Below are 90,785 nucleotides of genomic sequence, written 5' to 3' on the forward strand. Positions count from 1 at the left end.
CACCGGCTTGTTCCAAGGCCTGTTCGACCAGCGATGGATCAAGCAACGAGTCCAATCCCTCGAGGGAATTGGGAGTCGAGACGAAGTTGTGGGTCAGTTCCAGTGCCCGAGCCAGACGCATAAAAAAATCCGATGCCTATTCAGGCATCGGATTTTGATTTCTTGCGGCCAAAGGTCAAGCAATGAGGCTTAACTGATCGGCATTACCCTTCAAGGGCCTCTTTTTTTGCCTGGCAGATATTTAAATTCGGCCGAGCAAGAGCAGGATCAACAGCACCACCAATACGACGCCGATGATTCCGGACGGGCCGTAACCCCAACTTCTGGAGTGCGGGAAGACCGGTAAACCACCGACCAGTAACAGGATCAGAATGATGATCAGTATTGTGCCCATGTCTGTTTCCTTGTCGAAAATGCAGTGGATTGACCATGCCAATCAAGGTCAGTGGGACTGAAGTAAATTCGAGCTGCTTAAAAATCCGACTCTTGCGCTTGCAGGAAAATTCCAAGTTTTTTTGAAGTATTTCGGACGGGTTCTTATTTCTTTTGTAGTTGCCTTAATTGCGTCAGACGCTCCCGCAGTTTGCTCGGGCCATTCAGCAATCTGATGGAGCGTGGGTCGGGGAATATCCTTCGCTACACTCGGTGCATCTTCCGAGAACAACAAGGCTGTTTGCTATGCAAAATCGCATGATGATCACTGGTGCAGGCTCGGGCCTGGGTCGCGAAATCGCGCTGCGCTGGGCGCGTGAAGGCTGGCAACTGGCCTTGTCGGACGTCAGCGAGCCCGGTTTGCAGGAAACCCTCAAGCTGGTCCGCGAAGCGGGCGGCGACGGTTTCATCCAGCGCTGCGACGTGCGCGATTACAGCCAGTTGACAGCGTTCGCCCAAGCCTGCGAAGTCAAACTCGGTGGCATCGATGTCATCGTCAACAACGCGGGTGTAGCGTCTGGCGGGTTCTTCAGTGAGTTGTCCCTGGAGGACTGGGACTGGCAGATTGCGATCAACCTGATGGGCGTAGTCAAGGGCTGCAAGGCGTTCCTGCCACTGCTGGAAAAAAGCAAAGGCAAGATCATCAACATCGCGTCCATGGCCGCGCTGATGCAAGGCCCGGCGATGAGCAACTACAACGTGGCCAAGGCGGGCGTGGTGGCGTTGTCCGAAAGCCTGCTGATCGAGTTGGCGCATCAGGAAGTCGGCGTGCATGTGGTGTGTCCGTCGTTCTTCCAGACCAACCTGCTGGACTCTTTTCGTGGCCCGACCCCGGCCATGAAAGCCCAGGTCGGCAAGTTGCTGGAAAGCTCGCCCATCAGCGCCGCCGACATCGCCGACTACATCTATCGGCAGGTCGCCGCCGGCGAGTTCATGATCCTGCCCCACGAGCAGGGGCGCATGGCCTGGGCGATCAAGCAGAAGAACCCGCAATTGCTCTACAACGAAATGACCGTCATGGCCGACAAAATGCGCGTCAAGGCCAGGCAATCCGCAAGCTGATCTTGCCCGCAGGCAACGCTGTGGTTAGGGTGGCCGCCATCGGCCATCCTCGCGAGACGCTTGCATGCTCAATTACCTGTGGTTTTTCCTCGCCGCGCTGTTCGAAATTGCCGGTTGCTTTGCCTTCTGGATGTGGCTGCGCCAGGGTAAAAGCATGTGGTGGGTGGTGCCGGCGCTCCTGAGCCTGACCCTGTTCGCCCTGCTGCTGACCCGGATCGAAGCCACCTACGCCGGCCGCGCCTACGCCGCTTACGGTGGCATCTACATCATTGCCTCAATCGGCTGGTTGGCCGTGGTCGAGCGGATTCGTCCGCTGGGTTCGGACTGGCTCGGTGTGGCGCTGTGTGTGATCGGCGCGAGCATCATTCTGTTCGGGCCGCGATTCTCCGCGTCCTGACAGATCGGCCCTACATTCAACCGGCCTGTCAGACCTTTCCGTAAGTGGTGTGCGCCAAGGGCTGTCAGTCCGGTCTGGTTTGCTGTCGGAGCATTGTAGGCGTACGGCGGGCCGGGCATCTTCAAGGGCCAGAAACCCCTGAAGGACACTCTTCATGCTCGTACTCACTCGCGTTGTGGGCGAAACCATTTCCATCGGTGACAACATTACCGTGCGCGTTCTCGCGATCAACGGAAACAACATTCGCTTTGGCGTCGAAGCGCCTCAGGACGTCAATGTGCACCGCTGCGAAATCTACGAACGCATCCAGAACAAACTGGCGAAGACCAAGGGACGCTGAAGACTTCAGTCAAACAGGTGCTTGGGTACGTCGTGCTTGAGCATCAGTTGGCATTGCTCGCTTTCCGGGTCGAAGACAATCAGTGCCTGGCCCTTGGTCAGCGCTTGGCGCACGCGCAGTACGCGGGTTTCCAGGGGGGTGTCGTCACCATTGTCCGTGCCGTCGCGGGTCACGAAATCCTCGATCAGGCGGGTGAGGGTGTCGACTTGAAGTTGGTCGTAGGGGATCAGCATAGGCACCTCGGTTGGATCAATGGCGCGATGCTACGGCGAATGCGAGATTGCCGCTAGTTTGGTCGTTTTATGTTGTCCGATCCGCCGCCATCGTCGGAACGCCGCCCGGAGCAAGCTCGCTCCCACAGGGTTCAGCGGCGGACCGGATATTAGTGTTCACCACCGATCAACTGTGGGAGCGAGCTTGCTCGCGATAGCGGTATACCTGGCGATAGCGGTATACCTGGCGATGAAGATCCTGGATCAGTTCTCCGACCGTTGCCCCACCAGGCTGTCCACCGACGGCACTCGCGTATCGCTTTCCATCTGTGTGTCATGTTCGAGCTGATGGCTGAAGCGGTCCAGTGAGCCCTTGGCCGGTTGTGCATCGCTGGCAAACACGGGCGGGCTGAGGATATACGCACCGAGCAGGCGGCTCAGGGCGGCGAGGCTGTCGATGTGGGTGCGCTCGTAACCGTGGGTGGCGTCGCAGCCGAAGGCGAGCAGGGCGGTGCGAATGTCGTGGCCGGCGGTCACCGCCGAATGGGCGTCGCTGAAGTAGTAGCGGAACAGGTCCCGGCGTGCCGGCAACTCGTTGTCGCTGGCCAGGCGCAAGAGGTGGCGCGACAGGTGATAGTCATAGGGGCCGCCGGAATCCTGCATCGCGATGCTCACCGCGTGCTCGTTGGAGTGTTGGCCAGGCGCGACCGGTGCGATGTCGATGCCGACGAATTCACTGACGTCCCAGGGCAAAGCCGCCGCCGCGCCGCTGCCAGTTTCCTCGGTGATGGTGAACAGCGGATGGCAGTCGATCATCAGCTCTTCGCCACTGTCGACAATGGCTTTGAGCGCGGCCAGCAGCGCGGCCACCCCGGCCTTGTCGTCGAGGTGACGGGCGCTGATGTGGCCGCTTTCGGTGAACTCCGGTAGCGGGTCGAAGGCGACGAAATCGCCGACGCTGATGCCCAGCGATTCGCAGTCGGCACGGGTGGCGCAGTAAGCGTCCAGGCGCAATTCGATGTGATCCCAACTGATCGGCATTTCATCCACGGCGGTATTGAACGCGTGCCCGGAAGCCATCAGCGGCAGGACGCTGCCGCGGATCACGCCATTGTCAGTAAACAGGCTGACCCGGCTGCCTTCGGCAAAACGGCTGGACCAGCAGCCGACGGGCGCGAGGCTCAGGCGGCCGTTGTCCTTTACCGCACGCACCGCCGCGCCGATGGTGTCCAGGTGGGCGGAAACGGCGCGGTCGGGGCTGTTCTTCTTGCCCTTGAGCGTGGCACGGATGGTGCCGCGACGGGTCAGCTCGAAGGGAATGCCCAGTTCTTCAAGACGTTCGGCGACGTAGCGCACGATGGTGTCGGTGAACCCGGTGGGGCTGGGAATGGCGAGCATTTCCAGCAGCACTTTTTGCAGGTAACCGAGGTCCGGTTCGGGGATTTTGCTGGTCATGGAAACTCCTGATTGGTTATCGCCTATACGGCCGCCTTCGCGAGCAGGCTCGCTCCTACAGGGGGAACGCGATCAAAGGTGGGAGCGAGCCTGCGCGCGATAGCATCAGTCCAGACAACACATGGCTAAGAGACCACCGGCTGACTGTATGGAAACAACAGATCCACAAACCGCTCCGCCGTTGGCTGCGGTTCATGGTTGGCCAGCCCGGCCCGTTCATTGGCTTCGATAAATGCATAGTCCGGCTGGTCAGCGGCGGACACCATCAGGTCGAGACCGACCATGGGAATGTCCAGGGCCCGCGCGGCCCGTACCGCTGCATCCACCAGCGTCGGGTGCAGGATCGCCGTGACATCCTCAAGCACGCCGCCGGTATGAAGATTCGCCGTGCGCCGTACGAACAGGTGCTCACCGGCCGGCAGAATGCTGTCGTAGCCGTATCCGGCTGCACGCAAGGTGCGCAGGGTTTCCTGGTCCTGCGGGATCTTGCTTTCGCCGCCCGTGGCCGCTTGTCGCCGGCGGCTCTGGGCTTCGATCAATGCACCGATGGAGTGCTGGCCGTCGCCGACCACTTCGGCCGGCCGGCGAATGGCGGCGGCGACCACTTCAAAGCCGATCACCACAATGCGCAGGTCCAGGCCTTCGTGGAAACTTTCCAGCAGTACGCGGCTGTCGAAGTGGCGAGCGGCTTCCATGGCTTGCTGCACTTCCTCGATGGTGCGCAAATCCACCGCCACCCCTTGGCCCTGTTCACCATCCAGTGGCTTGACCACCACGCGCTGGTGTTCATCGAGGAAGGCCAGGTTGTCATCGGCGTTACCCGCCAGTTGCTGCGCCGGCAGGTTCAATCCGGCAGCCTTGAGCACTTTGTGGGTCAGGCTTTTGTCCTGGCACAGGGTCATGCTGACGGCGCTGGTCAAGTCGCTCAGGGATTCGCGGCAGCGTACCCGGCGCCCGCCATGGCTGAGGGTGAACATCCCGGCGTCGGCGTCATCGACGTGCACATCGATGCCACGACGGTGTGCTTCCTCGACAATGATCCGAGCGTAGGGGTTGAACGCGGCTTCCGGGCCGGGCCCGAGAAACAGCGGCTGATTGATGCCGTTCTTGCGCTTGATGGCGAAGGTCGTCAGGTTGCGAAAACCGAGCTTGGCGTAGAGGCTTTTCGCCTGGCGGTTGTCGTGCAGCACCGACAGGTCGAGGCAGGCGAGCCCGCGACTCATGAAGTGTTCGATCAAATGCCGCACCAGCACTTCACCGACACCCGGCCGCGCACAATGCGGGTCGACCGCCAGGCACCACAGGCTGCTGCCGTTTTCCGGATCGTTGAAGGCCTTGTGGTGGTTGAGGCCCATGACGCTGCCGATGACCGCGCCGCTGTCCTCGTCTTCGGCCAGCCAGTACACCGGGCCGCCCAGATGACGCGGCGTCAGCAGGGTGGCATCGATCGGCAACATGCCGCGGGCCTGGTACAGCTGGTTGATTGCCTGCCAGTCGGCATCGCTTTGCGCGCGTCGAATGCGAAAACCGCGAAACACCCGGGTCGCCTGACGGTAGTCGCTGAACCACAGGCGCAAGGTATCGGACGGGTCGAGGAACAGTTGCGTCGGCTCCAGCCCCAGTACTTGCTGGGGCGCGGCGACGTACAGGGCAATGTCCCGCTCGCCGGGCTGCTCGTTGAGCAACTCCCCGGCCAGGCTCGCGGCATCGGCAAAGGTGTGGCCAATCAGCAAGCGGCCCCAGCCGCAATGCACGGCAATCGGCGCCCCGCCAAGTTCACCGCCATCCTCGGCAAGGCGTGCCTGCAAGCGTTCGTAGGAAGGCGACTGGCCGCGCAACAGGCGTTGGCTGATGGCCGTGGCGTGAGGTTTCATCGGTCAGATTCCTTGTTCGCTGAGCCACAGGTTGAGGGCCGCCAATTGCCACAGCTTGGAGCCGCGCAACGGTGTCAGTTGCCCCTGTGGATCAGTCAGCAGACGGTCGAGCATCGCGGGGTTGAACAGGCCGCGATCCTGGCTGGGATCGAGCAGCAACTCGCGCACCCATTCCAGCGTATCGCCCTGCAAATGCTTGAGGCCCGGCACCGGGAAGTAACCTTTCTTGCGGTCGATCACTTCACTGGGAATCACTTGTCGCGCAGCTTCTTTCAAGACTTGCTTGCCACCGTCCGGGAGTTTGAAACGCCCCGGAATCCGTGCCGACAGCTCCACCAGGCGATAGTCGAGAAACGGCGTGCGCGCTTCCAGGCCCCAAGCCATGGTCATGTTGTCGACCCGTTTGACCGGGTCGTCCACCAGCATCACCGTGCTGTCCAGACGCAAGGACTTGTCCACCGCCGCATCGGCACCGGGCTGGGCAAAATGGGCTTTGACGAAGTCACCGGCGGCGTCATTCGCGGTCAGCCATTTCGGTTGCACAGTGGCGGCGTAGTCGTCATAACTGCGGTCGAAAAACGCTTCGCGGTACGCGGCATACGGATCACTCGCGCCGTCCACTTGCGGATACCAGTGGTAACCGGCGAACAGTTCATCGGCGCCCTGGCCGCTCTGGACGACTTTGCAGTGTTTGGCCACTTCCCGGGACAACAGGTAGAAGGCGATGCAGTCATGGCTGACCATCGGTTCGCTCATGGCGCGGAACGCGGCGGGCAGTTGTTCGATGATTTCCTTTTCTTCGATACGCAGTTGGTGATGCTGCGTGCCGTAGTGCCGGGCGATCAGGTCCGAATACTGGAACTCGTCCCCACGCTCGCCACCGGCATCCTGAAAGCCGATGGAGAAGGTCGACAGATTGTCCACGCCGACTTCCCGCAACAAGCCCACCAGCAAACTCGAGTCGACACCCCCGGACAGCAGCACGCCGACATCGACCGCTGCACGCTGACGAATCGCTACCGCTTCGCGGGTGCTGTCGAGCACACGGTCTCGCCAGTCTTCGAGGCTCAGGTTCTGCTCATCGGCGTGAGGGCCATAGGGCAGGGTCCACCAGGTTTTCTGCTCGGTGCGGCCATCGGCTTCGATGCGCATCCAGGTGGCCGGCGGCAGTTTTTCAATGCCCGCCAGCAAGGTGCGAGGTGCCGGGACCACGGAGTGGAAATTCAGATAGTGATTGAGCGCCACGGGATCGAGGATCGGGTTGATGTCGCCACCCTTGAGCAATGCCGGCAGCGCTGAGGCGAAGCGCAGGCGCTGGCCGGTGCGCGACAGGTACAGCGGTTTCACGCCGAGTCGGTCGCGGGCGATGAACAGGCGTTGGGCATCGCGCTCCCAAATGGCAAAGGCAAACATGCCGTTGAGTTTTGGCAGCAAGGCTTCGCCCCAAGCGTGATAGCCCTTTAGAAGCACTTCGGTATCGCCACCGGAATAGAAGGCGTAACCCAGACTTTCAAGTTCCGCGCGCAGTTCCGGAAAGTTGTAGATCGCCCCGTTGAAGGCCAGGGACAAGCCCAGTTGCGGGTCGATCATCGGCTGTGCCGAGCCGTCCGACAGGTCCATGATTTTCAGGCGTCGATGGCCCAGGGCAACCGGCCCTTGGCTATGAAAGCCCCAGGCGTCGGGGCCGCGGGGGGCCAGGTGATGGGTGATTCGTTCAATGGCTGCAAGGTCTGCAGGTTGTTGATCAAAACGTAACTCGCCAGCTAATCCGCACATAAATTCCTTACCGGTTTTTCCGTTGGGGAGGGTCGATCAATACCGCGCCGGAACAGCGGGTACTCAGAAACTGACCCACCTCGGTAAGGGGAGTTTTAGATCGATGAGTTATATGCGCGCCAGACCACGGCCGAAGCGCCCCGTGAGGGCGACTTCGGCTGGTGTTTCGACTACTTGCCTCGGATCAGGCGCCGCAGGGCAAACCGGTTGGGGTGACAGGCTTCGGCCACGCTTCTGGGCAATGGCAGGGGTTCGTTGTCCAGCCACGCCGCCAGCAGTTCTCCGGACAGCGGCGCGGTGATCAGGCCGCGCGAGCCGTGACCGCTGTTGATGTACAAACCGTCAAGCCATGGGCATTCGATGTCCGGCACCTGCCGGGCATCCTTGCCCAGCGCTGCATAGGCCTGGGTGAATGCCTGGGTGTCGGCCAGCGGGCCGACGATTGGCAAGTAGTCGGGGCTGGTGCAGCGAAACGCGGCGCGACCCTGGAGACTTTCAGGCGCCAGTTTATCGGCCTGTAAGCGCTCGACCAGATCGTGGGAAATCTCTTCGAGCATGGCCAGGTTGCCCAGGTGTTCTACCGTGGTCGGCGTCAGGTCATCGCTCTTGAAATCGAAACTGGCCCCCAGGGTGTGTTCGCCCAAACGGGCAGGGGCGACATAGCCTTCGGCACACACCACGGTGCTCAGGGCCTGGCTTTGCGGTGTTTGCGCCAGGCGGGTGATTTGTCCGCGAATGCGTTTGAGCGGCAACTCGGCGCTCTCGGGGAAACGCTGGATTTCAGCCGCACCGGCGAGCACCACCACGGGGGCGTCGGCAAGCAATCGCTCGCCGTCCCAGGCTTGCCACCGGCCCTCAACCTTGTGCAGCTCCAGCGCATCGTGATGGGTGAGCAATTGAATCTGTGGATGTGCAGCCTGCCACTGGCACAGCGCAGGTGGGTGGACCCAGCCGCCTTCGGGATAGAACAGTCCCCCCTGTGCCAGCCCGATACCGGCCACGGCCTGTGCCTCGGGTTGATCCAGCAGGTGCAGCAAGTCCGCTGGAAACGCCGCGGCCAATTGCGCCTGGCGTTCGGCTTCCTTGGCATTGAAGGCCAGTTGCAACACGCCGCAATCGTCCCAGTCACGGCCCCGTTGCAAGTGTTCGAGCAGTCGTCGGGTGTAGCCGAATCCGCTGACGATCATTTGCGACAGTGCCGTGCCGTGGGCGGATAACTTCAGGTAGAGCACACCCTGCGGGTTGCCCGAGGCTTCCTGGGCGATGTCGTCGTGGCGCTCCAGCACTGTCACTTGCCAGCCCCGCGCGGCAAGGCTGGCGGCGCTGGCACAACCGGCCAGGCCGGCACCGATCACCAGTGCCTGGCGCTCGCCGGTCAGCGGAGCCGGGCGGGCAAACCAGGGTTTGTCCAGGGCCGGGGCCGGCGTTTCCTGAGGCCAGCCGAGGAACTCGCCGCGCAGGATTTCCCATTTGTGGCCGATGCCTGGGGTGCGTTTCATCTTGAAGCCGGCGGCGTTGAGCAGGCGCCGCACCCAGCCGGTGCTGGTGAAGGTGCTGATGGATGCACCGGGAGCGGCCAGGCGTGCGAGCTCGGCAAACAGTTCGGCGGTCCACATGTCGGGGTTTTTCGCCGGAGCGAAACCGTCGAGGAACCAGGCGTCGATTCGGGCATCGAGTTGCGGCAGTTGCTCCAGTGCATCGCCGATCAGCAGCGTCAGGGTCACGCGACCGTGGTCCAGCGTCAGGCGCTGAAAACCCTGATGGATGGCTACGTATTGCTCAAGCAGTTGATCGGCAAACACCTTGAGTTCCGGCCACAGCGCCAGGGCCCGCTGCAAGTCGTCGGGACTTAACGGGTACTTCTCGACGCTGACAAAATGCAGCCGCGCACCGGCCGCGGCGTGTTGCTCGAACACCTGCCAGGCACACAGAAAATTCAGCCCGGTGCCGAACCCCGTTTCACCGATGACCAGCCGCCCGCCCTCGGGTAAGGCAGCAAAACGTTCCGCCAAACGGTTCTGTTCGATAAAGACATATCGGGTTTCGTCCAGCCCCGACTGGTCGGAGAAATACACATCGTCGAACACTCGCGAATAGGGGCGACCTTGGTCGTCCCAGTCGAGCTGGGCGTGGGGCAATACAGGTTTCATGGCAGGCTCGGCAACGGCAAGGCCGCCATTCTAGCCGATCGACGGCGTGGTGCTTGATCCGTGGCAAGGTATGCATTGGCCGAGACCGGGAGAATCTCTGCTGGCCTTCAGTTCAATCCGCTAGTCTTGCTCACATCTGGAAGGGAGCCACCCATGTTTGAATCCGCCGAAATCGATCACGCCATCGACAAAGAAACCTACGACGCCGAAATCCCGGCCCTGCGCGAAGCGTTGCTCGAAGCGCAATTCGAATTGCAGCAGCAACGCCGCTTCCCGGTGATCATTTTGATCAATGGCATTGAAGGTGCCGGCAAGGGTGAGACGATCAAGGTGCTCAACGAGTGGATGGACCCGCGCTTGATCGAGGTCCGCACGTTCGATCAGCAAACCGACGAGGAACTGGCGCGGCCGCCGGCATGGCGGTACTGGCGGATGCTCCCGGCCAAGGGGCGCATGGGGATTTTCTTCGGCAACTGGTACAGCCAGATGCTGCAGGGGCGGGTCCATGGAGAGTTCAAGGATCCGCGACTGGACCAGGCGATCAATGCCGCCGAGCGCCTGGAAAAGATGCTCTGCGATGAAGGCGCGCTGATCTTCAAGTTCTGGTTTCACCTCTCCAAGAAGCAAATGAAGGCACGCCTCAAGGCATTGGCCGACGACCCGCTGCACAGCTGGCGCATCAGCCCGCTGGACTGGCAGCAGTCGCAAACCTACGACAGGTTCGTGAAGTATGGCGAACGGGTGCTGCGCCGCACCAGCCGTGACTATGCACCCTGGCATGTGATCGCCGGGGCGGATGCCCATTATCGCAGCCTGGCCGTGGGGCGGATTCTGCTGGCGGGCCTGCAGGGCGCATTGACGAGGCCGACGATCCATCCGGAAAAGGTCAGCGCCGCGCCAGTGTTCCCCAGTGTCGATCAAGTGAACCTGATCGACAGCCTGGACCTGACCCTGCACCTGGACAAGGATGATTACGAGGAACAGCTGATCACCGAGCAGGCGCGGTTTTCCGGGTTGATGCGTGACAAACGCATGCGCCGCCACGCCCTGGTGGCGGTGTTCGAAGGCAACGACGCGGCCGGCAAGGGCGGGGCGATCCGCCGGGTAGCGGCAGCGCTTGATCCACGCCAGTACAGCATCGTGCCGATTGCCGCGCCCACCGAGGAAGAACGGGCGCAGCCATATCTGTGGCGCTTCTGGCGGCACCTGCCGGCCCGGGGCAAGTTCACTGTGTTCGACCGCTCCTGGTATGGCCGGGTGTTGGTGGAGCGCATCGAAGGGTTTTGCAGCCCGGCAGACTGGCTGCGTGCCTACGGTGAAATCAACGATTTCGAAGAACAGCTCACCGACGCCGGTGTGATCGTGGTCAAATTCTGGCTGTCTATCGACAAACAGACGCAACTGGAGCGCTTCGAGGAGCGCGAGAAGATTCCCTTCAAGCGCTTCAAGATCACTGAAGACGACTGGCGCAACCGTGAAAAATGGGATGACTATCGCGGGGCGGTCGGCGACATGGTCGACCGTACCAGCACCGAGATTGCGCCATGGACCCTGGTGGAAGCCAACGACAAGCGCTGGGCACGGGTCAAAGTCTTGCGCACCATCAACCGGGCATTGGAGGAGGCTTTCGAAAAATCCGACCGGCAAGAAGACAAAAAGCGTAAGGACAAGGATTGAGGCGATGGTTACGCATATGCGAGGTGAATGATTGTCGCGGTCGGTGAAGCGCTGGACTTATGCTCGGTCCACTCTCAACCGATAACAACAATGAGGTATGTCATGCGTGAAGTGGTGATCGTCGACAGCGTGCGGACCGGCCTGGCCAAATCCTTTCGCGGTAAATTCAACATGACCCGCCCGGACGACATGGCGGCACACTGTGTCGATGCACTGTTGGCGCGCACCGGTATCGATCCGGCGAGCGTCGAGGACTGCATCGTTGGCGCCGGCTCCAACGAAGGCGCCCAGGGTTTCAATATCGGTCGCAACGTCGCGGTGCTCTCGCGCCTGGGTATCGGCACGGCCGGCATGACCCTCAACCGGTTCTGTTCCTCGGGCTTGCAGGCGATCGCCATTGCCGCCAACCAGATCGCTTCGGGTTGCAGCGACATCATCGTCGCCGGCGGCGTCGAGTCCATCAGCCTGACCATGAATAGCGTCAATAACGACAACCTGATCAACCCGCTGCTCAAGGAGCAGGTGCCGGGCATCTACTTCCCGATGGGCCAGACTGCTGAAGTCGTCGCGCGTCGGTACAGTGTCAGCCGTGAAGAGCAGGACCTGTACGCGCTGCAAAGCCAGCAGCGTACCGCAGAGGCTCAGGCCGGCGGGCTGTTCACCGATGAAATCGTGCCGATGGCGGTGAAGTATCGCGTCGAAGACAAGGCCACAGGTCAAGCACAGACCCTCGACGGCATCGTCGACCGCGATGACTGCAACCGCCCGGACACCACCCTGGAAAGTCTGGCCGGGTTGAAACCGGTGTTCGCCGAAGATGGCTCGGTCACGGCGGGCAACTCTTCGCAGCTGTCTGACGGCGCGTCCATGACCCTGGTGATGAGCCTGGAGAAAGCGCTGGAGCTGGGGCTCAAGCCGAAAGCGTTCTTCCGCGGCTTTACCGTGGCCGGTTGCGCGCCGGACGAAATGGGCATCGGCCCGGTGTTTTCGGTACCGAAACTGCTCAAGGCCAAAGGCTTGCGGATTGACGACATCGACCTGTGGGAGCTCAACGAAGCGTTCGCCTCGCAATGCCTGTACAGCCGCAACCGCCTGGAAATCGACAACGCCCGGTACAACGTCAACGGCGGTTCGATTTCCATCGGTCACCCGTTCGGCATGACCGGTTCGCGCCAGGTCGGGCATCTGGTTCGTGAATTGCAGCGACGCAATCTGCGTTACGGCATCGTCACCATGTGCGTGGGTGGCGGGATGGGGGCAACCGGGCTGTTTGAAGCGGTGCGGTAAGCCTCTATATTTCTCGTTGTCAGTCAGATAGCCATCGCGAGCAAGCTCGCTCCCACAGTGTTCAGCTGCGATCACAAATCTTGTGTACGCCACAAAACCTGTGGGAACGAGCTTGCTCGCGATGGGCGCACCTCGGTTGTAAAAAATCCCCCTCAAAGATTACGACCCGCACAGTTTCATTCGCGGCCAGTCCGAAACTGTCCCTGTGTACGCCACCGCTGCGGGCCTAGAATGACGACTCCTGTCAGTTGGCGTTGGGGTTCACATGCACATTTCATCGGGTCGCTGGGGTTACGGTCTGTTCCTGGCCTTGTTGACCGCGTTGTTGTGGGGAATCCTGCCGATCAAACTCAAGCAGGTATTGCTGGTGATGGACCCGGTAACGGTGACCTGGTTTCGCCTGCTGGTGTCCGGCGGTTGCCTGTTCATTTACCTGACGGCCACCAGGCGCCTGCCCAGCCGCAAGGTGCTCGGTCCTCGTGGTGGCTGGCTGGTGCTGATGGCGGTGCTCGGCTTGGTCGGTAACTATGTGTTGTATTTGATGGGCCTGAACCTGCTCAGCCCCGGCACGGCGCAACTGGTGGTGCAGATGGGCCCGATCATGCTGCTGATCGCCAGTCTGTTTGTGTTCAAGGAGCGTTTCAGCCTGGGACAGGGGATTGGCTTGCTGGTGCTGCTGATCGGCTTTGCGCTGTTTTTCAACCAGCGCTTGAGCGAGTTGCTCACGTCGCTGACCGACTACACCGCCGGCGTGCTGCTGGTGCTGCTGGCGTCCACGGTCTGGACCTTCTATGCCCTGGGGCAGAAGCAATTACTGACGGTGTGGAATTCGCTGCAGGTGATGATGGTGATCTACCTGTTTTGCGCGGCGCTATTGACGCCGTGGGTGCATCCGCTCGAAGCGTTGCAATTGAACCCGTTGCAGGGTTGGTTGCTGCTGGCGTGCTGTCTCAACACCCTGATTGCCTATGGCGCGTTTGCCGAGGCCCTGGCCCATTGGGAAGCCTCCCGGGTCAGCGCGACGCTGGCCATCACGCCGTTGGTGACCTTTGCCGCGGTTGCCATGGCTGCGTGGCTGTGGCCCGAGTATGTGCACGCCGAAACGATCAATGGTCTGGGATATGGCGGTGCGGTGCTAGTGGTGCTGGGGTCGGCGTTGGTGGCGTTGGGGCCATCGTTGATTGCCGGGCTGAAGGCGCGGAAGGTGCGGATGGCCGCCAGTTAGACCGCGTTATCGTTCATCGCGGGCAAGCCCGCTCCCACAGGGATCTGATGTGCGACAAAGATCCAATGTGGGAGTGGGCTTGCTCGCGAAGACGGACTATCAGGCGCTACAGCACTCAGCCCTTGGCCCCAGCCTCCAACATGTCCTCCGGCCTAACCCACGCATCGAACTCTTCGTCAGTCAGATACCCGAGCTGCAACGCCGCCTCGCGCAAGGTAAGGCCTTCGCTGTAGGCCTTCTTGGCGATTTCCGCCGATTTGTCATAGCCGATGTGCGGGTTGAGCGCCGTCACCAGCATCAGGCCACGCTCCAGGTGTTCAGCCATTTTTTCCGCATCCGGTTCCAGACCGGCCACGCAGTGCTGCTGGAAGTTACTGCAGCCATCAGCCAGCAAACGGATCGATTGCAGCAGGTTATGGATGATCACCGGTTTGAACACGTTCAGCTGCAAGTGGCCCTGACTGGCGGCAAAGCCGATGGCGACGTCGTTACCCAATACCTGGCAGGCTAGCATCGACAGCGCTTCGCACTGGGTCGGATTGACCTTGCCCGGCATGATCGAACTGCCCGGTTCGTTGGCCGGCAGCCTGACTTCGGCGAAGCCGGCGCGCGGGCCGGAACCCAGCAGGCGCAGATCGTTGGCGATTTTCATCAGCGTCACGGCGAGAGTTTTCAGCGCGCCGGACAGCGTGGTCAGCGGCTCATGGCCGGCCAGTGCGGCGAACTTGTTCGGCGCGGTGATAAACGGCAAACCGGAGAGGGCGGCCAATTCTGCGGCGATGGCCTCACCGAAGCCGTGGGGTGAATTCAGCCCGGTGCCGACAGCCGTTCCGCCCTGGGCCAGCTCGCAGACCGCGGGCAGCGCGCTGCGGATCGCCCGCTCGGCGTAATCGAGTTGCGCGATGTAGGCCGAGATTTCCTGACCGAAGCTGATCGGTGTCGCATCCATCATGTGCGTACGGCCGGTCTTGACCAGTTTCATGTGGCGGGCGGCCAGTTCGGCCAGCCCGCCGGACAGTTCACTGATCGCCGGCAGCAAGTGCTGTTGCACCGCCTGGACGGCCGCAATGTGCATGGCGGTGGGGAAACAGTCGTTGGAACTCTGGGAGCGATTGACGTGATCGTTGGGGTGCACCGGAGACTTGCCGCCACGGGGGTTGCCGGCCAGCTCGTTGGCGCGCCCGGCGATCACTTCGTTGACGTTCATGTTGCTCTGGGTGCCGCTGCCGGTTTGCCAGACCACTAGCGGAAACTGGTCGTCGTGGTCGCCAGCCAGCACTTCATCGGCCGCCTGCTCGATCAGGCGCGCGATATCGGCGGGTACATCGCCGTTGCGATCATTGACCCGTGCCGCGGCTTTCTTGATCAGCGCCAGGGCATGCAACACGGCCAGCGGCATGCGTTCGTTGCCAATGGCGAAGTTGATCAGCGAGCGTTGTGTCTGAGCGCCCCAGTAGGCTTCATCCGGGACTTCAACCTGGCCGAGGCTGTCGGTTTCGATACGGCTCATCTTGCTCACTCCTGTAGGTCCGATTGCGCAGTTTAGGCCGTGATCGACGGCCGTGGTTCCATCAGTCTGAATTTGACCATTCAACCCCTCTAAATCAGGTGCGACAAGGCTTGGGGTTGAGCGGCACACTTTTTTAGGCGCAGAATGGACGCCCTTGGGGTCTTACCTCGCCAGTTAGAAAAGGAAACTCGATGACTCGTCTTCGTGCCATCTGTACCGCCGTTGCTTTGGTCTGCGCCAGCGGCCAGGTTTTTGCCGACACCGCTAGCCATAACGCCAGTGCCGAGGCTTTCCTGACCATGGCGCACGCTGACAAACTGGGCACCCCGGTGTACATGCAAGTACAGCAGATGTTTGCCCAGCGTTTCGAACAGACCAAAGCCCCTGAGTCGAAAAAGGCCGTGCTGGAAACCTACCAGGCCAAGGCCAACGCCGCTCTGGACCAGGCCATTGGCTGGAACAAGCTGAAGCCGGACATGGTCAAGCTCTACACCACCAACTTCACCGAATCCGAGCTCAAGGACCTGGTTGCGTTCTACCAGTCGCCACTGGGCAAGAAAGTCCTGGAAAAAATGCCTCAGCTGACCCAGCAATCGGCCCAGATGACCCAGGCCAAGCTGGAAAGCGCGGTGCCGGTGGTCAACAAGCTGCTGGCTGACATGACCGCCGAGCTGACGCCGAAAGACGCAGCCGCGCCAGCCAAGAAAAAGCCTTAAGCGGAGTTCGGTATGACCATGCAACAACGCATCGAATCGACGCTGGGCCTGCTTCAGCCCGAGCATCTGCAAGTGCTGGATGAGAGCCATATGCACAGCCGTGGGCTGCAAACCCATTTCAAGGCCGTGGTGGTCAGCGCGCAGTTCGAAGGCCTGAGTCGGGTCAAGCGTCACCAAAGGGTCTACGGCACGCTCGGCGCGCTGATGGAAGAGTTCCATGCGTTGGCGCTGCATACCTACACGCCAGAGGAATGGGCACAGATCGACGCGGCTCCGGCCTCGCCGACCTGTGCTGGCGGAGAGAAGCAGCCAAAACAGCTATAAGCTACAAGCTGCAAGCTCAAGGCGCCGTGCTCCAAACTTGCGGCTTGAAGCTTGCCGCTTGAAGCTGTCTTTTTGTTAGAATGCCCAACGCGCCGATAACCCGGCGCGTTTTTTTTCGCATCCGGTTCACCCCTTACGAGGGTAGCCACCTGGAGATTTACCCATGACACAACAGATTGTCGTGGCGGCACTGTATAAGTTCGTCACCCTGGAAGATTACGTCGCCCTGCGCGAGCCCCTGCTGCAAGCGATGGTCGACAACGGCATCAAAGGCACCCTGCTGATTGCCGAAGAAGGCATCAACGGCACCGTGTCCGGCAGCCGCGAAGGCATCGACGGGCTGATGGCCTGGCTCAAGAACGACCCGCGCATGGACGACATCGACCATAAAGAGTCGTACTGCGACGATCAGCCGTTCTACCGCACCAAAGTCAAACTCAAGAAAGAAATCGTCACCCTTGGCGTGGAAGGCGTGGACCCGAACAAAAAGGTCGGCACCTATGTCGATCCGCAGGACTGGAACGCCCTGATCAGCGACCCGGAAGTGCTGTTGATCGACACCCGTAACGATTACGAAGTCTCGATCGGTACCTTCGAAGGCGCCATTGACCCGAAAACCACCAGTTTTCGCGAATTTCCCGATTACATCAAAGCCAACTTCGACCCGGCCGTGCACAAGAAGGTCGCGATGTTCTGCACCGGTGGCATCCGCTGCGAGAAGGCCTCGAGCTACATGCTCAGCGAGGGCTACGGTGAGGTTTTTCACCTCAAGGGCGGCATCCTGAAGTATCTCGAAGAGGTGCCGCAGGAAGAAACCAAGTGGCAGGGCGACTGCTTCGTGTTCGACAACCGCGTGACCGTTCGTCACGACCTGAGCGAAGGCGACTACGATCAATGTCATGCCTGCCGCACGCCGGTGAGCGTGGAAGACCGCGCGTCCGAGCATTACGTGGCCGGCATCAGTTGCCCGCATTGCTGGGATAAGCTGAGTGAGAAGACCCGTCGCAGCGCGATCGACCGGCAGAAGCAGATCGAACTGGCCAAGGCTCGTAACCAGCCTCACCCGATCGGCTTCAACTACAAGCAAGCATCCTCCGAGGCCTGAATCATGTCTGCGCGCCTGCTCTATGTGATGGACCCGATGTGTTCCTGGTGCTGGGGGTTTGCTCCGGTTGCAAACGCATTGGTAGAGCAGGCGGCGGCTGCCGGTGTGGACGTGCATCTGGTGGTGGGTGGTTTGCGCACCGGTAGCGGTGCCGCGCTGGAACCGACCACCCGGCGCTACATACTTGAACACTGGCAGGCGGTCACCGAGGCTACCGGCCAGCCGTTCAAGCGCGAAGGCGCGTTGCCTGACGGTTTTGTCTATGACACCGAACCTGCCTGCCGGGCGCTGGTGACTGCACGCAACCTGGCGCCGGATTGTGCGTGGAAACTGCTCGGGCTGATTCAGCACGCCTTTTACGCTGAAGGTCGCGATGTCACGCGCGCCAGTGTCCTGGTGGAGCTGGCAGAGCAGGCCGGTCTGCCGCGAATTGAATTCGCCGCCGCGTTCGACCGTGCCGATACGCACGCCGCGACATCTGCCGATTTCACTTGGGTCCAGGACCTGGGCATCGCCGGTTTTCCTACGTTGCTGGCTGAGCGAAATGGGCAGTTGGCGTTGTTGACCAATGGCTATCAGCCGTTGAGCGAGTTGTCCCCGCTGCTCGGCCGCTGGCTGGAGCGCGCTGCCTGTGCATGACCTGCCCGATGATGTTGCTACCGCTAAACGTGTCGACCGTCTGAGCTGGGCGGAAATCCGCCGCCTGGCCCTGCATCACAAGAAATCCCTGTGGATCGCCAACGGCGTGGCCGTGCTGGCGACCTTGTGCAGCGTGCCGATTCCCTTGCTCCTGCCGTTGCTGGTGGACGAGGTGTTGCTGGGGCATGGTGATGCCGCGCTGAAGATCATGAACCACGTGCTGCCCGACGGCTGGCAGAAGGCTGCTGGCTACATCGGCCTGATGCTGGTGGTGACCTTGACCCTGCGTTGCTCGGCGTTGCTGTTCAACGTGGTGCAGGCGAAACTGTTCGCCGGGTTGGCCAAGGACATCGTCTACCGCATTCGTATACGCCTGATCGAGCGTCTCAAGCGTATCTCCCTGGGCGAATACGAAAGCCTGGGCAGCGGCACGGTGACCACGCACCTTGTGACTGACCTGGACACGCTGGACAAATTCGTCGGCGAAACCCTCAGCCGTTTCCTCGTGGCCATGCTGACCCTGGTTGGCACGGCGGGCATTCTGATGTGGATGCACTGGAAGCTGGCATTGCTGATTCTGCTGTTCAACCCGCTGGTGATCTACGCCACGGTGCAGTTGGGCAAGCGGGTCAAGCACCTGAAGAAACTCGAGAACGACAGCACTTCGCGCTTTACCCAGGCACTGACCGAAACACTGGACGCCATCCAGGAAGTTCGCGCCGGCAACCGCCAGGGTTTTTTCCTCGGCCGCCTGGGGCATCGCGCCCGGGACGTGCGTGACTATGCGGTGAATTCGCAATGGAAAACCGATGCGTCGAACCGGGCCAGCGGTTTGCTGTTCCAGTTCGGCATCGATATTTTCCGCGCCGCGGCGATGCTCACGGTGCTGTTTTCCGACCTTTCAATCGGCCAGATGCTCGCGGTGTTCAGCTACCTGTGGTTCATGATCGGTCCGGTTGAACAGCTGCTGAACCTGCAATATGCCTACTACGCTGCCGGCGGTGCGCTGTCGCGGATCAACGAGCTGCTGTCCCGAGCCGATGAGCCCGAATACCCGGGCGGCGTCGACCCTTTCGTCGGTCGCGAGACGGTCGGGCTGGAAGTTCAAGGGCTGAGCTTCGGTTATGGCGATGAACTGGTCCTGAACCAGATGAACCTGTCCATTGCCCCCGGCGAAAAGGTCGCGATCGTCGGCGCCAGTGGCGGTGGCAAGAGCACACTGGTGCAACTGCTGCTGGGCTTGTACACGCCGCTGGCCGGAACCATTCGCTTCGGCGGTTCGACCCAGCAGGAGATCGGCCTGGAAACCGTGCGAGAAAATGTTGCCGTAGTCCTACAGCATCCGGCGCTGTTCAACGACACCATCCGGGCCAACCTGACCATGGGCCGCGAGCGCAGTGACGAGGCCTGCTGGCAGGCACTGGAAATCGCCCAGTTGCACGGCACGGTCCGGGGTTTGCCCAATGGCCTGGACAGCGTCGTCGGGCGCTCCGGGGTGCGCTTGTCCGGCGGGCAACGTCAACGCCTGGCCATCGCCCGGATGGTACTGGCCGAACCCAAGGTGGTGATCCTCGACGAAGCCACCTCCGCGCTGGACGCCGCCACCGAATACAACCTGCATCAGGCACTGGCGCGCTTCCTGAGCAACCGCACCACGTTGATCATCGCCCACCGACTTTCGGCGGTAAAACAGGCTGATCGTGTGCTGGTGTTCGACGGCGGGCAAGTTGCCGAGGATGGCGACCATCAGCAACTGATCGCCGACGGTGGGTTGTACGCCAAGCTTTATGGGCATTTGCAGCGGTTGTAGGGAGATGAGGTCAAAGTTGCAGGGCGCCACTTCAATACTATAAAAAAACATCATCGCGACCGGATTCAGTGGCCGCGATACGCCCTCCGGGCAAAGCTTGTCGCTTGCCGGGATCGGAATCGCAACCTAGTCTAGCTATAGCGATTTCGTCCGGAAGACGAACAAGCAGTGCTAATGCAAGGGACCTCATGAATCAAACGCGGACTCTCGGAACGCCACGGTTGTTGGGCATCGTCTGGCCATTTATCGCCGTTGTGGTGTTTCAAGCCTTGCTGGGCGGCGTTAGCCTTTATGTGCTGTCGGCGGTTCGCGGCTATGTTGCCGGCGAAAGCCTCTGGTCCAAGGGCCAGAAAGACGCTATCTATTACCTCAACCTCTACGCCGACAGCGGCGACGAAGCGATTTTTCGTAAATACCAGCAGGCCATTTCCGTGCCTCAGGGCGGGCATGAGTTGCGCGTGGCGCTGGATCATCAACCGCCGAATATCGAGGCGGCACGTGTGGCGATTCTCAAGGGCGGCAACCACCCGGACGACGTTTCCAGCCTGATTTGGCTGTACCTCAACTTTCGTCACTTCAGCTATCTCGAAAAAGCCATCAACCTCTGGACCGTGGGTGATGCCTATCTGGTCCAACTCGATGACGTTGCGCGGGACATGCATCAGCACATCGCTGCCGGCCCGGTCTCCGGTGTGGATGTACAGCGCTGGAAGGAGCAGATCTTCGCCATCAACGACGGCGTGACGCCAGCGGCAAAGGCGTTCAGCGATGCCTTGGGCGAAGGTTCGCGGGTGATTCTGCGCTTGTTGCTGGTGACGAATCTGGCCACCGCCCTGGGTTTGATTGCGTTGGCCTTGATGCGTACCCATAAACTGCTCAAGCAGCGCCATGCCTTTGCCGATGCGCTGCAGGTGGAGAAAGAACGGGCGCAGATCACCCTGCAATCAATTGGTGATGGAGTGATCACCACGGATGTTTCCGGTGCGATCGCCTACATGAATCCGGCGGCCGAGGCGTTGACCCACTGGAAGGCCGAGCAGGCGACGGGATTGCCGCTGGCGGCGCTGTTCAACCTGCTGGACGAAAATGCCCAGACCGATGGTTTCACCCTGATCGAGCATATTCTGAGCGGTCAGCTCAGTGGTGGCAGTGAGCACTCCAAACTGATTCAACGCCTGGACGGCAGCACGGTGTCGGTCACGCTGGTGGGCGCGCCAATCCGCAATGCCGGCAAAGTCAGCGGGACGGTACTGGTGCTGCATGACATGACCCAGGAGCGGCAATACATCGCCAATCTGTCGTGGCAGGCGACCCACGATGCCTTGACCGGGCTTGCCAACCGTCGCGAGTTCGAATATCGCCTGGAACAGGCGCTGCACAACCTGACCCGCTATGCAGGTCGCCATGCACTGATGTTCCTTGATCTGGACCAGTTCAAGCTGGTCAACGATACCTGCGGCCACGCGGCGGGCGATGAACTGTTGCGGCACATCTGCGCGCTGTTGCAATCCGGGCTGCGCGAAGGCGACACCCTGGCGCGCCTGGGTGGCGACGAGTTTGGCATCCTGCTGGAAAACTGCGCACCGGAAGCGGCGGAGAAAATTGCCGAGAGCCTGCGCCAGACTGTGCAGAATCTGCATTTTGTCTGGAAGGGCCGGCCTTTCGTGACCACTGTCAGTATCGGGCTGGTCCATGTCGCGCAGAATCCGACGACGCTCGAAGCCTCGCTGCGTGCTGCCGACATGGCGTGCTACATGGCCAAGGAAAAGGGCCGCAACCGGGTCCAGGTCTATCATCCGGATGACTCGGAATTGTCCCTGCGCTTCGGCGAAATGGCCTGGGTGCAGCGTTTGCACATGGCGCTGGAGGAAGACCGCTTCTGCCTGTACGCCCAGGAAATTGTCCCCTTGGGCCATGTAGAACAGGACAGCGGGCACATTGAAATTCTACTGCGATTGCATGATGAAGCCGGGCGGATGATCTTGCCTGACAGCTTCATTCCGGCCGCTGAACGCTATGGCCTGATGAGCTCGCTTGATCGTTGGGTGGTGCAGAACGTGTTCAAGATCATCGCCCAATGCCGGGCCGAGCAAGGCAACGGGCCGCTGGCCATGTGTGCGATAAATCTGTCAGGCACGACGATCGGGGATGAGGCGTTCCTGGACTTCTTGCGCGAACAGTTTGTGACGTATTCGATTCCGCCTGAAATGATTTGTTTTGAAATTACTGAAACCAGTGCTATTTCAAATCTTGGCAGCGCCATTCGATTCATTAATGAACTCAAAGGCTTAGGCTGCCATTTTTCCCTGGACGACTTTTGTGCCGGAATGTCCTCATTCGCGTACCTGAAACATTTGCCTGTAGACTTCCTGAAGATCGACGGGAGTTTCGTAAAGGATATGCTGGACGACCCGATTAACCGCGCCATGGTCGAAGTGATCAATCACATTGGCCATGTGATGGGTAAGCGCACGATTGCCGAGTTTGTCGAAACGCCCCAGATCGAGCAGGCATTGCTGGAGATCGGGGTAGATTACGCTCAAGGGTATGTGATTGAACGCCCGCAGTTGTTTACCTGCGATAGCTTGCTGAGTCGCCCTGCCAGGCCTCAGCCGCTGTTGTTCAAGGCGCCTGGCACGTTCCGTTGAAACTCCTGCCGGTCTGACAATCACAATCAAAAGGAGCTCGACAGTGATCGATACATTCAACCGAACCGGACCGCTCATGGAAGCTGCAAGTTACCCTGCCTGGGCCCAGCGCCTGATCCAGGATTGCAGCGAGAGCAAGCGCCGGGTTGTCGAACACGAACTGTACCAACGCATGCGAGACAACAAACTCAGTGCGAAGACCATGCGCCAGTACCTGATAGGTGGCTGGCCGGTGGTCGAACAGTTCGCGTTGTATATGGCACAAAACCTGACCAAGACTCGCTTTGCCCGTCATCCCGGCGAGGACATGGCCCGTCGCTGGCTGATGCGCAACATCCGCGTCGAACTGAACCATGCCGATTACTGGGTGCACTGGAGTCGCGCACACGGTGTCAGCCTCGAAGACCTGCAGGCTCAGCAGGTTCCCCCTGAGCTTCACGCCCTGAGCCATTGGTGCTGGCACACCAGTTCCGCCGACTCGCTGATCGTCGCGATTGCCGCCACCAACTACGCCATCGAAGGGGCGACCGGGGAATGGTCGGCGGTAGTGTGTTCCAACGGTATCTACGCCGCCTCGTTCCCCGAGGAAGATCGCAAGCGGACGATGAAGTGGCTGAAGATGCATGCCCAATACGACGATGCCCATCCATGGGAAGCCCTGGAGATCATCTGCACATTGGCGGGCACCAATCCGAGCAAATCCCTGCAGGTGGAACTGCGTCAGGCCGTTTGCAAGAGCTACGACTATATGTACCTGTTCCTCGAACGTTGCATGCAAATGGAGCACGCAGAACGGGCACCGGTCGTGCGTGAGCGGATGGCATTGGCCGAAGGCTGATACAGCTATCACGCAATAAAAACTGTGGGAGCGGGTTTGCTCGCGAAAGTGGTGTATCAGGCGGCATGGATGTCGCTGATATTCCGCATTCGCGAGCAAGCTCGCTCCCACATTGGTTTGTGACACGGCTGAAAAATCAGCCCGCCATCTCCAGCCGGTTACGACCTTCGCGCTTGGCCACATACAACGCACTGTCTGCCCGCCGCAACAGGCTTTCGGCGGACTCGCCGGGCAACAGGGTCGAACAGCCGAGGCTGACCGTCAGCAGGATCCTGTGACCATCGGCCAGGTACTCTTCAGACTGCGCTGCAAACCGCAGCCGCTCACCGACCAAGGCCGCGGCCTCGCGACAGGTATTCGACAGCAGGATCAGGAACTCCTCGCCACCATAGCGGAACACCATGTCCACGTTGCGCAGCTGGTTTTTGATCGAGGTGGCGACCGCCTTGAGCACGTCATCGCCAGTGCTGTGGCCATGGGTATCATTGACCAGCTTGAAATGATCGATGTCCAGCATCAGCACCGACAACGGTTGCAGATGGCGCCGGGACAGCTCGATTTCCCTTTGCAGCGTCTGGTCCATGGCGATGCGGTTTCCGGCGCCCGTCAGCGGGTCGCGCAGTGCGCTTTGGGTGGCGGTACGGTAAAGCAGCGCATTGCGCATCGGGAAAAGCAGCGCGGCCAGCAGTGATTCGAGGTGGCCCTGTTCTTGTTCGCTGAAACGCTGATTGCGACGGAAGATCAGCTCACCCAGATGTTCGCCTTCGTGGCTGAGGCTGTAACTGATGGAGTGGTGGCCGCGCTGGCCGAACTCCAGGCGCAGGTCACTGCTCTTGTGCTGGTAGCACAAGGCGTCCAACGGCACCAGCCGCTGAATCTCGCGATAGAACGTCCCAAGAATGCGCTGAGGCTCCAGACTGGTTTGCAGCTGCAGGCTCAGTTGCTGGCGCAATTGCGCAAGACTGACAGGTCTTTCCAGAAGGGGCGGCTGCTGACCAAAGCCCAGGCGCTGCAATTTGGCGCTATCGAAGTCAATTGCGTTGGTCTGGGAAGGTGGTTTCATAAGGCGTGCGCCCCTAAGCAGTAAGGCTGTCTTACAAGCAGGGTGAGAGCGGCTTAGGGCTGCGCGTCGTACTGGTCCGTCAGTCCCGTAGGACATTTCGTACAAGTTTAATCCGCTTTGTAGAAGATGAGTAATCTCTGCACTCAAGCTCCACCCCCCTGTCTGCTTTCACGTTACGTGTCTGAGCAAACTTAGAGCGAAAGTCGTGCCATTCGGTTCATCCGAATAAAAGCTGTGTTAAATCAACTGGTTGTTGTTTGTCTGCTACCTGTATGGCGCAGTGTGTGACGTTTATTTGACAAGTGCCTGGTTCGAATCCGAGAGCCTTCGAGTGCCGCGACAGGAAGCTGGCGCGGCACCAGAAAGCGACGTACGGTCGTTACTGGGCGTTGAACGCCTGGCCATTGATACCAGTGCTGTCCGGGCCCATCAGGTAGAGGTAGACCGGCATGATCTCCTCGGGCGTCGGGTTGTTCAGTGGGTTTTCACCCGGGTAAGCCTGGGCGCGCATGCTGGTGCGGGTGGCGCCCGGGTTGATGCTGTTGGAACGTACCGGGGCCACGGTATCGACTTCGTCAGCCAGGGTTTGCATCAGGCCTTCAGTGGCGAACTTGGAGACGCCGTAAGCGCCCCAGTACGCACGTCCCTTGCGACCGACGCTGCTGGAGGTGAACACCACCGAGGCATCCTGCGACAGCTTGAGCAGCGGCAACAGTGTGCTGGTAAGCATGAACATGGCATTGACGTTGACTTGCATGACCCGCATGAAGTTTTCGCCGGAAAGCTGCTCGATCGGCGTGCGCGGGCCGATGATCGAAGCATTGTGCAGCAGGCCGTCGAGATGCCCGAATTCGCTTTCGATCATGGCTGCCAGTTCATCGTATTGATGGGGCAGGGCGGTTTCGAGGTTGAACGGGATCACCGCCGGTTGTGGATGGCCGGCGGCTTCGATTTCGTCGTAGACCTGGGTCAGGTTGGCTTCGGTCTTGCCCAGCAGCAGCACGGTTGCGCCGTGGGCTGCGTAGGTTTTTGCCGCTGCGGCGCCGATGCCGCGTCCTGCGCCGGTGACCAGAATGACCCGATCCTTGAGCAGTTCGGGGCGGGCGGAATAATCAAACATAAAAAACCTCTTCAAAGACCTGCATCGAACCTGTGGCGAGGGAGCTTGCTCCCGCTCGGCTGCGAAGCAGTCGTAATCTTTTAATAACGGTTCCCGAGAAGGCGCATGCATAGGCAGAGGGGTCGCTTCGCGACCCAGCGGGAGCAAGCTCCCTCGCCACAAAAGCAGGTACCCACGTCAAGCAATCTGGCTCAGCAACTGCAAAGCGCGCTATCAAGCACCTTGCGCAACTCCAGCGGATGATCGACCACCACGTCAGCCCCCCAATGCCGCGGGTTGTCATCCGGGTGGATATAGCCGAAGGTCACGGCGGCAGTCTTGGTGCCGGCATCGCGGCCCGACTCGATGTCGCGCAGGTCATCGCCGACGAACAGCACGCTGGCCGGGTCCAGGTCGAGCATCTTGCAGGCCAGGATCAACGGTTCCGGGTCCGGTTTGCTGTTCTTCACATGATCCGGGCAGATCAGCAGCGCCGAGCGTTCAGCCAGCCCCAGCTGTTGCATGATCGGCTCGGCGAAGCGCAGCGGCTTGTTGGTGACCACGCCCCAGATCAGGTTGGCCTTCTCGATGTCCGCCAGCAGTTCGCCCATGCCGTCGAACAGCTTGCTGTGGACTGCACAACCGACGAGGTAGCGCTCCAGAAACTCCAAGCGCAGTTCCTCGAACCCCGGCGATTCCGGGTCCATGGCGAAGGTCACCGCGACCATCGCCTTGGCGCCGCCGGAAATCTCGTCGCGAATGTGCTTGTCGTTAATCGGTGGCAAGCCACGGTCGGCACGCATCGCCTGACAGATGGCAATGAAGTCCGGCGCGGTGTCGAGCAGGGTGCCGTCCATGTCGAAAAGAACTGCTCTGATTGGCATCGGCTTACTCCTCGCGCAGGGTCTGGATCATGTAGTTGACGTCCACGTCGGCCGCCAGCTTGTAGTGCTTGGTCAGCGGGTTGTAGGTCAGGCCGATGATGTCCTTGACGGTCAGGCCAGCCATGCGGCTCCAGGCGCCGAGTTCGGAAGGGCGGATGAATTTCTTGAAGTCGTGGGTGCCACGCGGCAGCAGCTTCATGATGTATTCGGCGCCGACGATGGCGAACAGGTACGCCTTCGGGTTGCGGTTGATGGTCGAGAAGAACACCTGGCCGCCGGGCTTGACCATGCGGAAGCAGGCACGGATGACCGACGACGGGTCCGGTACGTGCTCAAGCATTTCCAGGCAGGTGACCACGTCGAACTGCTCGGGCATTTCCTCGGCCAGGGCTTCGGCGGTGATCTGCCGGTATTCGACGCTCACGCCCGACTCCAACTGATGCAGCTGGGCAACTGCCAACGGCGCTTCGCCCATGTCGATACCCATCACGGTCGCACCGCGTTGGGCCATGGCTTCGCTGAGGATGCCGCCGCCGCAACCGACGTCGAGGACTTTTTTACCGGCCAGGTTGACCCGCTCGTCAATCCAGTTGACCCGCAGCGGGTTGATGTCGTGCAGCGGTTTGAATTCGCTTTCACGGTCCCACCAGCGATGGGCCAGGGCCTCGAATTTGGCGATTTCGGCGTAGTCGACGTTGCTCATGGTTTAAGTCCTCTAAAACTTGAAAAATCCTGTTGCCCCGGATTGTGCTCCAGGGTGCTTACGATTCGGTGCGGCCGCTGATGCGCTGGCCCCAGGCCTTCGCGACAGTGACAAGCTGTTGTTCATCCAGGCGTGTCAGGCGACGGTCGTCGAGCAACTGCTTGCCGGCAACCCAAAGGTGTTTCACGCAGTCCCGGCCGGTGGCGTATATAAGCTGCGAAACCGGGTCGTAGACCGGCTGCTGGGCCAGGCCGGAGAGATCGAAAGCCACCATGTCCGCCGCTTTGCCGATTTCCAACGAGCCGGCTTCGGCCTCAATACCCAATGCCCGGGCACCATTGAGGGTGGCCATGCGCAAGGCGCGATGGGCATCCAGCGCGGTGGCCGAGCCGGCGACAGCCTTGGCCAGCAGGGCCGCGGTGCGGGTTTCGCCGAGCAGGTCCAGGTCATTGTTGCTGGCCGCGCCATCGGTGCCGACCGCGACATTGACCCCAGCCTCCCACAAACGCTCGACCGGGCAGAACCCGCTGGCCAGCTTCAGGTTCGACTCCGGGCAATGAATCACATTGCTGTTGCTTTCTACCAGCAGTGCCAGGTCTTCTTCGCTGATCTGGGTCATGTGAACCGCCTGGAAGCGCGGCCCCAGCAAGCCCAGGCGCGCCAGCCGGGCCAGCGGTCGTTCACCGCGCTGCTCGACCGATTGCTGCACTTCAAACGCCGTTTCATGCACGTGCATGTGGATCGAGGCGTCCAGTTCCTCGGCGATCACCCGGATTTTTTCCAGGTTTTCGTCACCTACGGTGTAGGGCGCATGGGGGCCGAAGGTGATTTTTATGCGCTCGTGATGCTTGAGATCGCCAAACAATTCGACGCCCTGACGAATGGCTTCGTCCGCCGTAGCGGCGCCCGGAATGGGGAAGTCGAGGATCGGAATCGCGATCTGCGCACGAATGCCGCTGTTGTGCACGCGCTCGCTGGCAACCTTCGGGAAGAAGTACATGTCAGAGAAACAGGTGATGCCGCCTTTGATTTGCTCGGCGATGGCCAGATCCGTGCCGTCGCGCACGAAGTCCTCGTCGACCCACTTGGCTTCGGCGGGCCAGATGTGGTTTTCCAGCCAGGTCATCAATGGCAGGTCATCGGCCAGGCCACGGAACAGCGTCATCGCCGCGTGCCCGTGGGCATTGATCAGGCCGGGGCTGAGCAACATGTCGGGCAATTCGCGGGTTTCGGTTGCGTTAAGCTTCAGCGCGGCGGAACGTGGGCCGATAAACACGATGCGTCCATCACGGATGCCCACGCCATGTTCCTTGAGCACAACACCAGCAGGTTCGACGGGTACCAGCCAGGTCGGCAGCAATAACAGGTCGAGCGCAGCGGCAGTGTTCGGCATCGAGGGTCGGTTCCAGTGCTTTTGTATAGGATGGCGAAGTATACCCGAGCGTCTTCGCGGGGGGATCGCTATAATCGGCGGCTTTTGTTCATGAGTGCGGGGTGAGGGATGCGCGATCGACTGTTGGCTGCGGAAAAGGTGAAGGCCATCGATTGGCGTGATGGCGCTCTCCATCTGCTGGATCAGCGCATTTTGCCGTTCGAGGAAACCTGGATCGCCTACACCAGCGCTGCTGGCGTGGCCGAGGCCATTCGCTCGATGGTGGTGCGCGGTGCTCCGGCGATTGGTATCAGTGCGGCTTATGGCATCGTACTGGCTGCCCGTGCCCGTATTGCCGAAGGTGGTGACTGGTACGCGGCGCTGGAAGAGGATTTCATGCTGTTGGCCGATTCTCGTCCTACCGCGGTCAACCTGTTCTGGGCGCTGGGTCGCATGCACGACCGGCTTGATCGCCTGAAAGACAATGCCGATCCGCTGGCGGTGCTGGAGGCCGAGGCTATCGCCATTCATGAAAGTGATCGCGAAGCCAACCTGACCATGGCCCAGCTGGGTGTGGACCTGATCCGCAAGCATCAGGGCAACGCCCAGGCGATCCTGACCCACTGCAACACCGGCGCGCTGGCCACGGGCGGCTTTGGCACGGCGTTGGGGGTGATTCGTGCAGCATTCATCGAGGGTATGGTCGAGCAGGTCTATGTCGACGAAACCCGCCCATGGCTACAGGGCTCGCGGCTGACCGCGTGGGAACTGGCCAATGAAGGCATTCCAGTAACCCTCAATGTCGATTCTGCCGCGGCGCATATCATGAAGACCAAAGGCCCTACCTGGGTCATCGTCGGCGCTGACCGGATTACCGCCAACGGCGACGTGGCGAACAAGATCGGCACCTACCAACTGGCGGTCAACGCCATGCACCATGGCGTGCGCTTCATGGTGGTGGCGCCGAGTTCGACCATCGACATGAATCTGGCAAGTGGCGATGAGATCCCGATTGAAGAGCGTGATGGTCGCGAGTTGCTGGAGGTCGGCGGCAAGCGCGTCGGGGCTGATGTTCATGCCTTTAACCCGGTGTTCGACGTGACGCCGGCGGATCTGATCGATGCGATCGTCACCGAAAAAGGCATTGTAGAACGCCCGGATACGGCGAAAATGGCGCAGTTGATGTGCCGTAAACGTCTGCATTGATAATCTTTGGTGTCTGGTAAGCCGCCATCGCGAGCAAGCTCGCTCCCACAGGTTTTGTGACCGCCGCAGGACACTGTGGGAGCGGGCTTGCCCGCGAAGAGGCCCTTAAAGCCAACAAATCAGCCCGAATCAGCCACAAATTCTCCATTCAACACAGCTCTAAGCCTCTCTCGTCCCCTTCAAGCCTGTCACCGGTCAACTAACTACTCTCCATGCGCATCTGGGGGATAGGTGCGTGGCGGCTCTTGTGATAACATCCGGCGGTTTCCAGGGTTGCCCCAAGTGGCGACCCGTACTGCACAGATCCATGGCATAACTCGTTGATTTGTTGTAAGCCAATGCATGGCACTGAGCCTGCAGCGGCGAGCTTCGTTGGTCCTGACGAAGTTTCACCAGAAAAAGGAATCAGGCTTCTCATGGGCGAACTGGCCAAAGAAATCCTCCCGGTCAATATCGAAGACGAGCTGAAGCAGTCCTACCTCGACTACGCGATGAGCGTAATTGTCGGGCGGGCACTGCCGGATGCGCGCGATGGCTTGAAGCCCGTGCACCGGCGCGTGCTGTTCGCGATGAGCGAGCTGGGCAACGACTTCAACAAGCCGTACAAGAAATCTGCCCGTGTTGTCGGTGACGTGATCGGTAAGTATCACCCGCACGGTGATACCGCGGTGTACGACACCATCGTTCGGATGGCGCAGCCATTCTCCCTGCGCTACCTGCTGGTAGACGGCCAGGGCAACTTCGGTTCGGTGGACGGCGACAACGCTGCGGCCATGCGATACACCGAAGTGCGCATGACCAAGCTGGCGCACGAGCTGTTGGCTGACCTGCATAAAGAAACCGTGGACTGGGTGCCGAACTACGACGGCACCGAAATGATCCCGGCGGTCATGCCGACCCGTATTCCCAACCTGCTGGTCAACGGCTCCAGCGGTATCGCCGTGGGCATGGCGACCAACATTCCGCCGCACAACCTCGGTGAAGTCATCGACGGTTGCCTGGCGCTCATCGACAATCCAGAGCTGACTGTCGACGAGCTGATGCAATACATCCCCGGTCCGGACTTCCCGACCGCCGCGATCATCAACGGTCGCGCCGGCATCATCGAAGCCTACCGCACCGGTCGCGGTCGCATTTACATGCGCGCCCGCTCGATGATCGAAGACATCGACAAGGTCGGTGGCCGCCAGCAGATCGTCATCACCGAACTCCCTTACCAGTTGAACAAGGCGCGTCTGATCGAGAAGATCGCCGAACTGGTAAAAGAGAAGAAGCTCGAAGGCATCACCGAACTGCGCGACGAGTCCGACAAGGACGGTATGCGCGTCGTGATCGAATTGCGTCGCGGCGAAGTGCCTGAGGTCATCCTCAACAACCTCTACGCCCAGACCCAGCTGCAAGCGGTGTTCGGTATCAATATCGTTGCGCTGATCGACGGCCGTCCACGGATCCTGAACCTCAAGGACCTGCTGGAAGCCTTCGTTCGTCACCGTCGCGAAGTCGTTACCCGCCGTACCGTGTTCGAGCTGCGTAAAGCCCGCGAACGTGGTCACATTCTGGAAGGTCAAGCGGTTGCCCTGTCGAACATCGACCCGGTCATCGCCCTTATCAAGGCCTCGCCAACGCCGTCGGAAGCCAAGGAAGCGCTGATCAGTACTGCCTGGGAATCCTCTGCCGTGGTGGCCATGGTCGAACGTGCCGGTGCCGACTCTTGCCGTCCAGAAACCCTGGACCCGCAATACGGCCTACGCGACGGCAAATACTTCCTGTCGCCAGAACAGGCGCAAGCCATTCTGGAACTGCGTCTGCACCGTCTGACCGGTCTGGAACACGAAAAACTGCTGGCCGAGTATCAAGAGATCCTCAACCAGATCGGCGAACTGATCCGCATCCTCAGCAGCGCCACGCGTCTGATGGAAGTGATCCGCGAAGAGCTGGAAGTGATCCGCGCCGAGTACGGCGATGTGCGTCGCACCGAGATCCTCGATGCCCGTCTCGACTTGACCCTGGGTGACATGATCCCGGAAGAAGAGCGCGTCGTGACCATCTCCCACGGTGGCTACGCCAAGACCCAGCCATTGGCTGCGTATCAGGCTCAGCGTCGTGGCGGTAAAGGCAAGTCGGCGACCGGCGTCAAGGATGAGGACTACATTGCTCACCTGCTGGTTGCCAACAGCCACACCACGCTGCTGCTGTTCTCCAGCAAGGGCAAAGTGTACTGGCTGAAAACCTACGAAATTCCGGAAGCGTCCCGCGCTGCCCGTGGTCGTCCGCTGGTCAACCTGCTGCCGCTGGACAGTGATGAATACATCACCACCATGCTGCCGGTCGAGGAATACACCGAAGGTCACTTCATCTTCATGGCGACTGCTAAAGGCACCGTGAAGAAGACCCCGCTGGAATCCTTCAGTCGTCAACGCAGCGTCGGTCTGATCGCGCTGGAGCTGGACGAAGGTGACGTACTGATCTCTGCCGCCATTACCGATGGCGAGCGCGAAGTCATGCTGTTCTCCGACGGCGGCAAGGTTACCCGTTTCAAGGAAACCGACGTTCGCGCCATGGGCCGTACCGCTCGCGGTGTCCGCGGCATGCGTCTGCCGGAAGGTCAGAAGCTGATTTCCATGCTGATCCCGGAAGAAGGCAGCCAGATCCTCACCGCTTCGGCGCGTGGCTACGGCAAGCGCACGGCGATCACCGAGTTCCCTGAGTACAAGCGTGGCGGCCAGGGCGTTATCGCCATGGTCAGCAACGAGCGTAACGGCCGTCTGGTCGGTGCAGTCCAGGTACTCGATGGCGAGGAAATCATGCTGATTTCCGACCAGGGCACCCTGGTGCGTACCCGTGTCGACGAAGTGTCCAGCCTGGGTCGTAACACTCAGGGCGTGACCCTGATCAAGCTGGCCAACGACGAAACACTGGTCGGGCTGGAGCGGGTTCAGGAGCCGTCGGAAGTCGAGGGTGAAGAGCTGGAAGGTGAAGAGGGTGAAGGGTTTGTCGGGGAAGTCGTGATCGACGACGTTGCCGAAGACCAACAACTCGACGCCGCCGCTGACGAAGAACCACAGGAATAAGCGGGTAAGCAGGGGGCGGATGAAAATTCGCCCCCTTGTTGTTTGTCCCTTTGAATAATTATGTCCCTTCTGTAGGAGCGAGCTCGCTCGCGATGGACGTTAACGATAACGCGGGAAGCCTGGCATCCCGCGGCGTCCTCAGGTTTTTCGCGAGCAAGCTCGCTCCTACAGGGTGTCGATTGATGTTGCGATTTATTGCGTGATACCACCAAATCAGAGCGAGATTGGATGTGAGCAAGAGAGCCTATAACTTCTGTGCCGGTCCTGCGGCGCTTCCCGAAGCTGTCCTGCAGCGCGCCCAGGGTGAACTCCTCGACTGGCACGGCAAGGGTCTGTCGGTCATGGAAATGAGCCATCGCAGTGATGAGTTCGTGTCCATCGCCACCAAGGCCGAGCAGGATCTGCGTGATCTGCTGAATATCCCCTCGAACTATAAAGTGCTGTTTCTGCAAGGTGGCGCCAGCCAGCAATTCGCTCAGATTCCTCTGAACCTGTTGCCGGAAAACGGCTCGGCCGACTATATCGATACCGGTATCTGGTCGCAGAAAGCCATCGAAGAAGCTTCGCGCTACGGCCATGTCAATGTTGCCGGCACCGCCAAGCCTTACGACTATTTCGCCATTCCCGGCCAGAACGAATGGAAATTGTCGAAAGACGCGGCCTACGTTCACTACGCGCCGAACGAAACCATCGGCGGCCTGGAGTTCCAATGGATTCCCGAGACCGGTGATATCCCGCTGGTCGCCGACATGTCCTCGGACATCCTGTCGCGCCCGGTGGATGTTTCGCGCTTCGGCATGATCTACGCCGGCGCCCAGAAAAACATCGGCCCGAGTGGTATCGTGGTCAACATCGTTCGCGAAGACCTGCTGGGTCATGCGCGCTCCATTTGCCCGACCATGCTCAACTACAAGGTCGCGGCCGATAACGGTTCGATGTACAACACCCCGCCGACCCTGGCCTGGTACTTGTCTGGCCTGGTATTCGAGTGGCTCAAGGAGCAGGGCGGCGTCGAGGCCATCGGCAAGCTCAACGAAGTCAAGCAGCGCACGCTGTATGGCTTCATCGATGCCAGCGGCCTGTACAGCAACCCGATCAACAAGTCGGACCGCTCGTGGATGAACGTGCCGTTCCGCCTGGCTGATGATCGTCTGGACAAGCCGTTCCTGGCCGGTGCCGACGAGCGTGGCCTGTTGAACCTCAAGGGGCACCGTTCCGTGGGTGGCATGCGCGCCTCCATCTATAACGCCGTCGACATCAACGCCGTCAATGCGCTGGTTTCGTACATGGCAGAGTTCGAGAAGGAACACGGCTAATGTCTGAGCAAGAACTCAAGGCACTGCGCCTGCGCATTGATGCCCTGGACGAAAAGGTCCTGGAACTGATCAGTGAGCGTGCGCGCTGCGCCCAGGAAGTCGCGCGAGTAAAGATGGCCTCGCTGGCCGAAGGCGAAGTGCCGGTGTTCTATCGTCCTGAGCGCGAAGCTCAGGTGCTCAAGCGTGTCATGGAGCGCAACCAGGGGCCGCTGGGCAACGAAGAGATGGCGCGGTTGTTCCGCGAAATCATGTCGTCGTGCCTGGCGCTCGAGCAGCCGCTGAAAGTGGCTTACCTCGGCCCTGAAGGTACGTTCACCCAGGCGGCGGCCATGAAGCACTTCGGCCACGCGGTGATCAGCAAGCCGATGGCGGCGATCGACGAAGTGTTCCGTGAAGTGGCGGCGGGGGCGGTGAATTTTGGCGTGGTGCCGGTGGAGAACTCTACCGAAGGCGCGGTCAACCACACCCTCGACAGCTTCCTTGAACACGACATGGTGATCTGCGGCGAAGTCGAGCTGCGTATCCACCATCACCTGTTGGTCGGTGAAAACACCAAGACCGACAGCATCAGCCGCATCTACTCCCACGCCCAGTCCCTGGCCCAGTGCCGCAAGTGGCTGGACGCCCATTACCCGAATGTCGAGCGCGTGGCGGTGTCCAGCAACGCCGAAGCGGCCAAGCGGGTCAAGGGTGAGTGGAACTCGGCGGCGATTGCCGGCGACATGGCGGCCGGCCTGTACGGCTTGACACGTCTGGCCGAAAAAATCGAGGACCGCCCGGATAACTCCACGCGTTTCCTCATGATCGGCAACCAGGAAGTGCCGCCGACCGGCGACGACAAGACCTCGATCATCGTTTCGATGAGCAACAAGCCGGGTGCGCTTCACGAGTTGCTGGTGCCGTTCCACGACAATGGCATCGACCTGACGCGAATCGAGACTCGTCCGTCGCGCAGCGGTAAATGGACCTACGTGTTCTTCATCGACTTCGTCGGCCACCACCGCGACCCGCTGGTCAAGGGTGTGCTGGAAAAGATCAGTCAGGAAGCAGTGGCACTCAAGGTGCTGGGTTCCTACCCGAAAGCAGTTCTCTAAGGGGCGGTAGCAAATGAGTGGCAATTTCCTCGCTCTGGCACAGCCGGGCGTGCAACAACTTTCGCCTTACGTTCCGGGCAAGCCCGTGGACGAACTGGCACGTGAGCTGGACCTCGATCCAGCCAGCATCATCAAGTTGGCGAGCAACGAAAACCCGCTGGGCGCCGGCCCCAAGGCGCTGGCGGCGATCCGCGATGCGCTGGCCGAGCTGACCCGTTATCCGGACGGCAACGGTTTTGCCCTCAAGAGCCTGTTGGCCGAGCAGTGCCGCGTCGAACTCAACCAGGTTACGCTGGGCAACGGTTCCAACGATATCCTGGAGCTGGTTGCGCGTGCCTACCTGGCGCCGGGCCTGAATGCCGTGTTCAGCGAGCATGCGTTCGCGGTCTACCCGATTGCCACCCAGGCTGTCGGCGCGCTGGCCAAGGTGGTTCCGGCCAAGGATTGGGGGCATGACCTGCCTGCCATGCTGGCGGCGATCGATGCCAACACCCGCGTGGTGTTCATCGCCAACCCGAACAACCCGACCGGGACCTGGTTCGACGCCGAGGCGCTGGATGAATTCCTGCAGGATGTGCCGGAGCATGTGCTGGTCGTACTGGACGAGGCTTACATCGAATACGCCGAAGGCAGCGATCTGCCGGATGGCCTGGACTTCCTGGCGGCTTATCCGAACCTGCTGGTTTCCCGCACCTTCTCCAAGGCCTATGGCCTGGCGGCGCTGCGCGTGGGTTATGGCTTGTCCACGGCGGTGGTCGCAGACGTGCTGAACCGTGTACGCCAGCCGTTCAACGTCAACAGCCTGGCCTTGGCTGCGGCCTGTGCGGCGTTGAAGGACGAAGAGTATCTGGCGCAAAGCCGTCAGTTGAACGAGTCCGGCATGCAGCAACTGGAAACCGGTTTCCGTGAGCTGGGGCTGAGCTGGATCCCGTCCAAGGGCAATTTCATTTGCGTCGATCTCGGTCAAGTCGCGGCCCCGGTGTTCCAGGGCTTGCTTCGTGAAGGCGTGATCGTGCGTCCGGTGGCCAACTACGGTATGCCGAACCACCTGCGCATCACCATTGGCCTGCCGGCAGAGAACAGCCGCTTCCTGGAAGCGCTGACCAAGGTTCTGGCTCGTGGTTGATGTCACTGCGCTGCAATCTGCTGAGCCTATGATCGGTCGCCTGGTGGTGGTCGGTCTCGGTTTGATCGGCGGTTCGTTTGCCAAGGGTTTGCGTGAAAGCGGTCTGTGCCGCGAAGTGGTCGGAGTCGATCTCGATCCACAATCGTGCAAACTCGCGGTTGAGTTGGGTGTGGTGGATCGCTGCGAGGAGGACCTGGGCGTTGCTTGTCAGGGCGCCGACGTCATCCAGCTGGCGGTGCCGATCCTGGCCATGGAAAAAGTGCTCGCGCGTCTGGCGGGCATGGATCTGGGGCAGGCGATCCTGACCGATGTCGGCAGTGCCAAGGGCAATGTGGTGCGTGCGGCCACCGAAGCATTTGGCAAGATGCCGTCATGCTTCGTGCCGGGGCACCCGATTGCCGGTTCAGAGCAGAGCGGGGTGGAAGCCTCCAATGCCGAGCTGTTCCGTCGCCACAAAGTGATCCTGACGCCGCTGGATCAGACCGATCCGGCAGCCTTGGCGGTAGTCGACCGCTTGTGGCGCGAGTTGGGTGCCGATGTCGAGCACATGCAGGTCGAGCGTCACGACGAAGTGCTGGCCGCGACCAGCCATCTGCCGCACTTGCTGGCGTTCGGCCTGGTCGATTCGTTGGCCAAGCGCAATGAAAATCTTGAGATCTTCCGTTACGCTGCGGGCGGTTTCCGCGATTTCACAAGAATCGCCGGAAGCGACCCGGTCATGTGGCACGACATCTTCCTCGCCAACCGCGAAGCTGTCCTGCGCACACTCGATACATTTCGCAGCGATCTCGACGCATTGCGCGACGCGGTCGATGCAGGGGATGGGCACCAATTGTTGGGCGTTTTCACTCGCGCCCGGGTTGCCCGCGAGCATTTCAGTAAAATCCTGGCCCGCAGGGCCTATGTGGACGCTATGAATTCCAACGATCTGATTTTCCTGGCTCAACCTGGTGGCCGCCTGTCCGGTCGGATTCGCGTACCGGGTGACAAATCGATTTCCCACCGTTCGATCATGCTTGGCTCCCTGGCCGAAGGTGTCACCGAAGTCGAAGGTTTCCTGGAGGGCGAAGATGCCCTGGCGACCTTGCAGGCGTTCCGTGACATGGGCGTGGTCATCGAAGGTCCGCACCACGGTCGCGTGACCATTCACGGCGTCGGCCTGCATGGCCTGAAGCCGGCACCGGGCCCGATCTACCTGGGCAACTCCGGTACTTCGATGCGTCTGCTGTCCGGCCTGCTGGCTGCGCAGAACTTCGACAGCACCCTGACCGGCGACGCTTCGCTGTCCAAACGCCCGATGAATCGCGTGGCCAACCCGCTGCGTGAAATGGGCGCGGTAATCGAAACCGCCGCTGAAGGTCGCCCTCCGATGACCATTCGTGGTGGCAACAAGCTCAAGGGCCTGACCTACACCATGCCGATGGCCAGTGCCCAGGTTAAGTCCTGCCTGCTGCTTGCCGGCCTCTATGCCGAAGGCAGGACCACGGTTACCGAGCCTGCTCCGACCCGCGACCATACCGAGCGCATGCTCCGTGGCTTCGGCTACCCGGTAACGGTCAATGGTGCGACCGCATCGGTCGAGTCCGGCAATAAACTGACCGCGACCCACATCGAGGTACCGGGCGATATTTCGTCTTCGGCGTTCTTTCTGGTGGCGGCATCGATCGCCGAAGGTTCGGAGCTGGTGCTGGAGCACGTCGGCATCAACCCGACCCGTACCGGTGTGATCGACATCCTGCGCCTGATGGGCGCCGACATCACTCTGGAAAACCAGCGTGAAGTGGGTGGCGAACCGGTGGCTGACTTGCGCGTACGTGCAGCTAAACTCAAAGGTATCGAGATTCCCGAGGCGCTGGTCCCGCTGGCGATCGACGAGTTCCCGGTGTTGTTCGTCGCCGCGGCCTGTGCCGAAGGGCGCACCGTGTTGCGAGGCGCCGAAGAGCTGCGGGTCAAGGAGTCGGATCGCATCCAGGTCATGGCGGATGGTTTGCTGGCGCTGGGCGTCAAGTGCGAGCCAACCCCGGATGGCATCATCATCGACGGCGGCCAGATCGGCGGCGGTGAAGTGCACGGTCATGGTGATCACCGTATTGCCATGGCGTTCAGCGTTGCTTCGCTGCGCGCCAGTGCGCCGATCCGCATTCATGATTGCGCCAACGTCGCGACGTCGTTCCCGAATTTCCTGGCGCTGTGCGCACAGGTCGGTATTCGCGTGGCACAAGAGGCACAGTCGTGATCAACATTGCACCGGTCATCACTATTGATGGGCCAAGTGGTTCGGGCAAGGGTACGGTAGCCGGGATTCTGGCCAAGCGCCTGGGCTGGAACCTGCTGGATTCCGGTGCGTTGTACCGATTGCTGGCCTTCGCCGCGCATAACCACGGTGTCGACCTGACCAATGAAGAGCTGCTGAAGAAACTCGCCGCTCATCTGGATGTGCAGTTCATCGCGGCGACGGACGGTCAGTTGCAACGCATCATTCTGGAAGGTGATGAAGTCAGCGATGTCATTCGCACCGAAAGCGTCGGTTCCGGCGCTTCCCAGGTGGCTGCGCTGCCCGCTGTACGCGAGGCGCTGCTGCAGCGCCAGCGAGCCTTTCAGGAGGCGCCGGGCCTTGTGGCGGATGGTCGCGACATGGGCACAGTGGTTTTTCCTGACGCGCCGCTGAAGATTTTTCTGACCGCCAGTGCCGAGGAACGGGCGCGCCGTCGATATTTGCAGTTGAAGGGCAAGGTCGAGGGTGTTAGTCTGTCGAGTCTGCTAGATGAGATACGTGCGCGCGATGAGCGTGACACCCAGCGAGCGGTAGCCCCGCTCAAACCGGCGGCTGACGCCATACAGCTGGATTCCACGGAATTATCCATCGACCAGGTGCTGGAACGCATCATGAGCGAGATCGCCATTCGCGATATCGCCGGGTGACCAAGAAGGCCGCAGGGGACCAGTCATAGTCCTGCGGTGGCTTCTTTTAAATGAAACTAACCCACACCGTCTGGGGTGTGGAGATGGGCGTATTCTTCGCCCTCATCAACAGGAATTAAAATGAGCGAAAGCTTTGCGGAACTCTTTGAAGAAAGCCTAAAAACCCTGAACCTTCAGGCAGGCTCCATCATCACCGGTGTTATCGTTGATATCGATTACCAGGCTCGCTGGGTAACCGTTCACGCTGGCCTGAAGTCTGAAGCACTCATCCCGCTTGAGCAGTTCTACAACGACGCTGGCGAACTGAACATCAACGTCGGTGACGAAGTTCACGTTGCTCTGGACTCGGTTGAAGACGGCTTTGGTGAAACCAAGCTGTCCCGTGAAAAAGCCAAGCGCGCTGAATGCTGGATTGTTCTGGAAGCAGCCTTCGCAGCCGAAGAAGTGGTCAAGGGCGTTATCAACGGTAAGGTTAAAGGCGGCTTCACTGTCGACGTTAACGGCATCCGTGCGTTCCTGCCAGGTTCTCTGGTTGACGTCCGTCCAGTGCGCGACACCACGCACCTGGAAGGCAAAGAGCTGGAATTCAAGGTCATCAAGCTGGACCAGAAGCGCAACAACGTTGTCGTTTCCCGTCGCAGCGTCCTGGAAGCCGAGAACTCCGCCGAGCGCGAAGCTCTGCTGGAATCCCTGCAGGAAGGCCAACAAGTCAAAGGTATCGTCAAGAACCTCACCGATTACGGCGCATTCGTCGATCTGGGTGGCGTCGATGGCCTGCTGCACATTACCGACATGGCTTGGAAGCGTATCAAGCATCCTTCCGAAATCGTCAACGTTGGCGACGAGATCGATGTCAAGGTTCTGAAGTACGATCGCGAGCGCAATCGTGTTTCCCTGGGCCTGAAGCAGCTGGGCGAAGATCCATGGGTTGCTATCAAAGCCCGTTACCCAGAAAGCACTCGCGTTACCGCGCGTGTAACCAACCTGACCGACTACGGCTGCTTCGCTGAGCTGGAAGAAGGCGTTGAAGGTCTGGTACACGTTTCCGAAATGGACTGGACCAACAAGAACATCCACCCTTCGAAAGTCGTACAAGTCGGCGACGAAGTGGAAGTTATGGTTCTGGACATCGACGAAGAGCGTCGTCGTATCTCCCTGGGCATCAAGCAGTGCAAATCTAACCCATGGGAAGATTTCTCTGGCCAGTTCAACAAGGGCGATAAAATCTCCGGCACCATCAAGTCGATCACCGATTTCGGTATCTTCATTGGTCTGGACGGCGGTATCGACGGTCTGGTTCACCTGTCCGACATCTCCTGGAACGAAGTGGGCGAAGAAGCCGTTCGCCGCTTCAAGAAGGGCGACGAGCTGGACACCGTTATCCTGTCGGTTGACCCAGAGCGCGAGCGCATCTCCCTGGGTATCAAGCAACTGGAAAGCGATCCGTTCTCCGAGTACGTTCAAGAGAACGACAAAGGCGCCATCGTTAAAGGCATCGTGAAGGAAGTTGACGCTAAAGGCGCCATCATCACTCTGGCCGACGATATCGAAGCGACTCTGAAAGCCTCCGAAATCAGCCGTGACCGCGTTGAAGACGCGCGCAACGTTCTGAAAGAAGGCGAAGAAGTAGAAGCCAAGATCATCAGCGTTGACCGCAAGAGCCGTGTAATTCAGCTCTCGATCAAGTCGAAAGACGTTGAAGACGAGAAAGAAGCAATCCAGAGCCTGCGCGACAAGCCAGTAGCTACTGATGCTCCTGTGGCCACCACCCTGGGTGACCTGCTGCGTGCACAAATGGAAAAGCAGAACTAAGTTCTGATTTTCTGTAAAAAAGGGCGACTTCGGTCGCCCTTTTTTGTGCCTGTAATTTAGTGAATGAATTTTGGCCAGCTTGATTTGCTCGGACCGTGAACCAAAAATGCCCAAAAAATGTCTGATTGTTTAGTCAGATCAAACGGTTATTTGCAGCTAGTCTTTAGTCTGAGACTGATGATCGCCTGGTAGGCTTTCTGGCAAAAGGACGTGAATGAACAAGCTCATTGTCGCAGTAGTAGTGCTGGTGCTAGCGGGTTGTACCACTAACGCCAAAACTCACGTAGTGCGTGGGGTTGGCGGCATTGAGGTCGATTGTTCGGGGCTCGGTTCGAAATGGGACATGTGTTACAAGCGCGCGACCAAGGAATGCAAGGGGGCGGGCTACCAGGTTGTTGCAAGGTCTGATGATCTCAAGGAAGAGGAGGAGGGGCTGTTTGGGTTCAACCCGGCAGGTTTCCTGACGCGCACTATGTTGGTGATTTGCCGATAACAGGGTGATCGCCCAGAGTCTACCCGTTCCAGGAATCAAGCATTTTGAGGCGCTGGGATAGATGGTAAAACTCAGACTGTTCAAAATCGTGCAGGCGTGCTAAAACCTTTGAAGCGCTGACCTAGCTGCTTGAAAAAGAAGGGAAAAATATGACGAAGTCGGAGTTGATCGAACGAATTGTCACCCATCAAGGGCTGCTCTCATCCAAGGATGTGGAGCTGGCCATCAAGACCATGCTTGAGCAAATGTCCCAATGTCTGGCTACCGGAGATCGTATCGAGATCCGGGGGTTTGGCAGCTTCTCTCTGCACTATCGCGCGCCGCGAGTAGGCCGCAACCCAAAAACCGGTCAGTCCGTTAGCCTCGATGGCAAATTCGTTCCACACTTCAAGCCTGGTAAGGAGTTGAGGGATCGGGTGAATGAAGACGAGGAGGAACAACAGTGAGTGGAAGGGCTCGTAGCGCTGCTCCAATTCGTTACGTCGGGTTGATCCTGATGATCTTGATGGTTGTATTGATAGTGGCGTTCGTGCTCGAAAACCAAGAATTAGTTAGTGTGCAATTTCTAGGTTGGTTGATGCCTAAGCTTCCAGTGTCGCTGTATATGTTGCTGTCGTTGCTAATTGGTTTGGCGGTGGGACCGTTATTCAGTTGGTATGCTAGCCTTAGAAAATACCGAGGTTAGAAGTCTATTCGCTTCAAGTTAAGATGAAAAAAGGCTGTAGTATTTTAGTCGGTTCAAAAATTGGCGGGCTGTATTATTTCGTAGGTAAGACTTTTCTAATGTTTAAGGATGTTGATCGTCATGCTCCAGCTCTCGAACACCCCAACAAGCAGTGATGAGATAGATATTCTTGTCTTGATCAAAGCGCTTTGGGTGCGGAAGTGGATAGTTGTCAGTGTAACCATACTTGTGACTATTGCCTCGGCGGTATACGCCTTTACAGCTAAGCCGTTGTACGAGGCCAGAATATACGTATTGCCTCCTACTCAAAGCAATATTGCAGATTTTAACTATGGTCGAATATTGAATTCCGACTTGCCACCCTTCTCTGTTAAAGATGTTTACGATGTATTCGTTCGTAATCTCTTTAGTGAATCCTTACGGCGATCTTTTTTCGAGGAGGTTTATCTGCCGTCATTGACTGAAAATGCACGCCAGGGTTCGCGTGACCGTCTATATCAAAAATTCTCAAAGCAGTTGGTCATCTCTTCGGAGGGAAAGGAAAGCCCTGACCGTTATTCTGTTACTGTGCAGAGCGGTAATCCTTCGGAAGCTGGTGAATGGGTGCGCACTTATGTAAAAAATGCCGGTGTTGCAGCAAAAAGTGAATTGATCAAAAACGTGGTTAGAGAAGCTCAGGTTAGAGCGCGTAACTTGGAACAACAGATTAATGGTCTCCGCGAAAGTACTCGGCGAGAGCGAGAGGATAAAATAAAGGTTCTAAGTGAGGCTTTGGTGATTGCCAGAGCCATTGGTTTGAATAAGCCGGTCATTATCAGTGGGAAAACTCCCGGAGAGTTGTCTCTGGGTGTGGATAGTCAAGCTTTATATATGCGTGGAAGTGATGCACTCCAGGCCGAAATTGAAGGTTTGGAAAGCCGTGAGTCTGACGATCCGTTCATTCAGAATCTGCGAGTTTTGCAAGTTAAGTACTCATTTCTTAAAAATTTGACCGTCGATTCCTCCGGTGTTTCGGTATATCGGCAGGACGGAGCGGTTGATGATCCTGATAGTCCGATCAAGCCGAATAAATTATCAATTCTGATACTGGGGGCGTGCTTCGGGCTCTTCCTGGGGTTGGTTTTGGCGCTGTTCGGGTATGTCGCACCTTTGTTGCGCGCCAAAATTCTGATTCCCTCCTCACATCCCTGAGGTGGGTAAATTACCGTATTGGGTGCACGGGCGTCTGGGGCGTTCGTTTGGATGCTTGTGTAGCGTTCGGGAAGATAGCGCTCGCCACGCTGAATAATCGGTTTCAGATGCGTGAAAATCCCTCCCTTTTTTGCTTGGTCGGAGGGGGGGGCGGTGGATGATGCTAGTGGTGCGGCAAGCGTTCACGGTTCGATGGCTGTATCAAGCCATAAAGCGCATGCCGATACGTAGAAATGTGTCTACCTATCAAAATCTGGTAACGCTATTGTGTCATCTAGGAGATAATGGCGGGCGGGGCAAATAGAAGACTTTTACCGGATGGCGGAAAAGTGTATACACTTTAGAATTCCGTTAAAAGTTGTTGTGTTTGTTGTTGGTATATGGTAGGCGGGCTGGTTATGGTTGTTGGACAGGGATGCGGAAAAGAATGATTAGGCCAATTATCAACATTGGTTGTCAGGCAGTTTTTAAACTAGTGTTCGCTGTCGCATCTCTGAAAGTAGTGGCGTTTTATGTTGGGCCGAGCGGTATGGCCGTAGTTGGGCAAATACAAGCCTTTCTTCAGATTTTAAGTGCTGGTGCATCCTCGGTAACAACTTCCGGTGTGGTAAAGCTGATAGCTGAAGATAAATATCCAAAAGAGCGAATCCTGCAATCGTCATTGATGCTGCTACTGGCTTTTAGTTTTTCTTTTGTTTTGGTTTTGCTTTTTTCGAGCACGCTTATTTCCGATTTTTTCTTGCAGGGTGGGTGGGTGGAGGTGTTATTGCTTCTGCCTCTAGGTGCTTTTTTTATAGGTTTGAATAATTTATTTATTTCTTACTTTAATGGTGGTCAAAAGTACAGTGAGTATTTGTGGTATTCCGTCATAACGGCATTTTTTACAGCTTTATTGACGTGTGCTTTTTCCATTATTTTTGGCAAGCCAGGAGCTGTTTATTCAATAGCGCTGGCACCTGCTATTGCGGGTGTGTGTGTGTTGCTTCTGCCGGCGAGATTTCGACTTCCAAGACTGAGTCTGGTTAGACTGGATGTTGAAGTCATAAAGATATTGTTGTCTTACTCGCTTATGGCCTTGGGGTCGGTAATTATAGTCTACGGCGTGCAGATCGTCCTGCGAGACTATATATCTACTAACGGGTCAATGGCTGAGGCAGGCACGTGGTATGCAGTGACCCGTCTATCCGATATATACATGGGTATATGCAGTGTCCTCTTTTCTACGTTGTTGTTACCTAAGTACAGTTCACAAGAAGGCAGGGCCTTGGCGAGTTTTGTATGTCGTATCGGGGTAATGGCACTCGGTTTCGTTGTTGTGATGGTGGTCTCGGTAAACGTATTGGCGAGCTTCGCTATTTGGTTAATTTATGGTGATGCTTTTGCGGCCGCCGCTGGGATCATGAAGGTTTATGTGATTGGCGATGCTCTCAAGTGTCTGAGCTGGGTGTTTCTTTATGTGATGATCGCTAAGCAGCATGTTCGATTCTATCTCGTCTATGAAATGCTTAGTGCACTAATGTATCTCCTTTTCTGCATCTTGTGTTATCGGTTTTATGGCTTCAATAATATGGCTTATGGGTATCCACTGCAGGGGGCTGCTTCTCTGACTATGGTGTTGATATGGTTTTTTGTAGTTCGATATAACTCAATGCCTTTAGAACAGAACAATAAGTATGACGCAGTATAATTTTGTATATGTTGTGGTTTGGTTGCTGGCCATTCTTTCATTGAGAAAAAATAATCATCCGTCGGCATGGTTGTTTTTTTTACAGGTGACGTTGCTTGCCTTGTTCGTAGGTTTGAAGTTTCAAACCGGATATGATTGGCCAATCTATGAGGCGCATTACACAGCAGTACAAAACGGGGAAGACTTTTATCTTGATTTTGAATTTGGGTATGAGTGGCTTGTCCAGCTTTCAGCAAGTATGGGGTTGGCGTTCGAGCAGTTTTCTGCGGTAATAAGTATATTGGAAATTGCTTTTATAGCTTTTGCAGTGAGACGCTTTTTTCCGAGGTATTGCCTGGTTGTCATGGCGATAATGTACTCGGTTCCAGATTTTTATTTGATACCTGCGTTTTCTCTGCTTAGGCAAGGCCTTGCAGTTAGTGTATTTTTGATAGGTGTGTATAAGTTATTTTCAAATAAAAGAATTTCGGCCTTCGTCTTCTTTGCGATGGCTTGCTCGTTGCACTATTCGGTAGTTGGCGGAATTTTGCTGCTTGCATTGCTCTATATTTTTCCTTTAAGTCGAAGGACGTTTTCATTGATTTTCGCTGCTTCGGTAGCACTGTATGTATCTTCTTTTGATATCATTCGAGGTGTTGTTGAGGTTTTGATCGTTTACGTCAATCCAAAATACATGGTTTATTTGGATCGTGATGTTTTTAACGCAAGCTTTGCATATCGGGCTGCATTTGCAGTTGTTTCACTAGTGTTTTTCGTATGTATATACGGGGCTTGGGTAAGACGTGAGTCTTCTAGTGTTGAGGTTCTTGGTGATAGGTGGGGGTTGCAAACCTATCGGTTGGCCTTGTTGGCGCTGCTCATTCCTTTGATTATATTTGGCTTCCCAACTCTATCTACCCGGTATCAGTTTTTTTTCGCCATATTCCTTGTGGGGTGTACACTCGGGGCTTTACAGTATGTGACATACGCAAGTCGTATTATTGTTGTCTTTGTGATTGCGATAATTGCATACTTGCCATTCTATAGATTTATATCAAGCCCGCTTTCTATTGTTTATATACCCTATCAAAGTCAGCTCTTTTATGATCATAAAAATTCGACTGGGCAAGATCGAACTAATGATTTGCTCAACCAATTAGACGTGCTGTGGTCCAAATAATGAAATCAAGTAAACATATCGTTCTGCTTACTACCAAATATGCGGATGACAAAAAAGATGCCTGGTTGACTAATGAGTTGGCTTACTCATTGAATGAGGAAGGGCATAATGTCTCGGTGGTTGTTTTCTCGTGGCTTAAGAATGAACCTGTGTCATTCACTAAGGTGATTGATGGTATTAAGGTTATCAGGGTCAAGCTTCCGGCTATATTTTATAACACAGGGGTCATCGGTACTTCCCTGAAGATATTCTTGTTTCCTTTCCTCGCTCGCCATGAAGTGCGAAAGCAAGTGAGTAAGTGCGACTTGTTAATTGCCAATACGCCTTGTGTGACCATTTTGGGGATGTCTCGCTATTTTAGGAAAAAATTTCACTCCCAGTCTTTTCTGGTGCTCTGGGATTTCTTTCCATATTATTTGAAAGATCTCGGTGCTATCAGAAATAAGCTGTTTTTTGGTTTTTTCCGTTATCTTGAAGAAATAATGTACAAAAGTTTTGATCGCATCGGATGTATGACTGACGGTAATGCCAAATTCTTGTTTGATAATTTTCCGGCGGTGGATAAGCAGCGTGTGGAAATTTTACCTCTTTGGGCGAAGATCAAGCAGGTTGATCCGATAGACAAGTCTGAAATAAGGTTGAAGTACGATTTGCCATCTACAGGGTTTATTGCTGTTTATGGTGGCGCAATGTCTATTGTCCAGGAATTGGACAATATTCTCGATTTGGCTGAGCTTTACACTGGTGATGATGTGACCTTCCTTTTCATTGGTAAGGGGACTGAGAAGGAAAGGTTGGAGGAATCGGTACTTACTCGTGGTTTAAAGAACGTAAAGTTTATCAACTACGTGCCTCGTGATGAGTATCAGCATGTAGTTCAAGCCTGCGATGTGGGTCTGATTTCTCTGTCCAGGAAGTTAACTGTGCCGAGCTTTCCCTCTAAATCATTAGATTATTTTAAAGTTTCTCTTCCGGTGCTTGCATCTTTGGATTCAGTTACGGATTTTGGAGATATCCTTGAAAACAAAATATGTGCTGGTTTAGCCGTAGTGGCGGGGGATGTAACTAATCTAAAAAACAAATTGGATTTGTTGATTAAGGATGCTGAGCTCTGTAAAGCGCTAGGGGCCAATGGTCGGCGCTATTACGAAAAGTACTTGAGCGTCGAGAACGCAAGAAGTATTATCATTTCATCACTATAAGTGGGGTCTTCTCATGGCTATTTCTTTCAGTAACTCAACGCTTTTGATCACCGGTGGCACCGGCTCGTTTGGTAATGCTGTGCTGAAACGGTTTCTCGATACTGATATCAAAGAAATTCGTGTGTTCAGCCGAGACGAGAAAAAACAAGATGACATGCGTAAAAAATACGCAAACACCAAGCTGAAGTTCTATATTGGCGACGTCAGAGATTTCCAGAGTGTACTCAATGCTACTCGTGGAGTAGATTATATTTTTCACGCCGCTGCCTTGAAGCAGGTTCCTTCGTGTGAATTCCATCCAATGGAAGCTGTGAAAACAAACGTGCTTGGTACTGATAACGTACTGGAAGCGGCGATACAAAATAACGTTAAGCGCGTAGTCTGCCTGAGTACTGATAAAGCTGTTTATCCAATCAATGCAATGGGTATATCCAAAGCAATGATGGAAAAAGTAATGGTTGCCAAATCCCGTAACGATAACAATACGGTTATCTGCGGTACCCGTTACGGTAACGTGATGGCGTCCCGTGGTTCCGTTATTCCTTTGTTTGTTGATCAGATCCGTTCGGGCATACCGCTAAGCTTGACTGATCCAAACATGACGCGATTCATGATGACTTTGGCAGATGCGGTCGACCTGGTTTTGTATGCTTTTGAGCATGGCACAAATGGTGACATGTTTGTCCAGAAGGCTCCCGCAGCGACTGTGGAAGTTTTGGCAAAAGCATTGATCAATATGCTTAATGTGCCAGATCATCCCGTTCAGGTTATTGGCACCCGTCATGGTGAAAAGCTTTTTGAAGCGCTGCTTAGTCGTGAAGAAATGGCCTGCGCTGAAGATCGTGGTGACTACTTCCGCGTACCACCAGATCTGCGGGATCTGAATTACTCCAAGTTTGTGGAGCAGGGTGAGACCAAAATCTCTCGTACTGAAGACTACAACTCGCATAATACCGAGCGCCTTGATGTAGAAGGTATGCAGAAGCTGCTCCTCAAGTTGAACTTTATGCGCGCTATCCAGCGTGGTGAGCACGCTACACCTGAGGAATAAGCAATGAAGGTTCTGATTACAGGTGCCAATGGTTTTGTCGGCCAGAATCTTATTTCGCATCTGAGCGAGAAGTCCGATATCGAAGTGGTGCGCTTTACCCGCGAGGATTCCCTGGACGTCTTGCCGAGTCTGGTTGCGCGGGTTGACTTTATTTTCCATCTGGCCGGTGTCAATCGTCCGTTGAACCCGCAGGAGTTTCATATCGGCAATACCGATTTGACTCGTGCACTCTGTGATGCTATCCGACTCAGTGGTCGGAAAGTTCCAGTGCTGTACACGTCATCGAGTCAAGCGGAGTTGGATAACCCATACGGCAGCAGTAAACTCGGCGCCGAACAAGTATTACTTGATCTGAACTCGGAAAATGGTTCGGCAGTGCACTTGTTTCGTTTGCCTAACGTATTTGGTAAGTGGGCTCGTCCTAACTATAATTCAGCGGTTGCGACTTTTTGTAATAATATCGCTCACGGTCTACCAATCAATGTCAATGATCAGCATGCGCGAATTAATCTGGTTTATATAGATGACGTAGTTGCATGTTTCATTGCTGTAATGGAAGGGAAAAAGTCAGGCTCGCCGTTTGTTAGTGTGGAACCACAATACAATATTACGGTGGGTGAGCTTTCCGAGCAATTGGCGGCTTTCCGTGATAGTCGCAAGACGATGATTACCGAGTCGGTCGGAACGGGGCTTGTAAGGGCGCTTTATTCCACTTATTTGAGTTATCTGCCGCCTGAGCGTTTTACTTACGAAGTTCCCAAGCACGGCGATCCGCGCGGGGTTTTTGTGGAAATGCTTAAAACCAAGGAGGCTGGACAGTTTTCTTACTTTACTGCGCATCCAGGGATAACACGCGGCGGGCATTACCACCATTCAAAGACCGAAAAGTTCCTTGTCATCAAAGGCACGGCATGTTTCCGTTTCCGTCACATTGTTTCGGGTGAGTTTTACGAATTGTTCACTTCCGGAGAAAAGCCGGAAATTGTCGAAACAGTTCCGGGCTGGAGTCACGACATTACCAATACTGGCAGTGAAGAAATGATCGTTATGCTTTGGGCTAACGAGATTTTTGATCGTGAAGCACCTGATACGTTTACCTTTCCTGTTGGTACTGAAGCTTAATTATCGTGCGCGCCGCTTTATTCCTTAGATAAGGAGTGGGCGGCGCTGTGCTTTTGTGGGGCTTGCGATCCCTTGAAGTGGTAGTCTTGTAAATCCGATTTTTTGACAGTTTGTCACCCCCGTCACAGGCTCAAAAGCAGACCGGAAAGTCTGTTGGTATTAGCTTTTCGTTGGCGTTTTCTTCGAATTGGGCACCACGGAGTGACCGGATGTGGCCACCGAGATCGAACGCGGTGGAGGTAAGGTGTGATCGGCGGCGGCCTTACCCGGGGTGTTGAGGCCAAGTGGCGCAGCGTCCACTCGTCCATTGATGGCCCTCATTGGGCTTCATGCATGCTAATGGATAGCGTTAGTGGCGGTTGAAGATTAGAATTGTTAATCGTTTTTATCACTTATTAAAATGTGACGTTTAAAAATGAAAAAATTGAAAATCGTTACCGTAGTGGGTACTCGCCCGGAAATCATTCGTCTGTCGCGCGTCATGGCCGCCCTGGACAGGGACTGTGACCATGTTTTAGTGCACACGGGGCAGAATTATGACTATGAACTGAACGAGATTTTCTTTCAGGATCTCGGTATCCGTAAACCCGACCACTTTCTGAACGCTGCTGGCGCAACAGGCGCAGAGACCATCGGTAACGTCATTATTTCCGTTGATCGTGTGCTGGCTGAGGTTCAGCCTGAGGCTCTTCTCGTCCTCGGCGACACGAATAGCTGCATGGCGGTCATTCCCGCCAAACGTCGTAAAATTCCGGCTTTCCATATGGAAGCTGGTAACCGTTGCTTCGACATGCGTGTGCCTGAAGAAATCAACCGACGTATTGTAGATCACACCGCTGATATCAATTTAACTTACAGCACCATTGCGCGCGACTATCTGCTAAGTGAAGGCTTGCCACCAGACAGGGTTATCAAAACTGGTAGCCCGATGTTTGAGGTGCTTAATTATTATCGTGAAGGTATCGATTCTTCGGACGTGCTGGAGCGGCTTGGGCTTGAGCAGGGCAAATTTTTTGTAGTAAGCGCACACCGTGAAGAAAATATTGATTCTGATACTAACTTCGGAAAGCTTGTTGAAGTACTCAACACAGTCGCAGCGCACTATGACTATCCGGTAATTGTCTCCACCCACCCGCGGACACAGAAGCGTGTCGATGCCATGGGGGTGAAGTTTCACGAGAATGTTCGTCTGCTAAAACCGCTCGGTTTCAAGGACTACAACAAGCTGCAACTTGAGTCCAAAGCAGTACTTTCCGATAGTGGTACGATCAATGAAGAGTCCTCTATTCTCAACTTCCCAGCGTTGAATATCCGTGAGGCGCACGAGCGTCCAGAGGGTATGGAAGAAGCCGCTGTGATGATGGTTGGCCTTGAGTCCGAGCGAGTGATGCAGGCCTTGCAGGTGCTGGACGGTCAAAGCCGAGGTGAGGTTCGCAGTCTGCGCCTGGTGGAAGACTACAGCATGCCGAACGTTTCGGAAAAAGTGGTCAGGATCATTCACAGCTACCGCGACTATGTTATGCGTGTCGTTTGGAAAAAGTACTGATCAGGACGAAAAGTATTAATGGCGAAGGTTTTTGTTGTTTCAGAGTATGTGGATGCAGAGCAAAATTCGACTGGTTTTTTTTGGTCGAAAATCGTTAATAAGATTGGGGTAGAGCTTGGGCGGGTAACAGTAATTTATCCAAGCGCAAGTAAGTCCTCACGCTTATTTGAGAGTCACGATGTTAAAGAAGTGGCATTCACAGCGCTGAAATTTAACAAAAACAAGCTGATTTCCAGATTCTTCGGACAGTTTTATCAGGTGGCTGGTTTCTGTTGGCATATTCTCCGGGATGTAAAAAAAAATGATGTTGTGCTGACTGGGACTAATCCGGCATTACTATTGATGGTTATTCCCCTCTTGAAGCTGATCAAACGTTTTAAGTGGGGGGTTCTGGTTCATGATGTATTTCCGGAAAACTTAGTTCCTGCCGGCATAATAAAGTCTACCAGTCGTGTCTATCCGATTATCAACCTTTTATTCTCCAGTATTTATAATTCTGCAGAGTTGCTGATTGTTATCGGACGGGACATGCAGGAGTTAGTCAGTCTGAAGGTCACGAATACGGCTAAGGTCGTATTCGTGCCAAACTGGGCAGATGAGAAAGAGGTTTTTCCTTTACCTCGTCACACTGCGCCATTTTTACATGAATTGGGGTGGCAGGAAAAAGTTGTATTCCAGTTTTTTGGCAATATTGGGCGTGTACAGGGAATTGAGAATATTCTCGACGCTATTTCTCTTGTCGAAGATGATCGGGCTGCGTTCATATTTATTGGAGATGGCGCGCTCGTCGCCAAGGTCAAGGAATTCGTAAAAAGTAACCCTACAAAAAATGTTGCCTATGCGGGCGCTGTTCCATTGAGGGACAAAAATCAGGGGCTTGCTGCTTGTGATGTAGCGTTAATTACCTTGGAGAAAGGAATGCTTGGACTGGGAGTTCCCAGCAAAGCATATTTTTCTCTTGCTGCAGATAAACCTCTTTTAGCAGTAATGGATGACAATGCCGAGATATCGCGAGTTATTCGCGAAAAAGGAGTCGGATGGCAGTGCAAACCGTCTGATCCGCGTGCTTTGGCCGACGTAATAGCAACAATATGCAATTCTGATCTTGAAGCGCTAAACGGCTGCTCGCTCGCTGTTTTTCGCGAGAATTATGCTGAGCATCTCGCATTGGATAAGTTCTATGGACATGTTGCTAATCTCATTGGACCGAACAAGGTATGAAAGTTTTAATTACTGGCGCCAATGGGTTTGTCGGGCGAGGTTTGGTTAGCGTTCTTCGGTCTGAATGCCATCAACTCGTTTGTTGCTCGCGAGTCGCTGTATCCGACCATGAATTTGTTATTTCCCCTCCCTTAAGCGCCGATGCAGATTGGAGCCAGCTCTTAACGGGGGTTGATGTCGTAGTCCACTTGGCTGGCAAGGCTCACAATCTAGGTGAGCCAAGAGAAGTAGCTGTGCAGGGGTTCAAACAGGCGAATGTCGATGGCACGGTTCGTCTCGCAGAGCAGGCAATTTCGTCTAATGTCAAAAGGTTCATTTTTATCAGTTCCATAGGTGTGAACGGATCGTCAACGGAAGGTGCGTTTGACGAATCTTCTCCGGCGGCACCTCACGCGGATTACGCTGAATCAAAATTGGCTGCTGAACGGAAACTCGAGGATTTAAATCGGGGGTCTTCCATGGAACTGGTTATTATAAGACCTCCTTTGGTATATGCGGCGCAAGCCCCCGGCAACTTTAAACGATTGCTTAAAATAGTTTCATTAGGGCTCCCTTTACCTTTTGCAACTATCAATAACCGACGTAGCATGATTGCGTTGGAAAACCTGGTTGACTTTATCCGTGTCTGTGTGACGCATCCCAAAGCTGCCAATAACTTGTTTCTTGTTTCTGATGGTGTGGATCTGTCCACCGCTGAGATAGTCAGGTTTCTGGCCAGTGGTATGAATAGAAAAGCTCGGCTTATTGCAGTTCCCCAGTTTCTCTTGTTGGCTGGGAGTACGGTATTGAGACGGCGCGCTATTTATACACAGCTTTGTTGTTCTTTGGTAATTGACTCTTCGAAAGCACAATCAACTTTGGGTTGGGCCCCTGTCGTCTCTCCTCAGCAAGCGTTGACAGAGTCCGGTCGGGGTTTCAAAGCGCTCTAACATTTTTTTGTGTGTGGTGTTTCTATAATGATAAATGCACATTTTTCAACCGAGTATTATTGGCTCGCCTTTCCCGCGGTAATTCTTTTGTCGCTCGGTTTGACCGGGGCACTGCGTATTTACGCGTTGAAGAACAGTCTCATTGATGTGCCAAATGGCCGGAGTTCACACTCGATCCCCACACCTCGCGGTGGAGGGGTTGCCATTGTCGTTTGTTTTCTGTTGGTCATGCCGTTACTCGCTACGACAGGACTTGTAACCTGGTCAAATGCAATGGCATTGATTGGTGCTGGGGCCTGGGTTGCTGTGATTGGATTTCTTGACGATCACGGTCATATTGCGGCTCGCTGGCGTCTATTGGCTCATTTCGCTGGCGCGATCTGGGCATTGTTTTGGCTTGGTGGTCTGGCTCCGGTCGACGCTTTCGGCCTAACGATCGACCTCGGTTGGTTAGGTCATGTTGTTGCCGCTTTCTATCTGGTCTGGATGCTTAATCTTTACAACTTCATGGATGGAATTGATGGAATCGCCGGGGTTGAGGCCGTAACCGCGTGTATCGGTGCTTGTCTGATTTATTGGGTTACCGGTTTTGATGCTCTGGTTTGGGCACCTTTACTGCTCGCCGCTGCGGTACTGGGGTTTCTTTGCTGGAATTTTCCACCTGCGCGAATTTTCATGGGTGATGCGGGTAGTGGGTTTCTGGGCATCATACTGGGCATTTTTTCCCTTCAGGCATCCTCTAGCGCACCACAACTATTGTGGGTCTGGTTGATTCTACTTGGCGTATTCATTGTCGATGCCACATTCACCTTGTTGCGGCGTTTAATGCGGGGCGATAAAGTTTATGAGGCGCATCGCAGTCATGCCTATCAGTTCGCCTCTAGAAGTGTCGGTCGTCATCTACCGGTAACGGTCGGTGTCTTGATGATCAACCTGTTTTGGCTGCTTCCGATAGCTCTGTGTGTCGGGGTAGGGACCTTAAATGGCCTTCTCGGCCTGCTGATAGCATACGTTCCCTTGGTTTTACTCGCCGTCAGGTACCATGCGGGCGAGCTGGAACAAGTGAATTGAGGTGAATTTCGCCCGGTTGGTAAGGTTACAAAAAAGCTGTCATGTTAAATAATTGATCTCTGATTTTAAGTATCCAGCGCTTGAAGCTTTCAGGAGTGCGAAAGGGGTTTTATGGATAATCTTCGGGCATATTTGTTAAGGCTTCCACGTAGTCGCAAACGTATCTTGCAAGTCATCACTGACTGCTCGCTCGTCTGGGTAGCGTTGTGGATGTCATTCATCGTTCGCTTGGGTATTGACGAGATGATCAATCCGTTTACCCAGCATTTTTGGTTGTTCCTGGCTGCCCCGGTCATCGCGATTCCTCTTTTCATCCGCTTCGGAATGTACCGGGCGGTGATGCGTTACTTCGGTAACGATGCCCTGATTGCGATTATCAAGGCTGTCAGCCTTTCTGCCCTGATTCTCGGGGTGGTGGTGTTTTGGTACAGCAATCATCAGAACGTTGTCCCGCGGTCAATTATTTTTAACTACTGGTGGCTTAGCCTGATCATGGTGGGAGGGCTTCGTCTCGCTATGCGCCAGTATTTTCTGGGTGACTGGTTTGCAGCGGCACAACATGTGCCGTTTACCAATCGTGACGATGGGCTGCCACGCGTAGCTATTTATGGAGCCGGCGCGGCTGGGAACCAATTGGTTGCAGCACTTCGGATGGGGCGCGCGATGCGCCCGGTTGCATTCATTGATGATGATAAAAGCATCGCTGATCGCGTGATCTCTGGCTTGCAGGTGTATAAGCCCAAGCATATTCAACGCATGATTGATGTTACCGGGGCGCAGGAAATTCTACTTGCGGTTCCATCAGTGAATCGTGCTCGCCGCCGTGAGATTCTTGGCTTTCTGGAGCGATTCCCACTGCACGTACGAAGTATACCGGGGTTCATGGACCTCGCCAGCGGGCGAGTCAAGGTCGACGATATTCAAGAGGTTGATATCGCGGACCTGCTCGGTCGGGATGCTGTGCCAGCACAGGGTGATTTACTGGAGCATTGCATCAAGGATCAATCGGTTCTCGTCACGGGCGCCGGCGGCTCTATCGGCTCCGAGCTTTGTCGTCAGATCCTGGTCCTGCAACCGACGACGCTTTTGTTGTTCGAACACAGTGAGTTCAATCTTTACAGTATTCTGTCGGAGTTGGAACAGCGTATATCACGAGAGTCGCTGTCTGTACGTCTGTTACCAATACTTGGTTCTGTGCGTAATCAGGACAAACTTCTAGATGTAATGAAAACCTGGCATGTCGATACGGTGTATCACGCTGCCGCTTATAAACATGTCCCGATGGTTGAGCACAATATTGCCGAAGGGGTGTGGAACAATGTAGTTGGTACGTTGAATACCGCACAAGCCGCTCTTCAGGCCGGAGTTTCGAATTTCGTACTGATCTCTACGGATAAGGCTGTGCGTCCTACGAACGTCATGGGCAGTACGAAGCGGTTGGCGGAGTTGACGCTGCAGGCATTGAGCCGCGAGGTGGCTCCGGTGATGTTTGGCGATAAGACCAATGTCTCTCGAGTCAATAAAACCAGGTTTACCATGGTGCGATTCGGCAATGTACTAGGGTCTTCCGGCTCGGTAATTCCGCTGTTTCACAAACAGATCATGTCCGGCGGTCCTTTAACGGTTACTCATCCGAAAATAACCCGTTACTTTATGACCATCCCGGAAGCGGCCCAGCTTGTGATTCAAGCTGGCTCGATGGGGCAGGGGGGGGATGTTTTTGTTCTGGATATGGGTGAACCGGTAAAAATTGTCGAGCTTGCGGAGAAAATGATTCATCTCTCCGGCTTGAGCGTACGTTCGGAAAAAAATCAACATGGCGATATCTCCATTCAGTTCACCGGTCTGAGACCTGGTGAGAAGCTTTATGAAGAATTGCTTATTGGGGATAACGTTGCGGCTACGCCGCACCCGATGATCATGACAGCCAACGAAGACTATCTCAGTTGGGATGTCCTTAAAGTCAGGCTGAGTGAGTTACTGTCGGCTGTTGAGCGCGATGATTACACTCAAGTGCGTCAAATCTTACGTGAAACGGTGAGTGGCTATACCCCCGACGGGGAGATCGTCGACTGGATTTTCCAGCAGCGCCGCCTCGAACCCTGATTGTTTCATATCCTGTAACGTACACATTTTTGACAGTTCCATGAGATCGCCTAAGTTTGGAGAGCAGCTTTGGAAAAGCTGCTTTCTCAGACGATGGCATGGAGCTTCACTTATGCGTACAAGCAGTTTCTACTCCCTGGTTTTCGCCCTTCTTGCAAGCGCCTCTCTTGCGGCAATCGCCGCGCCTGTCAACCCACCCGAGTTGAAGAATGCTCCTCTGGTGCAGGATGTAGCCGCCAAGGCACAGTCCGGAAAAGTCGATCTCAATAGTGCTGATGCACCTACGTTGCAACGTGAGTTGGCTGGGGTGGGCGAGGCAAAAGCCAAGGCGATTGTTGCTTATCGTGAAAGTAATGGTGCGTTTGCTTCAGTTGACGAATTACTGGAAGTGAAGGGTATCGGGAAAGCGATTCTGGATAGGAATCGCGAGAAGATCGAGGTGAACTAATAGTGTGATTGAATGACAAAGGCCGATCATTGATCGGCCTTTTTATTTGTGCGAGAGATTAATCTCGAAAGTTTCTACTGCGGTGTGTTTGTTAATCGGTTTTTTTCGGTAGCAAGGTTGCCCGAACGAAAGCAAGCAGGGTGCCGAGCAGTAATCCGAATATCAGCCCTGCGCCGACGATCAATGCTTTTTTCGGTTTGATAGGAAATGGTGGAGGCGAAGCAGTTCTGTCGATATTAACCAAGTTGAACTGGTCAGACTCGATATGTATGTTTTTCAAGTGCGCCAATTCTTCGCGGATTTTACTCAAGCCTTTCAAGAAAAGCTCTTCGTTATTGCGTTGCCGCAGCAAAGCGACCTCGCGGTTGTTGGCAAGGAGGGTGAGTTCTTTTTGAATCTCATCAATACGAGGCTCGGTAAAATCATCAGAGTTTCGCGAGACCAATGTCGCACGCTCTGCTTCTAGCGCCGACTGACCCATAAAATATAGTGGGATTTGTTGGTTGCTTACTTCTGTACGAATCATGTTGCCCTGCCGTGTTTGCCCGGAGTCTCCAAGGGCAGATGGCGTAGTAGGGGCAACAATACCCAGCTTCTTGGCAATTGTTATTGCCTCATCCAGTTGTTTGATGCGATTTTGTCGGCGAGTTTGAAGCTGCTGACGCAAAGCCTTGAGTTCGTCTTGAAGCATCTCTTTTTTTAGCTGATCCTTTTCAAGGAGTTCGGCAATCTTTGAGTCCTTATCGGCTTCATATGCTGCTTTCCTCGAGAGCAACTTTCTTTCGGTTTGTGCAATTCGGTTGTCAATAAGAGTTTTCAAGTCCGATTCGACTTTCTCTTTTTCACGTTTGACGACGAAGTCGGTAAAGTTGTTAACAATAGCGACACCATCCATTCCCAATGGGTACTCAACACCAAACTGAATGGCTTCCGAAAGATTGGCGGTTTTTTTAGGGTCGATTTGATCGACTGTAAAGCCATTGGTGTTGAAACGCTCAAGCGTTTCTTCGAGTGATTTACCATTTACTTGAATTGGCGCGAGCAATTCCGGGTTGGCCTGAAAAAATTTCAAGCGTACGGAATACGACTCCATGGAAGAACCGATACGTCTTAATGACTCTTCTGGTTTGATTGTGTAAAGACCGGTTCCATTTAACATGTCCAGGTCAGTTGAGGCGACCGGCCTGATATAGTTTTGTACTTTATATTGGGGTTGTGCCGTTAATGCATAAGTAATTGCGAGCGCCGTGGAAAGACCGGTAAAGAGTAGAATTATCCCTCTTTGTTTCCATAGATTGCGTATAAATTCTGCAACATCAATTTCATGATGCTCAATGTCGGGGCTTATTTTTGCAGGGAAGTTCATGAAACCCTCAATTTATAAAAGTCAGCTGCCGTTGAGGGGTGCTCAATAGGTTTAGCTGATGAGTCTGAAAAAACATTTAGAAATATTTCGCATTCTCCCGTATCTAAATTCTCACGGCAAGCAGTTGATAATTGAAACTGTCAATTTTTGTAGCCAGTTCTGGTTCGTTTTGCTGAATCGATAACGCATGCGGAATGCAGCAGGTTGGTTGCCTTGGTTCTGTACGAAATCAGTCGAAACCAATTTGAATTCCACAGGCGTCGAGATTCAGTAAAGTCCGCGCCCATCAAAGGCGGGAGCCCATGATGGCCTAACGGTATGAACTCCCCGACGCAGCCTGGGATTTGGTTGCGGATGTATTCGATGAACCTCGTCGTAGCGGGCGCCCACGAACAGATGACCGTTTAATGCTTAACGGCGTCCTTTGGGTGCTCTGTTCTGGTGCTGCTTGGCGTGACATGCCTGAGCGTTTCGGCCCTTGGTCAACGGTTTATCAACGTTTTCGTGACTGGCGCAATCGCGGAACGTTTGACCAGATGCTAAAGAGGCTTCACATCAATCTGAACGAGCAAGGGTTCATTGATCTGGAAACTTGGATGATTGACTCCACGGCAGTACGCGCAACCCGGGCCTCTTCTGGTGCTGGGAAAAAAGGGGGCCTGAAGAACCGCAAGATCATGCGCTCGGCCGCAGCCGGGGCGGCCTGACCACCAAGATTAACATGCTGTGCGATGCCAACGGTTTACCCCTGACATTTCTATTGTCGGGCGGACAAGCCAGTGACATCGCTTATGCCCAACCGTTGCTGGATGAGGCGTACATACCAAGCTTGCGCGGCGGCCCTCGCAAACGCTGCCGATGGCTGTTGGCTGATAAAGGCTATGACGCCGAAGCTTTGCGTCGTTACTGCGACCGCTATCGGATGCAGCCGGTGATTCCTCTGCGCAGCATGAAGCGCAAACCCAAGCCGGGTTTGCCGAGACTGTTTGATCGTCCCAAGTACCGGCAGCGCAACATCATCGAGCGTATGTTCGGATGGCTGAAAGAAAACCGCCGCATCCTTACGCGCTTCGACAAACTCGCGAAAAGTTATGCGGCGATGGTCTCGCTGGCCTGCGCCATGCGGTATTTACGACATTACTTTTCGTACAGAGCCTAGTGTGCATCCGCAGTTAATCGATTATCGCTCGATTGTTGGTTAGGGATAGAAGCAGGCTGTATCGCAGGGCACCTGTCCGCTGGTCCGAGGCTGAAATTATGTGTGTCATATATTTCTTAAATTATGCCTATAATAAATCGCCATCCCATTCCTCGCATTTCTTCAGGAGCACACTCATGAATTCAGTCCTGTCCCAAGGTACGGCACTCGTCACCGGCGCTTCCTCCGGTATCGGGGCGGTTTACGCTGAGCGGTTGGCAGCCCGCGGTTTTGATTTGTTGTTGGTGGCTCGTGACGAGCAGCGACTGGAGATGGCGGCGAGCAAGCTACGCTCGGAGCACGGGGTCAAGGTGGAAGTACTGAAGGCGGATCTCACTCAAAAGGAAGACGTGCGGCAAATCGAACAGCGGTTACGCAGCGATTCGAGTATCAGCCTTTTGCTCAATAACGCCGGTGTGGCGGCGGACGGGCTATTGGCTAATGCCGATACTGATCAACTGGAACGAATGATTCAGTTGAATATCACCGCTGTCACGCGATTGGCCGCAGCGGCGGCAGCCAGTTTTACCAAGGCCGGGCGCGGCACGATTATCAATATTGCATCGGTGGTGGCCTTGTTTCCTGAGCGCTTCAACGCGACGTATAGCGCCAGCAAGGCTTACGTATTGAGTTTGACTCAATCGTTGAGCGCCGAACTGAATGGCACCGGAGTGAAGATCCAGGCGGTGCTGCCCGGCGTGACACGTACTGAAATCTGGGAGCGCTCCGGTATCGATGCCTCACAGATTCCTGCGGAGATGGTGATGGAGGCCGGTGTAATGGTCGATGCAGCGTTGTCGGGCCTGGATTCGGGTGAGTTGATCACGATTCCTTCGTTGCCCGATGCAGCGGACTGGGATTCGTTCGTGGCGGCGCGTTTTGTGATGGCGCCTAACCTTTCCAAAAGCACGGCGGCTGCCCGTTATCGGTAAGCGCCATCAACTGGCTAGAGGTGTGTGCGGTATGAGTGATCGTCGAGTGGTAGTCACGGGCATGGGCCTGGTATCCCCTCTGGGGAGCGGCGTCGAAACAGTCTGGCAGCGCCTGTTGGCCGGGCGCTCCGGGTTGCGCAATCTGCCGGAAGACGTGGTGGCCGACCTGCCGGCAAAAGTCGGCGGCGCAGTACCAACGCTGGCTGATGACCCGGAAGCCGGGTTCGATCCGGACCGGGCAACGCCGCCCAAGGAACAGAAGAAGATGGACCGCTTCATTCTGTTCGCCATGGAAGCCGCGCGTCAGGCACTGGAGCAAGCCGGCTGGCAAGCGCTGGATGCCGATGCCCAGGAGCGCACGGCCACCATCATCGGTTCAGGCGTGGGTGGTTTCGGCGCGATTGCCGACGCGGTGCGCACCACCGACAGCCGTGGTCCGCGACGTTTGTCGCCATTCACCATCCCGTCGTTTCTGGTCAACCTTGCGGCAGGCCATGTGTCGATCCAGCATGGCTTCAAGGGGCCATTGGGCGCGCCGGTCACGGCATGCGCCGCCGGGGTTCAGGCGATTGGTGACGCGGCGCGGTTGATTCGTGCGGGGGAGGCGGACATCGCGGTGTGCGGCGGAGCGGAAGCGGCGATCGATCGGGTCAGCCTTGCCGGGTTTGCGGCAGCTCGCGCCTTGTCCAGCGCTTACAATGAAACGCCCGAGCGTGCTTCGCGACCTTTCGACAGCGGCCGCGACGGTTTTGTCATGGGGGAAGGGGCCGGACTGCTGGTCATCGAGTCTCTGGACCATGCACTGGCTCGCGGTGCTCAACCACTGGCGGAGCTGGTCGGCTACGGTACCAGCGCCGATGCCTATCACCTGACCGCCGGCCCCGAGGATGGCAGCGGTGCGCGGCGCGCGATGTCGCTGGCATTGGCACAGGCCGGTGTTTCACCGGCTCAGATCCAGCATCTGAATGCTCATGCAACCTCGACTCCGGTGGGGGATCTGGGGGAGCTGGCGGCGATCAAGGCATTGTTCGGGGCGCAAAATGGCATCGCTGTGACATCGACCAAGTCGGCGACCGGACATTTGCTCGGCGCAGCCGGTGGACTCGAAGCGATCTTTACGCTGCTGGCGATCCGCGACCAGATCGTGCCGGCAACGCTCAATTTCGAGAACCCGGACCCTGCAACTGAAGGCGTGGATATCGTTCATGGCAACGCGCGGCCGATGACCATCGAATACGCGTTGTCCAACGGCTTCGGATTTGGCGGGGTCAATGCCAGCGTATTGTTCAAGCGCTGGCAGGGTTAGCCCTGAGAGTTTTTCAGGTGTTCGCGTGCGACGTCGAGAATCCGTTGGGCAAACTCGGCGTCGGCAACGCTGCGCGATAACAGCAAGGCTCCGACCAGCGTAGACATGATGACGATGCTGCGGTCGGCGGTGTGCTCTCCGTCAAGGGTGTGCTGGATCTGATCGAGTCGCGCCTGGAGCACGACGTCGCTGGTCGGACTCGGTTGACCACGCAGCCCCAGTTCCGAAGAAATAGTCAGCAGCGGGCAGCCTTCGTGGGGTGAGGTTTGATGCCATTCGGACAGGTAAGCGTCGATGAAGGCTTCGAGTGGCTGTTCCTCTGCGAAGATTTGCGCGCACAACTCGTCGACTTGTGCGCCAGCCTCCTGCAAGGCTTTCTCTACCAGTTCGTCTTTGGACTTGAAGTGCGAGTAAAAGCCACCGTGGGTCAAGCCCAGAGCTTTCATCAGGGGTTGCAGCCCGGTCGCGCCGATACCGTCGCGTCGAAATCGCGCTGAAGCTTCCTTGATTATGCGTTGGTGGGTCTGGGCTTTATGGTCCTGCGAGTAACGCATCTGATATCTCCGCATCAATGCGGCCATATTAACCAATGGAAATTGCATGGTGACTGTACTTCTACTTCTAATAAACATGCAGATGCTTCGATATGGGTGCAAAGCGGCATGATTCCGGGAGATTTCACGCAAAAACAAACCCCGCCGTTCAAGGCGGGGTTTTCAGTCAGCGGTCCTGCGCTTCCTTGGCGTCCATTTCCGCATTGCGTTCGGCGACGCGCTTGCGTTGTTCTTCGGTCAGTTCGACCTTGTTGGCGGTGTCGCGCAGCAGCATCAGACCACCAACGATCGAGCCGATGGCAACGACCAGAATCAACCAGGCATACCAGGGCATAGGACTCTCCTTGAAAGCAGGCGGTCGGCGAGGGCTCGCCAACCGATCGTGCATACCACTTTGAGTGATGGGGTTTCATCGCAGTTCCATCGCTATCACCCCCATTCTATGCCTGTTGTTCAAGGTTGACTCGAACGCTTTCAATGTCCGGTCAGCATCGCATCCGCCGGCGCTTCGGCGCGCAGTTGTGCGGTGAGCATGAAGTACACGAAACCTGCCGCCATGAAGCCCAGGAAGATCAGGCCGATCAACGTGTTGAACCAGGCCATCGCCACCAGGCACACCACTGCCAGCATCAGTGCAATGAACGGCACCAGCGGGTAGCAAGGGGCGCGGAAGGTGCGTTCCAGGTTCGGCTCGGTTTTACGCAGTTTGAACAGGCTGAGCATGCTCATGATGTACATCACGATGGCGCCGAACACGGCCATGGTGATCATCGCGGCGGTCAGCGTCATGCCGCCGAGGTTGATCAAGCCGTCGCTGTAGATGGCTGCAGTGCCGATGACACCGCCGGCGATGATCGCCCGGTGCGGAGTTTGAAAACGCGACAGTCTGGCCAGGGACGCCGGCAGGTAACCGGCCCGGGCGAGGGCGAAGAACTGCCGCGAATAGCCAAGTATGATCCCGTGGAAACTCGCCACCAGACCAAACAGGCCGATCCACACCAGCATGTGCAGCCAGCCCGAGCTTTCGCCTACCACGGTTTTCATCGCCTGGGGCAGCGGGTCGTTGATGTTCGACAGGGTGCGCCAGTCGCCGACGCCACCGGCGAAGAACATCACACCCATCGCCAGCAGCACCAGGGTCAGGATACCGCTGATGTAAGCCTTGGGAATCGTGCGTTTCGGGTCCTTGGCTTCTTCGGCGGCCATGGCAGCGCCTTCGATGGCGAGGAAGAACCAGATGGCGAAGGGGATCGCCGCGAACATCCCGGCAATCGCCGGAGCACCGAATACATCGGAACCGGCCCAGCCATTGAGGTCGAAATGGCTGAAGCTGAATGCCGGGGCGACCACACCCATGAACACCAGCAATTCTGCGACCGCCAACACGCAGACCACCAGTTCGAAGGTGGCTGCCAGTTTCACGCCGAGGATGTTGAGGCCCATGAATACGATGTAGGCACCGACTGCCGCGTGTTTCGGGTCCAGGGCTGGAAACTGGACATTGAGGTAGGCGCCGATGGCCAGGGCAATCGCCGGTGGGGCGAAGACGAATTCGATCAGTGTCGCCAGCCCGGCGATCAATCCGCCTTTCTCGCCAAAGGCGCGACGACTGTAGGCAAAGGGACCGCCGGCATGGGGAATGGCGGTGGTCAGCTCGGTGAAACTGAAGATGAAGCAGGTGTACATGGTGGCAACCATGAACGAGGTCACCAGAAAGCCCAAGGTCCCGGCCACGCCCCAGCCATAGCTCCAGCCGAAATACTCTCCGGAAATCACCAGCCCGACCGCAATGCCCCACAGGTGCAAGGTGCCCAGCGTGGGTTTGAGTTGTGTGTTCATGGGTTTGCTCCCTGAGTGGTTTGGAAAGCTCGGGGGAGGCCAGTGCAGTGGGCGTGCCATTTCGCGATTGTGCGTCGTAATGGGCTGAAAGCTGTCGTATCGGGGATATTCGCCACTGGATGCGCGAATTTTGTGCGTCAGTCAGGGGCGCAGTTGTTGCAAATGCGGCTTTCGCGAGCAAGACCGCAGACCCGCTCCCCAACACTGCTGCAACACGCAGGTTTGGTATTTAAATGCAGGTGCGGGCAGCGGTTGATGCTCAGGCTTGCTGAGTGAGGCACTCGCACAACGCGGTTTGCCAGTCTGGTTGACTGACACCCCAATCGCGCTGCAAGCGACTGCAATCCAGGCGCGAGTTGAGCGGCCGGGCTGCGGGTGTCGGGTAGTCGCTGGACGGGATAGGTAACAGGTCGGCGCAGGGCTTGCCCTGTTGTCGCAATGCTTGGCCGATAGCCTGGGCGAAGCCGAACCAGGAGGTTTCACCTTGAGCGCTCAGGTGATAAGTACCCCAGTTGGCAACGTCGTTCGCCTGCCAGCGTTCAATCAGGGCGAGGGTGCTGTTGGCGATTGTACCGGCCCATGTAGGTGCGCCGATTTGATCGGCGACTACGCGTAACTCCGGTTTCTCTTGCAGCAAACGCTGCATCGTCAGCAGAAAGTTGCGGCCATGAGTTGAATAGACCCAACTGGTACGCAGGATCAGATGCTTACCTTGCACGTCCCTGATGGCCTGTTCGCCGGCCAGTTTGCTCTTGCCGTACACCCCGAGCGGATTTGGCGTGTCGTCCTCGTTGTAAGGTCCGACTTTCGTCCCGTCGAATACATAGTCCGTGGAGTAATGTATCAACGGGATGTCGAGAGCCAGCGCTTCTTCTGCAAGGATGCCGGGAGCTACCGCGTTTATGGCAAAGGCTGATTGCGGCTCGCTTTCTGCCAGATCAACCGCTGTATGGGCCGCGGCGTTAATGATCAGATTGGGCCGGACGTTTTGCACCTGACGGCGAATCTGATCGGGTTGCGCGAGATCGAGCTGATCGCGACCCAATACGATCAGTTCGCCGACAGCCCCCAGCCGCTGCTGTAATTCATGTGAAACCTGACCGTGTCGGCCATTGATGAGTATTTTCACGGGAACAGTCCAGTCTCGTTACCGGGCGAATCGGGCTCGCACAGATTCATTGCTCTTCCCCCGCCAGTTTGGCCAGGTACTGACCATACCCGGTTTTGCCAAAGTACCGGGCGCGCTCCAGCAACTGTTCGCGGTCGATCCAGGCATTTTCATAGGCGATCTCTTCGAGACAGGCGACCTTGAGGCCTTGGCGGTGTTCGATGGTCTGCACGTACTGAGAGGCTTCGAGCAAGCTATCGTGGGTGCCGGTGTCGAGCCAGGCGAAACCTCGACCAAAACGCTCGACCTGCAGATCGCCACGTTGCAGATAGGCATTGTTGACGTCGGTGATTTCCAACTCGCCGCGAGGCGAAGGCTTCACCGCCTTGGCGATCTCGATCACATCGTTGTCGTAGAAATACAGGCCGGTAACGGCATAGCTGGATTTCGGCTTTTTCGGTTTCTCTTCGATCGATAGCGCACGGCCATCTTTGTCGAAATCGATCACGCCGAAGCGCTCGGGGTCTTTGACCCAGTAACCGAACACGGTGGCACCGCAAGTGCGTTTTGCCGCGTTCTGCAATTGTTCGCCAAAGTGCTGGCCATGGAAGATGTTGTCGCCCAGGATCAGGCACACGGGGTCATCGCCAATGAACTCTTCGCCAATCAGAAAAGCCTGGGCCAGACCGTCCGGTGAGGGTTGCTCGGCGAAGCTGAAATTCACCCCGAACTGGCTGCCGTCACCTAGCAGATTGCGATACTGGGGCAGATCCTGCGGGGTGGAGATCAGCAGAATATCCTTGATGCCGGCCAGCATCAGCACCGAGATCGGATAGTAGATCATTGGCTTGTCGTACACCGGCAACAGCTGTTTCGACACTCCAAGCGTAATCGGGTGCAGGCGCGTGCCCGAGCCACCCGCCAAAACGATGCCTTTCATCATGCGAGCAGCTCCTTGGGATTGATGGCGCCAAGGCGTTCGCCCTGATAGCTGCCGTCTTGGACGCGGCGGCACCATTCCATATTGTCCAGATACCATTGAACGGTTTTGCGCAGGCCGGTTTCGAAGGTCTCCTCGGGCACCCAGCCCAGTTCGCGTTCAATCTTGCTGGCGTCGATGGCGTAGCGCAGGTCATGACCAGGGCGATCCTGGACGAACGTGATCAGATCGGCGTAATGCGCAACGCCCTCAGGCTTGTGCGGTGCCAGTTCTTCAAGCAGGGCGCAGATGCCACGCACCACGTCGATGTTCTTTTGTTCGTTGTGCCCACCGATGTTGTAGGTCTCGCCGACGGTGCCGGTGGTCACCACTTTGAGCAGTGCCCGGGCGTGATCTTCGACGAACAGCCAGTCGCGCACTTGCAGGCCATTGCCATACACCGGCAGCGGCTTGCCGGCCAAGGCATTGAGGATGACCAGCGGAATCAGTTTCTCGGGGAAGTGGAACGGCCCGTAATTGTTCGAGCAATTGGTCAGCAGCACCGGCAAGCCATAGGTTCGCTGCCAGGCGCGGACCAGGTGGTCGGACGCAGCCTTGCTGGCGGAGTAGGGCGAGCTCGGCGCGTAGGGCGTCGTTTCCGTAAACAGATCGTCGACACCGTGCAGGTCGCCGTAAACTTCGTCAGTGGAAATGTGATGAAAGCGGAAGGCGCTTTTCTCAGGCTCCGGGAGTTCTTGCCAATAGGCACGGGTGGCTTCGAGCAGGCTGTAGGTGCCGACAATGTTGGTCTGGATGAACTCCGATGGCCCGTCGATGGAACGATCGACGTGGGACTCGGCTGCCAGGTGCATGATCGCGTGAGGCCGGAAACGCGCCAGCACTGCACTGACGGTCGCCTGATCGACAATATCGGCCTGAACGAACTCATAGCGAGTGTCGTTGGCAATGCTGGTCAGCGATTCGAGATTGCCGGCATACGTCAGTTTGTCCAGGTTGAGCACATCATGCTCAGTGTGTTGAATCAGCTCGCGGACAAGGGCCGAGCCTATGAAACCGGCTCCGCCGGTAATAAGGATACGCACGTTGGGCCAGCCTTTTTCAGTAATGCGAATAGCGGTAGCTTGCAGGCGCGAGCGGGGAGGTGCAAGAGTTCTTGACCCCATTCGGTTGCGTCGCGCCAATCGGGCGGGATTATCCATGACTTGCCGCCTTCACTCACTACTCTTGCGAACAATTTAGAGTTCTACCTGCGACACTCCCGGTTTTTCCGCACCGGGAGCTCCTCCCCGCACTCTGTAACCCCGGCGTAAACCCACTCTTTACGCTTTCTTTATGCCTGGCGCGCCCCCTCGATCTCGTTCCTTTACAGCCTCCTTTCCGACAATGACTCCACACGCGGCAATACGCCGTAACACGGAGAACTTCCATGAGCGTTCTGGACGGGGTGTCGCTGCTGCTCGCAGTGGGGCTGTTCATCTATCTGTTGGTTGCGCTGTTGCGCGCGGACCGGAACTAGGAGCGGCTATGCACAGTTATGACTATTGGCTGATCCTCGGGTTTTTCGCCCTGGTATTGGTCCCGGCGCCGTTTCTCGGGCGCTTCTACTACAAGGTGATGGAAGGGCAGCGCACGTGGCTGTCGCCGGTCCTCGGGCCAGTCGAACGTGGCTGTTACCGACTGGCCGGGGTTGACCCGCAAGCCGAACAGAGCTGGCAGAAATACGCCCTGGCCTTGCTTGCCTTCAACCTCGCGGGTTTCCTGCTGTTGTTCACCATCTTGCTGTTCCAGGACCACCTGCCGCTGAATCCGCAGAACCTGCCGGGTCAGGAGTGGACGCTGGCGTTCAACACCGCCGTCAGCTTCATGACCAACACCAACTGGCAGGCCTATAGCGGCGAAGCATCCCTGAGCTACTTGAGCCAGATGGTAGGCCTCACCGTGCAGAACTTCGTCAGCGCCGCCACCGGCCTGGCGGTACTGGTCGCGCTGTGTCGCGGCATCGGCCGCAAGTCCACTCGAACCCTGGGCAACTTCTGGGTCGACATGACCCGCGCCACCCTCTACGGCTTGCTGCCGTTGTGCCTGCTGCTGGCGCTGTACCTGGTCTGGCAGGGCGTGCCGCAAACCTTCGCGCAGTACGTGAATGCGGTGACGATGCAAGGTGTTGACCAAGTGATCCCGCTAGGGCCGGCTGCCAGCCAGATTGCGATCAAGCAACTGGGCACCAACGGTGGCGGTTTCTTTGGCGTGAACTCGGCGCATCCGTTCGAGAACCCGACGGCCTGGAGCAACCTGTTCGAAATGGCCTCGATCATTTTGATCCCCGTCGCGCTGGTGTTCACCTTCGGCCATTACGTGAAGGACCTGCGCCAGAGCCGGGCGATCATCGCCTGCATGTTGGCGTTGTTCCTGATCGGCGGCGCGACCTCGCTATGGGCTGAATGCCAGCCGAACCCGGCCCTGAACAATGTCGCCGTCGAACAGACCGCGCCGCTCGAAGGCAAGGAAGCGCGCTTCGGCACTACCGCCACTGTGTTGTGGTCGGTGACCACCACGGCCGCGTCCAACGGTTCGGTGAACGGCATGCACGACAGCCTCAACCCGCTGAGCGGCATGGTGGCCCTGGTCAACATGATGGTGGGCGAAGTGATCTTCGGCGGCGTCGGTGCCGGGCTTTACGGCATGTTGCTCAACGTGCTGATCGCGGTGTTCCTCGCCGGCCTGATGATCGGTCGTACTCCGGAATACCTTGGCAAGAAACTGCAGGCCAAGGAAGTGCAATTGCTAGTGGTGACCCTGATGGTCATGCCGATTGGCGTACTGGTGCTCGGCGCGATCGCCGCCAGCCTGCCAGGCCCGGTGGCCGCAGTGAGCAACCCTGGGCCTCACGGATTCAGTCAGTTGCTCTACGCCTACACCTCGGCCAGTGCCAACAACGGTTCCGCCTTCGCGGGCCTCGGCGCCAACACACCCTTTCACAACTTGATGCTGGGCCTGGGCATGTTGATCGGTCGCTTCGGCTACATCCTCCCGGTCCTGGCCCTGGCCGGCAGCCTGGCGATGAAGAAAACCGCGCCGATCGGGCAGAACAGCTTCCCGACCCACGGCCCGCTGTTCGTGACCCTGCTGACCGTGACCATTTTGCTGGTGGGTGGCCTGACCTTCCTGCCGACGTTGGCGCTGGGTCCTATCGCTGAACACTTGAGCATGGGCTTCTGAGGAATCAATGATGAATATGCCCGTAACCAAAACCGTCGCCGCCAAAGCGCCGGAACAACCGAAAACCGCGATCTCGGCCTTGTGGCGCCCGGCGCTGGTGCAAGCCTTCGTCAAACTCGACCCACGGCAGTTGCAGCGTGCGCCGGTGATGCTGGTGGTCGAACTGACGGCGATCCTGACCACCGTGTTGTGCTTCATTCCCGACACGGCGGTGCCGACTTTCGTCGCCGCGCAAATCGCGGTGTGGCTGTGGTTCACCGTCCTGTTCGCCAACTTCGCCGAAGCCCTGGCCGAAGGTCGCGGCAAGGCCCGCGCCGACAGCCTCAAGGCCGGTAGCGAAGGCCTCAGCGCCCGGCGCAAGACCAGCAACGGCAGCTTTCAGGTGGTGCCAGCCGCCAACCTGCGCAAAGGCGATGTGGTGCGCGTCGAAGCGGGGGAGATGATCCCCGGTGACGGCGAGGTGATCGAAGGCATCGCGGCGGTCAACGAAGCGGCGATTACCGGTGAGTCGGCGCCGGTGATTCGCGAGTCCGGTGGCGACCGCTCGGCCGTTACCGGCAACACACGGCTGGTGTCGGACTGGCTGCTGGTGAAGATCACCGCCAACCCCGGCGAGTCGACCCTGGACCGCATGATCGCCCTGGTCGAAGGCGCCAAACGCCAGAAAACCCCGAACGAAGTGGCGCTCGATATCCTGCTGATCGGCCTGACCCTGATCTTCCTGCTGGTCGTGGTGACCCTGCAACCGTTCGCCCACTTCGCCAGTGGCAGCCTGCCGCTGGTGTTCCTGGTGGCGCTGTTGGTCACATTGATTCCGACCACCATCGGCGGTTTGCTCTCGGCCATCGGTATCGCCGGGATGGATCGGCTGGTACGTCTGAACGTGATCGCCAAGTCCGGTCGTGCGGTGGAAGCAGCGGGGGACGTGCACGTCCTGCTGCTGGACAAGACCGGCACCATCACCTTCGGTAACCGTCGTTGCTCGGCGGTGTACGCCGCGCCTGGCGTGACAGCCAGGGAGCTGGCCGAAGGCGCATTGCTGGCTTCGCTGGCCGACGACACTGCGGAAGGCAAGTCGATCGTCGAGTACCTGCGCGGCACTCATCCGCAACCGGAACCATCCGCTGACGTGCTGACAGCCGTGCCATTCAGTGCCGAAACCCGCTTGTCTGGTGTCGACTATCAAGGGCGCGTGTACCGCAAAGGTGCGGTGGATTCGTTGCTGGCGTTCGTGGGCCTCAAACGTGCGGACCTGGCACCGGCCTTGTCCCGTGAAATCGACAAGATCGCCCAAAGCGGTGGCACCCCGTTGTTGGTGTGTGCCGACGGCAAGTTGCTCGGGGCGATCCACCTCAAGGACGTGGTCAAGCCCGGTATCCGCGAGCGTTTCGCCGAGTTGCGCAAACTGGGGATCCGCACCGTCATGGTTACCGGCGACAACCCGTTGACCGCTGCTGCCATCGCCGCTGAGGCAGGTGTGGACGATGTGCTGGCGGAAGCCACGCCGGAGAAAAAACTGGCGCGTATTCGTCATGAGCAAAACGACGGTCGTCTGGTCGCCATGTGCGGCGACGGCGCCAACGACGCCCCGGCCCTGGCCCAGGCGGACGTCGGCATGGCGATGAATGACGGCACGCAAGCGGCCCGTGAAGCGGCCAACATGGTCGACCTCGACAGCGACCCGACCAAGCTGCTGGACGTGGTGCAAATCGGCAAGGAGTTGCTGGTTACCCGCGGTGCGCTGACGACCTTTTCCATCGCCAACGACGTGGCCAAGTACTTCGCAATCCTGCCGGCGCTGTTCGCCGCGATCTACCCGCAACTGGGCGTACTCAACGTGATGCACCTGAGCAGCCCGCAGAGCGCGATTCTCTCGGCGATCGTGTTCAACGCCCTGATCATTGTGGTGCTGATTCCGCTGGCGCTGCGCGGAGTGCGGGTTCACGCGGCAAGTGCGGCGGCGTTGCTGCGGCGCAATCTGCTGATCTACGGCCTGGGCGGGATCCTGGTGCCGTTCGTGGGCATCAAGGCGATCGACATGCTGTTGACGGCGTTGCATTGGGTTTGATGGCCGGTGCTGGTTTTTGTGGCGAGGGAGCTTGCTCCCGCTGGGCTGCGTAGCAGCCCCAACCCAACCGCCACGTTTTTTCAGGCACACCGCAGTCATTGGTCAGGCGGCTGCTTCGCACCCGAACGGGAGCAAGCTCCCTCGCCACAAGTGATGGGTGTGTCCGTGAGTGATGAGTACTCTCTGAATTCGAGGATTTTGCAATGTCCACATTGATACGCCCGGCCCTGAGCCTGCTGGTCCTGATGACGCTGATCACCGGCGTTGCTTATCCACTGGTGGTCACCGGCGTGGCCCAGGTCGCGTTCCCGGATCAGGCCAACGGCAGCCTGGTGCGGGATACCGAGGGCAAGGTCCGCGGTTCCTCGCTGATCGCCCAGGATTTCGTCGGCGACGCCTGGTTCCACCCGCGCCCTTCGGCCGGTGCCTTTGCCACCGTGTCGAGCAGCGCCAGCAACCTGTCGCCAAGCAACCCGGCGTTGGCGACGCGGGTGATCGACGAGGCCAGCAAACTGCTGGTGCCTGGCCAAGGACCGGTGCCCCTGGCGCTGGTCACTACCTCCGGCAGCGGTCTCGATCCGCACTTGCCACCAGCGGCGATTGCCTATCAACTGGCGCGTGTCGCAACGGCGCGCAACCTGCCGGTCGCGACACTGCAGCAACTGTTGGACGCCCACATCGAGCAACCACTGATAGGCCCGCCGGTGGTCAATGTGCTTGAGTTGAATCGGGCGCTGGAAAACCTGTAGATCAAAAGATCGCAGGCTTCGCCAGCTCCTACAGGATGTACGCCATCTGGTGTAGGAGCTGCCGCAGGCTGCGATCTTTTAATGCCACTCCCAAATATCAAGTCAAACAAGGCAATGAAAATGAGCAACTCCGGCCGCGCCGACGCGCTGTTAGCAGACCTGTCCCGCGATGGCCGTGGCCGTCTCAAGGTGTTTCTCGGCGCCGCGCCGGGTGTCGGCAAGACCTATGCCATGCTGCAAGCGGCCCACACCCAGCTGCGCCAAGGGGTGAAGGTCGTCGCCGGCGTCGTCGAAACCCACGGCAGGGCCGAAACCGAAGCATTGCTCGGCGGCTTGTCGCAGCAGCCGTTGGTACGTTCCGAGTACCGTGGCGTGTTGCTCGAAGAAATGGACCTCGACGGACTGCTCGTCGCTAAACCGAAGCTGGTGCTGGTCGACGAACTGGCGCACACCAACGCTCCGGGCAGCCGTCACGAAAAACGCTGGCAGGACATTCAGGAACTGCTCGCCGCTGGCATTGACGTGTACACCACGGTCAACGTCCAGCACCTGGAAAGCCTCAACGACCAGGTGCGCGGCATCACTGGCGTGCAGGTCCGTGAAACCCTGCCGGACTGGGTGTTGCAGGAAGCCTACGAACTGCTGCTGATCGACTTGCCGCCACGGGAACTGCTGGAGCGCCTGCGCGATGGCAAAGTCTACGTGCCGGAGCAGGCGCGGGCGGCCATCGACGCGTTCTTTTCCCAGACCAACCTCACGGCCCTGCGCGAACTGGCGATGCAAACCGCGGCGGCTCAGGTCGATAACGATCTGGCCCAAGGATATCGTCAGTTGGGGCAAGCAGCGCCGGCCGTGCGCGGGCGTTTGCTGGTGGGGGTCGACGGCGATGCCCAGGCCGAGCGCCTGGTGCGCCATGCCAGTCGCGTGGCCCAGCGGCGGCATCTGCCCTGGAGCCTGGTGCACGTGGACAACGGCAGCGTGCGTGACGAGCAGTCACGCCTGCGCCTGCAGAGCGCCCAGCAACTGGCCGAGCGCCTGGGCGGTGAAGTGGTGTTGCTGCGCGCCGGTGAAGTGGCGAAAACCCTGATCCAGCATGCCGCCGAACGTCGCGCCAGCCTGGTGCTGGTCGGCCAGTCCCGACCGCGTTTGCGCCGACGTCTGTTCGGTGGCGGGCTGGCGGCGCGGCTGCTGCGTAATGCACGCGGACTGGAAATCAACGTTCTCGACAGCGATCACCAACAGCTTCAACCCCATCAGCGGTCGATGCATTCGCTGGTCTGGTTCGACTACGCATTGGCCGTGGTCGCGACGGTTCTGGCCAGCGCCCTGGCCTGGGCCGTGGCGAGCGTGCTGCCATTGCCGAACATCTCCCTGGTGTTTCTTGCGGCGGTGTTGCTGGTGGCGGTGCGCAGCAGCCTCGGGCCGGCGCTGGCCTGTGCGGCGCTGTCGTTCCTGACCTATGACTTTCTGTTCATTCCACCGAATTTCTCTTTCAGAATCCAGCGCGAAGAAGACGTGCTGACTCTGCTGTTCTTCCTGCTGATGGCGGCCCTCACCGGCAACCTCGCGGCGCGTCAACGCAGGCAATTGCAGGCATTGCGCGATACCCAGGAAGAGACCACCGAACTGCTCGACCTGTCACGCAAACTCACCGCCGCCACCGACCGCCAGGCCGTGGTCAGCGCGGCTGCCCAGCACCTCAATGGTTGGAGCGATGTGCAACTGTGCCTGCTCAATCGTGACGGGCAACACGGCTGGAAAGTCGAAACCGGTGGCCCCCTGGAGTTCAGCGAAGCCGAACGCGCCGCCGCCGATTGGGCCTGGCAGCACGATCAACCCGCGGGTGCCGGCACCGGTACTTTGCCGTTCGGCCGCTGGTGGTGGTGGCCATTGTCGGTGGAGGACGGTCCGCTCGCGTTGCTTGGCGTGTGCGCCAGGGAGGGTCAGACCCTGAGCGGCCAGCGCCGACGCTTGTTGACCGCACTGAGCCAGCCGCTGGCCCAGGCTCTGGCCCGGGCGCAACTGGCCGATGATCTGGAAGCTGCGCGGCTGCACGGCGAAACCGAGCAACTACGCAGCGCCTTGCTGGCGTCGGTGTCCCACGATTTGCGCACTCCGCTGACGTCCATGCGCGGCAGTATCGATAGCCTGCTGGCCCTGGGTGAAGCGATCCCGCTGGAGGATCGACGCGAATTGCTCGAAGGCACCCGCGATGAAGCCGAGCGCCTCGACCGCTACATTCAAAACCTGCTCGACATGACCCGCCTCGGCCACGGTGCCTTGAAGCTGGCGCGGGACTGGGTGTCGCCGGCGGACATCGTCGGCAGTGCGCTCAATCGCCTGCGGGCAGTCCTTGCGCCGTTGCAGGTCAGCACCGACGTGCCGGCCGAGTTACCGTTGCTGTACGTGCACGCCGCGCTGATCGAGCAGGCACTGATCAACGTGATGGAAAACGCCGCGCGGTTTTCGCCACCCCACGGGCGTTTGCAATTGCGCGCAGGGGCCGATGACAGTGAGCTGTTTTTCTCGGTCAGCGATGAGGGACCGGGGATTCCGGAAGAGGAACGGGCGAAGATTTTCGATATGTTCTATACCGCGGCGCGGGGTGATCGTGGCGGGCAGGGTACCGGGCTGGGGCTGGCGATTTGTCAGGGCATGGTCGGTGCCCATGGCGGGCGTATCAGCGTCGCCGACGGCATCGAGGGGCGCGGCACCTGCATCACGTTGCACCTGCCGCTACAGGCTCAGCCGGGATACGAAAGTGAAGCCTGATCGCGCTTGCGCTACTCTCTTGCCACTTCTTTGTGTTGATGTGAATTCATGAGCCAGACCTCGACCATTTTGGTCATTGACGACGAACCGCAGATCCGCAAGTTCCTGCGCATCAGCCTCGCTTCCCAGGGCTACAAAGTGCTGGAGGCGGGTACCGGCAGTGAAGGATTGGCGCAAGCTGCGTTGAACAAACCGGACTTGCTGGTGCTCGACCTCGGCTTGCCGGACATGGACGGCCAACAGGTATTGCGCGACTTTCGCGAGTGGTCGACGGTGCCGGTGCTGGTGCTCTCCGTGCGCGCCGGTGAAGGACAGAAAGTCGAGGCCCTGGATGGCGGCGCCAATGACTACGTGACCAAGCCGTTCGGCATCCAGGAGTTCCTGGCGAGGATCCGTGCATTATTGCGCCAGGCGCCCGCAGGCGAGGCGCAACAAGCGGCGCTGACCTTCGGTCCGTTGACGGTCGACCTGGCGTATCGCCGGGTGCTGCTCGACGATGTCGAAGTCGCGCTGACCCGCAAGGAGTACGCCGTGCTGGCGCAACTGGCGCGGCATCCCGGGCGGGTGATCACCCAGCAGCAATTGCTCAAGGACATCTGGGGACCGACCCACACCGAAGACACTCACTACCTGCGCATCGTAGTCGGGCACTTGCGCCAGAAACTGGCGGATGATCCGACCCAACCCAGGTTCATCGTCACTGAGGCAGGGGTGGGGTATCGGTTGTTGAGTGAATAGTTTTGAAATCTTGTGGTGACTGATCTGGCCCCATCGCGAGCAGGCTCGCGATGGGGCCCTAACATTCACCCGAGAGTTTTCAGGCGCTCAGTTTTGCTCATTCTCATACCGGTCCAGCGTATCCCGCGCAATCTCGCGTCCCAGCGCGATCAACTCCGGCGCCTTGTAGAACTCGAAAAACCGGCACACGCGCTTGGGCACGTTGATCAGGATGTCCGGCGGATACCCGGCAATCTTGTACTGCGCCAGCGACGTCTGCATCACCTCGAAACTCTGGTTGATCAAATCCAGCAAGGACGCCGGCCCGACGTTGTCGATGATGAACGAACCGGTGGCGGAGCGGGGCGCGCCACTGGCTTGCGGAGCCGCCGCCGGTTGCTGCGCTTCTGGCTCGGCGGATTCGATCCACGGATTGAGGTTCGCGCCTTCGGCCCTCAGGGCTTCCTGCTCGAGGATCAACAATTGCTCGGCCTGTTTGCGGCGGAACGGCATCTTCGAGCCCAGGGAGTTGATCAGGCTGTCGAAGCGGGTCTTGAAGGCGGCGGGACGCTGGATGACCGGCAATTGATAGTGGCGCTGGTTGGTGGAGTTGAGGTTGACTGCAATGATCAAGTCGCAATGGCTCGACACCACCGGCACGATCGGCAGTGGGTTGAGAATGCCGCCATCGACCAGCATGCGGTTGCCCTGCATCACCGGGGTAAACAGGCTGGGAATCGCGGCCGAGGCGCGCATGGCCTGATGCAGGCAACCTTCCTGGAACCAGATTTCCTGCTGGTTGGTCAGGTCGGCGGCAACAGCGGTGTAGGGGATGCGCAAATCTTCGATGTTGATCTCGCCGACGATTTTGCGGATCTGCCCGAAGACTTTCTCGCCTCGAATCGCCCCCAGACGAAAACTGACGTCCACCAGGCGCAACACGTCGAGATAGTCCAGGCTCTCGATCCAGTCGCGGTAATCATTGAGTTTGCCGGCGGCGTAGATCCCACCCACCACCGCGCCCATGGAGCATCCGGCGATACAGGCAATGTCATAGCCGCGCCGTTCGATCTCTTCAATGACCCCGATATGTGCATAACCCCGGGCTCCACCCGAGCCCAATACCAGTGCGACGCGCTTTTTCATGGATCGCCCTCGTTTGAATGGTTCAACAATGCACCCATCGAGGGGCATGCTTCAATCGTCATGGTCGTTTGATGGCGAAAGAGCGTCGTATTTTCGACACTCCATGGCGGCACATGGTTATTCTCGTCAGCGCTATAGTTTGCACAGCGGACCAACGGCACTTTTCAGGTGCCACAGCGTCTTACCTGCACGACTGTTGACCTATTCTTGAGGAGTGAATGATGAAAGCCTGGATCTGCGTGCCATTGATTGCCCTGGCGCTCGCCGGTTGTGCCGGCAAAACCGCTTATCGCGACAGTTGCGGTAGTAACCTGGATGCGGCATGGCATGAACTGGACCTGGCCAAAGCCGAAGGTTTCGCCGGGACCGTCAGCTACTCCAAGGCCCTGTCGTTGTTGACCGCAGCCAAGACCCAGCAGCAATTCGAGGGGTTCGAAGGCTGCACCACCAAAGCCGAGAAGGCCCGTTTCTATATTCGTGAATCGCGCGCGGGGCGTTAAAAGCGAAAAGCGGTTACAAGCTCTAAGCTGCAAGCTGCAAGACCCTTCGAGCTTGCAGCCTGGCGCTGTTTACGGAGTAAACCCCCATGATCGATCGGTTGGTGGCTCAGGTTCTGGGCCTGGAAGTTCGTCTGCTGGCCTGTCAGGCCCGCTTGAAAGAGCGTACAGACCCTGAAGCGTTACACGATCTGCGCACAACCATGCGTCGGTTGCGCAGCCTGTTGCGACCCTTGCGCGGGCAGCCCGGTGTCGAGCAACTGGAAGCGGCCGCCTCCCGGGTGGGCGACCTGACCACGCCATTACGTGATCGCGAAGTGCTGGCGGCGTACCTGCTCCAGCACCATCAACCCCAAGCCGCACAGTGGCGCATGGCGCAAATGGCCGAGGCCTATCCGGCTGTGGCGGCCAGTCCCGAGCTCGCGCAAATGCTGATCGTCCTCGATGCGTTTCCGCGTTTTCTGCGTGCCGCCCAGCGCCAGGGATTGCTCAAGGGCCTGCGCAAGCGCATCGAAAAACGCTTGGGCAAGCAATGGAAAAAACTCGACGAGGCACTGCACGATCCGACTCATAACCGTCATCGGCTGCGCCTGCTGATCAAGCGCGTGCGCTATGGCATCGACGCTTACCCCGAGCTGGACCGTTTGCCGAAAGCGGCCATGCCCCGATTGAAATCGTCCCAGGGCGCGTTGGGCGACTGGCACGATTGCGTGCAATGGCTGGCCATGGCTGAACGGGAAGCGGATTTGCAGCCCTGTGTTGCCGTGTGGCAAGCCACCATGGCCGAGGCTGAAAGCCGTGCGGACCGGGTGCTGGAAAAGCTCAGTCGCGATTGCTTCAAATCCTGAATCCCCAGCGGACACACACTGTAGGAGCGAGCTTGCTCGCGAATGCGGTTCATCATTCAGCTCTGTTGTTGACTGATCGAACGCTTTCGCGAGCAAGCTGGCTCCTACAGGGGGGGCGGCGAGCGTTGCGCGACTTATCTGTCAGTCAATTTGGCCGGAATAGGCGATGTATGAGCTTCGCCAGATGGTTAATATCCCTTCATCTTTTTCCGAACCCAGAGGTTTTCATGCGTTTTTCCGAACTGCTCGACGCTGTCCGCAGCCAGCCGCTGGCGCTGTCTATCCCGGCCTCCTGGGCCCAGGGGCGAGCCAGTTTCGGTGGCCTGGTGGCGGCTTTGCAGTACGAAGCCATGCGTGCCCGGGTTCCGGCGGATCGGCCGGTACGTTCGCTGGCAATCACCTTCGTCGGCCCGGTTGAGCCCGAGGTGCCGGTCAGTTTTGAAGTCGATGTGCTGCGCGAAGGCAAGGCCGTCAGCCAAGTGTTGGGCCGGGTGATGCAGAAGGGCCAGGTGGTGACGTTGGTCCAGGGCAGCTTTGGTGCCTCGCGCCCCTCGGAAGTGGCGGTGGCCGCTGAACCGGCACCGGAAATGAAGCACTGGGACGAATGCCAGGAATTGCCTTTTGTCGAAGGCGTGATCCCGGAGTTCATGCGGCACCTGGCGATGCGCTGGAGTGTCGGTGGGTTGCCGTTCAGCGGTAGCACATCCCGGCAAATGGGTGGCTGGGTACGCTTGCGCGGCGACGTGAAGGAAGAGGCCATCGGCGAGGCGCATATTCTGGCGCTGGTGGACGCCTGGCCGCCGGCCCTGATGCCGTTTTTGAAGAAACCGGCAATGGGCAGCACCCTGACCTGGACTATCGAGTTCGTGCAGCCGCTGCTGGAACTGAACACCCTGGACTGGTGCAAATACCTCGTCGAAACCGAATACGCCGCAGACGGCTACGGGCATGCCGCCGCAAAAATGTGGAGCGCGGATGGCCGGTTGATCGCCATGAGCCGGCAGACGGTGACGGTGTTCGCCTGATCAGTGACGGCGATGGCGCTCACGCCAGGCGCGCCACCATCCACCGCTGAGGAAGAACCGTGGAAACGTCAGGAACTGCTCGACCAACAGACGCGATAGCGCATCCTTGCGATCACTGAAGGGTTCGGCGGCTTGGGTCTCCAGGCTGTGGCCGTGGCGTTGCAAGGCCAGCGCCGCAATCACACCGATCACACCGATGGCGATATTTGCCAGGCTCAGGCTGAACACCCCGGACACAATCAGCAGAAATGCCACGATGAACAGCGGCACCGCGATCAGGTGCAGCACCAGATTGGTCGGGTGCTGATGATTGTTCGGGTACGCTCGCCATTGCCAGGCGGGAAGGTTGGGGTGACGTTTGCCCATGATGCCGATCCTCGATCCATGTTGAATACATGTAGGAAGAATAGGCCTGGTCCATGCTGGCGGCGAATCAAGGCTGGCTATTGGCTTGATAGGTGTCATGGTCTGGATTGATGTTGCCGGTTCCGGCCTCATCGCGGGCAAGCCCGCTCCCACATTCGTCCGCATTCTAATGAAAGAACTCGGTCACCTGTGGGAGCGGGCTTGCTCGCGATGAGGCCCTCAAAGTTTGAGCTGACCTATGGCCTTGCTCAGTTCCCCGGCCAATGCCGCCAGCTCATTGCTGGTGGTCGCCGACGTCACCGTCTGCTGCACCGTGTTCTCGGTCACGTCACGGATACTCACCACCGCCCGGTTCATCTCTTCCGCCACCTGGCTCTGCTGCTCGGCCGCCACCGCGATCTGCGTGTTGCTTTCACGCATCTGCGCCACTGCGCCGGTGATCTCGGCCAATGCCGCGCCGGCCTCTTGCGCCTGTTGTACGCAGTCGTCGGCCTTGAACGAACTCTCTTGCATGAAATCCACGGCGTCCCGCGTGCCGGCCTGCAACGCCGAGACCATGAGGGTGATCTCATCCGTCGAGGCCTGCACGCGTTTAGCGAGGTTGCGTACTTCATCGGCGACCACCGCGAAGCCGCGACCCATTTCGCCGGCTCGGGCCGCTTCGATGGCGGCGTTCAGCGCCAGCAGGTTGGTCTGCTCGGCGATGCTGTGAATCACGTTGACCACGCCGTTGATCTTCTGGCTGTCCTCGGCCAGGCGTTGAATCATCTCGGCGGTCTGCTGGACGCCGGTGGACAGTCCGGCAATCGAGCGCTGCACCCGTGTCACGACCTCCTGCCCGCTGCCGGCCAGGGTATTGGCCGATTGCGAAAGGTCACGGGTGGCACCCGCGTGTTGGGCGATGTGATACACAGTGGCAGTCATTTCATTGATCGCCGTGGCGGCCTGATCGGTTTCGCTTTGCTGGCCCAGCATGCCGTGGCGCACTTCATTCATGCTGGCCGCCAACCGCGCGGCGCCGACGTCCAGCTGCCGGGCTGTACTGGCGACGGTGTTGACCACCCGTTGATAACCGGCCTGCATGGCGTTGAAGGCGTTGGCCATTTGCCCGACTTCGTCGCTGCAAGCCAATGGCACGCGGGCCGACAGGTCGCCGGTTTTCTCCACGTGCAACATGACGTCTTTCAAGGTGTTGAGCTGGCTGAGCAGGAAGCGGATCAATAACTGTGATGCGCCGAGCATTGCCAGCATCAGGATGAACACCGCCATCGCGTAGTTGGCAAAGCGCTCGCTGAACACCTGGCTCAGACTTGGGCCGTGGGCAATCACGGCGACCTGCTGGCCGTCGGCACGGGTAAACACTTCGGCACCCATCAACGGATTGTCACCGAACAGCGGCATCACGTTGATCTCGACCCAACCGTTTGCATTGATGAGCTCCACAATGGGTTGTTCATTCAGCGACGGCGCCTGTCCGCGATTGAACGTCAGCAGGTTGTCGGCGTGGGGCAGCGGTTGCCCGGCAGGCCAGGCTTCGAGCAATCGCGCCTGGGCCTGGGCCGAAGCCTGGGCGGCGTGACTGCGGGCCTGCTGTTCGAGCTGTACCGCGTACAGCACCAGCAACAGGGTGGTGACGAAAGCGACAGCGTTGACCGCCCAGAATTTGTATTTCAGCGAGATATTGCTAAGCCAGGCACCCATGGAGGTCTTCTCTGATAGCGGAAACAGTTTTGGCAAGGTGCCATTATTGTGCCGCTACTCAGGTGGCTGATTCTTGATGCAGATCAACTTCAAGCCTGTGGGATTTATGGTGATCAGGAGATCAATGGCAGCCCATAGAACGCCCGCGCACAGGCGGTCGTGTGCGCCGCCAGATCTTCCTGGCTTTCCCCGCGATGCAGTGCCACTTCGCGCAGTACTTCGGTCAGGTATGCCGGCTCGTTTCGCCCGTTTTTCGGTTTGGGGCGCAGGCTGCGCGGCAGCAAATACGGTGCATCGCTTTCGAGCATCAGGCGCCCGCGCTTGATCTCCTTGACCAGTGGATGCAAATGCGTGCCCCGGCGCTCGTCGCAGATCCAGCCGGTAATGCCAATGTGCAGGTCGAGGTCGAGGTAGCTGAACAGTGCCTTCTGCTCCCCGGTGAAGCAGTGCACTACGGCGGCCGGCAGTCGGTCGCGGAAGTCGCGCAGGATTTCCAGCAATCGCTGGCTGGCGTCGCGTTCGTGCAGAAACACCGGCAACTGCAATTCGACGGCCATGGCCAGATGTTCTTCGAGGACTTTCTCCTGCTGCGGACGCGGCGAGAAATCACGGTTGAAATCCAGCCCGCATTCACCCACGGCCACCACATTCGGCTCCATGAGCAAGCTGCGCAAACGTCGGGTGCTGTCGGCGTTCCAGTCGCTGGCGCAATGAGGGTGAATACCGGCGGTGGCGAACAGGCGCTGGGCGCTTTCGTCCAGTTGCTGGCACAGCTCAAGGGCCTGTTCACTGCCCTCGACACTGGTGCCGGTCAGCACCAGTTGGCACACGCCGGCCGCGTAGGCGCGGTCGAGTACGGCCCGGTGTTTGTCGGCAAAACTGGCGTTGGTCAGGTTGACGCCGATATCGATGAGTTGCATGGTGCTACCTCGGCCCAAAGGCCGGAAAGCATATCAGAGCCGTGGATTTATAAGAAAAGCCAAGAACTACAACGGGTTAACGCTGTCTCTTGAGCCGCGGACCAGGCTGGGTTGGTAGTTTTGCCATCATTGTGCCAGTCTTTCGCACTTTGCCAGCGCCTTGGGCGCTCTGTTTTTGTCGCCGCGCTTGATGGTTTTCGTCATTGAAGCGGGCCTCATATTCTTTCCGGAGAGTGGATGATTCGTCCCTCGGTTTTGCTACTGCTGTGTTGTTCGCTGCTACTGCCGATGTCGGCGGTCGCGCGTCTGCCCGGGCCGCTGCAAGCCGTACCGGCCAGCAAGGTGCGCGACCTTGCGGAAATTCGCAGCAGTCGTGTGCTGCGGGTGTTGGTCAACCAGAGCCGCAACAGTTCCGGCGAAGTCCAGGGGCAGGCGATCGGGGTCGAATACCATCGCCTGAGAGCGTTCGAGCAGTATCTCAACGGCCACGCCCGTGACGGTCAGGAAATCACCCTCAAGATCATTCCCAAGGCCAAGGATCAACTGCTCGGCGCATTGCAGCGCGGGGAGGGCGATCTGGTGGCGCCAGGCGAGTTGCTCGATCTGCAACCGGGCTTCGCCGTCAGCACCAGTGAGCCGATTGCCAGCAACATCCCGTTGGTCCTGGTGGGCATCAAAGGCGAACGCCGCTACACCAAGCTTGAACAGCTTTCCGGCAAGACCCTGGCGTTACCCGCCGGCAGCGCTGCCGGGGATGCCGTCAGCCAGATCAATCAAAAGCTCGCCCTGCACAAACTGCCACCGGTCACAATCGAATGGGTCGATCCGACCCTTGCCGTCGAGGATGTGCTGGAGATGGTGCAGGGCGGGATCTTCCATCTGACCATCGTCGAGCAGCCGATCGCCGAACGCTGGGGCAAGATCCTGCCCAAACTGCGTTTCGACAAGCAGGTACTTGTCAGCGAGCCGGGAGAAGAGTTCTGGTTCGTGCGCCGTGATGCCTCGATGCTGCGGGCCAGCATTGATCGCTTCCTCACCGTCTACAAAAAACCATCGGATCAGGACGCCGCGTTCCTGCGGATCTATCGTCGTCTCTATCAAGTGCACTATCCGCTGGCCAAGGCGGACCGGCAGCGCCTGGAAAAGCTTCGCCCGGTGCTGCAGAAGCACGCCGATGCCCAAGGCATGGATTGGTTGAACCTGGCGGCGCTGGCCTTCAAGGAGTCAGCCCTGCAACCCGCCGCTCGCAGTGGCGGTGGCCCGACCGGTCTGATGCAGATCACGCCTTCTGCGGCGCAGCGGGTGGGGGTCAACAATATCCAGGACCTTGATGGCAATGTGCAGGCCGGGGCCAAGTACCTGGCGATGATCCGGCGCAAATTTTTTGCCAGCCCCAAGCTCAACGAGCGCGAACGCATGGCCTTCGTGCTGGCGGCCTACAACATCGGGCCGGAGCGGGTCCAGGGCATGCGCGCCGAAGCCCGGCGGCGAGGCTTGAATCCCAACCAGTGGTTCTTCCAGGTCGAACGCGTGGCCATGGAGCAAGTGGGTATGGGGCCTGTCAGCTATGTTAATAGCGTGAACAAGTATTACTTGGCGTTCGACCGGGAGCGCGAGTCGTTGGAGCCCCAGGAGCAAAAAGTTGCCTCACGAAAATGATCAACTAATCTGATTGTTATGGCGGGGTTTTTGCGCTTTTAACATGTGAATTACTGATTAATATAGCGGCCAACCAACACACACTTACAAGGAATGAATCAGCATGAGCACTCTGATCAACAAGGTACTGTCTACCCGCGCTGGCTACGGCCTGACGGTTCTGCGCATCGTGGTCGGCATTATTTCCGCCGCTCACGGCTCGCAGAAACTCTTCGGGGCATTCGGTGGCTATGGTCTGGCTGGAACCGCGCAGTACATGGAAAGCCTCGGACTGACGCCGGGTTACCTGATGGCGACACTGGCGGGCGGCATCGAATTCTTCGCCGGCCTGGCCCTGATCATCGGCTTGCTGGTTCGCCCGGCCGCGCTTGGCCTGGCCTTCCTGTTGCTGGTGGCGATTTTCTCGGTGCACATCAGCAACGGACTGTTCATGGCCAACAACGGTTATGAATTCGCCCTGGCCTTGCTCGGTGGCAGTATCGCGGTATTGATCGAAGGTGCGGGCAAACTCTCAGCGGACCGCGCCATCGCCGGTTGACCGCTCTGGTTCAACGAAAAGGCCCGCATTGTGCGGGCCTTTTTTGTTGGTGCGCCAGGCATGGCGCGTTGCGCGTAAGCGCAACCAGCTTGGCTGTGGTGGCCACGCTGGTGACTTGGAGGTGAAAGTCCTCTACACACCCGGCAAGGGGAAGTGTTAGCCAGAGGCAAGGGTGTCGCGGGTGACTGCGAATCTGAAGGAAGCCCGAGGCAAAATGCTGGCCTGACGAACAGGAAGCGGATAGAGGCGGCGCAGCGGGGTAAGAAGGCCAATATCTTCAAAGCCCGATACTTGCACGGAACGCTGCGACGTAGATCCGACAGGCATAAGCAGGAAGGTCGCGCGAATTACCCTGGGAGATCTGTTTAGCCTGCCATGTGCTACCGGCGTCGCGAGATGACGGGATGGGCGACAGAAGTCAGCAGAGGCCGTAGTAGTTGCTCGAAACCGGAGTAATGAAGGGCTGAACCTGCCATGAGTGGATAGTCGGGTGTGATCTCTGTTGGAGCGTAAAGCAGAAACTCCGCGTAGCGGAGGTCAAGACCATTAGGAGGTAGGAGCCGGAAGCTCCGAGGGCCGGTCTGGGCGCTTAGATACCGCAGGCGACACATCAACGGAACCAAGCTCGCTGACGTTGTTTGTCAGTAGGCAGGAACCGCCGTATACGGAACCGTACGTACGGTGGTGTGAGAGGACGGCGGGGGCAACCCCGCCTCCTACTCGATCGCGTCATTCTTGACACTGTCCAGTCAGCTTCTCTAGGATGTTGCTCATGCGCCGATTTAAACAGCTACTTGCGGGGCGCCAGGTGACTCATCCAGTTACCGATAGAAGCCAGAACAGGCTTCGAAATACCGCTAAAGCGCTGGTTCGGTGTTGCCTCTCACCTGCCATGCAGACTTTTGAGGCAGAGACACGACACAATGAATGCACTAAATGCTGTTGTACGTCCCGCGCCGATCACGGCACACCTGACCCAGCGCAATCCAAAAATCCTGCTTGGTGGCAAACATCAGCCGACGCTCTTGCGTTATCTCGATGGTTGGCCACGTCGTACCGGTGGTCCCGCTGCCTTCCTGATCCAGTTTGTCGAAGACGGTGAGTCGCTCGCTCGTTTTGCCGACGACAGTTTCGATCTGGCAGTGATTCAGTCCCCCAGCCTCGAAGATGCGCCTGAAGTGATCCGGCAACTGACCCGCGTTGCCCGGCAAGGACTGATTACCCGGCGTTAAAGCTCACGGGTAGTCGATCGCCACAATGTACACACACTGTTCACCGGTCGGCGTCTGGACCCGGACTTCGGCGTCCAGTGCCTTGCCGATCAGTGCGCGGGCCAAGGGCGAGTCGATGCTGATCAGGCCCTGTTTGAGGTCCAGTTCATCCGGCCCGACAATGCGGTAGCGCGACTCTTTGCCATCCTCGTCTTCGATCGTGACCCAGGCGCCGAAATAGACCTTGTTCGGATCGCTGGGTTTTTCGCTGACAACCTTGAGCGCTTCCAGGCGTTTGGTGAGAAAACGCACGCGGCTGTCGATCTCTCGCAGCATCTTTTTGCCGTAGGTGTATTCGGCGTTCTCCGAGCGATCACCCTGGGCCGCGGCTTCGCTGACAGCCTGGGTAACCTGGGGCCGACGTACATGCCACAGCTCATGGAACTCGGCGCGCATCCGCGCTTCACCCTCGGGGGTGATCAGCGCGGTGCCAGCGGTGCGGGGAGGGCGGTAACGGCTCATGACAGCTTCTTGTGGTGAGGATGGCAGGAGTCTATCAACCCTCGCGCAGGACTGTCAGCGGGCTGGCGTTCAATGCCCGACGGGTGCCGAACACACCGGCACCACCGATCAGCACTGCGCCCAGCAATGGCAGCAACAATAGCCATGGATGTGGATGCCACGGCAGGTCAAAGGCGTAGCGGTAGAGCACCCAACTCACCAATTCCGAACCCAGCGCCGCCAGCAAGCCACTGACTGCGCCCAGCAAACCGAACTCGATACGTCGAGCCTTGACCAGCAATTGCCGCTCCGCCCCCAGCGCACGCAGCAACGCACCCTGGCGAATGCGTTCATCCAGCGTCGCTTGCAGACCGGAGAACAGCACCGCCATGCCCGCCGCCAACACGAACAACAACACGTACTCCACCGCCAGGGTCACCTGGGCGAGGATGCTGCGCAGTTGCTCCAGCAAGGCTTCGACCTGCAGGATCGTCACCGCCGGGAAGGCGCGGGACAGGTCGACAATCTGTTGGTCGTGACCTGATGCCAGATAGAAACTGGTCAGGTAGGTCGCTGGCAGATCCTTGAGGGTGCCGGGCTGGAAGATCATGAAGAAGTTCGGCTGGAAGTTGTCCCAGTTGATCTCCCGCAGGCTGGTGACCTTCGCCTCGCGATTGACCCCGCCAACGCTGAAAACCAGATGATCGTCGAGCTTGATTTTCAGGCTTTCGGCGACCTTGCCTTCTACCGACACGCCGGGAACATCGTCCGGCGTCTGTTCGTTCCACCAGTTGCCGGCCGTGAGTTTGTTGCCCGCCGGCAGGTCCGCGGCCCAGGTCAGGCTCAGGTCGCGCTGGATCGCCCGATCACCCGCCGATTCCTTGGTGACGATTTGCTGCACCGGTTCGCCGTTGATGCTGATCAGTCGGCCCGGCACCACCGGGTACAGCGGTGCCGATTGCGCCGACACGGCGATCAGGTGATCGGTGAAGGCCTGTTTGTCCGCCGGCAGGATGTTCAACGCGAAGTAGTTTGGAGCGTTTTTCGGCAGCTGGTTCTGCCAGGTGTCCAGCAACTCGCCCCGTAACAAGGCGATCAGCGCCATCGACAGCAGAATCAGACCGAACGCCAGGGACTGGCCCGCCGCAGCGAGCGGATGACGCAGCAGTTGGCCCAGACCCAGACGCCAGGGCAAGGACGCACGCGCAAGCATGCGCCGCAGACTCTTCAACAGCAGCAACAACAAGCCGCCCAGCACCAGTGCTGCAATCACTCCGCCGCCGAGCAGGGCAAAGGTCAGCACCAGGTCCAGGCTCAGGCGCCACATGATCAGGCCGAGGGCGCCCAGCGCTGCGCCGTAGACCATCCAGGTGCTGGAAGGGATCGGCAGCATGTCCCGGCGCAGCACACGCAATGGCGGAACCCGGCCCAGAGCTGCCAGTGGCGGCAAGGCGAAACCGGCCAGCGCCACCAGTCCGGTGCCGATCCCGGCAATAGCCGGAAACAGCCCGCCCGGTGGCACGTCGGTGGGCAACAAGTCATGCAGCAGGGCAAACAACCCCAGCTGGGCGAGCCAACCGAGGAGGGCGCCGCTGATGCTGGCCAGCAGCCCGAGCACAGTCAGTTGCAGGCTGAACAACACCATGGTTTCCCGGCGTGACAGCCCGAGGCAGCGCAGCAAGGCACTGGCATCGAACCGGCGGGTGGCGAAGCGGGTTGCCGACAGCGCCACCGCCACACCGGACAGCAACACCGCCACCAGACTGGCCATGTTCAGGTAGCGTTCGGCCTTGCCCAGGGCGCCGCCGATCTGCCGGTTACCGTCGCGGGCGTCCTGTAAGCGCTGGTTGGCGGCAAGCCCCGGTTTGATCAGTTGCCGATACGTTTCGAGTGCCTGAGCGCTGCCTCGCCATAATTCGCGATAGCTGACCCGGCTGCCGGGCTGCACCACGCCAGTGGCCGTAAGGTCGTCGAGGTTGATCAGCACCCGCGGCGTCAGGCTGTAGAAATTGCCGGCGCGATCGGGTTCGTAGGTCAGCACCCGCGCCAGTTTCAGGGTTTTCATGCCGACATCGATGCTGTCGCCGATCTTCAGGTCCAGGGCGGTTAGCAGGCGTGCCTCGACCCAGGCTTCACCGGGTTGCGGTCCGCCACCGACTGTTTCCGTGGCAAAGGGTGCGGGCGCGCTTTTCAATTCGCCCCGTAGCGGGTAGGTGTCATCGGCCGCCTTGATGCTGGACAGCTGGATGCCGTTGTCGGTGGCGATGACGCTGGAGAACTCCACCACTTGGGCGTGTTCCAGACCCAGTTCGGTGCCGCTTCTTATCTGTTCGGGGCGCGCAGGCGAACTGCCTTCGAGCAGCAGGTCGGCACCGAGGAATTCGGTAGCGCGTAGCATCATGGCGCCGTTCAGGCGCGCGCCGAAATAGCCAATGGCGGTGCTGGCGGCAACGGCCACCAGCAAGGCGAAAAACAACACGCGCAATTCGCCAGCGCGGGCATCGCGCAGCAACTGGCGGATGGCGAGACTGAACAGGCGCAACAGCGGCAGACGTGCCATCAAGGCTCCAGAGGGGCGACCAGCAGGCCGGCTTCAAGACGGATCAGGCGCCGGCAGCGATGGGCCAGGCGTTCATCGTGAGTCACCAGCACCAGAGTCGTGCCGCGCTCCTGGTTGAGCTCGAACAGCAAGTCGCTGATGCGCTCGCCAGTGTGGCTGTCGAGGTTGCCGGTCGGTTCGTCGGCGAACAGCACATCGGGCTCGGCGGCAAACGCGCGGGCAATCGCCACCCGTTGTTGCTCGCCGCCGGAGAGCTGGCGCGGCGAGTGAGTCAGGCGTTGGCCCAGTCCCACCCGTTGCAGCAATTGGGTGGCGCGTTCGCGGGCGTCTTTGCGGCCATCGAGTTCCAGCGGCAGCATGACGTTTTCCAGGGCATTGAGACTGTCGAGCAGCTGAAACGATTGAAAGACAAAACCCACGTGCTCGGCGCGGATGCGCGCACGCTGGTCTTCATCGAGGTTGCTCAGGCCTTGCCCGGCGAGGGTGACTTCGCCGCTGCTCGGCAGGTCGAGGCCGGCAAGCAGGCCCAGCAGGGTGGACTTGCCGGAGCCGGAAGCGCCGACGATGGCCAGGCTGTCGCCCTTGTTCAGTTCCAGGCTGAGTTGGTGCAGGATGGTCAGTTCACCTTCCGCGCTGGGAACCACTTTGCTAAGGTCCTTCGCGATGAGAATGCTTGCGCCCATGGAGAGTCCGATGCGTGTCTGGTTTTTGAGTGCTGGCCTGGCCTTGATGTGCATGGCCCAAAACGCAGCGGCGGGTACAGTCCTGATCGTTGGCGATAGTATCAGCGCCGGTTTCGGGCTGGATACCCGGCTGGGGTGGGTGTCGCTGCTTGAGCAACGGCTCAGGCGCGAAGGTTTCGACGACAAAGTGATCAATGCGTCCATCAGTGGCGACACCAGTGCCGGAGGCCAGGCGCGCCTGCCCGCGCTGCTTGCAGAGCATAAACCGGAACTGGTGATCCTCGAGTTGGGCGGCAATGATGGCCTGCGCGGGATGCTGCCAACTCAATTGCAACAAAATCTTGCGTCGATGATCGACAGCTCCCGGGCCAGCGGCGCCAAGGTGTTACTGCTCGGCATGCAATTACCACCCAATTACGGTGCGCGTTACACCAAGGCGTTCGCGGAGGTCTACAGCAACCTGGCCGATGAGAAAAAGATTCCGCTGGTGCCGTTTTTCCTCGACGGCGTGGGCGGCCATCCGGACTTGATGCAGGCCGACGGCATACACCCGGCGGCCGGGGCCCAGGACAAGTTGCTGGAAAATGTCTGGCCTACTCTAAAACCGCTGTTATGACACTTTTCTAGAGGCAGGCTTTCGGCTAAGGTGGCGCCCCCGATTTGGAGCCCCCGATGCCGCGTCCCGCCTGGTCACTATTTGCCTATCAACTGATCGAGCCTGACGAACAGCTGGATCTGTTTGCCTGCCAGGAAGTGCGGGTGCATCTGGTGACCCGTCAGCTGGAGTTGGGCGGTTCGGCGGACCGGACCTTGTGTGGCAGTCTGTTGCCGGCTTCGCCTCGCTGGTCGAGTGTTGATCGCCGGGTGTTTCAGGACCAGCGGCTGTGTTCGTTGTGCCGGGCCATTCTTGAGTCGCAGAAGCGGGGGACGTCGCCGATCTGGCCTGAATTGCGGTTCGAGCTTTGATTCGTCATTAATAGAGGCGGCCTTCGAGCCGACCTGACTTTTGTTGACCGTGTACATATCCGTTGCTGCGGTAACAGCGGCTTATGGTTTCGCCCTTACGGCGAGTCCCTTTTGGCAAACGCCCCAAAAGGAACCAAAAAGTCTCGCCCCTTACGTACGGCCCCTCGCTGAGGCTCGGCGTTCCTTCGCTGCGGTATTCATCCGGGAGCATTGTGTGGTGGTCTAATTTCCCCGGACACCTCGATAAGTGGAAAATGCATCTATCGAGGAGTGTTTCATGACCGACAAACGCAGGACATTCGACGACAGCTTCAAGCTGCAAGTCGTGAAGATGATCAAG

Annotated in this window: 79 protein-coding genes; 53 read left to right on the top strand and 26 right to left on the bottom strand. The window is 58.0% G+C overall.

Features of this window, described 5'->3' with window-relative positions:
* Positions 1-241: 241 nt before the first annotated feature.
* Positions 242-394, bottom strand: coding sequence for a DUF3309 family protein (locus KGA96_RS22485; protein ID WP_046042572.1), 153 nt, complete (start codon positions 392-394; stop codon positions 242-244).
* A 284-nt stretch (positions 395-678) separates the two neighbouring features.
* Here KGA96_RS22485 and KGA96_RS22490 point away from each other — a divergent pair, with 284 nt between their 5' ends.
* The 3 genes from KGA96_RS22490 (at position 679) to csrA (ending at position 2,231) form a co-directional block, all read left to right on the top strand.
* Positions 679-1,494 carry an SDR family oxidoreductase gene (locus KGA96_RS22490; protein ID WP_046042573.1) on the top strand — a complete coding sequence of 272 codons (816 nt, stop codon included), beginning with the start codon at positions 679-681 and terminating at the stop codon, positions 1,492-1,494.
* 64 nt (positions 1,495-1,558) lie between these two features.
* On the top strand, positions 1,559-1,891 hold the full coding sequence (locus tag KGA96_RS22495) for a YnfA family protein (protein ID WP_008004345.1): 333 nt from the start codon (positions 1,559-1,561) through the stop codon (positions 1,889-1,891).
* A 154-nt stretch (positions 1,892-2,045) separates the two neighbouring features.
* Positions 2,046-2,231 carry a carbon storage regulator CsrA gene (gene csrA / locus KGA96_RS22500; RefSeq protein WP_046042574.1) on the top strand — a complete coding sequence of 62 codons (186 nt, stop codon included), beginning with the start codon at positions 2,046-2,048 and terminating at the stop codon, positions 2,229-2,231.
* A 5-nt stretch (positions 2,232-2,236) separates the two neighbouring features.
* On the opposite strand, the gene KGA96_RS22505 is transcribed toward csrA, so the two are convergent.
* The 5 genes from KGA96_RS22505 to mnmC all read right to left on the bottom strand — a co-directional run bounded on the left by KGA96_RS22505 (position 2,237) and on the right by mnmC (position 9,698).
* Positions 2,237-2,464 carry a YheU family protein gene (locus KGA96_RS22505; RefSeq protein ID WP_008017754.1) on the bottom strand — a complete coding sequence of 76 codons (228 nt, stop codon included), beginning with the start codon at positions 2,462-2,464 and terminating at the stop codon, positions 2,237-2,239.
* Between the two features lie 243 nt (positions 2,465-2,707).
* Positions 2,708-3,898 (bottom strand): osmoprotectant NAGGN system M42 family peptidase, encoded by a 1,191-nt coding sequence (locus KGA96_RS22510; protein WP_046042575.1) that lies wholly within the window; start codon positions 3,896-3,898, stop codon positions 2,708-2,710.
* A gap of 125 nt (positions 3,899-4,023) precedes the next feature.
* The gene (ngg, locus tag KGA96_RS22515; RefSeq protein ID WP_223514997.1) at positions 4,024-5,772 is read right to left on the bottom strand and encodes an N-acetylglutaminylglutamine synthetase; all 1,749 of its coding nucleotides are present in this window, start codon (positions 5,770-5,772) and stop codon (positions 4,024-4,026) included.
* Between the two features lie 3 nt (positions 5,773-5,775).
* Positions 5,776-7,548, bottom strand: a complete 1,773-nt coding sequence (locus KGA96_RS22520; protein ID WP_223515000.1) for an N-acetylglutaminylglutamine amidotransferase — start codon at positions 7,546-7,548, stop codon at positions 5,776-5,778.
* 170 nt (positions 7,549-7,718) lie between these two features.
* The gene (mnmC, locus tag KGA96_RS22525) at positions 7,719-9,698 is read right to left on the bottom strand and encodes a bifunctional tRNA (5-methylaminomethyl-2-thiouridine)(34)-methyltransferase MnmD/FAD-dependent 5-carboxymethylaminomethyl-2-thiouridine(34) oxidoreductase MnmC (RefSeq protein ID WP_046042578.1); all 1,980 of its coding nucleotides are present in this window, start codon (positions 9,696-9,698) and stop codon (positions 7,719-7,721) included.
* Between the two features lie 153 nt (positions 9,699-9,851).
* On the opposite strand from mnmC, the gene pap reads away from it, so the two are divergent.
* The 3 genes from pap to KGA96_RS22540 all read left to right on the top strand — a co-directional run bounded on the left by pap (position 9,852) and on the right by KGA96_RS22540 (position 13,887).
* Entirely contained in the window at positions 9,852-11,375 is a 1,524-nt protein-coding gene (gene pap, locus KGA96_RS22530) for a polyphosphate:AMP phosphotransferase (protein WP_046042579.1), read from the top strand.
* 102 nt (positions 11,376-11,477) lie between these two features.
* Positions 11,478-12,662 (top strand): thiolase family protein, encoded by a 1,185-nt coding sequence (locus tag KGA96_RS22535; protein WP_046042580.1) that lies wholly within the window; start codon positions 11,478-11,480, stop codon positions 12,660-12,662.
* A gap of 265 nt (positions 12,663-12,927) precedes the next feature.
* On the top strand, positions 12,928-13,887 hold the full coding sequence (locus KGA96_RS22540) for a DMT family transporter (RefSeq protein ID WP_046042582.1): 960 nt from the start codon (positions 12,928-12,930) through the stop codon (positions 13,885-13,887).
* 115 nt (positions 13,888-14,002) lie between these two features.
* Here the strand turns inward: KGA96_RS22540 and KGA96_RS22545 are convergent, their stop codons facing one another.
* Positions 14,003-15,397 carry a class II fumarate hydratase gene (locus tag KGA96_RS22545; protein WP_223515003.1) on the bottom strand — a complete coding sequence of 465 codons (1,395 nt, stop codon included), beginning with the start codon at positions 15,395-15,397 and terminating at the stop codon, positions 14,003-14,005.
* A 191-nt stretch (positions 15,398-15,588) separates the two neighbouring features.
* Here KGA96_RS22545 and KGA96_RS22550 point away from each other — a divergent pair, with 191 nt between their 5' ends.
* From KGA96_RS22550 to KGA96_RS22585, 7 genes are all read left to right on the top strand, one after another.
* Positions 15,589-16,113: a DUF2059 domain-containing protein gene (locus KGA96_RS22550; RefSeq protein WP_046042584.1), complete on the top strand. Its 525-nt coding sequence runs from the start codon at positions 15,589-15,591 to the stop codon at positions 16,111-16,113.
* A gap of 12 nt (positions 16,114-16,125) precedes the next feature.
* Positions 16,126-16,437, top strand: coding sequence for a BolA family protein (locus tag KGA96_RS22555; RefSeq protein WP_223515006.1), 312 nt, complete (start codon positions 16,126-16,128; stop codon positions 16,435-16,437).
* A gap of 163 nt (positions 16,438-16,600) precedes the next feature.
* Positions 16,601-17,542 (top strand): rhodanese-related sulfurtransferase, encoded by a 942-nt coding sequence (locus KGA96_RS22560; RefSeq protein WP_046042587.1) that lies wholly within the window; start codon positions 16,601-16,603, stop codon positions 17,540-17,542.
* Between the two features lie 36 nt (positions 17,543-17,578).
* A complete protein-coding gene (locus KGA96_RS22565; RefSeq protein ID WP_185754836.1) occupies positions 17,579-18,181 on the top strand; it encodes a DsbA family protein in 603 nt (200 codons plus the stop codon).
* Positions 18,174-19,991 (top strand): ABC transporter ATP-binding protein, encoded by a 1,818-nt coding sequence (locus KGA96_RS22570; RefSeq protein ID WP_046042590.1) that lies wholly within the window; start codon positions 18,174-18,176, stop codon positions 19,989-19,991. The genes KGA96_RS22565 and KGA96_RS22570 overlap by 8 nt, the downstream gene beginning before the upstream one ends.
* A 188-nt stretch (positions 19,992-20,179) precedes the next feature.
* Positions 20,180-22,639 (top strand): EAL domain-containing protein, encoded by a 2,460-nt coding sequence (locus tag KGA96_RS22580; protein ID WP_046042591.1) that lies wholly within the window; start codon positions 20,180-20,182, stop codon positions 22,637-22,639.
* Between the two features lie 76 nt (positions 22,640-22,715).
* A complete protein-coding gene (locus tag KGA96_RS22585; protein ID WP_263287088.1) occupies positions 22,716-23,477 on the top strand; it encodes an iron-containing redox enzyme family protein in 762 nt (253 codons plus the stop codon).
* Between the two features lie 136 nt (positions 23,478-23,613).
* Here KGA96_RS22585 and KGA96_RS22590 read toward each other — a convergent pair whose 3' ends face one another.
* The 5 genes from KGA96_RS22590 to KGA96_RS22610 form a co-directional block, all read right to left on the bottom strand.
* Positions 23,614-24,540, bottom strand: coding sequence for a GGDEF domain-containing protein (locus KGA96_RS22590; RefSeq protein WP_046042594.1), 927 nt, complete (start codon positions 24,538-24,540; stop codon positions 23,614-23,616).
* Between the two features lie 379 nt (positions 24,541-24,919).
* On the bottom strand, positions 24,920-25,660 hold the full coding sequence (locus KGA96_RS22595; RefSeq protein ID WP_007999919.1) for a YciK family oxidoreductase: 741 nt from the start codon (positions 25,658-25,660) through the stop codon (positions 24,920-24,922).
* 191 nt (positions 25,661-25,851) lie between these two features.
* Positions 25,852-26,523 carry an N-acetylmuramic acid 6-phosphate phosphatase MupP gene (gene mupP / locus KGA96_RS22600; protein ID WP_046042597.1) on the bottom strand — a complete coding sequence of 224 codons (672 nt, stop codon included), beginning with the start codon at positions 26,521-26,523 and terminating at the stop codon, positions 25,852-25,854.
* A 4-nt stretch (positions 26,524-26,527) separates the two neighbouring features.
* Positions 26,528-27,226 (bottom strand): bifunctional 2-polyprenyl-6-hydroxyphenol methylase/3-demethylubiquinol 3-O-methyltransferase UbiG, encoded by a 699-nt coding sequence (gene ubiG, locus KGA96_RS22605; RefSeq protein WP_046042598.1) that lies wholly within the window; start codon positions 27,224-27,226, stop codon positions 26,528-26,530.
* A 58-nt stretch (positions 27,227-27,284) separates the two neighbouring features.
* The gene (locus KGA96_RS22610) at positions 27,285-28,619 is read right to left on the bottom strand and encodes a TRZ/ATZ family hydrolase (RefSeq protein ID WP_223515012.1); all 1,335 of its coding nucleotides are present in this window, start codon (positions 28,617-28,619) and stop codon (positions 27,285-27,287) included.
* A 108-nt stretch (positions 28,620-28,727) separates the two neighbouring features.
* Here KGA96_RS22610 and mtnA point away from each other — a divergent pair, with 108 nt between their 5' ends.
* The 23 genes from mtnA to KGA96_RS22725 all read left to right on the top strand — a co-directional run bounded on the left by mtnA (position 28,728) and on the right by KGA96_RS22725 (position 57,056).
* Entirely contained in the window at positions 28,728-29,804 is a 1,077-nt protein-coding gene (mtnA, locus tag KGA96_RS22615; RefSeq protein ID WP_046042600.1) for an S-methyl-5-thioribose-1-phosphate isomerase, read from the top strand.
* 416 nt (positions 29,805-30,220) lie between these two features.
* Entirely contained in the window at positions 30,221-32,875 is a 2,655-nt protein-coding gene (gene gyrA / locus KGA96_RS22620; protein WP_046042601.1) for a DNA gyrase subunit A, read from the top strand.
* 230 nt (positions 32,876-33,105) lie between these two features.
* A complete protein-coding gene (gene serC, locus KGA96_RS22625) occupies positions 33,106-34,191 on the top strand; it encodes a 3-phosphoserine/phosphohydroxythreonine transaminase (protein ID WP_046042602.1) in 1,086 nt (361 codons plus the stop codon).
* On the top strand, positions 34,191-35,285 hold the full coding sequence (gene pheA, locus KGA96_RS22630; protein WP_007939916.1) for a prephenate dehydratase: 1,095 nt from the start codon (positions 34,191-34,193) through the stop codon (positions 35,283-35,285). The genes serC and pheA overlap by 1 nt, the downstream gene beginning before the upstream one ends.
* A gap of 13 nt (positions 35,286-35,298) precedes the next feature.
* The gene (hisC, locus tag KGA96_RS22635) at positions 35,299-36,411 is read left to right on the top strand and encodes a histidinol-phosphate transaminase (protein WP_046042603.1); all 1,113 of its coding nucleotides are present in this window, start codon (positions 35,299-35,301) and stop codon (positions 36,409-36,411) included.
* A 28-nt stretch (positions 36,412-36,439) separates the two neighbouring features.
* A complete protein-coding gene (locus KGA96_RS22640) occupies positions 36,440-38,647 on the top strand; it encodes a bifunctional prephenate dehydrogenase/3-phosphoshikimate 1-carboxyvinyltransferase (protein ID WP_046042604.1) in 2,208 nt (735 codons plus the stop codon).
* Positions 38,644-39,333, top strand: a complete 690-nt coding sequence (gene cmk, locus KGA96_RS22645; protein ID WP_007985391.1) for a (d)CMP kinase — start codon at positions 38,644-38,646, stop codon at positions 39,331-39,333. Before KGA96_RS22640 ends, cmk begins: the two co-directional genes overlap by 4 nt.
* Before the next feature lie 120 nt (positions 39,334-39,453).
* A complete protein-coding gene (gene rpsA, locus KGA96_RS22650; protein ID WP_007973639.1) occupies positions 39,454-41,145 on the top strand; it encodes a 30S ribosomal protein S1 in 1,692 nt (563 codons plus the stop codon).
* A gap of 214 nt (positions 41,146-41,359) precedes the next feature.
* Complete coding sequence (locus tag KGA96_RS22655) at positions 41,360-41,638, top strand: hypothetical protein (RefSeq protein WP_046042605.1); 279 nt, start codon at positions 41,360-41,362, stop codon at positions 41,636-41,638.
* A 149-nt stretch (positions 41,639-41,787) separates the two neighbouring features.
* On the top strand, positions 41,788-42,084 hold the full coding sequence (ihfB, locus tag KGA96_RS22660) for an integration host factor subunit beta (RefSeq protein WP_046042607.1): 297 nt from the start codon (positions 41,788-41,790) through the stop codon (positions 42,082-42,084).
* Between the two features lie 59 nt (positions 42,085-42,143).
* On the top strand, positions 42,144-42,323 hold the full coding sequence (locus KGA96_RS22665) for a LapA family protein (protein ID WP_223515051.1): 180 nt from the start codon (positions 42,144-42,146) through the stop codon (positions 42,321-42,323).
* A gap of 120 nt (positions 42,324-42,443) precedes the next feature.
* Positions 42,444-43,514, top strand: coding sequence for an LPS O-antigen chain length determinant protein WzzB (locus tag KGA96_RS22670; RefSeq protein ID WP_223515015.1), 1,071 nt, complete (start codon positions 42,444-42,446; stop codon positions 43,512-43,514).
* Between the two features lie 427 nt (positions 43,515-43,941).
* The gene (locus tag KGA96_RS22675) at positions 43,942-45,201 is read left to right on the top strand and encodes an oligosaccharide flippase family protein (RefSeq protein ID WP_223515018.1); all 1,260 of its coding nucleotides are present in this window, start codon (positions 43,942-43,944) and stop codon (positions 45,199-45,201) included.
* The gene (locus KGA96_RS22680; RefSeq protein WP_223515022.1) at positions 45,188-46,360 is read left to right on the top strand and encodes an EpsG family protein; all 1,173 of its coding nucleotides are present in this window, start codon (positions 45,188-45,190) and stop codon (positions 46,358-46,360) included. Before KGA96_RS22675 ends, KGA96_RS22680 begins: the two co-directional genes overlap by 14 nt.
* Positions 46,360-47,562, top strand: coding sequence for a glycosyltransferase family 4 protein (locus tag KGA96_RS22685; protein ID WP_223515024.1), 1,203 nt, complete (start codon positions 46,360-46,362; stop codon positions 47,560-47,562). The genes KGA96_RS22680 and KGA96_RS22685 overlap by 1 nt, the downstream gene beginning before the upstream one ends.
* A 13-nt stretch (positions 47,563-47,575) precedes the next feature.
* Positions 47,576-48,613 (top strand): polysaccharide biosynthesis protein, encoded by a 1,038-nt coding sequence (locus tag KGA96_RS22690; protein ID WP_057713776.1) that lies wholly within the window; start codon positions 47,576-47,578, stop codon positions 48,611-48,613.
* 3 nt (positions 48,614-48,616) lie between these two features.
* Positions 48,617-49,735 (top strand): UDP-2-acetamido-2,6-beta-L-arabino-hexul-4-ose reductase, encoded by a 1,119-nt coding sequence (gene wbjC / locus KGA96_RS22695; protein WP_223515027.1) that lies wholly within the window; start codon positions 48,617-48,619, stop codon positions 49,733-49,735.
* Between the two features lie 415 nt (positions 49,736-50,150).
* Complete coding sequence (gene wecB, locus KGA96_RS22700) at positions 50,151-51,281, top strand: non-hydrolyzing UDP-N-acetylglucosamine 2-epimerase (RefSeq protein ID WP_046042613.1); 1,131 nt, start codon at positions 50,151-50,153, stop codon at positions 51,279-51,281.
* Positions 51,282-51,299: 18 nt separating this feature from the next.
* On the top strand, positions 51,300-52,502 hold the full coding sequence (locus KGA96_RS22705; protein ID WP_223515030.1) for a glycosyltransferase family 4 protein: 1,203 nt from the start codon (positions 51,300-51,302) through the stop codon (positions 52,500-52,502).
* Positions 52,499-53,431, top strand: a complete 933-nt coding sequence (locus KGA96_RS22710; protein ID WP_223515032.1) for an NAD-dependent epimerase/dehydratase family protein — start codon at positions 52,499-52,501, stop codon at positions 53,429-53,431. Before KGA96_RS22705 ends, KGA96_RS22710 begins: the two co-directional genes overlap by 4 nt.
* 27 nt (positions 53,432-53,458) lie before the next feature.
* A complete protein-coding gene (locus KGA96_RS22715; RefSeq protein WP_046042616.1) occupies positions 53,459-54,502 on the top strand; it encodes an MraY family glycosyltransferase in 1,044 nt (347 codons plus the stop codon).
* Positions 54,503-54,613: 111 nt separating this feature from the next.
* The gene (locus KGA96_RS22720; protein WP_223515035.1) at positions 54,614-56,608 is read left to right on the top strand and encodes a polysaccharide biosynthesis protein; all 1,995 of its coding nucleotides are present in this window, start codon (positions 54,614-54,616) and stop codon (positions 56,606-56,608) included.
* A gap of 112 nt (positions 56,609-56,720) precedes the next feature.
* Positions 56,721-57,056: a ComEA family DNA-binding protein gene (locus KGA96_RS22725; RefSeq protein WP_046042619.1), complete on the top strand. Its 336-nt coding sequence runs from the start codon at positions 56,721-56,723 to the stop codon at positions 57,054-57,056.
* A 91-nt stretch (positions 57,057-57,147) separates the two neighbouring features.
* Here KGA96_RS22725 and KGA96_RS22730 read toward each other — a convergent pair whose 3' ends face one another.
* A complete protein-coding gene (locus KGA96_RS22730; RefSeq protein ID WP_223515037.1) occupies positions 57,148-58,422 on the bottom strand; it encodes a Wzz/FepE/Etk N-terminal domain-containing protein in 1,275 nt (424 codons plus the stop codon).
* Positions 58,423-58,766: 344 nt separating this feature from the next.
* On the opposite strand from KGA96_RS22730, the gene KGA96_RS22735 reads away from it, so the two are divergent.
* The 3 genes from KGA96_RS22735 (at position 58,767) to fabF (ending at position 61,858) form a co-directional block, all read left to right on the top strand.
* Positions 58,767-59,581 (top strand): IS5 family transposase gene (locus KGA96_RS22735; protein WP_223515040.1). Its coding sequence is split into 2 segments (ribosomal slippage): positions 58,767-59,069 and positions 59,072-59,581, totalling 813 coding nucleotides; the frame shifts between segments, so codons are not numbered across the junction.
* A 176-nt stretch (positions 59,582-59,757) separates the two neighbouring features.
* A complete protein-coding gene (locus KGA96_RS22740) occupies positions 59,758-60,552 on the top strand; it encodes an SDR family NAD(P)-dependent oxidoreductase (protein WP_223515043.1) in 795 nt (264 codons plus the stop codon).
* Positions 60,553-60,583: 31 nt separating this feature from the next.
* Positions 60,584-61,858: a beta-ketoacyl-ACP synthase II gene (fabF, locus tag KGA96_RS22745; protein ID WP_046042627.1), complete on the top strand. Its 1,275-nt coding sequence runs from the start codon at positions 60,584-60,586 to the stop codon at positions 61,856-61,858.
* Here the strand turns inward: fabF and KGA96_RS22750 are convergent.
* The 6 genes from KGA96_RS22750 to rfbB all read right to left on the bottom strand — a co-directional run bounded on the left by KGA96_RS22750 (position 61,855) and on the right by rfbB (position 67,381).
* A complete protein-coding gene (locus tag KGA96_RS22750) occupies positions 61,855-62,412 on the bottom strand; it encodes a TetR/AcrR family transcriptional regulator (protein ID WP_046042628.1) in 558 nt (185 codons plus the stop codon). The genes fabF and KGA96_RS22750 overlap by 4 nt on opposite strands.
* 166 nt (positions 62,413-62,578) lie before the next feature.
* Positions 62,579-62,746 carry a DUF2897 family protein gene (locus KGA96_RS22755; RefSeq protein WP_007985427.1) on the bottom strand — a complete coding sequence of 56 codons (168 nt, stop codon included), beginning with the start codon at positions 62,744-62,746 and terminating at the stop codon, positions 62,579-62,581.
* Between the two features lie 140 nt (positions 62,747-62,886).
* The gene (gene eat, locus KGA96_RS22760) at positions 62,887-64,251 is read right to left on the bottom strand and encodes an ethanolamine permease (RefSeq protein WP_223515045.1); all 1,365 of its coding nucleotides are present in this window, start codon (positions 64,249-64,251) and stop codon (positions 62,887-62,889) included.
* Between the two features lie 259 nt (positions 64,252-64,510).
* On the bottom strand, positions 64,511-65,380 hold the full coding sequence (gene rfbD / locus KGA96_RS22765; RefSeq protein ID WP_223466009.1) for a dTDP-4-dehydrorhamnose reductase: 870 nt from the start codon (positions 65,378-65,380) through the stop codon (positions 64,511-64,513).
* A 46-nt stretch (positions 65,381-65,426) separates the two neighbouring features.
* Entirely contained in the window at positions 65,427-66,302 is an 876-nt protein-coding gene (gene rfbA, locus KGA96_RS22770) for a glucose-1-phosphate thymidylyltransferase RfbA (protein ID WP_223466008.1), read from the bottom strand.
* On the bottom strand, positions 66,299-67,381 hold the full coding sequence (gene rfbB / locus KGA96_RS22775; protein WP_223466006.1) for a dTDP-glucose 4,6-dehydratase: 1,083 nt from the start codon (positions 67,379-67,381) through the stop codon (positions 66,299-66,301). The genes rfbA and rfbB overlap by 4 nt, the downstream gene beginning before the upstream one ends.
* Positions 67,382-67,725: 344 nt before the next feature.
* Between rfbB and kdpF the strand changes: the two genes are divergently transcribed.
* From kdpF to KGA96_RS22805, 6 genes are all read left to right on the top strand, one after another.
* On the top strand, positions 67,726-67,815 hold the full coding sequence (kdpF, locus tag KGA96_RS22780) for a K(+)-transporting ATPase subunit F (RefSeq protein WP_007899818.1): 90 nt from the start codon (positions 67,726-67,728) through the stop codon (positions 67,813-67,815).
* A gap of 8 nt (positions 67,816-67,823) precedes the next feature.
* Complete coding sequence (gene kdpA / locus KGA96_RS22785; protein ID WP_223515046.1) at positions 67,824-69,518, top strand: potassium-transporting ATPase subunit KdpA; 1,695 nt, start codon at positions 67,824-67,826, stop codon at positions 69,516-69,518.
* Between the two features lie 10 nt (positions 69,519-69,528).
* A complete protein-coding gene (gene kdpB, locus KGA96_RS22790; protein ID WP_046042631.1) occupies positions 69,529-71,586 on the top strand; it encodes a potassium-transporting ATPase subunit KdpB in 2,058 nt (685 codons plus the stop codon).
* 203 nt (positions 71,587-71,789) lie between these two features.
* The gene (kdpC, locus tag KGA96_RS22795) at positions 71,790-72,335 is read left to right on the top strand and encodes a potassium-transporting ATPase subunit KdpC (protein ID WP_046042632.1); all 546 of its coding nucleotides are present in this window, start codon (positions 71,790-71,792) and stop codon (positions 72,333-72,335) included.
* Between the two features lie 120 nt (positions 72,336-72,455).
* Complete coding sequence (locus tag KGA96_RS22800) at positions 72,456-75,107, top strand: sensor histidine kinase (protein WP_223466001.1); 2,652 nt, start codon at positions 72,456-72,458, stop codon at positions 75,105-75,107.
* Between the two features lie 48 nt (positions 75,108-75,155).
* Positions 75,156-75,845 carry a response regulator gene (locus KGA96_RS22805; RefSeq protein WP_223466000.1) on the top strand — a complete coding sequence of 230 codons (690 nt, stop codon included), beginning with the start codon at positions 75,156-75,158 and terminating at the stop codon, positions 75,843-75,845.
* Positions 75,846-75,932: 87 nt separating this feature from the next.
* Here the strand turns inward: KGA96_RS22805 and KGA96_RS22810 are convergent, their stop codons facing one another.
* Positions 75,933-76,970: a patatin-like phospholipase family protein gene (locus KGA96_RS22810; protein WP_046042636.1), complete on the bottom strand. Its 1,038-nt coding sequence runs from the start codon at positions 76,968-76,970 to the stop codon at positions 75,933-75,935.
* A 221-nt stretch (positions 76,971-77,191) separates the two neighbouring features.
* Between KGA96_RS22810 and KGA96_RS22815 the strand changes: the two genes are divergently transcribed.
* From KGA96_RS22815 to KGA96_RS22830, 3 genes are all read left to right on the top strand, one after another.
* Complete coding sequence (locus KGA96_RS22815; RefSeq protein ID WP_008000319.1) at positions 77,192-77,470, top strand: hypothetical protein; 279 nt, start codon at positions 77,192-77,194, stop codon at positions 77,468-77,470.
* 86 nt (positions 77,471-77,556) lie between these two features.
* Positions 77,557-78,315: a CHAD domain-containing protein gene (locus KGA96_RS22820; protein ID WP_046042637.1), complete on the top strand. Its 759-nt coding sequence runs from the start codon at positions 77,557-77,559 to the stop codon at positions 78,313-78,315.
* 227 nt (positions 78,316-78,542) lie between these two features.
* On the top strand, positions 78,543-79,340 hold the full coding sequence (locus KGA96_RS22830; protein ID WP_046042638.1) for an acyl-CoA thioesterase: 798 nt from the start codon (positions 78,543-78,545) through the stop codon (positions 79,338-79,340).
* On the opposite strand, the gene KGA96_RS22835 is transcribed toward KGA96_RS22830, so the two are convergent.
* The 3 genes from KGA96_RS22835 to KGA96_RS22845 all read right to left on the bottom strand — a co-directional run bounded on the left by KGA96_RS22835 (position 79,341) and on the right by KGA96_RS22845 (position 82,327).
* Entirely contained in the window at positions 79,341-79,706 is a 366-nt protein-coding gene (locus tag KGA96_RS22835) for an Mpo1-like protein (RefSeq protein WP_046042639.1), read from the bottom strand.
* Positions 79,707-79,925: 219 nt separating this feature from the next.
* Positions 79,926-81,407 (bottom strand): methyl-accepting chemotaxis protein, encoded by a 1,482-nt coding sequence (locus KGA96_RS22840; RefSeq protein ID WP_046042640.1) that lies wholly within the window; start codon positions 81,405-81,407, stop codon positions 79,926-79,928.
* A gap of 113 nt (positions 81,408-81,520) precedes the next feature.
* Entirely contained in the window at positions 81,521-82,327 is an 807-nt protein-coding gene (locus tag KGA96_RS22845; RefSeq protein ID WP_223465999.1) for a TatD family hydrolase, read from the bottom strand.
* A 237-nt stretch (positions 82,328-82,564) separates the two neighbouring features.
* Between KGA96_RS22845 and KGA96_RS22850 the strand changes: the two genes are divergently transcribed.
* The 3 genes from KGA96_RS22850 (at position 82,565) to KGA96_RS22860 (ending at position 85,756) form a co-directional block, all read left to right on the top strand.
* Positions 82,565-83,986, top strand: a complete 1,422-nt coding sequence (locus KGA96_RS22850) for a transglycosylase SLT domain-containing protein (RefSeq protein ID WP_046042642.1) — start codon at positions 82,565-82,567, stop codon at positions 83,984-83,986.
* 103 nt (positions 83,987-84,089) lie between these two features.
* Positions 84,090-84,524: a DoxX family protein gene (locus tag KGA96_RS22855; RefSeq protein ID WP_046042643.1), complete on the top strand. Its 435-nt coding sequence runs from the start codon at positions 84,090-84,092 to the stop codon at positions 84,522-84,524.
* A 923-nt stretch (positions 84,525-85,447) separates the two neighbouring features.
* The gene (locus tag KGA96_RS22860; protein WP_046043367.1) at positions 85,448-85,756 is read left to right on the top strand and encodes a hypothetical protein; all 309 of its coding nucleotides are present in this window, start codon (positions 85,448-85,450) and stop codon (positions 85,754-85,756) included.
* Between the two features lie 3 nt (positions 85,757-85,759).
* Here KGA96_RS22860 and greB read toward each other — a convergent pair whose 3' ends face one another.
* From greB to KGA96_RS22875, 3 genes are read right to left on the bottom strand one after another with little or no spacing between them, the layout of a single operon-like run.
* Positions 85,760-86,257 (bottom strand): transcription elongation factor GreB, encoded by a 498-nt coding sequence (gene greB / locus KGA96_RS22865; protein WP_007973570.1) that lies wholly within the window; start codon positions 86,255-86,257, stop codon positions 85,760-85,762.
* Positions 86,258-86,291: 34 nt separating this feature from the next.
* Positions 86,292-88,796, bottom strand: a complete 2,505-nt coding sequence (locus tag KGA96_RS22870; protein WP_223515048.1) for an ABC transporter permease — start codon at positions 88,794-88,796, stop codon at positions 86,292-86,294.
* The gene (locus KGA96_RS22875) at positions 88,796-89,479 is read right to left on the bottom strand and encodes an ABC transporter ATP-binding protein (RefSeq protein WP_046043370.1); all 684 of its coding nucleotides are present in this window, start codon (positions 89,477-89,479) and stop codon (positions 88,796-88,798) included. The genes KGA96_RS22870 and KGA96_RS22875 overlap by 1 nt, the downstream gene beginning before the upstream one ends.
* A 10-nt stretch (positions 89,480-89,489) precedes the next feature.
* On the opposite strand from KGA96_RS22875, the gene KGA96_RS22880 reads away from it, so the two are divergent.
* Positions 89,490-90,095: an arylesterase gene (locus KGA96_RS22880; RefSeq protein WP_008049055.1), complete on the top strand. Its 606-nt coding sequence runs from the start codon at positions 89,490-89,492 to the stop codon at positions 90,093-90,095.
* A 56-nt stretch (positions 90,096-90,151) separates the two neighbouring features.
* A complete protein-coding gene (locus KGA96_RS22885) occupies positions 90,152-90,445 on the top strand; it encodes a hypothetical protein (protein ID WP_007991769.1) in 294 nt (97 codons plus the stop codon).
* Positions 90,446-90,785 lie beyond the last annotated feature (340 nt).

This window comes from Pseudomonas sp. GL-R-26 (assembly GCF_019947365.1).
GTDB lineage: Bacteria > Pseudomonadota > Gammaproteobacteria > Pseudomonadales > Pseudomonadaceae > Aquipseudomonas.

Excerpts from the sequence above, each read along its gene's own strand:
- KGA96_RS22485 (WP_046042572.1), bottom strand. The coding sequence starts at position 394 with ATGGGCACAATACTGATCATCATTCTGATCCTGTTACTGGTCGGTGGT.
- KGA96_RS22490 (WP_046042573.1), top strand. The coding sequence starts at position 679 with ATGCAAAATCGCATGATGATCACTGGTGCAGGCTCGGGCCTGGGTCGC.
- KGA96_RS22495 (WP_008004345.1), top strand. The coding sequence starts at position 1,559 with ATGCTCAATTACCTGTGGTTTTTCCTCGCCGCGCTGTTCGAAATTGCC.
- csrA (WP_046042574.1), top strand. The coding sequence starts at position 2,046 with ATGCTCGTACTCACTCGCGTTGTGGGCGAAACCATTTCCATCGGTGAC.
- KGA96_RS22505 (WP_008017754.1), bottom strand. The coding sequence starts at position 2,464 with ATGCTGATCCCCTACGACCAACTTCAAGTCGACACCCTCACCCGCCTG.
- KGA96_RS22510 (WP_046042575.1), bottom strand. The coding sequence starts at position 3,898 with ATGACCAGCAAAATCCCCGAACCGGACCTCGGTTACCTGCAAAAAGTG.
- ngg (WP_223514997.1), bottom strand. The coding sequence starts at position 5,772 with ATGAAACCTCACGCCACGGCCATCAGCCAACGCCTGTTGCGCGGCCAG.
- KGA96_RS22520 (WP_223515000.1), bottom strand. The coding sequence starts at position 7,548 with ATGTGCGGATTAGCTGGCGAGTTACGTTTTGATCAACAACCTGCAGAC.
- mnmC (WP_046042578.1), bottom strand. The coding sequence starts at position 9,698 with ATGAAACCTGTATTGCCCCACGCCCAGCTCGACTGGGACGACCAAGGT.
- pap (WP_046042579.1), top strand. The coding sequence starts at position 9,852 with ATGTTTGAATCCGCCGAAATCGATCACGCCATCGACAAAGAAACCTAC.
- KGA96_RS22535 (WP_046042580.1), top strand. The coding sequence starts at position 11,478 with ATGCGTGAAGTGGTGATCGTCGACAGCGTGCGGACCGGCCTGGCCAAA.
- KGA96_RS22540 (WP_046042582.1), top strand. The coding sequence starts at position 12,928 with ATGCACATTTCATCGGGTCGCTGGGGTTACGGTCTGTTCCTGGCCTTG.
- KGA96_RS22545 (WP_223515003.1), bottom strand. The coding sequence starts at position 15,397 with ATGAGCCGTATCGAAACCGACAGCCTCGGCCAGGTTGAAGTCCCGGAT.
- KGA96_RS22550 (WP_046042584.1), top strand. The coding sequence starts at position 15,589 with ATGACTCGTCTTCGTGCCATCTGTACCGCCGTTGCTTTGGTCTGCGCC.
- KGA96_RS22555 (WP_223515006.1), top strand. The coding sequence starts at position 16,126 with ATGACCATGCAACAACGCATCGAATCGACGCTGGGCCTGCTTCAGCCC.
- KGA96_RS22560 (WP_046042587.1), top strand. The coding sequence starts at position 16,601 with ATGACACAACAGATTGTCGTGGCGGCACTGTATAAGTTCGTCACCCTG.
- KGA96_RS22565 (WP_185754836.1), top strand. The coding sequence starts at position 17,579 with ATGTGTTCCTGGTGCTGGGGGTTTGCTCCGGTTGCAAACGCATTGGTA.
- KGA96_RS22580 (WP_046042591.1), top strand. The coding sequence starts at position 20,180 with ATGAATCAAACGCGGACTCTCGGAACGCCACGGTTGTTGGGCATCGTC.
- KGA96_RS22585 (WP_263287088.1), top strand. The coding sequence starts at position 22,716 with ATGGAAGCTGCAAGTTACCCTGCCTGGGCCCAGCGCCTGATCCAGGAT.
- KGA96_RS22590 (WP_046042594.1), bottom strand. The coding sequence starts at position 24,540 with ATGAAACCACCTTCCCAGACCAACGCAATTGACTTCGATAGCGCCAAA.
- KGA96_RS22595 (WP_007999919.1), bottom strand. The coding sequence starts at position 25,660 with ATGTTTGATTATTCCGCCCGCCCCGAACTGCTCAAGGATCGGGTCATT.
- mupP (WP_046042597.1), bottom strand. The coding sequence starts at position 26,523 with ATGCCAATCAGAGCAGTTCTTTTCGACATGGACGGCACCCTGCTCGAC.
- ubiG (WP_046042598.1), bottom strand. The coding sequence starts at position 27,226 with ATGAGCAACGTCGACTACGCCGAAATCGCCAAATTCGAGGCCCTGGCC.
- KGA96_RS22610 (WP_223515012.1), bottom strand. The coding sequence starts at position 28,619 with ATGCCGAACACTGCCGCTGCGCTCGACCTGTTATTGCTGCCGACCTGG.
- mtnA (WP_046042600.1), top strand. The coding sequence starts at position 28,728 with ATGCGCGATCGACTGTTGGCTGCGGAAAAGGTGAAGGCCATCGATTGG.
- gyrA (WP_046042601.1), top strand. The coding sequence starts at position 30,221 with ATGGGCGAACTGGCCAAAGAAATCCTCCCGGTCAATATCGAAGACGAG.
- pheA (WP_007939916.1), top strand. The coding sequence starts at position 34,191 with ATGTCTGAGCAAGAACTCAAGGCACTGCGCCTGCGCATTGATGCCCTG.
- hisC (WP_046042603.1), top strand. The coding sequence starts at position 35,299 with ATGAGTGGCAATTTCCTCGCTCTGGCACAGCCGGGCGTGCAACAACTT.
- KGA96_RS22640 (WP_046042604.1), top strand. The coding sequence starts at position 36,440 with ATGATCGGTCGCCTGGTGGTGGTCGGTCTCGGTTTGATCGGCGGTTCG.
- rpsA (WP_007973639.1), top strand. The coding sequence starts at position 39,454 with ATGAGCGAAAGCTTTGCGGAACTCTTTGAAGAAAGCCTAAAAACCCTG.
- KGA96_RS22655 (WP_046042605.1), top strand. The coding sequence starts at position 41,360 with ATGAACAAGCTCATTGTCGCAGTAGTAGTGCTGGTGCTAGCGGGTTGT.
- ihfB (WP_046042607.1), top strand. The coding sequence starts at position 41,788 with ATGACGAAGTCGGAGTTGATCGAACGAATTGTCACCCATCAAGGGCTG.
- KGA96_RS22665 (WP_223515051.1), top strand. The coding sequence starts at position 42,144 with ATGGTTGTATTGATAGTGGCGTTCGTGCTCGAAAACCAAGAATTAGTT.
- KGA96_RS22670 (WP_223515015.1), top strand. The coding sequence starts at position 42,444 with ATGCTCCAGCTCTCGAACACCCCAACAAGCAGTGATGAGATAGATATT.
- KGA96_RS22675 (WP_223515018.1), top strand. The coding sequence starts at position 43,942 with ATGATTAGGCCAATTATCAACATTGGTTGTCAGGCAGTTTTTAAACTA.
- KGA96_RS22680 (WP_223515022.1), top strand. The coding sequence starts at position 45,188 with ATGACGCAGTATAATTTTGTATATGTTGTGGTTTGGTTGCTGGCCATT.
- KGA96_RS22685 (WP_223515024.1), top strand. The coding sequence starts at position 46,360 with ATGAAATCAAGTAAACATATCGTTCTGCTTACTACCAAATATGCGGAT.
- KGA96_RS22690 (WP_057713776.1), top strand. The coding sequence starts at position 47,576 with ATGGCTATTTCTTTCAGTAACTCAACGCTTTTGATCACCGGTGGCACC.
- wbjC (WP_223515027.1), top strand. The coding sequence starts at position 48,617 with ATGAAGGTTCTGATTACAGGTGCCAATGGTTTTGTCGGCCAGAATCTT.
- wecB (WP_046042613.1), top strand. The coding sequence starts at position 50,151 with ATGAAAAAATTGAAAATCGTTACCGTAGTGGGTACTCGCCCGGAAATC.
- KGA96_RS22705 (WP_223515030.1), top strand. The coding sequence starts at position 51,300 with ATGGCGAAGGTTTTTGTTGTTTCAGAGTATGTGGATGCAGAGCAAAAT.
- KGA96_RS22710 (WP_223515032.1), top strand. The coding sequence starts at position 52,499 with ATGAAAGTTTTAATTACTGGCGCCAATGGGTTTGTCGGGCGAGGTTTG.
- KGA96_RS22715 (WP_046042616.1), top strand. The coding sequence starts at position 53,459 with ATGATAAATGCACATTTTTCAACCGAGTATTATTGGCTCGCCTTTCCC.
- KGA96_RS22720 (WP_223515035.1), top strand. The coding sequence starts at position 54,614 with ATGGATAATCTTCGGGCATATTTGTTAAGGCTTCCACGTAGTCGCAAA.
- KGA96_RS22725 (WP_046042619.1), top strand. The coding sequence starts at position 56,721 with ATGCGTACAAGCAGTTTCTACTCCCTGGTTTTCGCCCTTCTTGCAAGC.
- KGA96_RS22730 (WP_223515037.1), bottom strand. The coding sequence starts at position 58,422 with ATGAACTTCCCTGCAAAAATAAGCCCCGACATTGAGCATCATGAAATT.
- KGA96_RS22740 (WP_223515043.1), top strand. The coding sequence starts at position 59,758 with ATGAATTCAGTCCTGTCCCAAGGTACGGCACTCGTCACCGGCGCTTCC.
- fabF (WP_046042627.1), top strand. The coding sequence starts at position 60,584 with ATGAGTGATCGTCGAGTGGTAGTCACGGGCATGGGCCTGGTATCCCCT.
- KGA96_RS22750 (WP_046042628.1), bottom strand. The coding sequence starts at position 62,412 with ATGCGTTACTCGCAGGACCATAAAGCCCAGACCCACCAACGCATAATC.
- KGA96_RS22755 (WP_007985427.1), bottom strand. The coding sequence starts at position 62,746 with ATGCCCTGGTATGCCTGGTTGATTCTGGTCGTTGCCATCGGCTCGATC.
- eat (WP_223515045.1), bottom strand. The coding sequence starts at position 64,251 with ATGAACACACAACTCAAACCCACGCTGGGCACCTTGCACCTGTGGGGC.
- rfbA (WP_223466008.1), bottom strand. The coding sequence starts at position 66,302 with ATGATGAAAGGCATCGTTTTGGCGGGTGGCTCGGGCACGCGCCTGCAC.
- kdpF (WP_007899818.1), top strand. The coding sequence starts at position 67,726 with ATGAGCGTTCTGGACGGGGTGTCGCTGCTGCTCGCAGTGGGGCTGTTC.
- kdpA (WP_223515046.1), top strand. The coding sequence starts at position 67,824 with ATGCACAGTTATGACTATTGGCTGATCCTCGGGTTTTTCGCCCTGGTA.
- kdpB (WP_046042631.1), top strand. The coding sequence starts at position 69,529 with ATGAATATGCCCGTAACCAAAACCGTCGCCGCCAAAGCGCCGGAACAA.
- kdpC (WP_046042632.1), top strand. The coding sequence starts at position 71,790 with ATGTCCACATTGATACGCCCGGCCCTGAGCCTGCTGGTCCTGATGACG.
- KGA96_RS22800 (WP_223466001.1), top strand. The coding sequence starts at position 72,456 with ATGAGCAACTCCGGCCGCGCCGACGCGCTGTTAGCAGACCTGTCCCGC.
- KGA96_RS22805 (WP_223466000.1), top strand. The coding sequence starts at position 75,156 with ATGAGCCAGACCTCGACCATTTTGGTCATTGACGACGAACCGCAGATC.
- KGA96_RS22810 (WP_046042636.1), bottom strand. The coding sequence starts at position 76,970 with ATGAAAAAGCGCGTCGCACTGGTATTGGGCTCGGGTGGAGCCCGGGGT.
- KGA96_RS22815 (WP_008000319.1), top strand. The coding sequence starts at position 77,192 with ATGAAAGCCTGGATCTGCGTGCCATTGATTGCCCTGGCGCTCGCCGGT.
- KGA96_RS22820 (WP_046042637.1), top strand. The coding sequence starts at position 77,557 with ATGATCGATCGGTTGGTGGCTCAGGTTCTGGGCCTGGAAGTTCGTCTG.
- KGA96_RS22830 (WP_046042638.1), top strand. The coding sequence starts at position 78,543 with ATGCGTTTTTCCGAACTGCTCGACGCTGTCCGCAGCCAGCCGCTGGCG.
- KGA96_RS22835 (WP_046042639.1), bottom strand. The coding sequence starts at position 79,706 with ATGGGCAAACGTCACCCCAACCTTCCCGCCTGGCAATGGCGAGCGTAC.
- KGA96_RS22840 (WP_046042640.1), bottom strand. The coding sequence starts at position 81,407 with ATGGGTGCCTGGCTTAGCAATATCTCGCTGAAATACAAATTCTGGGCG.
- KGA96_RS22845 (WP_223465999.1), bottom strand. The coding sequence starts at position 82,327 with ATGCAACTCATCGATATCGGCGTCAACCTGACCAACGCCAGTTTTGCC.
- KGA96_RS22850 (WP_046042642.1), top strand. The coding sequence starts at position 82,565 with ATGATTCGTCCCTCGGTTTTGCTACTGCTGTGTTGTTCGCTGCTACTG.
- KGA96_RS22855 (WP_046042643.1), top strand. The coding sequence starts at position 84,090 with ATGAGCACTCTGATCAACAAGGTACTGTCTACCCGCGCTGGCTACGGC.
- KGA96_RS22860 (WP_046043367.1), top strand. The coding sequence starts at position 85,448 with ATGAATGCACTAAATGCTGTTGTACGTCCCGCGCCGATCACGGCACAC.
- greB (WP_007973570.1), bottom strand. The coding sequence starts at position 86,257 with ATGAGCCGTTACCGCCCTCCCCGCACCGCTGGCACCGCGCTGATCACC.
- KGA96_RS22870 (WP_223515048.1), bottom strand. The coding sequence starts at position 88,796 with ATGGCACGTCTGCCGCTGTTGCGCCTGTTCAGTCTCGCCATCCGCCAG.
- KGA96_RS22875 (WP_046043370.1), bottom strand. The coding sequence starts at position 89,479 with ATGGGCGCAAGCATTCTCATCGCGAAGGACCTTAGCAAAGTGGTTCCC.
- KGA96_RS22880 (WP_008049055.1), top strand. The coding sequence starts at position 89,490 with ATGCGTGTCTGGTTTTTGAGTGCTGGCCTGGCCTTGATGTGCATGGCC.
- KGA96_RS22885 (WP_007991769.1), top strand. The coding sequence starts at position 90,152 with ATGCCGCGTCCCGCCTGGTCACTATTTGCCTATCAACTGATCGAGCCT.